Source organism: Coprococcus sp. AM97-35, from assembly GCF_027697525.1.
GTDB classification, from domain to species: Bacteria; Bacillota; Clostridia; order Lachnospirales; family Lachnospiraceae; genus Allocoprococcus; species Allocoprococcus comes.
Genome location: NZ_JAQESL010000001.1, coordinates 230685 through 346027, shown reverse-complemented (window position 1 = coordinate 346027; position 115343 = coordinate 230685). Strand labels below are relative to the sequence as shown.

111 protein-coding genes (2 of these 111 cut by a window edge) are annotated in these 115343 nt (G+C 44.2%); 107 read left to right on the top strand and 4 right to left on the bottom strand.

The genetic code is table 11. From position 1 onward, the window contains the following. From PG840_RS01665 to PG840_RS01595, 15 genes are all read left to right on the top strand, one after another. On the top strand, positions 1–894 hold the 3' portion of the coding sequence (locus tag PG840_RS01665) for a DNA primase family protein (RefSeq protein WP_070100996.1). The gene continues 480 nt to the left of window position 1, outside the view; 894 of the gene's 1374 nt are visible here — the last part of the coding sequence; its start codon lies off the left edge, out of view; its stop codon occupies positions 892–894. 400 nt (positions 895–1294) lie between these two features. Continuing rightward, entirely contained in the window at positions 1295–1510 is a 216-nt protein-coding gene (locus PG840_RS01660) for a hypothetical protein (RefSeq protein ID WP_031473406.1), read from the top strand. 348 nt (positions 1511–1858) lie between these two features. Further along, positions 1859–3148, top strand: a complete 1290-nt coding sequence (locus tag PG840_RS01655) for a plasmid recombination protein (protein ID WP_055303623.1) — start codon at positions 1859–1861, stop codon at positions 3146–3148. A 16-nt stretch (positions 3149–3164) separates the two neighbouring features. After that, positions 3165–3350: a hypothetical protein gene (locus PG840_RS01650; protein ID WP_270613305.1), complete on the top strand. Its 186-nt coding sequence runs from the start codon at positions 3165–3167 to the stop codon at positions 3348–3350. 90 nt (positions 3351–3440) lie between these two features. Then, complete coding sequence (locus tag PG840_RS01645) at positions 3441–3671, top strand: helix-turn-helix domain-containing protein (protein WP_055303625.1); 231 nt, start codon at positions 3441–3443, stop codon at positions 3669–3671. Further along, the gene (locus tag PG840_RS01640) at positions 3652–5325 is read left to right on the top strand and encodes a recombinase family protein (RefSeq protein ID WP_334304441.1); all 1674 of its coding nucleotides are present in this window, start codon (positions 3652–3654) and stop codon (positions 5323–5325) included. The genes PG840_RS01645 and PG840_RS01640 overlap by 20 nt, the downstream gene beginning before the upstream one ends. Before the next feature lie 122 nt (positions 5326–5447). After that, positions 5448–6644, top strand: a complete 1197-nt coding sequence (locus tag PG840_RS01635) for an ROK family transcriptional regulator (protein ID WP_330674078.1) — start codon at positions 5448–5450, stop codon at positions 6642–6644. A gap of 389 nt (positions 6645–7033) precedes the next feature. Further along, on the top strand, positions 7034–8062 hold the full coding sequence (locus tag PG840_RS01630) for a zinc-dependent alcohol dehydrogenase (protein WP_119221122.1): 1029 nt from the start codon (positions 7034–7036) through the stop codon (positions 8060–8062). Between the two features lie 9 nt (positions 8063–8071). Beyond that, a complete protein-coding gene (locus PG840_RS01625; protein WP_270203873.1) occupies positions 8072–8464 on the top strand; it encodes a VOC family protein in 393 nt (130 codons plus the stop codon). A gap of 18 nt (positions 8465–8482) precedes the next feature. Then, positions 8483–9847, top strand: a complete 1365-nt coding sequence (locus PG840_RS01620; protein ID WP_270613303.1) for an MFS transporter — start codon at positions 8483–8485, stop codon at positions 9845–9847. Beyond that, entirely contained in the window at positions 9831–10811 is a 981-nt protein-coding gene (locus PG840_RS01615) for a carbohydrate kinase family protein (protein ID WP_117823770.1), read from the top strand. Before PG840_RS01620 ends, PG840_RS01615 begins: the two co-directional genes overlap by 17 nt. A gap of 263 nt (positions 10812–11074) precedes the next feature. After that, positions 11075–11248: a hypothetical protein gene (locus tag PG840_RS01610; RefSeq protein ID WP_008369404.1), complete on the top strand. Its 174-nt coding sequence runs from the start codon at positions 11075–11077 to the stop codon at positions 11246–11248. Between the two features lie 218 nt (positions 11249–11466). Beyond that, positions 11467–12465 (top strand): aldo/keto reductase, encoded by a 999-nt coding sequence (locus tag PG840_RS01605; protein ID WP_270613302.1) that lies wholly within the window; start codon positions 11467–11469, stop codon positions 12463–12465. An 84-nt stretch (positions 12466–12549) separates the two neighbouring features. Then, on the top strand, positions 12550–13497 hold the full coding sequence (locus PG840_RS01600) for a hypothetical protein (protein ID WP_270613300.1): 948 nt from the start codon (positions 12550–12552) through the stop codon (positions 13495–13497). A gap of 30 nt (positions 13498–13527) precedes the next feature. Further along, on the top strand, positions 13528–14850 hold the full coding sequence (locus PG840_RS01595; protein WP_270613299.1) for an MATE family efflux transporter: 1323 nt from the start codon (positions 13528–13530) through the stop codon (positions 14848–14850). Positions 14851–14890: 40 nt separating this feature from the next. Here the strand turns inward: PG840_RS01595 and PG840_RS01590 are convergent, their stop codons facing one another. Beyond that, positions 14891–15781: an AraC family transcriptional regulator gene (locus PG840_RS01590; protein ID WP_270613298.1), complete on the bottom strand. Its 891-nt coding sequence runs from the start codon at positions 15779–15781 to the stop codon at positions 14891–14893. Positions 15782–15939: 158 nt separating this feature from the next. On the opposite strand from PG840_RS01590, the gene PG840_RS01585 reads away from it, so the two are divergent. Continuing rightward, positions 15940–17625 carry an alpha-glucosidase gene (locus PG840_RS01585; protein WP_270613297.1) on the top strand — a complete coding sequence of 562 codons (1686 nt, stop codon included), beginning with the start codon at positions 15940–15942 and terminating at the stop codon, positions 17623–17625. Here the strand turns inward: PG840_RS01585 and PG840_RS01580 are convergent, their stop codons facing one another. After that, positions 17626–17907, bottom strand: a complete 282-nt coding sequence (locus PG840_RS01580; protein ID WP_270205941.1) for a hypothetical protein — start codon at positions 17905–17907, stop codon at positions 17626–17628. A gap of 267 nt (positions 17908–18174) precedes the next feature. Between PG840_RS01580 and PG840_RS01575 the strand changes: the two genes are divergently transcribed. The 10 genes from PG840_RS01575 to PG840_RS01525 all read left to right on the top strand — a co-directional run bounded on the left by PG840_RS01575 (position 18175) and on the right by PG840_RS01525 (position 29464). Continuing rightward, positions 18175–19164 (top strand): guanosine polyphosphate pyrophosphohydrolase, encoded by a 990-nt coding sequence (locus PG840_RS01575; RefSeq protein WP_055155816.1) that lies wholly within the window; start codon positions 18175–18177, stop codon positions 19162–19164. 135 nt (positions 19165–19299) lie between these two features. Continuing rightward, the gene (gene rlmD / locus PG840_RS01570; RefSeq protein WP_270613296.1) at positions 19300–20463 is read left to right on the top strand and encodes a 23S rRNA (uracil(1939)-C(5))-methyltransferase RlmD; all 1164 of its coding nucleotides are present in this window, start codon (positions 19300–19302) and stop codon (positions 20461–20463) included. A 309-nt stretch (positions 20464–20772) separates the two neighbouring features. Continuing rightward, positions 20773–22695 (top strand): ABC transporter substrate-binding protein, encoded by a 1923-nt coding sequence (locus tag PG840_RS01565; protein ID WP_243002769.1) that lies wholly within the window; start codon positions 20773–20775, stop codon positions 22693–22695. A 204-nt stretch (positions 22696–22899) separates the two neighbouring features. Continuing rightward, a complete protein-coding gene (locus PG840_RS01560) occupies positions 22900–23880 on the top strand; it encodes an ABC transporter permease (protein ID WP_008369366.1) in 981 nt (326 codons plus the stop codon). A gap of 11 nt (positions 23881–23891) precedes the next feature. After that, positions 23892–25649, top strand: coding sequence for an ABC transporter permease subunit (locus PG840_RS01555; RefSeq protein ID WP_117556473.1), 1758 nt, complete (start codon positions 23892–23894; stop codon positions 25647–25649). 8 nt (positions 25650–25657) lie between these two features. Continuing rightward, complete coding sequence (locus PG840_RS01550) at positions 25658–26653, top strand: ABC transporter ATP-binding protein (RefSeq protein WP_008369363.1); 996 nt, start codon at positions 25658–25660, stop codon at positions 26651–26653. Further along, positions 26643–28115, top strand: a complete 1473-nt coding sequence (locus PG840_RS16795) for an ABC transporter ATP-binding protein (protein WP_330674076.1) — start codon at positions 26643–26645, stop codon at positions 28113–28115. Before PG840_RS01550 ends, PG840_RS16795 begins: the two co-directional genes overlap by 11 nt. An 18-nt stretch (positions 28116–28133) precedes the next feature. After that, entirely contained in the window at positions 28134–28346 is a 213-nt protein-coding gene (locus tag PG840_RS01535; protein WP_008369357.1) for a hypothetical protein, read from the top strand. Positions 28347–28377: 31 nt separating this feature from the next. Beyond that, positions 28378–29055, top strand: coding sequence for a GntR family transcriptional regulator (locus tag PG840_RS01530; protein WP_117556479.1), 678 nt, complete (start codon positions 28378–28380; stop codon positions 29053–29055). A gap of 166 nt (positions 29056–29221) precedes the next feature. Next, complete coding sequence (locus PG840_RS01525) at positions 29222–29464, top strand: hypothetical protein (RefSeq protein ID WP_008369354.1); 243 nt, start codon at positions 29222–29224, stop codon at positions 29462–29464. 194 nt (positions 29465–29658) lie between these two features. On the opposite strand, the gene PG840_RS01520 is transcribed toward PG840_RS01525, so the two are convergent. After that, positions 29659–30282 carry an HAD family hydrolase gene (locus PG840_RS01520; RefSeq protein ID WP_270613295.1) on the bottom strand — a complete coding sequence of 208 codons (624 nt, stop codon included), beginning with the start codon at positions 30280–30282 and terminating at the stop codon, positions 29659–29661. A gap of 53 nt (positions 30283–30335) precedes the next feature. Here PG840_RS01520 and PG840_RS01515 point away from each other — a divergent pair, with 53 nt between their 5' ends. The 5 genes from PG840_RS01515 (at position 30336) to PG840_RS01495 (ending at position 34362) form a co-directional block, all read left to right on the top strand. Then, positions 30336–30521: a hypothetical protein gene (locus PG840_RS01515; RefSeq protein ID WP_147326318.1), complete on the top strand. Its 186-nt coding sequence runs from the start codon at positions 30336–30338 to the stop codon at positions 30519–30521. Then, the gene (locus PG840_RS01510) at positions 30479–31456 is read left to right on the top strand and encodes a LacI family DNA-binding transcriptional regulator (RefSeq protein ID WP_270613294.1); all 978 of its coding nucleotides are present in this window, start codon (positions 30479–30481) and stop codon (positions 31454–31456) included. Before PG840_RS01515 ends, PG840_RS01510 begins: the two co-directional genes overlap by 43 nt. A 112-nt stretch (positions 31457–31568) precedes the next feature. Next, positions 31569–32069 carry an acetolactate synthase small subunit gene (gene ilvN / locus PG840_RS01505; RefSeq protein ID WP_117556485.1) on the top strand — a complete coding sequence of 167 codons (501 nt, stop codon included), beginning with the start codon at positions 31569–31571 and terminating at the stop codon, positions 32067–32069. A 136-nt stretch (positions 32070–32205) separates the two neighbouring features. Further along, positions 32206–33225, top strand: coding sequence for a ketol-acid reductoisomerase (ilvC, locus tag PG840_RS01500; RefSeq protein WP_008369340.1), 1020 nt, complete (start codon positions 32206–32208; stop codon positions 33223–33225). A 495-nt stretch (positions 33226–33720) separates the two neighbouring features. Beyond that, complete coding sequence (locus PG840_RS01495; protein WP_008369334.1) at positions 33721–34362, top strand: orotate phosphoribosyltransferase; 642 nt, start codon at positions 33721–33723, stop codon at positions 34360–34362. A gap of 149 nt (positions 34363–34511) precedes the next feature. Here the strand turns inward: PG840_RS01495 and rpsT are convergent, their stop codons facing one another. Beyond that, positions 34512–34775, bottom strand: coding sequence for a 30S ribosomal protein S20 (rpsT, locus tag PG840_RS01490; RefSeq protein ID WP_008369333.1), 264 nt, complete (start codon positions 34773–34775; stop codon positions 34512–34514). A gap of 193 nt (positions 34776–34968) precedes the next feature. On the opposite strand from rpsT, the gene gpr reads away from it, so the two are divergent. The 76 genes from gpr to PG840_RS01110 form a co-directional block, all read left to right on the top strand. Next, positions 34969–35931 (top strand): GPR endopeptidase, encoded by a 963-nt coding sequence (gpr, locus tag PG840_RS01485; RefSeq protein WP_117823782.1) that lies wholly within the window; start codon positions 34969–34971, stop codon positions 35929–35931. 119 nt (positions 35932–36050) lie between these two features. Further along, a complete protein-coding gene (locus PG840_RS01480; RefSeq protein ID WP_022220262.1) occupies positions 36051–37229 on the top strand; it encodes a stage II sporulation protein P in 1179 nt (392 codons plus the stop codon). 228 nt (positions 37230–37457) lie between these two features. Then, a complete protein-coding gene (locus tag PG840_RS01475; protein ID WP_022220261.1) occupies positions 37458–39377 on the top strand; it encodes a DNA gyrase/topoisomerase IV subunit B in 1920 nt (639 codons plus the stop codon). Between the two features lie 80 nt (positions 39378–39457). Further along, the gene (locus PG840_RS01470) at positions 39458–41698 is read left to right on the top strand and encodes a DNA gyrase/topoisomerase IV subunit A (protein ID WP_270613293.1); all 2241 of its coding nucleotides are present in this window, start codon (positions 39458–39460) and stop codon (positions 41696–41698) included. 9 nt (positions 41699–41707) lie between these two features. Then, complete coding sequence (locus PG840_RS01465) at positions 41708–43459, top strand: molecular chaperone HscC (RefSeq protein ID WP_270613292.1); 1752 nt, start codon at positions 41708–41710, stop codon at positions 43457–43459. Continuing rightward, positions 43459–44448 (top strand): DnaJ domain-containing protein, encoded by a 990-nt coding sequence (locus PG840_RS01460; protein WP_270613291.1) that lies wholly within the window; start codon positions 43459–43461, stop codon positions 44446–44448. Before PG840_RS01465 ends, PG840_RS01460 begins: the two co-directional genes overlap by 1 nt. Positions 44449–44460: 12 nt before the next feature. Continuing rightward, on the top strand, positions 44461–45021 hold the full coding sequence (locus PG840_RS01455) for a hypothetical protein (protein ID WP_117556497.1): 561 nt from the start codon (positions 44461–44463) through the stop codon (positions 45019–45021). Between the two features lie 129 nt (positions 45022–45150). Further along, positions 45151–45618: a ribosome maturation factor RimP gene (gene rimP, locus PG840_RS01450; RefSeq protein WP_008369315.1), complete on the top strand. Its 468-nt coding sequence runs from the start codon at positions 45151–45153 to the stop codon at positions 45616–45618. A 19-nt stretch (positions 45619–45637) separates the two neighbouring features. Continuing rightward, positions 45638–46819, top strand: a complete 1182-nt coding sequence (nusA, locus tag PG840_RS01445) for a transcription termination factor NusA (RefSeq protein ID WP_008369313.1) — start codon at positions 45638–45640, stop codon at positions 46817–46819. Positions 46820–46857: 38 nt separating this feature from the next. Continuing rightward, positions 46858–47112: an RNase P modulator RnpM gene (gene rnpM, locus PG840_RS01440; RefSeq protein ID WP_334294126.1), complete on the top strand. Its 255-nt coding sequence runs from the start codon at positions 46858–46860 to the stop codon at positions 47110–47112. Between the two features lie 10 nt (positions 47113–47122). Continuing rightward, complete coding sequence (locus PG840_RS01435) at positions 47123–47413, top strand: L7Ae/L30e/S12e/Gadd45 family ribosomal protein (RefSeq protein ID WP_117823784.1); 291 nt, start codon at positions 47123–47125, stop codon at positions 47411–47413. A gap of 27 nt (positions 47414–47440) precedes the next feature. Further along, on the top strand, positions 47441–50068 hold the full coding sequence (gene infB, locus PG840_RS01430; RefSeq protein WP_117823785.1) for a translation initiation factor IF-2: 2628 nt from the start codon (positions 47441–47443) through the stop codon (positions 50066–50068). A gap of 13 nt (positions 50069–50081) precedes the next feature. Further along, positions 50082–50453 carry a 30S ribosome-binding factor RbfA gene (gene rbfA / locus PG840_RS01425; protein ID WP_008369305.1) on the top strand — a complete coding sequence of 124 codons (372 nt, stop codon included), beginning with the start codon at positions 50082–50084 and terminating at the stop codon, positions 50451–50453. Between the two features lies 1 nt (position 50454). Continuing rightward, entirely contained in the window at positions 50455–51417 is a 963-nt protein-coding gene (locus PG840_RS01420) for a DHH family phosphoesterase (protein ID WP_270613290.1), read from the top strand. Beyond that, positions 51414–52340, top strand: a complete 927-nt coding sequence (gene truB, locus PG840_RS01415) for a tRNA pseudouridine(55) synthase TruB (RefSeq protein WP_117556507.1) — start codon at positions 51414–51416, stop codon at positions 52338–52340. The genes PG840_RS01420 and truB overlap by 4 nt, the downstream gene beginning before the upstream one ends. Before the next feature lie 16 nt (positions 52341–52356). Then, complete coding sequence (locus tag PG840_RS01410; protein ID WP_117556509.1) at positions 52357–53289, top strand: bifunctional riboflavin kinase/FAD synthetase; 933 nt, start codon at positions 52357–52359, stop codon at positions 53287–53289. A 220-nt stretch (positions 53290–53509) separates the two neighbouring features. After that, positions 53510–53776 carry a 30S ribosomal protein S15 gene (gene rpsO / locus PG840_RS01405; RefSeq protein WP_008369295.1) on the top strand — a complete coding sequence of 89 codons (267 nt, stop codon included), beginning with the start codon at positions 53510–53512 and terminating at the stop codon, positions 53774–53776. Between the two features lie 329 nt (positions 53777–54105). Beyond that, entirely contained in the window at positions 54106–56193 is a 2088-nt protein-coding gene (locus tag PG840_RS01400) for a polyribonucleotide nucleotidyltransferase (RefSeq protein ID WP_008369294.1), read from the top strand. 104 nt (positions 56194–56297) lie between these two features. Next, a complete protein-coding gene (gene spoIIIAA, locus PG840_RS01395; RefSeq protein ID WP_008369292.1) occupies positions 56298–57215 on the top strand; it encodes a stage III sporulation protein AA in 918 nt (305 codons plus the stop codon). Further along, positions 57206–57724, top strand: coding sequence for a stage III sporulation protein AB (locus PG840_RS01390; RefSeq protein ID WP_270613289.1), 519 nt, complete (start codon positions 57206–57208; stop codon positions 57722–57724). Before spoIIIAA ends, PG840_RS01390 begins: the two co-directional genes overlap by 10 nt. 13 nt (positions 57725–57737) lie before the next feature. Then, positions 57738–57932, top strand: coding sequence for a stage III sporulation protein AC (gene spoIIIAC / locus PG840_RS01385; protein ID WP_008369289.1), 195 nt, complete (start codon positions 57738–57740; stop codon positions 57930–57932). A 12-nt stretch (positions 57933–57944) separates the two neighbouring features. Further along, positions 57945–58328, top strand: a complete 384-nt coding sequence (locus PG840_RS01380) for a SpoIIIAC/SpoIIIAD family protein (RefSeq protein WP_195249970.1) — start codon at positions 57945–57947, stop codon at positions 58326–58328. 15 nt (positions 58329–58343) lie between these two features. Then, the gene (locus PG840_RS01375; protein WP_270246137.1) at positions 58344–59558 is read left to right on the top strand and encodes a stage III sporulation protein AE; all 1215 of its coding nucleotides are present in this window, start codon (positions 58344–58346) and stop codon (positions 59556–59558) included. A 10-nt stretch (positions 59559–59568) separates the two neighbouring features. Next, positions 59569–59838, top strand: coding sequence for a stage III sporulation protein AF (locus tag PG840_RS01370; RefSeq protein ID WP_055247060.1), 270 nt, complete (start codon positions 59569–59571; stop codon positions 59836–59838). Next, complete coding sequence (locus PG840_RS01365; protein WP_055247062.1) at positions 59835–60371, top strand: hypothetical protein; 537 nt, start codon at positions 59835–59837, stop codon at positions 60369–60371. Before PG840_RS01370 ends, PG840_RS01365 begins: the two co-directional genes overlap by 4 nt. 26 nt (positions 60372–60397) lie before the next feature. Next, a complete protein-coding gene (locus PG840_RS01360) occupies positions 60398–61033 on the top strand; it encodes a SpoIIIAH-like family protein (protein ID WP_008369281.1) in 636 nt (211 codons plus the stop codon). Between the two features lie 68 nt (positions 61034–61101). Beyond that, on the top strand, positions 61102–62694 hold the full coding sequence (locus tag PG840_RS01355) for a peptide chain release factor 3 (RefSeq protein ID WP_008369278.1): 1593 nt from the start codon (positions 61102–61104) through the stop codon (positions 62692–62694). 62 nt (positions 62695–62756) lie between these two features. Beyond that, positions 62757–62897 carry a hypothetical protein gene (locus tag PG840_RS01350; protein WP_270613288.1) on the top strand — a complete coding sequence of 47 codons (141 nt, stop codon included), beginning with the start codon at positions 62757–62759 and terminating at the stop codon, positions 62895–62897. Continuing rightward, positions 62890–63273, top strand: coding sequence for an Asp23/Gls24 family envelope stress response protein (locus PG840_RS01345; protein WP_008369274.1), 384 nt, complete (start codon positions 62890–62892; stop codon positions 63271–63273). The genes PG840_RS01350 and PG840_RS01345 overlap by 8 nt, the downstream gene beginning before the upstream one ends. Before the next feature lie 13 nt (positions 63274–63286). Further along, positions 63287–63679 carry a transcription antitermination factor NusB gene (gene nusB, locus PG840_RS01340; RefSeq protein ID WP_008369272.1) on the top strand — a complete coding sequence of 131 codons (393 nt, stop codon included), beginning with the start codon at positions 63287–63289 and terminating at the stop codon, positions 63677–63679. Positions 63680–63691: 12 nt separating this feature from the next. After that, positions 63692–64954 (top strand): exodeoxyribonuclease VII large subunit, encoded by a 1263-nt coding sequence (gene xseA / locus PG840_RS01335; RefSeq protein WP_270613287.1) that lies wholly within the window; start codon positions 63692–63694, stop codon positions 64952–64954. A 4-nt stretch (positions 64955–64958) separates the two neighbouring features. After that, positions 64959–65195, top strand: a complete 237-nt coding sequence (gene xseB / locus PG840_RS01330) for an exodeoxyribonuclease VII small subunit (protein WP_008369268.1) — start codon at positions 64959–64961, stop codon at positions 65193–65195. After that, positions 65185–66075 carry a polyprenyl synthetase family protein gene (locus PG840_RS01325; RefSeq protein ID WP_117556523.1) on the top strand — a complete coding sequence of 297 codons (891 nt, stop codon included), beginning with the start codon at positions 65185–65187 and terminating at the stop codon, positions 66073–66075. Before xseB ends, PG840_RS01325 begins: the two co-directional genes overlap by 11 nt. 14 nt (positions 66076–66089) lie before the next feature. Next, positions 66090–67973, top strand: a complete 1884-nt coding sequence (gene dxs, locus PG840_RS01320; protein WP_270205178.1) for a 1-deoxy-D-xylulose-5-phosphate synthase — start codon at positions 66090–66092, stop codon at positions 67971–67973. A gap of 3 nt (positions 67974–67976) precedes the next feature. Beyond that, positions 67977–68810, top strand: a complete 834-nt coding sequence (locus PG840_RS01315) for a TlyA family RNA methyltransferase (RefSeq protein WP_270205163.1) — start codon at positions 67977–67979, stop codon at positions 68808–68810. A gap of 6 nt (positions 68811–68816) precedes the next feature. Continuing rightward, positions 68817–69653: an NAD(+)/NADH kinase gene (locus tag PG840_RS01310; protein ID WP_055260777.1), complete on the top strand. Its 837-nt coding sequence runs from the start codon at positions 68817–68819 to the stop codon at positions 69651–69653. A gap of 3 nt (positions 69654–69656) precedes the next feature. Beyond that, entirely contained in the window at positions 69657–70109 is a 453-nt protein-coding gene (gene argR, locus PG840_RS01305; RefSeq protein ID WP_008369259.1) for an arginine repressor, read from the top strand. Between the two features lie 12 nt (positions 70110–70121). After that, complete coding sequence (gene recN, locus PG840_RS01300; protein ID WP_270205162.1) at positions 70122–71798, top strand: DNA repair protein RecN; 1677 nt, start codon at positions 70122–70124, stop codon at positions 71796–71798. Between the two features lie 80 nt (positions 71799–71878). Then, positions 71879–72949, top strand: a complete 1071-nt coding sequence (spoIVB, locus tag PG840_RS01295) for a SpoIVB peptidase (protein ID WP_022220248.1) — start codon at positions 71879–71881, stop codon at positions 72947–72949. 117 nt (positions 72950–73066) lie between these two features. Beyond that, entirely contained in the window at positions 73067–73852 is a 786-nt protein-coding gene (gene spo0A / locus PG840_RS01290) for a sporulation transcription factor Spo0A (RefSeq protein ID WP_055247075.1), read from the top strand. 66 nt (positions 73853–73918) lie between these two features. Beyond that, entirely contained in the window at positions 73919–75355 is a 1437-nt protein-coding gene (gene glgA / locus PG840_RS01285) for a glycogen synthase GlgA (protein WP_270205161.1), read from the top strand. A 73-nt stretch (positions 75356–75428) separates the two neighbouring features. After that, on the top strand, positions 75429–76295 hold the full coding sequence (gene metF, locus PG840_RS01280) for a methylenetetrahydrofolate reductase [NAD(P)H] (protein WP_008369248.1): 867 nt from the start codon (positions 75429–75431) through the stop codon (positions 76293–76295). Positions 76296–76310: 15 nt separating this feature from the next. Continuing rightward, positions 76311–76958 carry a vitamin B12 dependent-methionine synthase activation domain-containing protein gene (locus PG840_RS01275; RefSeq protein WP_055155914.1) on the top strand — a complete coding sequence of 216 codons (648 nt, stop codon included), beginning with the start codon at positions 76311–76313 and terminating at the stop codon, positions 76956–76958. Between the two features lie 12 nt (positions 76959–76970). Next, the gene (locus tag PG840_RS01270) at positions 76971–79397 is read left to right on the top strand and encodes a homocysteine S-methyltransferase family protein (protein ID WP_117556535.1); all 2427 of its coding nucleotides are present in this window, start codon (positions 76971–76973) and stop codon (positions 79395–79397) included. Between the two features lie 134 nt (positions 79398–79531). After that, positions 79532–79663 (top strand): vanadium nitrogenase, encoded by a 132-nt coding sequence (locus PG840_RS01265; protein WP_195249974.1) that lies wholly within the window; start codon positions 79532–79534, stop codon positions 79661–79663. A 118-nt stretch (positions 79664–79781) separates the two neighbouring features. After that, positions 79782–82421, top strand: coding sequence for an alanine--tRNA ligase (gene alaS, locus PG840_RS01260; protein WP_055247083.1), 2640 nt, complete (start codon positions 79782–79784; stop codon positions 82419–82421). A 158-nt stretch (positions 82422–82579) separates the two neighbouring features. Then, entirely contained in the window at positions 82580–82756 is a 177-nt protein-coding gene (rpsU, locus tag PG840_RS01255; protein WP_004054229.1) for a 30S ribosomal protein S21, read from the top strand. Between the two features lie 64 nt (positions 82757–82820). Beyond that, a complete protein-coding gene (locus tag PG840_RS01250) occupies positions 82821–83435 on the top strand; it encodes a putative ABC transporter permease (RefSeq protein WP_008369238.1) in 615 nt (204 codons plus the stop codon). Between the two features lie 220 nt (positions 83436–83655). Next, entirely contained in the window at positions 83656–84897 is a 1242-nt protein-coding gene (locus PG840_RS01245; protein WP_270205160.1) for an aspartate aminotransferase family protein, read from the top strand. A gap of 98 nt (positions 84898–84995) precedes the next feature. Then, on the top strand, positions 84996–85280 hold the full coding sequence (locus PG840_RS01240) for a hypothetical protein (protein WP_022219906.1): 285 nt from the start codon (positions 84996–84998) through the stop codon (positions 85278–85280). Positions 85281–85351: 71 nt separating this feature from the next. Beyond that, the gene (locus PG840_RS01235) at positions 85352–86608 is read left to right on the top strand and encodes a D-alanyl-D-alanine carboxypeptidase family protein (protein ID WP_270205177.1); all 1257 of its coding nucleotides are present in this window, start codon (positions 85352–85354) and stop codon (positions 86606–86608) included. A gap of 15 nt (positions 86609–86623) precedes the next feature. Then, positions 86624–87517, top strand: a complete 894-nt coding sequence (locus PG840_RS01230) for a metallophosphoesterase (protein ID WP_195502052.1) — start codon at positions 86624–86626, stop codon at positions 87515–87517. Between the two features lie 32 nt (positions 87518–87549). After that, positions 87550–88317, top strand: a complete 768-nt coding sequence (locus PG840_RS01225) for a segregation and condensation protein A (RefSeq protein WP_173685147.1) — start codon at positions 87550–87552, stop codon at positions 88315–88317. 6 nt (positions 88318–88323) lie between these two features. Continuing rightward, the gene (gene scpB, locus PG840_RS01220) at positions 88324–88893 is read left to right on the top strand and encodes an SMC-Scp complex subunit ScpB (protein WP_055155895.1); all 570 of its coding nucleotides are present in this window, start codon (positions 88324–88326) and stop codon (positions 88891–88893) included. Between the two features lie 76 nt (positions 88894–88969). Next, a complete protein-coding gene (locus PG840_RS01215) occupies positions 88970–90370 on the top strand; it encodes a D-alanyl-D-alanine carboxypeptidase family protein (protein ID WP_270205159.1) in 1401 nt (466 codons plus the stop codon). Positions 90371–90609: 239 nt separating this feature from the next. Continuing rightward, positions 90610–92598: a 2-isopropylmalate synthase gene (locus tag PG840_RS01210; protein WP_008369222.1), complete on the top strand. Its 1989-nt coding sequence runs from the start codon at positions 90610–90612 to the stop codon at positions 92596–92598. A gap of 287 nt (positions 92599–92885) precedes the next feature. Next, positions 92886–94373 carry a peptide MFS transporter gene (locus PG840_RS01205; RefSeq protein WP_270205158.1) on the top strand — a complete coding sequence of 496 codons (1488 nt, stop codon included), beginning with the start codon at positions 92886–92888 and terminating at the stop codon, positions 94371–94373. Positions 94374–94416: 43 nt separating this feature from the next. Beyond that, the gene (locus PG840_RS01200; protein WP_270205157.1) at positions 94417–95520 is read left to right on the top strand and encodes a hypothetical protein; all 1104 of its coding nucleotides are present in this window, start codon (positions 94417–94419) and stop codon (positions 95518–95520) included. Between the two features lie 11 nt (positions 95521–95531). Further along, positions 95532–96611 carry a M24 family metallopeptidase gene (locus tag PG840_RS01195; protein WP_055247096.1) on the top strand — a complete coding sequence of 360 codons (1080 nt, stop codon included), beginning with the start codon at positions 95532–95534 and terminating at the stop codon, positions 96609–96611. A gap of 387 nt (positions 96612–96998) precedes the next feature. After that, positions 96999–98237, top strand: coding sequence for an amidohydrolase family protein (locus tag PG840_RS01190; protein ID WP_270205156.1), 1239 nt, complete (start codon positions 96999–97001; stop codon positions 98235–98237). Between the two features lie 179 nt (positions 98238–98416). Continuing rightward, entirely contained in the window at positions 98417–99853 is a 1437-nt protein-coding gene (locus PG840_RS01185; RefSeq protein ID WP_022219913.1) for an acyl-CoA carboxylase subunit beta, read from the top strand. Between the two features lie 14 nt (positions 99854–99867). Continuing rightward, positions 99868–100647 (top strand): OadG family transporter subunit, encoded by a 780-nt coding sequence (locus tag PG840_RS01180; RefSeq protein WP_270613286.1) that lies wholly within the window; start codon positions 99868–99870, stop codon positions 100645–100647. A 27-nt stretch (positions 100648–100674) separates the two neighbouring features. After that, complete coding sequence (locus PG840_RS01175) at positions 100675–101040, top strand: biotin/lipoyl-containing protein (protein ID WP_008369209.1); 366 nt, start codon at positions 100675–100677, stop codon at positions 101038–101040. 36 nt (positions 101041–101076) lie between these two features. Then, complete coding sequence (locus PG840_RS01170) at positions 101077–102228, top strand: sodium ion-translocating decarboxylase subunit beta (RefSeq protein ID WP_008369207.1); 1152 nt, start codon at positions 101077–101079, stop codon at positions 102226–102228. 182 nt (positions 102229–102410) lie between these two features. Continuing rightward, positions 102411–103820, top strand: a complete 1410-nt coding sequence (locus tag PG840_RS01165) for an oxaloacetate decarboxylase subunit alpha (RefSeq protein WP_270613285.1) — start codon at positions 102411–102413, stop codon at positions 103818–103820. Between the two features lie 183 nt (positions 103821–104003). Further along, positions 104004–104903: a MurR/RpiR family transcriptional regulator gene (locus tag PG840_RS01160; RefSeq protein WP_022219915.1), complete on the top strand. Its 900-nt coding sequence runs from the start codon at positions 104004–104006 to the stop codon at positions 104901–104903. Further along, complete coding sequence (locus tag PG840_RS01155; protein WP_270613284.1) at positions 104900–106132, top strand: NAD(P)/FAD-dependent oxidoreductase; 1233 nt, start codon at positions 104900–104902, stop codon at positions 106130–106132. Before PG840_RS01160 ends, PG840_RS01155 begins: the two co-directional genes overlap by 4 nt. A 169-nt stretch (positions 106133–106301) precedes the next feature. Then, positions 106302–106958, top strand: a complete 657-nt coding sequence (cmk, locus tag PG840_RS01150) for a (d)CMP kinase (RefSeq protein WP_270613283.1) — start codon at positions 106302–106304, stop codon at positions 106956–106958. A gap of 283 nt (positions 106959–107241) precedes the next feature. Then, positions 107242–108663 (top strand): sugar transferase, encoded by a 1422-nt coding sequence (locus PG840_RS01145; RefSeq protein WP_270613282.1) that lies wholly within the window; start codon positions 107242–107244, stop codon positions 108661–108663. 142 nt (positions 108664–108805) lie between these two features. Then, positions 108806–109927 (top strand): glycosyltransferase family 4 protein, encoded by a 1122-nt coding sequence (locus tag PG840_RS01140; RefSeq protein ID WP_270613281.1) that lies wholly within the window; start codon positions 108806–108808, stop codon positions 109925–109927. Between the two features lie 302 nt (positions 109928–110229). After that, positions 110230–111429, top strand: coding sequence for a glycosyltransferase family 4 protein (locus tag PG840_RS01135; protein WP_270613280.1), 1200 nt, complete (start codon positions 110230–110232; stop codon positions 111427–111429). Between the two features lie 24 nt (positions 111430–111453). After that, positions 111454–112470, top strand: a complete 1017-nt coding sequence (locus PG840_RS01130) for an acyltransferase family protein (protein ID WP_270613279.1) — start codon at positions 111454–111456, stop codon at positions 112468–112470. Beyond that, positions 112463–113644: a radical SAM protein gene (locus PG840_RS01125; protein ID WP_270613278.1), complete on the top strand. Its 1182-nt coding sequence runs from the start codon at positions 112463–112465 to the stop codon at positions 113642–113644. Before PG840_RS01130 ends, PG840_RS01125 begins: the two co-directional genes overlap by 8 nt. Then, complete coding sequence (locus PG840_RS01120; RefSeq protein WP_270613277.1) at positions 113644–114240, top strand: acyltransferase family protein; 597 nt, start codon at positions 113644–113646, stop codon at positions 114238–114240. The genes PG840_RS01125 and PG840_RS01120 overlap by 1 nt, the downstream gene beginning before the upstream one ends. Beyond that, positions 114221–114652, top strand: a complete 432-nt coding sequence (locus tag PG840_RS01115) for a hypothetical protein (RefSeq protein ID WP_330674075.1) — start codon at positions 114221–114223, stop codon at positions 114650–114652. The genes PG840_RS01120 and PG840_RS01115 overlap by 20 nt, the downstream gene beginning before the upstream one ends. 11 nt (positions 114653–114663) lie before the next feature. Next, positions 114664–115343 carry the 5' portion of an NAD-dependent epimerase/dehydratase family protein gene (locus tag PG840_RS01110; RefSeq protein WP_270613275.1) on the top strand. Its footprint extends 370 nt past the window's final position, so only the first 680 of its 1050 coding nucleotides appear in the window; it begins with the start codon at positions 114664–114666; its stop codon lies off the right edge, out of view.

The window sequence follows — 115343 nt, the reverse complement described above, 5'->3', positions numbered from 1 at the left end:
TGCCTGATTCCCTCCAACAAGGGGCAGCGCATGATGGTGATTAAGGGCAACGGCGGCGAGGGCAAATCTCAAATCGGTGCAGTGCTGTCCACCATATTCGGCACGAATATGAAAGACGGCAGTATCGGTAAAATTTCCGAAAACCGCTTCGCCCGTGCCGATCTGGAACACATCCTGCTGTGCGTGGATGATGATATGCGGATGGAAGCTCTGCGCCAGACCAACTATGTAAAATCCATTGTAACCGCACAGGGCAAGATGGATTTGGAACGCAAAGGTAAACAGAGCTATCAGGGCTGGATGTTCGCCCGGTTGATGGCATTCAGCAATGGCGATCTGCAAGCCCTGTATGACCGTAGCGATGGTTTTTACCGTAGACAGCTTGTGCTGACTACCAAGGAAAAGCCCGTGGACAGAGCCGACGATCCCGATCTTGCAGAGAAGATGAAAGCCGAAGCCGAGGGGATTTTCCTCTGGGCATTTGAAGGCTTGCAGCGGCTTGTTGCCAACAACTTTAAGTTTACGGAGAGCGACCGCATCCGTGAAAACCGGGAAGCGGTCAAGCGTGACAATAACAACATTTTTGACTTCATGGATTCCGAGGGATATATCCGGCGCAAGGCGGATGCGTCCATCAGTTCCAAGGACTTTTACGCTATCTATCGCCTGTGGTGTGAGGAAAACTCCCTTGCCCCTCTGAAATCCCGCAGCTTCAGCGATGCCATGGTTGCCAATGCAAAGAAATTTAATTTGGAGCATTGCAACAACATCACCAACTCAGCCGGACGGCGGGTATGGGGATTTATGGGTGTGGAAGCTGTGGCACGACCTAATATAAACGGGTTTTACGACGTTTCGCCATGTACGTACGTACCGGAGGAATGGCAGGACTGATTCCTGTCTTTCGTTTTCTGTATGTATGTACACAGCGTTTTACCTGTTTTCCTTTTTTATAGGAATAATCAGCTGTCAGAACTGACCTGTTTTCGGGCATTGAAAATCAATGGTAATGGAAACAGCAAAGTTCTTGACCGCAGGACGAAACCATTTCACCAAATCGTGCTTCTCCAAACCATGCACCCAGTTTACGAAACAATGGGTGTTTTCACTGTTTCAGACAAAATCCCACGGAACAGCAAAGTGGGATATATGCCTGTATGGACAGAGTATCGCACTCACAAAATGAAAGCGATTTTGGAGAAAGCAGATTTTTCACTGTTCGGTGCATCTGCTCCGCTTTGGGGAGTAGCCTTTGCACCGAATTGTAAATCAAAAATATGGAGGAATTTACAATATGAATGTACGCAACGAAATCAAGGCACAGATCATCCGTGCCGGAATGACTATGCAGGAAGTAGTTGACCTGCTCTCGGACGAGTACGGTTGGAGCGACAGCGTTTCCAACCTGTCCGCAAAATTACAGCGGGAAAGCATCCGATACAAGGAAGTATTGGAGCTTGCCGATGTGCTGGGATACGACATCGTATGGCAGCAAAGACGGGAGAAGTGATGCCCCGGCAACATCCCCTCGTAGTTTCCGTCCCCATAGGCACACCGCAGTGCTGTCTATGGATGGCAGTGAAAGATACGCTTTTCGCTGCCGCCGTCTGCAAAGAGAAGTTCACCGGAACAGCTTCATGCAGACGGGCTGACCATGGGAAAAGTTGCAGACATTTTCGCATTGGTCAGCAGAGGTTGCCGCAGCAACCGCACTCCCCCTCGGGAGAGCCCTCGGAGAGCCCACGGCACTTTGCAGCCAGTATGGATGAAAGTGTTATAGTGGGTTATTACACTTTGAAAAAGTGCCTCTCCGCAGCTCCCCGCTGTCTGCAAATTTTAAGGAAAGGACAAAAAATCTATGGCAAGAAATGATGGAATAGACCGCACCGTAGCCCGGAATCAGGACTTACCGACACCGGACGATGTGGCAAAAATACAGGAACACAATGAGCGAGAAAAGGACAGTTACAGCAATCAAGACATTGTGCCGGAACGCACTCCGCTGAATGTTCACTTCAAGACTCCCACCGATGATTATGTGAAAATGTTTGAGCAAATGGAACAGGATGGCGTGATCTCCACCAGAGGTCTGAAACCGGATGCCATCAAATACGGCGAGTTGGTTTTTGATGTGAACTCCGCTTATTTCTACAACCACGGCGGCTATGAATTTGCAAAACAGTTTTATGCTGATGCCTATAAAGCCGCCGTGGAGATCGTAGGCGGTGAGCAGTATATCCTCTCTGCTGTGATGCACGCCGATGAGCACAACCGGGCAATGTCCGAAGCTCTTGGCGAGGATGTGTACCACTATCACCTCCATGTGGTTTATATTCCGGTAGTGGAAAAGCAGATCCTTTGGTCGAAGCGATGTAAGGATGAAGCTCTCCGGGGAACGGTAAAGGAAACGATCACACAAGTCAGCCGAAGTAAGAAATGGGACTCCAAACCGGTGCTTGACGAGGACGGAAATCCCAAGCTCAATGAAAAAGGAAAAAAGATTTTAAGGTCATCCTACAGCGTGTTGCAGGATGACTTTTTTAATTTCATGCGTGCTGCCGGATATACCGATGTGGAGCGTGGAGAGCGTGGCAGCACCGAGGAACATCTGACGGTGACACAGTTTAAGGTGCAGGCGGAACAGCAGCGTTTGGAAGCTGTGACAGGACAGGTGGCACAGGCAGAACAGAGTTTGGAGGATGCTAAAGCTGCTACGGAAAAGCAGAAAAAGAAACTGGAAGCTCTGCAAAAGGAAACCAAGGCAGCAAAGGCCATTGCACTTACGGTGCAGGATATTGAAGCGATGGGCAAGAAAGCCACGTTCGGAAACAATATCACGCTGACACCGGATGAATGCGACACGTTGAAACGCTATGCCACCAACGGCATTCTCTTTCATGCAGAGAATGAGCGATTGAAAGGGAAACTGGAATCTGCTCAAAAGTCTGCATCCATTTGGAAGCAGCGATGTGAAGAAGCGAATAAAAAATATCAAGAGTTGAAGCAAAAAGCCCAGCCTTTCCTGGATGCACTGGAAATTGCATCCGAAAAGGTTCGGGCTTTTATCAATTCCATCCTCGCCAGAGGAAAGGAAACACAGGAACACAAAGCACCTGCCCGTAAGCGTGGACAGGACATGGAAATTTGATGGAGGTAACTGCCTATTGAAGAAATATTATGAGGATGCAAAATATAATGCGGCATTTGTCCGCTGTGTGGATGTTATGAGCCAGATGCTCCAGAAATATGGACATCAGGTTTTGGATAAATTGGAACAGGATGCCCCTCAGAAAGTGGAGCATTCCAAGGAAAGTAATCAAGCACGGCCTTTGACGAATAAGGCTGCGTAAAAATTTACAATTTACACGTTGCGTATTCACTGCGGCTATGCTATAATGATTACGCAACGTGTATTTTTGTTTTTTATGGAGAAAAGACAGATGGATTGTAAGAACAGAATTATCAAGTTGCGGGAAAGCACAGGACTGAACCGGAAAGATTTTTGCAAGCTCGTCCATATCCCTTACCGGACTATGACCGAGTGGGAATTGGACAACCGCCATGCACCGGATTATGTGCTGTGGCTTTTGGAGTATTATATCCGCAACGAGGGACTTATGGTAAAGGAAATGAATGAGGGAGGTGGAGATTCTGAAAAAGAAACAACTTAAATGCTATATTTATACAAGAGTGTCCACCTCTATGCAGGTTGACGGGTACAGCTTGGATGCCCAGCGTGACAAGCTGAGGAAGTATGCGGCATACGAAGATATGGTTATTGCCGGGGAGTATTCTGACGAGGGATTTTCCGGAAAGAATATCCAAGGGCGGCAGGACTTCCAACGGATGCTGAATGACATCCAGGACTGCAAGGACGGCGTTTCCTATGTGCTGGTCTTTAAGCTGTCCCGATTCGGCAGAAATGCGGCGGATGTTCTGAACTCTTTGCAGCTCATGCAGGATTTCGGTGTCAATCTGATCTGCGTGGAGGATGGCATCGACAGTTCAAAGGATGCCGGAAAGCTGATGATTTCCGTGCTGTCTGCGGTGGCAGAAATAGAGCGAGAGAATATCCGCACCCAGACAATGGCAGGACGTGAGCAAAAGGCTCGTGAGGGCAAGTGGAACGGTGGTTTCGCTCCTTATGGCTACAAACTGGAAAACGGAGATTTGGTCATTGCGGAGGATGAAGTGGAAGTAATCCGTGTCATTTATGACCGCTACATTCACACCAACGAGGGCGTTGCCGGGGTTGCTAAATATCTGAACCGCAACGGCTTTATCAAGAAACTGCGGCAGAACAATACCATTCCCGGATTTTCAAGGAACTTTGTGCAGGATGTATTGGACAATCCCGTTTACATGGGAAAGATCGCCTATGGCAGACGCAGGACGGAAAAGAAGCAAGGCACAAGAAATGAGATGCACGTAGTTGAGCAGTCGGAGTTCCCGATTTATGAGGGACAGCACGAAGCCATCATTTCGGAAGAAGATTGGTATCTGGCACAGGAAAAGCGTAAGATCAATTCCTTTAAGCGGGAAAAGGTCAACAATCCAGATCATGCACACATCCTGTCCGGCATTCTGAAATGCCCATGCTGCGGAAAGAGTATGTACGGCAATATCGCCAGGGCTCACAGCAAGGACAAGAAAACGAGGTATTATTACTACTGCAAAAACACGGTAACACCTACCGGACATGAGTGCAGCTTCCGACTGAATATCGAGCAGACGGAGATCAACAAGTTTGTGGCTAAGATTATATCCGCTATGGTCAACAATCCCCGGTTTGTAGAAGCGATTCAGGCGAAAATCGGCTCGGCTGTTGATACAGAGGATATGGAAAAGCAGATCGCCGTCCTGCAAGGACAGTTGAAGCAAGCCTTTGGAACGAAAAGCCGCTTGGAGCGTCAGATGGACACCTTGGACATCAACGATGCCCACTATGACAGAAAGATTTTGGACTTGCAGCGCCGCTATGATGAGCAGTATGATACAATAGAGGATATCGAAGTTCAGATTGGCGAATTGCAAGGTCAAATCCGCAGCATTCAGCAGGAGAAAATCTCCGGTAACAATATCTATCGGCTCTTACTGGCATTTGATGAAGTCTACCATTCCGCAACAGAAGCGGAACAGAAAGAGTTTATGAAAGCCTTTATCGAGCGAATTGAGATGTTCCCGGAGAAAAGGAAAGACGGAAGCTGGATAAGAAAGATTGTGTTCAACTTCCCTGTGCCTGTTGATGGCGAGGAAGTGAAAGAACTTCCCTTGGAAACTGAAACAACTGTCGAAACTTGTGTTTTATTGTCCAAACTAGGATAAAAGCTGGCTGATTGGTAAATGGTATTCGTAATATTGCAGAAGAGATTGTGTTAAAAGAATTGGTGTATATCTAAAGCATGGAAAGCTCCTTCGGGAGTTTTTGGCTGTTTATAAGATAAATTTTGTCGGAGATTTATTATAAAACATTACTTTACAAGAAGAATAAAAAAGCATATAATTCTTTTATAATATATTTAATAAAAGAGGGTAAGAAAACGGAAAATAAAGATAAAAAAAATATAACAAGAAAAAAAATAATTAATTATGTGCTAAACAATCATGTTACATCCAAGGCGGGAATCGCAAAAGAGTTAAACTTGAGTATGCCGACTGTGTTAGCAAATGTGAATGACTTGTTAGAAAAAAGGGTGTTGGAAGAAACCGGGGAATATGCCTCAACCGGTGGAAGGAAGGCAAAAAGTATAGGGATTAATAAGTCATACTGTCATGCAATGGGAATTTTGATTACAGCGAATCATATAGAAATGGTATTAGTAAATCTTGGAGATGAGATTATAAAAAAAGATCGCATCCGTTTAAAATTTACGGCAGAATTATCCTATTGTACAGAGGTGGCACAAAAGGTCAAAACTTTTCTTGAAGGCGAAGCAGCGAAGGACACGCTACTTGGGATTGGAGTGGCGATTCCAGGAATTATTGATCAGAAAGAACGGATTGTTTTAAAATCCCATGCTTTAGGTATAGAGAATTATAGTCTGCGCTTTTTAGAGCAGGCGCTGGAAATTCCAGTATATTTTGAAAACGATGCTAATGCTGCAATGCTTGCAGAAAAAAAGCAAAAGTATCCAAATGCGATATATCTGTCTTTGAACCACACCTTAGGAGGTGCATTCTGCATAGATGGAAAGCTGTTTCGAGGGCAAAACCAGAAAGCAGGGGAGTTTGGTCACATGATACTCGTTCCCGGTGGAAGAAAGTGTTATTGTGGTAAATCAGGATGTGCAGATGCATATTGTGCTTCAAGTGTACTGACACAAGATAACAGGCAGTCACTGGATGCATTTATGGAAAAAATTGAAAGTGGTGATGAAAAAAATTTGCAGACATGGAATGAGTATCTGGATCATCTTGCTGTTTTGATATCAAATCTGCGGATGGCATATGATATGGATATCATACTAGGAGGTGATGTGGGAGGTGTATTGTCAGATTATATGATACCACTGGGAGAAAAAGTGATGGCATATAATGGCTTTGAGCATGATGTTTCATACTTGAAAAATTGTTCGTATAAGAAAGAAGCGTCGGCTGTTGGAGCCGCGAAATACTTTTTTACAAAACATATGGTAGAATTGTAAATTTTTTGAACGAAGATAAGCAGTACACCGCATCTGGTGCGTAGGGTAAGGGGATGTTTAGTCTGTTGGAGTTAAAAGCTCCCACTGACAGATTGCAAAGCGAATGCGAACGTTCGACTTGATATGTGTGAAAAACGAGAAGTTGTGTAAAATTAAAAAAAGATATTATAGTAAAAAACGGAAAGAAAACAGTAACTACGGTTTTCTTTCCGTTTTTTTTGCGTGTTAATTGTGAAAAATATACAAAAAATGTGTTTTGAAATTATGAAATATATAAAAATATGAAAAAACATATTGACAAATTGTGTTTGAATGGTAATAATATAATTACTTTGATAAAACATTTTATAAAACACAAAATAAAACAACATAAAAAGGAGGAAACAATTATGTTACAGCAGGTAATGACAAATCCAGGAGAAATTATTTTCAGAGAGGTTCCGGTTCCGGAGGTAAAGGAAAATCAGGTGTTGGTAAAGATTATGAATATTGGTGTTTGTGGATCAGATATTCATGTTTATCATGGAAAACATCCATTTACAAAATATCCGGTAACACAGGGACATGAGGTTTCCGGTGAGATTACAGAACTTGGGAAAAATGTCACAGAGTTTCATGTGGGACAGAAGGTGACGATAGAGCCTCAGGTATATTGTGGACATTGCTATCCATGTCGTCATGGAAAGTATAATCTCTGTGAGGAATTAAAAGTAATGGGATTTCAGACGACAGGAACAGCATCTGAGTATTTTGCAGTGGATGCATCTAAAGTAACACCGATTCCAGAAGATATGTCCTATGAAGAAGGAGCTATGATCGAACCTCTTGCTGTGGCAGTTCATGGTGTAAAACAGATAGGTGATGTGGCGGGCATGAATATTGCAGTTCTTGGCGCAGGACCGATCGGAAATCTCGTGGCACAGGCAGCAAAAGGAATGGGGGCAGCGAAAGTGATGATCACAGATATCAGTGATCTTAGACTGGCAAAGGCAAAAGAATGTGGAATTGATGTGTGTGTGAATACCAAAAATAAAGACTTCGGTGCGGCAATGCTCGAAGCATTTGGACCGGACAAGGCGGATGTGATCTACGACTGTGCCGGAAACAATATCACAATGGGACAGGCAATTAAATATGCAAGAAAAGGAAGCACGATTGTACTAGTGGCTGTTTTTGCAGGAATGGCAGAAGTAGATCTTGCAGTGGCAAATGACCACGAACTTGACATTAAGAGCACGATGATGTACCGCCATGATGATTACATAGATGGAATCAGATTGGTAAATGAGGGCAAAGTTCATTTGAAACCGCTCATCTCAAAGACATTTGCTTTTAAAGATTATCTGAAAGCATACCAGTATATTGATGATAACCGCGAGACAACAATGAAAGTAATTATCAACGTCAGTGAAAAGTAAGGGGTTCGTATGGAAAATAAATATGGAATTGTCGGAGTTGCCCATGTCGGGCTTCCGACAAACGATTTACAGAAAACAGTTGAGTTTTATAAGAGTCTTGGATTTGAAGTGATTATGCAGTCTTATAATGAAAAAGCAGGGGAAAAAGTGGCATTTTTACAGATAAAAAATTACTGTATAGAGACTTTTGAAAATGGGCAGGCGGCAATGTCAGACGGTGCATACCAACATGTTGCACTTGATGTGGAAGACATCGAAAGTATGTATCAGAAAATCAGCAATGAAAAATACACAATTATTACAGACGGAATCGAAGAACTACCATTTTGGGAAAATGGTGTGAAATTTTTTATGATTAAGGGACCAAATGAGGAAAGAATAGAGTTCTGTCAGAAACTCTGATAAAAATAGGAGGGACATATGGGAAGCGAAAACAAAAATGGAAAAGTACCGCTGATCAGTAAGATTGCATATGGGTTTGGTGATGTTGGATGTAATTTCAGCTGGATGTTCGTCAGTAATTTTCTGATGATATTTTATACAGACGTGTTCGGAATCAGTATGGCGGCTGTGTCAGCACTTATGCTTTTTTCAAGATTCTGGGATGCAATCAATGATCCAATCGTCGGGGGACTTACGGATAAAACAAAATCGAGATGGGGACGGTACCGTCCATGGCTGTTAGTAGCGGCACCAATTACAGCGATTCTTCTTGTTATGACATTCTGGGCAAGACCCGATTGGCCGCAGAATGGAAAGATCATTTATATGGTAATTACATATTGTCTGCTGGTTTTGGGGTATACCTGTGTGAATATTCCATATGGAACCTTGTGTGGTGCTATGACACAGGATATTGATGAACGTGCAAAAATAAATACATCCCGTTCGGTTGCAGCGATGATTGCAATTGGTGTGTTAAATATTATTACAGTTCCACTGCTCAGCAAATTCGGCAGTCATAGTGCAAAGACAGGATATCTGACGGTTGCGGTCATATATGGATGTATTTTTACAGCCTGTCATTTCTTCTGCTTTGCGAAGACGAAAGAGGCAGTGATCACTCCGGAAAAAGAAAAAATTTCTGTAAAGGTTCAGTTGAAAGCAGTCATGCAGAATAGACCATATCTTCTTGCATTGGTAGGACAGATATTATTTGGATTTACATTATATGGTAGAAACGCAGATATTCTGTATTATTTTACATATGTGGAAGGGAATGCCTCCTACTACACAACTTATTCGATGTGCATCATTATTCCTTCTATCATCGGGGCAGCCTGTTTTCAACCAGTATTCCGCAAGTTGAATAACAAAGGAAGAACAGCATCTCTCTTTGCTTTATTTACAGGAATTTCAATGTTGTTTATGTTTTTCTTCAATGCCAAAGAATCACCAGCTATTTTTTATGCATTATCTGGTCTCACACAGTTTTTTTTCTCTGGATTTAATACCGCAATCTATGCAATTATTCCAGACTGTGTGGAATATGGTGAGTGGAAAACCGGACTTAGAAATGATGGTTTTCAGTATGCATTTATTTCACTTGGAAATAAAATCGGAATGGCAGTTGGAACAGCACTTTTAGCAGGATTACTTGGAAAATATGGTTATATTGCAAATCAGACACAAAATGCAATTGTACTTTCAATTATGAAACATGCATTTACGACGATTCCAGGTGCACTTTGGATTGTGACTGCGGTTGTATTATTTTTCTACCGGTTAAATAAAAAACGTTATAACGAGATTGTGGAGGAACTGAAAAATGGAAGAAAAAGTTGATATCGTGGCATTGGGTGAATTGTTGATTGATTTTACGGAAGCAGGACACAGTCAGGATGGGAGAAAATTGTTCGAACAGAATCCCGGCGGTGCTCCGGCAAATCTTCTAACCGTTGCAAGCCACTTTGGGTATCGCACATCTTTTATTGGAAAAGTTGGAAACGATATGCATGGTAAATTTTTAAAGAAGACATTGCAAGAGGAAGGAATCAATACAGATGCTATTGTTGAAGACCCGGGTTATTTTACAACGTTGGCATTTGTGGAAATCGGTGAAAATGGAGAACGGAATTTTTCTTTTGCAAGAAAACCGGGTGCAGATACACAGTTAAAAAAAGAAGAACTGGATCAGACATTAATTTCAGGTTGTAGAATTTTTCATTTTGGATCATTATCGTTGACAGATGAACCGGCAGAAAGTACAACGATTGAAGCGGTAAAAATGGCAAAAGCAGCGGGTGCACTTATTTCCTATGATCCAAATTATCGCCCGTCTCTTTGGAAAAGCAAAGAGTATGCAGTGAAAAAAATGAGATCTGTTATAGAAATGGTAGATGTCATGAAGGTATCGGATGAAGAGAGTACTCTGTTGACAGAGGCGAAAAGTTATGAGCAGGCTGCAGATCAACTCCTTGCCATGGGACCAAAGCTGGTTGCCATTACATTGGGAGAACAGGGCGTTCTTATGGCAACAAAAAGCAGAAAAGAAATCATCAAAGCATTTCAGATACATGTGGTCGACACGACTGGGGCAGGTGATTCATTTTGGGGAGGCGTATTATGCAGTCTCCTTTCTATGAATAAGAATGTTGAAAAAATGGAATGGGAAGAAATCAAAAAGTGTGCTGTTTTGGGAAATGCAGTTGCTGGATTGTGTGTGCAAAAGAGAGGTGGAATCCCTGCGATTCCGACGAAAGAAGCAGTGTTTGAATTTATGTTCAAAAAGCTTATCAGATGTTTGTAGACAATCTGAAGAAAAGTGCAACAACAAGAGCGTGCATATTTGCAAGCTTTTTTGAAAACTGTCGTTTGGTAAAATCTATTCTATTTTTAAAAGCTTTGCGATAAAATATGTTCTGTGAATCATTTACAGTATTGTATTTTGAGGAGACTTCATTCATGGTGAGTGAAGTCTCTTTTATTTTGCACTGTATAATGGAAAAAGTTTTGGTTGAACAGCAGTTGGAATAGTGAACGCATGCGTTCACATTTTATAACTAAGAAGTAATGGATTGGAAAGAAAATAATCAAGAACTTATTGTAGTATTATTAACCTTTGATACAGACGAAAAAGGTGGAGATGGTGGGTTCAATCCTAATGCTACATATACCAACTGGCAGTGGCATTTAGTGAAAACAAAAGATAAAAAGAATTGGGAAATAATCAGTTGGGGTTATTAATCGATTCCGGTTTGATGAATTCATGTGGCTTTTGAAATGGTAAAGTGATTTTATTTTACTTATTCCGGAGCGTGGTATATACTAATAGGTAGAGTAAGTAACGCACAGATGTGATAAAATTGTCTTTTTAAATATAGACAGCCTTGTGAGGGGAACGCTGTACGGTTAGGATACTGCATAAAAAGCAGGAAAGAATAACGAAAAACGGAGGAATTAAAATGAAATTTCAAAAGCTTGGCAACACGGACATCGATGTTTCTGTGGTTGCATTAGGTACTTGGGGGCTTGGCGGCGGAAGTGTCTGGACAGACGGAGATTCTACAGTTGAGGACGCGAAGCGCCTGCTTGATATTTGTCATGAACATGGCGTGAATTACATCGATACCGCACCGGTATATGGTACAGGAGTAAGTGAGGAACTGCTTGGTAAGGCACTGAAAGGCAGAAGAAATGATTTTGTTTTGCAGACCAAATGCTCTCTGAATTGGAGAAATGAGGGCGGTAATTTTCATTATGAACGAGACGGTTATACCGTTAACAATGACACCCGCGCATCAGCAGTGAAAAAGGACGTGGAAGACTCTCTGCGAAGAATGGGAACCGATTATCTGGATTCTGTTATCGTACATTATGTCTGTGGCAGCTTTCCGGTGGAGGAAACGGTTGGAGCTTTGGAAAATCTGGTTCGTGAAGGAAAGATCCGTACCTATGGACTTTCTAACAGTCAACCCGCAGATTTGGCTGCATATCAGGAAGCCGGCGGAAACGTATCTGTTGTACAGGAATTTTTCAGTATTCTCTCTCCTTTCCATGGCAGAGAATATTTTGATCTGTGTAAAAAGTATAACACGGTATTTCAGACCTATGGTGTGTTGGAGGAAGGATTTTTAACTTCTCCTGCCTTTATGGACCGTGAATTTGCAAAAACCGATATCCGATCCAGAATACCTTGGACAGATCCGGAGAAAAAAGAAGGACTTCGCAAGGCTTTTGAAATCTGGAAACCGCTTTGTGAGGAATATCATTGCAGTTTTGCAACGCTGGTAGAAGCCTGGGCACTATCTCAGTATGACCGAATGAGTCTTCTGGTTGGAATGCGAAAAGCTTCCAGTGTGGAAGATACTGTAAAGTGTCTGGATATTAAGTTGCGTGCCGAGGACATCAAATGTATGGAGGAAGCAGTAAAGACAATTCAGGTTGCGGTTTTGGACAAATAGAAAACTGAAAAGGTGGAAAGGATCGGGAGCGTGTATCCGATCCTTTCTTTATCCGAGAATAGATAGCATGAAAGGAAAATAAGTATGAAAGAACCTATGATGGCAGACAGCCATGAAATCACAGTTAGAAACTATAAGCAACCGATGCGAAATCGTCTGATCATGATGCTGATCTGCATTGGGATTGCTCTTATATCATTTTTTGTTGTTTCCAAATGGGCAACTTCTGTCGAATCGTACCGTTGGGTTATCAAAATACTGAATGGATTGCAGAAAAAAGCACTTGGGCTTTCCGGAACAGCAACCGCTCTTGCAACAGGTGCTGCAGCAATACCGGGAGAAGCCGCAACTCCGATCGCGAATAAGCTGGCAGATGTCGCAGGCTATATGGTGATCGTTTATGCAGTGATCATTGTTGAAAAATATTTACTGACTATCACCGGGTATATTGCATTTAAAATCTTATTTCCTATCGGATGCGTGCTTCTGGCAGCAGGCAACTTTTTGAAAAACGGATGGAAAGAATTTATTTACAGAATCGGAATCAAGAGTATCATTCTGGGTGTTCTTTTGTGGGGACTGGTTCCTACCAGTGCATGGGTGACGAATATGGTAAATGAAACCTATGCAAAGTCCTATGAAGCTGATTTTACACTGGAAGATACGGAAGAATTATCAGATGAGGGAGATACCTCTGCAAACGCAGACAAGAAGGATGAAGCACAAGAAACGAAAGATAAAAAGTTTTCTCTCAGTGAATTTCTTAATAATGCGAAGGATAAGGTTGATGATGCGATTGATGCGGTAGGTGAAGTCGCTACAGAAAAACTCTCTGCTTTTGAGGATGGATTAAACAGAATTATAGAGGGCGTGGCAGTACTGCTTGTGACAACCTGTGCCATTCCGGTTCTGGTCATGTTATCATTTACCTGGATTCTGAAGGGAATAATGGGTTTAAAAATTCCATCTATTACTCTTCAGTCAGTGCCAAGGGTTTCTGAAAGGAAAAGAAAGAAAACGGAAGAGAATTAATTTTAAATTTTACCGAAGGAGAGGAATGAGATGACAAAAGATCTGACAACCGGGAAAATCATGCCGATTCTTGTGAATTTCACTGTGCCGCTTGTTTTGGGAAATCTGTTTCAGCTGACTTATAATGCGGTGGACAGCATCATCGTAGGGCATTTTGTGGGGAAAGAAGCGCTGGCGGCAGTTGGTATCTGTAATCCGATCAGTACGCTTATGATACTGTTTTTAAATGGATTATGTATGGGGGCAAGTATCCTCATGGGAATTCAGTATGGGGCAAAGGATTATAAGACTTTGCACAGGCAGATCAGTACAACCATGTTGTCGGGAGTAGTTTTTTCATTTTTTCTGACTTTATTTTGCGTGGTATTTGCTGTACCGATCCTGCATCTGCTGCAGGTAGATGCATCGATTATGGAGATGACGCGGCAGTATTTACGGATTATTTTTCTGGGATTAATGTTCACCTTTTTGTATAACTTTTTTTCCAGTACCTTAAGAGCTTTGGGAGACAGTGCATCGCCTTTGTATTTCTTAATTATCAGTGCAGTCCTGAATATATTCGGAGATCTGTTTTTTGTCATTGTACTAAAGGCAGGAAGCAATGGATGCGCCATTTCAACAGTGCTTAGTGAGGCACTGTGCTGCCTGTTCTGTATTATTTATATACAGAAAAAAGTACCGATTCTTCGTCTGGGTAAGAAATGGCTGGTATTCGATTCACGTTTGCTGAAGAAAACAATTGCTTACGGATGGGCATCCGCCATGCAGCAGGCCACCGTGCAAATGGGAAAAATTGCGATCCAGGCGCTGGTTAATACTATGGGAGTTTCCGTGGCTGCAGCTTTTGCGGTGGTCAATCGGATTGATGACTTTGCAATTACACCGGAACAGAATATTGCCCATGCCATGACGGCACTTATGGCGCAGAATAAGGGAGCCGGAAAAAATGACCGTATGCGGGAGGGATTTCGTTGTGGAATGATTCTGGAAATTGTTTATGGAGCAGCTGTTATGGTGATCTGCCAGGTATTTGCCGGAGAACTAATGGCACTTTTCGTAAAAGATGAGGAAGTAATAGGACATGGTGTCATTTATCTGCATCTGATTGCTGTGATGTATATTCTTCCGGCCGTTACGAATGCAATTCAAGGATTCTTCCGTGGAATCGGAGACTTGAAGGTGACACTGATGAGCAGTTTTACCAATATGGCAGTCCGAGTCATTGCAGCAGCACCTATGATTTTGTTGTGGAACTTTGGAATTGAAGCGTTGCCATATTCCTATCTGGCAGGCTGGATTGCCATGCTTTTGGTAGAAACGCCTTTGATGATTCGGATTTATCGTAAAAAATAACAGGATTTAAAGAAAATATAAAATCGCTCAGGGAATGAGTTTATACAGAATCCAGTTCTAATCTTTTTATAAAAGCCAGTGGTGTCATATGGTATTTTGCTTTGAATGCTCTGTAAAAATAAGAAAGATTATGAAAGCCAACAGATAAAGATACCTCTAATATGGAGGTGTTACCGTGTTCAAATAACTCTACCGCTTTTTCCAGTCTGATATTGTTAATATACTGAATGCAGGTCATATTCATGTGTTTTTTGAAAAAACGCATAAAATGATACTCGCTGAAATAACATAGCTTTGCAAGTTCAGAAACCGACAGAGCTTCTGCATAATGCAGATCAATATGATCAAGTACAATTTTTAATTTGTCGGAAGAGTCTGATTCCGTGGAGAAGCTTGTGCTGCTGTACTGGAGCAGAAGAAAAAGTGTCTGCAGCAGATAAGATTTTATGGCGAGTTCATATCCAAACATCCGGGTATCGTAAAGGGAGGCAAGCTGTGCAAAAGACTTGCAAAGAGAATCATATGCAGGATGATCCGCGGTAATGAGACAGGGTAAAGATAATTCGTGGTTTACCATGGGCGTAAGGTAGCGGGTAGAACAGATGTCTGCAGTATTTCCTCCCAAAAGATTCATATGGAATACATAGGTTTCCGAACAGAAGTCCTGACTGCTTTTCAGGATAATGGAATGCAGCAGCAGGGGAGGAATAAACAGGATATCCCCGGTACTTGCTTCATATTCAATTAAATCGATCTGGTAGACACAGGAACCTTTTGTTATAAGGGTAAGCTCTGCTTCCTCGTGCCAGTGCATTGTTATGACAGGTGCTTCTTTTGTCAGCTGTGTAATATACTTCTGGATTGGAAAATAAACTTCTCCATGTTTGATATTTTCTTTTTGCTCCGGTATAAGTGAATGTGGCGTTTTCATTTTTTGCCCTCTCTATAATAGCAGTATTGTGTTATACAATGAAAAAATAATGCAAGATTTGTCAAGAATAAGATCTTATAATAGCAGTATAATACAGCTAGAGCAATAACGCAATGGCGAACAAATACTAAGATTATAGATGAAAGAGGTTGATAATAATGGAAAAAAAGTGGTGGCATGACAAAGTAGCGTATCAGATTTACCCAAAGAGTTTTATGGATACAAATGGAGACGGAATCGGAGATCTGAGAGGAATTATTTCTAAACTGGATTATCTGAAAAAATTAGGAATCGATATTATTTGGTTATCACCTATTTATAAATCACCATTTGTAGACCAGGGATATGATATTGCGGATTACTATGCAATTGCAGAAGAATTCGGAACAATGGAAGAATTTGATGAACTGCTGGCAGAAGCAAAAAAACGAGACATGCATATTATTATGGATCTGGTTATTAATCATTGCTCCGATAAACATGAGTGGTTTCAGAAAGCACTTGCTGATCCAGATGGAGCGTTTGCGGATTATTTTTATTTCCGCAAGGGAAAAAACGGCAATCCACCGAGCAATTACCGTTCCTATTTTGGAGGAAGCTGTTGGGAAAAGGTACCGGGAACGGACAAATATTATTTTCACATGTTTGCAAAGGAACAGCCGGATCTGAATTGGGAAAATCCGAAGTTACGGCAGGAACTGTACAAAATGATCAACTGGTGGCTGGAAAAAGGTCTCTCCGGTTTTCGAATCGATGCGATCATAAACATTAAGAAGGATCTGAACTTTCCTGATTTTGCACCGGATGGGAAAGATGGTCTGGCAAGCTGCTGGAAGATGGTTGAAAGTGTAGACGGAGTAGGAGAGCTGTTGGAAGATCTGAAAAAATCAACTTTTGAAAAGTATGATGCCTTTACAGTCGGAGAAGTATTTAACATGAAACCGGATGAATTACCGGAATTTATTGGAGAAACCGGTCATTTTTCAACGATATTTGATTTTAGCGCCCATACGCTCACTGATGGAGAACATGGATGGTATGATGCTCCGAAGCTGGAATTTGCGAAATGGAGAGCTGCGATCATTCAGGCACAATTAGAAACACAGAAGTATGGCTTTAAGGCGAATATCATTGAAAATCACGATGAGCCAAGAGGGGCATCCAGATTTTTGCCATCTTATGCTCAGACACCGGATGGAATCAAGATGCTTGGTACCATAAGCCTTCTCCTCAGAGGAATTCCTTTCATTTACCAGGGGCAGGAAATCGGTATGAGAAATGCCAAATGGAACAGCATGGAGGAATTTGATGATATCAGTACAAAAGACCAGTATCATACTGCCCGTGAAGCGGGATTATCGGATCAGGAAGCCTTGGAAGTATGCAGCCGTATGAGCCGTGACAATGCAAGAACACCAATGCAATGGACGAGCGGGGAAAATGGCGGTTTTACAAAAGGAACTCCATGGTTAAAGGTAAATCCTTTATTTAAAGACGTGAATGTGGAAGCTCAGGAACAGGATCCAGATTCAGTTTTGAATTATTATCGCAAACTGGTTGCACTGCGTAAATCGGATGAACTGAAAGAAGTATTTACCTATGGAGAATTTCTTCCGGAATATGAAAATGTGGACGGAGTCATGGCATTTTACCGTAAAGATGAATCCAAGTGCATTCTTGTGGCTGCTAATTTCGGAAAGGATGCTGCAACAATCAAACTGAAGAGCGAAATCGAAAAAGTATGGTTATCGAACCGTATAGATGGAACGGTAGATTGTGAAAAGGATTCATTGAATTTACGGAGCTGTGAAGTGGTTGTTCTGGAGCTGGAAAACCACAAGTAACTAACTATATAACTCCCGGGTCTCTTTTTGAATCAGACGTCCAGCTGCTTTTGAAAGCTGATCAATCTGGCGGATCCTGGTAAATTCTTTTCCGTAAATCTGTTTAGCATTTGTCACTTCGCCATCGTTTCCCATAAAGACGGCGGATACATGAATTCCGTTTTTGCGAAGCGCTCTTACCTCTGCTGCAGTATCCTTGATGGCAGCATGTTCTTCGTAAGCAGATCCGAAAGGAGCATTTGATGTCGGATATTTGATTTTTGATTTGATTGCCGCTATCATTATCTCCTTTGGATGCTACACTCCGGTAACACTATTCAGTAAAACAAAACCAAAAGTAGATTACTGATGATTCTGAAGACATGTGCGTATATGTGGATCATTGCTATGGGGCTTCAGCTTTTATTTTAGAAATATGATAAATCAGGGATTGACCTTGCTGGATTATATGCAGCAGATCAATCCCTGCTTCTATTTAACAAAACGGTATCCAATCCAGCCAGATTCTGCTATACTGTATAAGAAAATCAAATAGAAAGGGTGGAACGTATGATCACATTAAATGACTATTTATATTCAGGTGATACGATTTTTCGGATTTTAAGAAATTATACAGTGGATCTGAAGAAAGAAGCAAAGAAGAATCACAATGAAATAGATCTCATCCATTCCAATTTCCTGATCCAGTTCAGGGAACTGCTTGAACACAATGATTTCCTTACTGCACAGTCGCAGAAAATCAGGGATTTTTATAAATACATGGTACAGGAATATCCTCTGCTTGCTTTTACTTTTAAAGGAAGGATCAAGTCCCTGATCCGCGCAGAGGAAAAATTCAACGGGTATATTGTAGAATATATTTATGATTATTATGAAAAACATCATACCTATCCGCCGGTGCCTGACCTAAGGGAAAAACTGAGCTGCTTTCGGGATATTATCGCATACCGTCTGGTAATTTCTCTTCCAAAATGCCATATCAGGGATGACAAACTGCGAGAAGAAGAGGAAATCAAGTATTTATACAGGATCGCGAATGTTCTTCCGGGGTTTCTGGAGGAAAGAGGATTTACGGCAGAACCTGCAAAAGGGGTGCTTGAAAGTACATCTCCTTTTATGGATGAGGCGGTGAAACCTTATTATCGGGATTATATTTCCAATGGAAGCGGAGGCAGCTATCAATCACTCCACATCACGTTTTATGATAACTGTTCGAGAAGTTACATGGAAGTACAACTGCGGACAAAGAAGATGGATGATATAGCGGAGATTGGAGCGGCAAATCACCAGGCCTACGAGAAGGAACAGGAAAGAGTCAGGGCAAGAAGAGAAGCTATTCCGGAAGGAGAATGCATTTATTTTGATGAGGCATACGAAAGAGGAATGCGGCTTCTGGGGTTGGAACTGAAGGATCTGGAAGTTAATATGTTTGCTGCGGCAAATAATAGTCTCATCAATGACGGATGCGGATTATACAGGGGGAGACTGATCCTGCCGTATGAACATTTATCAAGATTCCAGACGGATCTGAATGATTAAAAGGATTATAATAAGAATGAATACATCAGATACAAAAAAAGCATATTACCATCTCCAGGTCAGAGAAGAGTTGTATCTGGATAATATGCCGGATCTCTTTTGAGAAAAGAATGAAAAAAGAAGAGAGGGTAAAAAATGGAAGAAAAGAAAAAACAGACAGAACCGGAAGCCTGTAAAGTGGCAAAAAAATGCGGAGGATGCCAGTATCAGGGAGTGCCATATAAGGAGCAGCTGAAAAAGAAGCAGAAAATGGTGAACGCTCTGTTGTCAAAATACGGAAAAGTAGAACCGATCATCGGAATGGAGAATCCGTATTATTACAGAAATAAAGTACACGCCGTATTCGACAGGGACCGAAAGGGAAATATCGTATCCGGAACCTATGAAGCGAAGACACACCGGGTCGTTCCTGTTGAAAACTGTCTAATCGAAGACAAAAAGAGTCAGGAGATCATCCGGACGATCCGGGGACTTTTAAAATCTTTTAAGATCAAAACCTACGATGAAGATACAGGATATGGCCTGTTCCGTCATGTGCTGATCAGAAGAGGGTTTAAAAGCGGAGAGATTATGGTGGTTCTGGTGCTTGGATCACCAATCCTTCCATCGTCTAATAATTTCGTAAAAGCACTCAGAAAAGAGCATCCGGAGATTACAACGGTTGTCCTTAATATCAACGACAGAAAGACCAGTATGATCCTTGGGGAGAGAGAAAAAGTGTTATATGGGAAAGGATTTATCCGGGATGAACTCTGCGGGTGCACTTTCCGGATTTCACCAAAGTCCTTCTATCAAGTAAATCCGGTGCAGACGGAGATCCTTTATCAGAAAGCGATTGAATTTGCACATCTGACAGGGAAAGAAAGCGTGATCGATGCCTATTGCGGAATCGGAACGATCGGTCTGATCGCATCGGGACATGCAAAAGAAGTAGTCGGTGTGGAACTTAATAAGGATGCCGTGAAGGATGCAATATTAAATGCAAAAGAGAATCAGATCCGGAATGTGAGATTTTTCCAGGGAGATGCCGGGGAGTTTATGGAGACGATGGCAGCAGAGGGAAATAGTATGGATGTGCTGTTTATGGATCCGCCGAGAGCCGGAAGTGATGAAAAATTTATGGCATCTGCAGTGAAGATGGGACCGGAGAAGATAGTGTACATTTCCTGCAATCCGGAGACACTGGCAAGAGATCTGAAGTATCTGACAAAAAAAGGATATCAGGTAAAAAAGATACAGCCGGTGGAAATGTTTGCGTTTACGGAGCACGTTGAAACCGTCGTACTCTTATCGCGATAACAAAAAGATTGATGAAAAAAAGCAGAATAAGCGTTCTACTTTTTGTTTTTAGTCAAATGTCAACATTTAACAATTTGTTAAAAATGCACAAATTGTAGACTGTTAACAATTTGAATGTGTGTGAATGAAAAACAGATATCGCCAATATATGTAGTAAAATCCGTCCATGAAAGAATTGTTTTTTTGTATACAATAAAAATACGTCGTATTTCACAAAAATGCACAAAAACGAAAACGATAATAGATGTTTAATTGGCAAAATGTTATAATTGTCTTAACACAAAGTTTACATTTATGGAGGAATGCAAAATGAAAAAGAGAATGATAGCCCTCATGCTGGCTGGTATCATGGTACTCTCGGTCACAGCCTGTGGCGGTGGAGGGGCTTCCAGCAAGAACCAGAATAATCAGGATGATGGTGAAAGCAAACAGGTTGGAGTTGAGGTAACCGAAGATATGCAGAGTGCACCGCCGGAAGATGCACCTGTAGGAGGACAGGTTGTAGTTGCAATTTCACCAGGTACCTTATCACCGGATATGTACGGCGGATGGACAAATAGTGCAACGAACTCTGGATTTATCGGACTGATGAGTGGTTACGCCCTCGCTGATTACAATCGTGATTATGTTCTTGATTGGGACCCGGTTGTTGTTAAAGATCACGAAGTAATCGAAAACGATGACGGAAGCAAGACATACCGTTTTGAAATCAATGATAACCTGAAATGGAGTGACGGTTCTCCGATCACAGCAAAAGATTATGTATTCAGTCTTCTGCTTCATTCTTCTCCGGAATTTGCAGCCTGTGAAGGTGATGCAACATACGGATGGGCTTTAGTTGGATACAACGATCATGTACAGGGAACAACAAAAGAATTTGCAGGTGTTAACCTTCTTGGGGATTACGAATTTTCTATGACAATCAGTGCAGATCAGCTTCCGAACTACTATGAGATGGCAAATGTTGCCTATGGACCGGAACCGCTTGCAGCAATCGCTCCTGGATGCGACGTGAAAGATGATGGAAACGGAGCATACCTTACAGACGGATTTACAGAAGATCTCATCAGAGAAACCTTGCTGGATCCGGATAAAGGATTCCGTTACAAAGCACCGGTTGTATGCGGACCTTACAAATTAAAGAGTGTTGACCTTACAACTGAAACTGTTGAACTTGAAATCAACGAAGAATACCTTGGAACATATGATGGAACAAAACCACATATCCAGACAATTATTTCCAAACCGGTTGCAGATGAAACAATCCGTGACGAATTTGAAAAAGGAACAATTGATTTCTACTCAGCAGGTACAGGAGAAAAGATCGAAGCTGCTTTAACAAAAGTAGAAGAAGGAAAATTAGATGCAAACTATGGTCTTGTACCGGGAACACGTATCAACGAGATGCGTTATATGTGTGACTTTGGACCGACACAGTTTGAAGAAGTAAGACGTGCAATCGCTTATATCGTAGACCGTGATGAAATCAACAAACAGTTAACAGGCGGATACGGTACAGTGGTAGACTGTTATGCAACAGATGCTACAACAGATTTTGCAGCAATCAAAGATGATATTGAATCTGAACTGATTCATTACTCATATGACCTTGATAAAGCAAAACAGGAACTCATCGATGGTGGTTGGACACTGAACGAAAAAGGTGAAGAGTACAAAGAAGGTACAGACAAATACCGTTATAAAGAAGTAGATGGTGAATTGATGAAATTAAAAGTTGAAGTAGCATGCTGCGAAGATGACTACTCAAAACTTTACAACACAGTAATCCCACCGGAAGCAGAAAAGATCGGTATGGAATACAAATACACATCTATGGACTTTGCACTTATGATCAACCATTTGAATCGCCAGGGTATCGATGAACCAGAATATAACATTTTCTACAGTAGTATCGGAATTCCGGAAATTCTCTTCTACTGGAACTGTTTCGATGACGATCCGAGTTTAATGGGAAGCTGGAATGTTAACTACATTTCCGATCCGGAATTAAAAGCAATCGGTAAAGAGATGCAGAAAGTTGATTCTGAAGACATTGACGGATTCAGAAAATTATATGGAGAATTCCAGCTGGCATACAACAAAAAACTTCCAAGTCTTCCAATGGGATCAGGAGTTTCTTATATGTTCTTCAATCCGAAGCTTAAGAATTTCGTTCCTAGAGCTCATGTGGGATGGGGAGCAATGGTATTAGATGCATACTTTGAAGAATAAGCATAAAGGATTCATCAGAATAGATCAATTCTATTAACTTTTGATATGCATGACAAAACAGGGAGGACAGAACAAAGGGAAATGTTCTGTCTTCCCGTATCTTTTCTTTATACGAAAACAAAATTATGGTAATGGTTCGGACGGAATCACATGTCATGAATAATTCAGGAATAACTATTTCATCCAGAAGGAGAAAACTACATTATGGCAAAATACATATTGAAAAGACTTGGTTATATTATTATAGTATTCTTCCTGCTTTCCATCTTACTGTTTGGTATTTTCAAAATGGTACCTGGTGACCCTGCCAGACTTATGGTCGAGGGACAAAAGCAGAGTGTTTCACCGGAACAGTATGAGATGCTTTATCAACAGGCAAGAGTACGTCTCGGACTTGATAAACCGATTCCGGTTCAGTATTTAAGCTGGATGGGAAATATCTTACAGGGAGATTTCGGTTACTCTACCGTATATCGTATTCCGGTTAAAGAACTGATCGGACCTCCGATGAAAAATACAATCGCCCTGAACGTTGTATATTATATTTTCCTTTTCGCAATCGGAATTCCGCTGGGAATCAAATGTGCGGTAAAAAAAGACACGGTGTTTGATACATCACTCCAGGTAGCAACTATGATCGGTATCAGTATTCCTTCATTTATTTCGGCACTGATCTTTATCTACCTGTTTGCAATTAAAATTCCGATCTTTCCAATCAGTGGAATGGTCACAACGGGTGCAAATTTTACAGGCTTCCGTGCATTCTTAGATTATTTATATCATATGGCACTTCCTATTATTGTATGTCTGACAGGTATCGGTGGTCTGATCCGTTATGTCAGAGGAGCTCTTCTTGATGCATTATCTATGGATTATGTAAGAACAGCCCGTGCCAAAGGTCTGAAAGAAAAAACTGTTATTTACAAACATGCGTTCCGTAACGCGATGATCCCGATCACAGGTTGGATCGTAGGCTCTATCGTAGGTATTTTTGGTGGAGCGGTTATCATTGAGACTCTGTTCTCATGGAAAGGTGTCGGAAAACTTCTGATCGATTCCTTGAACCAGCATGACTATACAGTCGCACTGTCCATGCAGATGTTTTACATTTTGTTAGGACTTGCTGCAAACCTGATCACAGACTTATGTTACTGTATCGTTGATCCAAGAATTAAACTCGATTAGGAGGAAGACAAATGTTATTTGGAAAGAAGAAAGAAAAAGAACAGCGTTCCGTTCTTGAAGAAGAACAGATGCAAAGTCCTTTTCGTACGATTATAAAAAATCTGCTGGAAAACAAACTGGCTATGGGAGGATTGATCGTATTTGTATCAATTTTTGCAATGTGCTTCATCCTTCCGATCTGGTTTCACCAGGATTTAAACTATCAGGATCCAACACAGAAAAATATCGCACCGGGATTTTCATTTCTTTCGGTTCCGTCAGATTTAAAAGACAATGCCGAAGTGATTGAATTTGGTCCGACATATGGTGTAGGAGTAGACAAAGACGGTTACGTTTATGAGTGGGGACAATTAACGAAAAACCTGAAAAAAATTCCGGCTGATATGGGAAAAGTTGTTGATATCGCAGTTGGTCAGGACCACGTGCTAGCAATCAACGATAAAGGTAACTTATACACCTGGGGCTTCAACCGAATGGGTCTTAATGTGATTCCGCCGGAACTGAAAGGCAAAAAAATTGCCGACATTGAAGCAGGATATCAGGTATCCGTTGTTGTAACAGAAGACGGAAAAGTTGTTTCATGGGGAAATACAAGTGCAGTTGATATTTCTACAGCTAATGTAAAGGACGAAAAAGTCAAAGAAGTAAAAGCAAATATTCAGACAGCCATTGCCCTTACAAAGGATGGAAAAGTCATCTCGCTTGCAAAGAAAGAAACTGCTTTAGATAATGTACCGGAAGAGATTCAGGGAAAAGTAGAAAAAATCGCTTTAACAGATAAAGCAGCAGCAGCTGTATTAAAAGATGGTACTGTAAAAGTCTGGGGAAACAATCACGACCATATTTTCTCCGTACCGGAAGAAGTGCAGGGCAAAGCAGTGGATATTTCAGGTGGACGTAACCATCTTGTTGTTGTGACAGAAGATGGAAACGCAGTAGCCTGGGGCGGAAATGAAAATAATCAGGCAAAGGTTCCTGCTAAGGCAACCAATATTGCAAAATTAGCTTCCGGCTATTATCAGAACTGTATTATCAAAGAAGACGGCTCTGTTGTGACATGGGGACTGAAAGGTTACTTACTTGGAACAGATAATCTTGGAAGAAACGTATTCTACCGTATCTTAAAGGGTGGACAGATGACTATGACAGTCGGATTCATCGCTGTTATCATCCAGTTTGCGATCGGTATCTTAGTAGGGGGTATTTCCGGATACTACGGTGGAACTGTGGATATCCTTCTTATGCGTCTGGCAGAGGTTGTCGGATCCCTTCCGTTTATCCCGCTGGCACTGATTCTTTCAGCTTTGATCGGAAATAAAGTATCTGATGTCGGAAGAATCATCATGATCATGTTGATCCTCGGTTTCCTCGGATGGACCGGTATCGCAGGTCTTGTCCGTGCACAGGTGCTTGCAGAACGTAACAAAGAATTCGTTGTCGCTGCAAAAGCACTGGGTGTAAGAGAAAAGAATATTATTTTCCGTCATATCGTACCGAACGTAATGACGATCATTATCGTACAGGCAACAATCTCATTTGCAACCTGTATGCTGACAGAATCCGGATTATCATTCTTAGGATTCGGTGTTGCAGAGCCAATTCCTTCATGGGGAAATATGCTGAACAACTGTCGTTCTTCAGAAGTTATCTCACAGTACTGGTGGAGATGGGTATTCCCGTCAGTTGTATTAGGACTTTGTACTGTAAGTATCAACTTGTTTGGTGACGGACTTCGTAGAGCAGTTGACCCGAAAGCAAATGAAAGGTAGGAATAACGATGGCATATTTATTGGAAGTAGATGATCTACATACATTTTTTAAGACAAAAAAAGGAATTGTAAAAGCGGTCAACGGTGTTTCCTATCGAGTAGAGCCTGGGAAAACATTAGGTATCGTAGGAGAATCCGGAAGTGGAAAGAGTGTATCGGCAATGAGTATCTTAAAACTTTTGGATGGAAACGGATATATCGACAGCGGTACAATTACTTTCAAGGGAAGAAATCTTGCGGAGTGTACAATCAATGATATGTACCAGATTCGTGGAAATGAGATTTCCGTTATTTTCCAGGAACCGATGACAAGTTTGAACCCGGTATATACGATCGAAAAACAGTTAAATGAAGTTTATTTAACCCATCAGAAAATCACAAAAAAAGAAGCAAGTGAGAAATCACTTGAAATGTTAAAAGCTGTTAAGATCCCGAATCCGGAATCTGTTATGAAACAGTTCCCGCATCAGCTGTCAGGTGGAATGCGTCAGAGAGTTATGATCGCCATGGCTCTTGCCTGCGAACCAAGTCTTCTGATCGCTGACGAACCGACTACTGCTTTGGACGTTACCATTCAGGCACAGATCTTAAAGCTGATGAATGAACTGAAAAAGGAAAAAGGGACCTCTATTCTGTTCATTACACATGACCTTGGAGTTATCAACCAGATGGCAGATGAAGTGGCAGTTATGTATTGTGGTCAGGTTGTGGAAATGTGTAAAGCAAGAACTATTTTTGCAAAAGAGACAACCTGTTCACATCCATATACGGAAGGACTTATGACTTCAATTCCACGTCTGGATACACCGGTCGGAGCAAGACTTGAGGCAATTCCGGGAGCAGTACCTCATCCGCTCAATCTTCCGAAGGGATGTAAATTTGCTCCGCGTTGTAAATATGCAACAGAGAAATGTATGAATGAAGAACCAAAATTAGAGTTGGCAGAAGACAATCACTTGATTCGTTGTTTCTACCCGGATAAGGAGGCACGCCATGCAAAATAATGATGAAAAGAAAGTGCTTTTGAAGGTCACGGATCTGAAACAGTGGTTTCCACTTAAGAAAACAAAGTTATTCCAGAAAGAGCAGGAGTATGTAAGAGCCAATGACGGAATTACTTTGAATATTTACGAAGGAGAAACAGTTGGTCTTGTTGGAGAATCTGGATGTGGAAAATCAACATTTGGAAGAACTTTACTTCAGATCTACAAACAGACAGAAGGTAAGACAATGTATTACGGCAGAACTCTTACCGATATGGCACCGCTTTATGTAGACGAAACAATCAAAAATATTTCTTCTGGTAAAAAGAAAATTGCCGAATTAGAAGCGAAGGCAGAAGCATTAAAAGCGGAATATGAAAAAATGGAAGATTCTGCGGAAAAATTCCAGAAACAGGCTGAATGTGAAAATATCCAGAAGAAATGTAATATGGAATTCCTGAATCTTGTTCAGATCATTGGTGGATTCTATAGCTTAGATGACACAAAAGAAGCAGAACAGTTACTGCTTGAAAAATTCAAAGTTGCCAGAGTAATCAGTGGTTTAAATGAAGAAAACCAGATGGAAGGTGTCGATAAGACAAAAGAAATCGCAGAGAAGAAAGTGGAACTTGAAAAAGCGGAGAAGAAGTTAGAAGAACTCCGCAGTAAATATAAAAACGATGAAGCTTTTACAAAATACGAAGCATACCGTGATAATGGAGTAGATCTTGCGAGACTGAAAACACAAGAAATGCGTTTCCTACGTAAAGATATGCAGATGATCTTCCAGGATCCATACTCATCACTGAATCCGCGTATGACAGTTGGACAGATCATCGGAGAAGGTCTTCTTGCACATGGCATTTTTAAGAAAAATGATGAAAAAATGCAGGCGTATGTTATGGAAGTCATGGAAAAATGTGGACTTGCACCATATATGATCCATCGTTATCCACATCAGTTCTCCGGTGGACAGAGACAGAGAATCGGTATTGCACGTGCACTTGCATTGAAACCAAGATTTGTAGTCTGCGATGAGGCGGTTTCCGCACTTGACGTTTCCATTCAGTCGCAGATCGTCAACCTTCTGAAAGATCTCGGAAGCGAAGACAATCTTGCATACTTATTTATTTCACATGGTTTGAGTGTTGTAAAATATATCAGTGACCGAATTGGTGTTATGTACCTTGGAAACATCGTAGAGCTTGCAAAGTCACAGGAAATGTTTGATCACCCTACACATCCATATACAGAAGCGCTGTTATCAGCAATTCCGACGACAGACGTAGATTCTAACAGAGAGATGATCCCGCTTGAAGGAGATATCCCAAGTCCGGTTCATCCGCCGAAAGGATGTAAGTTCCATACAAGATGCAAATACTGTACAGAAATCTGTAAGCATATTACACCGGAACTTGTGGAAATGAGACCTGGACATTTTGTAGCCTGTCATAATCCACTCGGAGTAGAAAAGGATTCATAAAATCAGAAAGGAATTAGCATGAGCTTTTTTGGAGGATACAGCAAACGAGGAAGACAGTTGGAAGAACAGGATAAAAAGTTCCTGGAATTTAAAAAGCAGATGAGTGACCAGAACATTGTTTTTGAAAAGGGAGATTATCTGGCAATGGTTTTGGGGGCATTCTGGGCACTCTGGCCGGCTCTGGCCATTACACTGGCAGTAATTGTGGGGATCAGCCTGTTCTTTTTATAAAAAAACTGCAAAAATCTGAAAGGAAGAATGAATGGATTATACCAGGAAGGCATCAATACAAAGAAAAACTCTTTGGCAGCAAATCGCTGATGTGTTAAGAGAAGACATCATTCGGGGGAAGATCAAACCGGGGGAACGAATTGTAGAAGAAGATATTGCGGAGAAGTTTCATGTAAGCCGGGGACCGGTCAGAGAAGCCCTGCGTCATATCGGGGAGGAAGGATTTGTTGTTTATGAGTCTCATAAAGGCAGTACAGTAAAGACGATTTCCTATGAAGAAATGCAGGAAAAATATCTTGTCCGCTCTACCCTGGAAGTTCTGGCAATCAGGATCATTGCCGGAAAACTTCCGGAAGAAATCGAACGGGAAATGGATGAGTGTCTGGACCAGATGGAAAAAGCTGCGAAAGAAAAAGATGTGTACCACATTATGTGTTATGATGAACAGTTTCATTCATGCATTGTTCGGGCAGCAAAGTGCGAAACCTTATATAAAATATGGGCAATGCTCCGGGAAAGCAATTTGTGCGGATATTATACAATGGGTGTTGAATCCATCATCCCCTTTGATGTACTTCGCTACAATCATGAGATCCTTTTAAAAGGAATAAAAGAATTGCCTGTTGAAAAGACAGCAAAATTGATTGAGGAGCATTATATGATCGTTCCGGAAGTTCTGCATGAAAAACAGTGTAAGAAATCCGAATAGAACGAAGGATAATGTGATTTCAGTTGTTTTAAATCAGGTGGCTAAAAAGACCACCTGACAGCGGCGTTCTACTTCAAAGCTTCGTCACAAAACAGACTGTGTAAATACTTGCAATTACAAGAAAAAACGAATACAATATAGAAAAAGAGGCAGGTATCAGGCGGAAATGAGACAGATGGAATTTAAAATGGAGCGTCCGGGACTGGTTGAACCCGGACAGATTGTTGATGTGACAGAGGGCGTTGTAGCTGCGTATTTTTATTATACGATTGAGCCGGCTGTGGCAATGAGCGCTAATTATCGTTCATGGCAGAGACTTAAGTCAGGACAGGGAAAGGTGATTGACGTAAAGCAGACACCGCAGGGGTATTATGTGGTGTGTGAATTTGATGAAGAGGATGTGGAATAAAGAAAAGGAAAAATCCACTGGAAAGAATTCAATATAAAAAGATCAGAGAATGATAAAAAATGTGATTATCAGACTCTGATCTTTTTATATTGTCATGTGTATGGAAGGAAACTACCGGTGGCAGATTCTGCAGATGCTGAATGATGGAAAAAACTGCTATATAATCCTGAACCAGGAACATAAACAGAGAAAATCTACAGTCCAAGAAGAGCAGGAAGTTCCCCGATTGCGCCAATCTGTCTTGGTGAATCCGGAATATCACCAAATCCATACGAAGCATAAATAAAAGGAACGTCTGCTTTCTGGCAGGCATCAAAATCACCTGAAGTATCTCCGACATAAACCACATCCTGCAGATGATTGCGCTCCATCAGAAGACGGATGGATTCATTTTTTGGAACCTGTGTCTGACCAAAGCATAAAAAATCTTTGATATATTTTCCGAGTCCCATCGTTTTTAGAAAAACTTCGATATATCCACACTGGCAGTTGCTGACGATATAAAGGTCGGTTTTCTGAGAAAGGCTTTCCAGTGTCCGCGCAACATCCGGGTAAAGAACACCGTGATCGGTTTCAAGCAGCCGATTTTCATAGTTAAAGCAAAGATAACTGATCCGGTCACGTTCTTCTTTTGGGCAGGAAGGAAAGAGTGCAAGCGTGATCTCATCCATTGTTTTTCCGAAAAGTGACTTAAGCCCATCAGCTGTAAGTGAGAGGGAAAAATCCGTATTCTCCTCTATCGCCTGATTCCAGGATCTGGCAACTGCTTCGGTTGAGTCCCAGAGTGTGCCGTCTACGTCAAATATAATACCATCCATGATTCAATCTCCTGTATCTGAAAAATTATTTAACAGATTAAGGATAGCACAAGGTGAATATCCGGGCAATGATCTGTAAAATATTTTATCGAAAAGTTACAGGTGATGTCGAAAAAATGCGAATTAGTAAGAAAGAAGAAAAGAAGTGTAAGATAGTAGAAACAGAAAAAACAAAAGAAATAAGTGGGGGAAAGAAATGGCTGAGGGGAAAATCAGGATCAAAGATATTGCAAAAATAGCCGGAGTGAGTGCAACAACTGTATCGAATGTGATCCATGGAAGAACGGAAAAAGTATCAAGAAAGACGAGAAAAAGGATAGAGGAGATCCTGGATGAACAGGAATATGCCCCAAGCATGGGAGCACGTATCCTTTCTGGAAAATCTTCCGGGATGATTGCTGTAGTTGTTGGAAAAAGGCAGGAATGGGAGCAGGAGAGTGAAAAATTAGAAGAAATACTGCGTGAGATCGAGAAGAGTCTGGATGAGAGAGAATACTATATGCTGCTGCATTTTGTAAAAACAGCAGAAGAATTTGTACGATATGCGGCGGTATGGAAACTGGATGGGGTTATCTGTATCTGGCTCAATGAAGAGGAGTGTACAAGAATCCGGCAGATGTGTGCAGTTCCGGTGGCTGCGATATACAGAACAGACCGGATTTACGGAAAAGCCGGTGAGGAAGTCGCAAGGTTTCTGTTTAAAAGAGAGGAACGGAGAATCTGGTTTCTGGATGGAACGGAAGAGTACGGAAAAGCGGTATGGCAGGGAATGCAGAAAATATTTTCAAAAAAAGGCTGCTGTCTTGAAGAAGAACAATATCTGGAAATTCCAAAAGACAGGGATCTGCGGAGAATGTTCTATAAAATCCGGCTGGCAGGGCTTGCTTTATCCGCAGATATGCTCGTATTTGCATCTGCCGTACAGGGAGCAGAGGCTGTCGGTTATCTGCATGATCTGGAAATCAAGGTGCCGAAGGAAATTGAAGTGATAGCGGTCGGAAAAGAAGAAACAGCACTCATTTGCCGCCCGCAGCTGACAACAGTCGAGTTTGACAAAAAACGATTAGTCCGGCAGGCAATCGAAGAATTATATGTCCAGATGATAAAAGGATATATTTTGACAAAATCCGGAAAAATCAGTGTGAAAACGATAATTAGAGGTTCCTGTAATTGATAAAATCGAATTAAAGTGATAAAATTTTAGAAAGCTACTTGACAAAGGTAGTGGCAATTGCTACAATAAAAAAACAGAACGCACTCTGTTTTGTAAAGTAAAGGAGTATGTTATGAGAAAACAAGCTTATTCAATTTTGGTTTATAACAATCCGGGACTATTAAGCCGTATGGCAGGATTGTTCAGCAGACGGGGGTACAATATTGAAAGTATTACCGCAGGTACAACTGCAGATCCGAGATTTACAAGGATCACGATCGTAGCAAGTGGAGATGAACAGATTCTTTCACAGATCGAGAAGCAGGTTCGCAAGATGGAAGATGTGATTGAGGTGAAGCCGTTAAACGACAGCAATTCAGTATGCAGAGAACTGGTTATGATCAAGGTTCGTGCAAATGCATCTGAAAGAGCAGACCTTATTTCACTGGCAGATATTTTCCGTGCGAAGATCGTTGATGTTGAAAAAGACTGTCTGATGATTGAACTGACGGGAACCGAATCAAAGCTGAAAGCGTTTATGGAGCTTCTGGAAGGATATGAGATCCTGGAACTGGCAAGAACCGGTATTACCGGACTGAAGCGCGGAAGCGATGATGTGATCATGTTTGATTAAAGCAGAGAGACGTTTTGAAAAGAGCGACGAGCTCGAAAGCAGCACCTTCAGGGATGCAGCAGTAGTTACATAAGAAAGCTAGGGGCATGGAGCCTTTAACTCTATAGAATCAATAAGTCATAGGAGGAAATTAAAAATGGCAGCAAGAATTTTTTATCAGGAAGACTGTAATTTATCAGTATTAGAAGGACAGACAATCGCTATCATCGGATATGGTAGCCAGGGACATGCACATGCACTGAACCTGAAAGATTCAGGATGCAATGTCATTATCGGCCTTTACGAAGGAAGCAAATCATGGGCAAAAGCAGAAGCTCAGGGTTTTGAAGTATATACAGCAGCAGAAGCTGCAAAGAAAGCCGATATCATTATGATCCTTATCAACGATGAACTTCAGGCAGATATGTATAAGAAAGACATCGAACCAAACCTTGAAGAAGGTAACATGCTGATGTTCGCTCACGGATTCAACATCCACTTCGGATGCATCACACCTCCGGCATACGTAGATGTAACAATGATCGCTCCAAAAGCACCGGGACATACAGTAAGAAGCGAATACCAGGCAGGAAAAGGAACACCATGTCTGATCGCAGTAGAACAGGATTACACAGGAAAAGCCTGGGACAGAGCACTTGCTTACGGTCTTGCAATCGGTGGAGCAAGAGCAGGACTTCTTGAAACAACATACAGAGTAGAGACAGAAACAGACCTCTTCGGAGAACAGGCTGTACTTTGTGGTGGTGTATGTGCCCTTATGCAGACAGGTTTCGAAACACTTTGCGAAGCAGGATACGATCCAAGAAACGCATACTTCGAATGCATCCATGAAATGAAACTTATCGTAGACCTGATCTACCAGAGCGGATTCGCCGGAATGAGATACTCAATCTCCAACACAGCAGAATACGGTGATTACATCACAGGACCAAAGATCATCACAGAAGATACAAAGAAAGCAATGAAGAAGATCCTCTCAGACATCCAGGACGGAACATTCGCAAAAGAATTCCTTCTCGACATGTCACCGGCAGGACGTCAGGTACACTTCAAAGCAATGAGAAAGAAAGCCGCAGAACATCCATCAGAAGTAGTAGGAGAAGAAATCAGAAAACTCTACAGCTGGAATGGTGAAGATAAACTGATCAATAACTAAGCGATAGGCAACAAGCCGGTCAGCTAAGCGGAAATAGAAGGAGTCCCGGAAAAACATGCTCGCATGCTTTTCCGGGACTCCTTCTATTTCTGATTAGTTAGTTGGCGCCGCCAACGGTCGAACAAGCTCTGCTTGTGAGACTCTGACCGGCTTGTATGTAAATCATTCGACCCACAAACTCACAAACACATCCAGCGGAATCGCGCTCCCGCGCCAATTCCGCGTCCCCTCAAAACAAAAGTCCTGTCCTTCCACAAACACACCCAGCCAAATCGCGCTCCGCGCCAATTTGGCGTCCCCCCAAAACAAAAGTCCCGTCCTTCCACAAACACCCCCCAGCCAAACCGCGCTATGCGCCAGTTTGGCGTCCCCTCTAAACACCCATCCCGTTCCTCCACCATACTCCCCCGCAATATACATATTGCACAACCCACCCCTCTGTGCTATACTAAAACCAGTCAAAACCACCAAAACAACTTAAAGGAGGAACTAGAAATGGATGAAAGACTGGAAGACCTTCGCTCCGCTAAAAACCCAAAGGCGCGAATTAAAATTTTAAAAGGACACTTTGCAACAAGTCATTCCCACATCAACACCTACATCGACATGTCAACGGTCAAATCCCGTCACAACAACGCCCGTGAAACTGCAAAAGTTCTTGCAGCAGCTTACCTTTCTAACACAACGGTAGATACCATCGTTTGCATGGAAGAGACAGAAGTGATCGGAACCTTCCTTGCCGAGCAGCTTGCCGATGAGAACCAGTACTCACTCAGCAAAGGAAACAACATTTCCATTATTACCCCGGAGATGTATCAGGACGGACAGATCCTGTTCCGTGACAACAAACAGAGAATGGTTGAGAACAAACAGGTTCTGATCCTTGCAGCGTCCATCACAACCGGTAAATCTGTCAAACAAGCAATCGAGTCTGTTCTCTACTACGGTGGAAGAGTCTGCGGAATCAGCGCAATTTTCAGTTCAGTCAACAAGATTGCAGGAATGGAAGTCAATACGATCTTCACAAGCAGTGATCTTCCACATTACAGAGCATATTCTCCGGAAGATTGCCCGAAGTGCAGAGAAGGACAGCGGATCGAAGCTATCGTGAACAGCTACGGTTATTCTAAATTATAAGAGAAAATCAGAAGACAAAAAAAGTCTGTACCGAATACAAGCAGCATTTCAGTACAGACTCTTTTTTGAAAGATTTATGAAAACAAAAAAGACAGCCACTGACGGGATGGCTGCCTTTTTATCATTCATTATTTATCTCGAAACCGGAATTAAGCAATTTCGTTAACAGCTTTTGTTAAACGAGAGATCTTTCTTGCGCAAGTATTTTTGTGGTAAACACCCTTGCTTCCTGCTTTGTTGATTACAGAGATTGCTTCTTTTAATGCAACCTTTGCAGCTTCAACGTCTTTCTTTTCAACAGCAGTTTCAACTTTCTTTACATAAGTTTTCACTTTAGATTTGATTGCTTTATTTCTAGCTGTCTTTGTCTCAGTTACTAAAATTCTCTTTTTTGCGGATTTAATATTAGCCATTTCCGACACCTCCAAATTATCATTTCATAAATTATATAATCATAATATTGAATTCGACGAAAAGTGACACGGAACATCCGTCGAACACACTTATTTATTTTAGGCGAAGAAAGATTGCTTGTCAATACATAATTCCAATTTTTTGCGAAAAACTAAGTGAATAAGACAGAAAATACAGAAATGGGAGAGGACTATGGTTGAAAAGTATAATATCAGGACGGATCTGGCGCTGGAAGAGAAGGAACGGTTTGAATCTGACCATGTTGAGGTTCAGGGTGTGATCTTGACGGAAGAGTATGATGAGGAAAATGAGATCCGCATCACGACCGTGAGGATTGAGACCGAAAACGGAGCAAAAGTGATGGGGAAACCGGTTGGCAGCTATATCACGATCGAGGCACCGGAAATGGCAGTTCCCGATGAAGGATATCATGAGGAGATTTCACAGCAGCTCCGGAAATTCATTGGAGAACTGCTTCCTAAAAGAAAGATGGAAAAGATCCTGGTGGTCGGTCTTGGCAACCGCCAGGTGACACCGGATGCACTTGGTCCTTATGTGGTAGACAACCTGCATATCACAAGGCATATCATTGAGGAGTACGGAAAGTATGCAACAGGGGAAGATGAGGTCTGGTCGGTCAGCGCGATCGTGCCGGGGGTTATGGGGCAGACCGGAATGGAGACTGTGGAGGTGATCCGGGGGGTGGTGGCAGAGACAAAACCGGATATCCTTCTGGTGATCGATGCGTTGGCAGCGAGAAATTCAAAAAGGCTGAACCGGACGATCCAGATTGCGGATACGGGAATCAATCCGGGATCCGGGGTGGGAAATCACCGAAATGCAATCACGGAAAAGACAGTCGGGATCCCGGTGATTGCAATCGGTGTGCCGACTGTAGTGGATGCGGCAACCATTGTAGGCGATACGATGGATAATCTGCTCAGTGCAGTGGAAGTATCTGAATCTTTAAAAGGCATGGCAAGTGTGATCAAAGGATACAGTCCGGCAGAAAAATATGAGCTGATCAAAGAACTGATCGCGCCACATTTAAATGGAATGTTTGTAACACCAAAAGATATTGATGAGACCGTCAGGCGAATCAGTTATACGATTTCGGAGGCACTGAATATGCTTTTTGCAGCTTCAGCGACATAATCAGGCAGTGAGCTGCATATATTATGTCAATATGACACAAAAGGTCTGGGGCAGGATCCAGTCTGGAAAGATATGGTTTTGCTACAGCGATCTTCAGAAACTGGCAGGGAGGCGCGCAGATGAAAAAAGAACAGAGAATTTGTGTGCTTCTTGCCATTATGATTTTGGGAATCTGGGGACTGGAAGCAAAAAGCAGCGGTTCACTGATCCCGAAGTCCTGGAAGATCAGGATGATCCAGAGTGTTCAGGAGAATGCGGAGCGACTTTATATGCCGGGAGTTACATATACGGAAAAAAAACAAGGGGAAATCCGGGTGACGGAGGCTGTTGTCCACATGGCATCTGCTCTGATTCCTCTTGGCAATTATGTGACTGAACGGGAGGCGGCAGAGCTTCTGACAGAAGATGAGGCTACCTATGCGATTCTTGCAAAAAAGCAGGCAGAAGAAGAAAATTCGGTGGATGAAAATGGACAGCTTATCGGGAAAGACAAAAGTGAAGAGACAAGGCAGGCGTCCGTACCGACGATGGATCTTTCGATGGAGCGGCTAAATGATTTTGAATATCTTGTGAGCAATTTTTATACGGTGGACAGCGTGACTTATATCAATCCTTCGGAGTTGAACGCTTCGGAGCTGCTTGGAAAGGATTTGAGGATCGATCTGAGTACGGGCGGTTCGAAAATCCTGATCTATCACACCCATTCCCAGGAGACATTTGCAGATTCGGACAATGATCCGTCCACCTCAATTGTAGGGATCGGGCGTTATCTGACGGAGATTTTAAATAACAAATACAAGATTCCGACCATGCATCATGAGGGTGTATATGATCTGATCAATGGGAAACTGGACCGGAGCGAGGCCTATGAATTTGCCAAACCTGAGGTGGAACAGATCCTTGCGGAAAATCCGAGTATCGAAGTGGTGATCGATCTGCATAGAGACGGCGTGGCGGATACTACGCATCTGGTGACAGAGATAAATGGGAAACCGACGGCACAGATCATGTTTTTTAACGGACTTAGCCGGACGCGGGTAAACGGAGACCTTGCCGGAATGGCCAATCCATATTTGCAGGATAATCTTGCATTTTCCCTGCAGATGAAGATTGCGGCAGAAACAAAATATCCGGGATTTGCAAGGAGAAACTATCTTCGCGGCTATAAATACAATATGGATCTGATGCCGCGGATGCTTCTTATTGAGGCGGGCGCGCAGACCAACACGGTAGAGGAAATGCGAAATGCCATGGAGGTGCTGGCAGACCTTTTAAATAGTGTGCTGACCGGACGATAGAGGGAGGATTCTTATGACAGAATGGAAACTACAGAAGTTTAATGATATAAAATATGTTATAATGACGGGGGAGGTCAATTTGGCTTGACAAGAGGATTGAAATTGAGATAGAATTTTTCTTACTGAATTGAAGAAACAGATCAGGGAATCCGGGAAATTGTAAGGAGGCTGCTGCCGCAGGATTTTACCTGGATATTTTAGGATAGATCATAAGAGGAGAGGAAGAAAATGGCAAAAAAGACTACATATGATGCGGAGAGTATTACCATTCTGGAAGGACTGGAAGCCGTCCGGAAAAGACCGGGAATGTATATTGGAAGCGTCAGTACCAAGGGGCTTAACCACCTGGTGTACGAAATTGTAGATAATGCGGTAGATGAGCATCTGGCAGGATTTTGTTCACAGATAGAGGTGACACTGGAAAAGGACGGTTCTGCAACGGTAACAGATAATGGACGCGGTGTGCCGGTAGGTATGCATGCAAAAGGAGTATCGGCGGCCAGAATCGTATATACCACTCTACATGCGGGAGGTAAGTTCGATGATTCGGCATACAAGACAAGTGGCGGTCTGCATGGAGTAGGTTCTTCGGTTGTTAATGCACTATCTACTTATATGGATGTAAAGATCAGCCGTGACGGTGCGGTCCACCACGACCGTTATGAGAGAGGAATTCCGGTGGTAGAACTGGAGGATGGGCTTCTTCCGGTGATCGGAAAGACCAAAAAGACCGGAACCTGTGTCAATTTTCTTCCGGATCCGACAATTTTCGAGAAGACGAGATTTAAAGAGGAAGAGATCAAGAGCCGACTGCATGAGACAGCCTACCTGAATCCGGAACTGACGATTATATTTACAGATAAAAGAAAGACACAGGAAGAGAGGATCGAGTATCATGAACCGGATGGGATCATTGGATTTATCAAGGATCTGAATTCCAAAAAAGAAGTGATCCACGATCCGGTTTACTATAAAGGAGAAGCAGAAGGTATCGAAGTGGAAGTTGCATTCCAGTATGTGAATGAATTTCATGAAAATGTACTAGGTTTCTGCAACAATATTTATAATGCGGAAGGGGGAACTCATCTGACCGGGTTCAAGACGACATTTACGACGATCATGAACCAGTATGCCCGTGAAATTGGTGTGTTAAAGGATAAGGATGCCAACTTTACCGGTGCGGATGTACGGAACGGAATGACGGCGATCGTATCGATCAAGCACCCGGATCCGAGATTTGAGGGACAGACCAAGACAAAGCTGGACAACCAGGATGCGGCAAAAGCGACCGGAAAGGTGACCAGTGATGAGATCCCGCGTTTCTTTGACCGGAATCTGGAGACACTGAAAAAGGTTCTTTCCTGTGCGGAAAAAGCAGCAAAGATCCGTAAGACCGAGGAAAAGGCAAAGACGAATCTTCTGACCAGGCAGAAATATTCCTTTGACAGTAACGGTAAGCTTGCCAACTGTGAGAGCAGGGATGCATCCAAATGTGAAATCTTCATCGTTGAGGGAGATTCTGCGGGAGGAAGCGCAAAGACTGCCCGCGACAGAATGTATCAGGCAATCCTGCCGATCCGTGGAAAAATCCTGAACGTGGAAAAAGCAAGCATCGATAAGGTTCTGGCAAATGCCGAGATCAAGACCATGATCAATGCATTCGGATGTGGATTTTCAGAGGGATACGGTAATGACTTTGATATCACAAAGCTGCGGTATGACAAGATTATCATCATGGCGGATGCGGATGTGGATGGAGCGCATATTTCCACACTGTTGCTGACCTTATTCTACCGGTTTATGCCGGAACTGATATACGAAGGTCATGTCTACGTGGCAATGCCGCCGCTTTATAAGGCAATGCCGAAAAAGGGAGAAGAAGAGTACCTTTACGATGATAAGGCACTGGAGAGATATAGAAAGACACATTCCGATTTTACCCTGCAGCGATACAAAGGTCTGGGTGAAATGGATGCAGAGCAGCTCTGGGAGACAACCCTCAACCCGGAAACTCGAATGATGAAACGGATCGAGATCGAGGATGCACGTATGGCATCCGGTGTAACAGAGATGCTGATGGGAACAGAAGTTCCGCCGCGCCGCGCATTTATTTATGAAAATGCGACAGAGGCAGAACTGGATATTTAAAAACAGATCGGAAAGGCATGGATTTTCAAAAGGGGAAAGTCTGTGCATCAGAAAACATAAACTAGAAGAGGTAAGAGAAAATGGAAGAGTCACAGATCATCCGGACGGAATATTCGGAGCTGATGAAAAAATCATATATTGACTATGCCATGAGTGTTATCATTTCCAGAGCCCTCCCGGATGTCAGGGATGGTTTGAAACCGGTACAGAGAAGAACACTCTATGACATGTATGAGCTGGGAATCCGTTATGACAGACCATACCGTAAATGCGCGCGTATTGTCGGGGATACCATGGGTAAATATCATCCACATGGAGACAGCTCGATCTATGAAGCGTTGGTTGTTATGGCACAGGAATTCAAAAAAGGAATGATCCTGGTAGATGGTCATGGAAACTTCGGCTCCATTGAAGGAGACGGGGCTGCAGCCATGCGTTATACTGAAGCAAGACTGGCGAAAATCACACAGGAGGCATATCTTGCCGATCTGGACAAAGATATTATTGATTTTGTACCGAATTTTGATGAGACAGAAAAAGAGCCGGCAGTTCTTCCGGTAAGAATTCCGAACCTTCTGCTGAACGGTGCGGAAGGAATCGCAGTTGGTATGGCAACCAGTATTCCGACACATAACCTGGGTGAGATTGTGGATGCGGTTAAGGCATACATGAAGAACAATGACATCACGACAAAACAGCTGATGAAGTACATCAAAGGACCGGATTTCCCGACAGGCGGGATTGTCGTCAATAAAGATGATCTGGCAGAAATTTATGAGACTGGAACCGGAAAGATCAAGATTCGTGGAAAAGTAGATGTGGAAGAGATAAAAGGCGGACGGAAGAAGATCGTCATTTCCGAAATCCCGTACACCATGATCGGAGCCGGAATCGGTAAATTTCTGAACGATGTCTGCAATCTGGTGGAGACAAAGAAGACCAGTGACATCGTAGATATTTCCAATCAGTCTTCCAAGGAAGGAATCCGTATTGTAATTGAAGTGAAGCGTGATGCAGATGTGGACAATCTGATCAACATGCTTTATAAAAAGACCAGACTGGAGGATACCTTTGGTGTCAATATGCTTGCGGTAGCTGATGGCAGACCGGAAGTACTGGGACTCAAACGTATCATCGAACATCATGTAGATTTCCAGTTTGAACTTGCAACCAGAAAATACAAGACGCTGCTGAAAAAAGAGCAGGATAAAAAAGAAATCCAGGAGGGTCTGATCAAGGCGTGTGACGTGATCGACCTGATCATTGAGATCCTGCGTGGAAGCTCGTCCATCAGGGATGCAAAAGAATGTCTGACAACAGGTACGACGGAGAAGATCAAGTTTAAGTCGAAAAGATCTGAGAAGATGGCATCCATGCTCCGGTTTACTGACCGGCAGGCACAGGCAATTCTGGAGATGCGTCTGTACAAGCTGATCGGTCTGGAAATCGAGGCGCTGATGAAGGAGCATGAGACAACGCTTGCAAATATTGCAAAATATGAGGATATTCTGAATAATTATGATTCTATGGCGCAGGTGATCATTGATGATTTGGATGCGCTGAAAAAAGAATATGCCGTGAAGCGTAAAACGAAGATCGAGAATGCAGAAGAAGCTGTGTTTGAGGAAAATAAAGTACAGGAGCAAGAGGTTGTCCTTCTGATGGATCGATTTGGTTATGCAAAGACGGTGGATGGATCCGTCTATGAACGTAACCGGGAAGCGGCAGATAAGGAGAATAAGTATATTCTGCGCTGTATGAATACTGGCAAGTTGTGTCTTTTTACATCGGATGGCAAGATGCATCAGATCAAAGTGATGGATCTCCCTTATGGAAAATTCAGGGACAAAGGATTTCCAATCGACAATGTAAGTAATTTTGACAGTACAAAAGAAGAAATCGTATATCTATGTGATGACAGAGAACTCTTTTTCTCAAAATTTCTGTTTGTCACGAAGCAGGGAATGATCAAAAAGGTGGCAGGAAGTGAATTCCAGGTAACTAAGCGGACAATCGCGGCAACGAAACTGCAGGATGAAGATGCACTGGTAAGTATCCGGCCGATCCGGGATGTGCAGGATGTAGTTCTGATGACGGAGAATGGATTTGTGCTCCGTTTCCCGGCGGAAGAAGTTTCGGAGAAGAAAAAGGGTGCAGTTGGTGTGCGCGGTATGAAATTACAGAAAAATGACAGCGTGGAAGAGGTATATCTGTTTGAAGAAGGAACGGAGAGCAAGGTGATCTTCCATGAAAAAGAAGTGACACTGAACCGTTTGAAACGGGCGAAAAGAGATGGAACAGGAACACGAATGAGAAAGTAGGTCGGTCATATGGCAACGGTAGGAATTGATCTTGGAACAACAAACAGTCTGGTAAGCGTGTGGCAGGATGATAAATGCACGTTGATTCCAAATAATCTGGGAGAATATTTAACACCGTCGGTAGTAGGAATTGATGAGGACGGTGAGATGCTGGTAGGGAGAACGGCGAAAGAGCGTCTGATCTCCCATCCGGAAAGTACAGTGGCAAGTTTCAAGCGTTTTATGGGGACGGAGAAGACATTTATGCTTGGAAACAGGCGGTTTACAGCGGCAGATCTGTCGTCTATGGTCCTGCGGCAGCTGAAAGAAGATGCGGAAAAATACCTGGGTGAGCCGGTTGAAGAGGCAGTCATCAGTGTTCCGGCGTATTTTAATGATTTTCAGAGAAATGCGACGAAGATGGCAGGAGAGCTTGCCGGACTTACTGTGGAGCGTCTGGTCAATGAGCCGTCGGCGGCAGCACTTGCCTATCGCTTTGGAAAGACTAAGGAGGATCAGACCTTTCTGGTGTTTGATTTTGGCGGAGGAACTCTGGATATCTCGATCGTAGATGCATTTGACAGTGTGATCGAGATTGTGGCAGTTGCCGGAGACAATCATCTCGGTGGGGATGATGTGAACCGTGCAATTGCGGAAAAATTCCTAAGTGTCAATCAGATTGATGAAGGAAAGATCACTAATGAAGAAAGAGCCAGCCTGATCCGGGAGAGTGAGAAGCTGAAACGTACACTGACTGATGCGCCGGAGGGCGAGATGGAGGTTGTGATCGGCGGACAGATTTACCAGATGAAACTGGATGCGAAAGGACTTCTGGAGGTGTCTGCAAAGCTGCTGGAAGGAATCGGGATTCCACTGAAACGGGCGATGAACGACAGTGGTTATGGATGGGAAGATATTGACGAGATCATTATGATCGGTGGATCCGGTAAGATGAAGATCGTGCAGAATTATCTGCAGTTTTTAAGTGGCAAAAGACCGCGGTGTGAGATCGATCCGGATGTTGCGGTTGCGGTCGGCGCCGGAATGTATGCCGGGATTAAGGAACGACAGCAGGCAGTGCGGGATGTACTTCTTACAGATATATGTCCGTTTACACTCGGAACCGAGATCATTCACGGGGATCCGAAAGGACCGGCGATCATGTCTCCGATCATTGAGCGAAATTCGGTTCTTCCGATCAGCCGGGTGGAGCGATACTGGACGGTACATCAGTTCCAGGAATACTGTGATATCACGATTTTACAGGGCGAGCACCGCTATGCAGACCAGAATCTGGAGCTCGGGCGGATCCGTGTGCCGGTGCCGCTGGCAAGAAGAGAGGATCAGAGGGAAGCGGTGGATGTCCGATTTACCTATGACATTAACGGAATTCTGGAAGTGGATGTGACCGTGGTGAGCACCAAGGAGCATTTCAGTAAGGTGATCGTCAACAAAAATATCCATCTGACACCAGAGCAGATTGAGGAAAGAAGAAAAGAGCTGCAGAAGATTAAGATCCATCCGAGAGAGCAGGAAAAGAACCGGCTTCTGCTGGAAAGAGGCGACCGTCTTTACGAAGAAAACACCGGAGAAATCCGAAAATATCTGGACAAGATCCTGGCAGATTTTTCAGTTGCATTAAATGCACAGGATCTGCGGACGATCGAGAAGGCGTATATAAGGACAAGTGAGCTTCTGGATATTGTGGAGAATACACCGAAGAGATCGGTGCCGGTCAAGATAGAAGCTTATCTGTATGATGAGTGGAGGAGGCAGCAGTGATGAACTGTTTTACGGTACTTGGGATTGAACCAACAACGGAAAAGAAAACGATAAAGCGGGCGTATGCGGCGAAGTCCCGGGAGTTCCACCCGGAAGAACATCCGGAGGAATTTCAGAGGATCCACGATGCCTATGAAGAGGCGCTTGCGTGGGCGGAGCGCAATGCGGGAAGAGGGGAAGAGCCACAGATGCCGGAAGAGCCGCGGCGGATGGAGATGGGAGCAGCGGAGCAGGAAAAAGCAGCGGAATCTGAAACATGGAATTATGCAGAGCCGGAGAGAAATCCGGAAGAGGCTTACATGGAAAATCCTCAGAAAGAAGATGCACAGTCAGAAGAATCTTCTGCGCAGTATGAAGAACTTCCTGTGCATTCTGACGAAGATTCTGAGGAAAGTTTCCGGGAAGAAGAGGCAGGAGAGCCACCTGTACAGTTAGAGGAAGATTCCCAGACATGGGACAGTGACTGGACCCGTCAGTTCCAGAATATGGCGGATGCTTCTGAGCGACAAGGCGCGGATGACCGTGAGGTCCGGAAAATCATGGAGCAGTGCATCAGTCTGTATTTGAATGAAAAGGAACGGAATAAGCTGTATCACTGGAAGGATATTCTGGAGGAACCGGCGTATAGAGAATATTTCCGAACAAAAACCTTTGTGGAATCCTGGTATCATTTTCTGGATACCCACCGGATGTTTGATGCGGCGATCTGGCAGTATTTTCAGTGGATTGATGGAAAATTATTTTCAGCTCTTGAAGCAGATGTGATGCCGTTTGCCTATCCGACACAAGAAGAAATCGAAAGAATGCCGCGGCAGGAGACACCGGAACAGACGCAGGAGAGGCGAACACCGGAGCCTGGTCCGGCACTTCCAAAGGTGAAAAAGGAGAAATCCAAAGCGGTGAAGGTACTCTTATATCTTGCGGCGCTTGCGGGAACCGGGATCGGCGGAATGATCCTTGGAATTATAGCAGGTACGATATTAGGGTAAGGAGGACGGAAGATGAAAAAGAAAAAATCCGGAAAAAGAATTTTTGCAATCGTTCTTCTTGTTGTGATTGGAATTGGCGGTTTTTACTTTGGATATGATATCGGAAGAATGGATCACGATGAGGAGAGGATTCGGGCAGAGCTGAAAAAGACGACTGCTGATTCAGAAATATCCATCCGCCCGGTTGCAAAGGGTGGTACTGGAAAAACGGAGATCGAAATCCTGACAGAATGTCTGGAGGATGCGAAGGACAGCCTGGAGAATCTGGAAAAATATAATGAACAGCTGCAGGCACTCGATGGAAAGACACCGGATACAGAAACCGTTGTTTTGATACAGGATCTGGATGATAAGAATGAAAAAGCATATGAAGTACTGAAAGATCTTACGGAAAACCCGGCGGGATACATTGCAGAAAAAGCAGCGGCGCGTGGCGAAGGTGATGAAGTCTGGGCAGATGACTGGGCAGCAGATATCCAGGTTGTTAAATGGCTGAAAGAGAACGACGGAAAGCGTCTTTACAAAGAGAATCAGGCATATATTTTAAAAATCCTTGCATTTCAGGAAAAGTAGTGCTATACTGTATGCAGTTACATAAGAAATCTGGCAGAAGAGTGGACGAAAGTTCACTCTTCTTTTTGCCAGTCATACAACCAAAATCGGACAGATTTTTGGAGCCTGATTAAGAAAGGAAGTTGCAGATTGTCAAAAAAAGAAGTATATGAACAGAAAACAGAAGAGATTCTGAACCCAATCGTGGAAAAGCATGGATTTGATCTCTGGGATGTAGAATATGTAAAAGAGGGCGGAAACTGGTACCTGCGTGCTTATATTGATAAGCCGGGAGGAATTATGGTCGATGACTGTGAGGTTGTAAGCCGGGAACTTTCAGACATTCTGGATGAGAAGGATTTTATCGATGAAGCGTATATTCTGGAAGTGAGTTCGCCGGGACTTGGCAGACCGCTGAAGAAAGAAAAAGACTTTGCAAGAAGCCTGGGAGAAGAAGTAGAGGTTCGTACTTACCGGGCAATCGACAGACAGAAAGAGTTTATTGGAATCTTAAAAGATTATGATAAAGATACAGTTACCATTGAATATGAAGACGGCGAGACGATGACATTTGATAAAGCAGACATCGCACTGATCCGTCTGGCGTTCGATTTCTAGTGACAGGAGGAAGAAGGAAATGAATACCGAATTATTAGAAGCACTTACAATTCTTGAAGAGGAAAAAGATATCAGCAGAGATACTCTGATGGATGCCATTGAGAATTCACTGATCAATGCATGTAAGAATCATTTCGGAAAAGCAGACAATATCAAAGTAATTATGGATAAGGAGACATGCGATTACACTCTGATCCAGGAGAAAACCGTTGTAGAAGAAGTAGAGGACAAAGTAGAACAGATCAGTCTTGCAGATGCGAAGATGATCGATCCTTCTTATGAGATCGGTGACATCGTACAGATCCCGGTTGAGTCCAAATCTTTCGGACGTATCGCAACACAGAATGCAAAGAACCTGATTCTTCAGAAGATCCGCGAAGAAGAAAGAAAAGTTGTATATGATCAGTACTTTGAAAAAGAAAAAGATATCGTGACAGGTGTGGTTCAGAGATATATTGGCAAGAATGTCAGTGTAAACCTTGGAAAAGCAGATGCGATCCTTACTGAGAATGAGCAGGTAAAAGGTGAGAAATTCGAGCCGACAGAGCGTATCAAACTTTACGTTGTAGAGGTGAAGAACACGACAAAAGGACCAAAGATCCTTGTATCAAGAACACATCCGGAACTGGTTAAGCGTCTTTTTGAGGCGGAAGTAACCGAGGTGCGTGATGGTATTGTAGAGATCAAGAGCATCGCAAGAGAAGCAGGTTCCCGTACCAAGATCGCAGTATGGTCTAACGACCCGGATGTAGATCCGGTTGGAGCATGCGTTGGTATGAACGGTGCCAGAGTCGGAGCCGTTGTAAATGAACTCCGCGGTGAAAAGATTGATATCATCAACTGGAGTGATAACCCGGCAATCCTGATCGAGAATGCACTCAGCCCGGCGAAGGTTATTTCTGTAATGGCTGATCCGGATGAGAGAACAGCAAGTGTAATTGTACCGGATTACCAGCTTTCACTTGCAATCGGTAAAGAAGGTCAGAATGCACGTCTTGCAGCAAGACTGACCGGATATAAGATCGATATCAAGAACGAAACACAGGCGATCGAGTCTGGCGAACTTCCGGCAGATTATATGAATATGGCTGAGAATTATGAAGATGATTATCAGGAGGAAGAGTATTCAGACGAAGAATATTCTGCTGATGAAGAATCAGAGGAAGAAGTAGCAGATGATCTTGATCTGTATGAAGAATAGACAGAGGTGATTATTTGAGTACGACCAAAAAGATCCCGATGCGTAAATGCGTGGGATGTCAGGAAATGAAGAATAAAAAAGAAATGCTGCGTGTTCTGAAAACAGCAGAAGGCGAATTCATTCTGGACGCAACCGGACGTAAGAACGGGCGCGGGGCATATCTGTGCTTTTCCGGAAAATGTTTGCAGGAAGCAATAAAGAATAAAGGACTGGAACGTTCTTTCAAACAGGCGATACCAAAAGAGATATACGAAAATCTGGAAAAGGAGCTGGAGCAGCTTGAACATAAATAGAGCATTATCGATGATCAGTCTGGCGACCAAAGCCGGCAAGACAAAGAGCGGGGAATTCATGACAGAAAAAGAAGTCAAGGAAGGACGCGCGCATCTGGTGATTGTGGCAGACGACGCATCGGACAATACAAAAAAGAAATTTCAGAACATGTGTGATTTTTATAAAGTGCCAATATACTTTTTTGAAGATAAAGATACCCTGGGCCATGCGATGGGAAAAGAGTTCCGCGCTTCGCTTGCAGTAACAGATGCAGGGTTTGCAAAAGGAATCAGAAAACATCTGGATATGGAAGAAGAATAATAGGAACTGTATACAGGAGGTAGATTTATGGCAAAATTAAGAGTATATGAACTGGCAGAACAGATGAATAAGACAAACAAAGAAATACTCTCTATATTAAAAGATAAAGGAATTGAGGTGGCAAGTCATATGAGTACACTTTCAGATGAACAGATTGATGCAGTAAAAAGTGAAAAATCTTCTGAAGATACCCCGAAGAAGAAAAATATCGTTCAGGTTTTCAGACCGCAGAACTCACAGGGCGGCGGAAGAGGCCGTAATGGTCAGGGACGCCCGCAGGGCAGTCGAAACGGACAGCGCCCGCAAGGCAATGGAAATGGACAGGGACGCTCACAGGGCAATGGAAACAGACAGGAACGTCCACAGAATGGTAACAGCCAGGGACGCCCTCAGGGAAATGGCCAGGGACGTCCGCAGAACGGAAACAGACAGGAACGCCCGCAGGGTAATGGAAATGGCCAGGGACGTCCACAGAACGGAAACAGACAGGATCGTCCGCAGGGAGAAAACCGTGATAACAGACAGCGCAGAAATCCAAACGGACCAAGAAACGGTCAGGATCAGAGACAGGGACGCCCGGGTGATGGAAGAAGAGATGGCGGATTCCAGAACCGCGGAGACAGAAGAGATAATCGAGATAACCGTGATAACAGAGACGGAAGAGAGATGCGTGATGGCGGACGCCGTGACGACAGAAGAAAATCTAGCCCGTCTATTCCGGCACCTGCAATCGCAGAACAGAAACCAAGCCGCAACAAACCAAAAGATGCGCACAAGAAGAAAGAATATAACAGAAATGAAGAGAACGAAGACAGACTGCAGAAAGGCAAAAAGGGCAAAAACAATAACGCTCAGCCGAAAATGGTAAAACCACAGCCGAAGAAAGAGGTTGTGGAGGAGCAGATCAAGCAAATCACAATTCCGGAAGTACTTACAATCCAGGAACTTGCAGATGCAATGAAGATCCAGCCATCCGTAATCGTTAAGAAACTCTTCATGCAGGGCAAGATTGTAACAGTCAACCAGGAAATTGATTACGAGACAGCTGAAGAAATCGCTCTGGAATTCGATGTACTCTGTGAAAAAGAAGAAGTAGTCGATGTGATCGAAGAACTTCTGAAAGAAGACGAAGAAGACGAAAAGAAAATGAAGAAACGTCCGCCGGTAGTCTGCGTTATGGGACACGTTGACCACGGTAAAACCTCTCTTCTTGACAAGATCCGTGATACTCATGTCATCGCAGGAGAAGCAGGTGGAATCACACAGCATATCGGTGCTTCAGTTGTGGAAATCAACGGTGAGAAAATCACCTTCCTCGATACACCGGGACATGAAGCATTTACCGCAATGCGTATGCGTGGTGCAAATTCTACCGATATTGCAATCCTGGTTGTTGCAGCAGATGACGGTGTCATGCCGCAGACTGTAGAAGCGATCAACCATGCAAAGGCAGCAGGGATCGAGATCGTAGTTGCAATCAACAAGATTGACAAGCCAAGTGCCAATATCGACCGTGTAAAACAGGAACTGACCGAATATGAACTGATTCCGGAAGACTGGGGCGGAAGCACTATCTGTGTACCGGTATCTGCTCATACAGGAGAAGGAATCAAAGAGCTTCTGGAAATGGTTCTTCTTACCGCAGAAGTGATGGAACTGAAAGCAAATCCGAACCGCCGCGCAAGAGGTCTTGTAATTGAGGCTGAGCTTGACAAAGGAAAAGGACCGGTTGCAACCGTTCTTGTACAGAAGGGTACACTCCGTGTCGGAGATCCGATCGCAGCAGGTTCTGCATATGGTAAAGTACGTGCCATGATGGATGACCAGGGACGCCGTGTAAAAGAAGCAGGTCCTTCTATGCCGGTTGAGATCCTCGGTCTTAATGATGTGCCGAATGCAGGTGAAGTATTTGTTGGCTGCAAGAATGATAAAGATGCAAGAAGCTTTGCAGAGACATTCATCAGTCAGAACAAGATCAAGAAACTGGAAGAAACCAAGTCCAAGATGTCTCTGGATGATCTGTTCAACCAGATCCAGGAAGGCAACTTAAAAGAACTTGGAATCGTTGTAAAAGCAGACGTACAGGGATCTGTAGAAGCGATCAAGCAGAGCCTTGTCAAACTTTCCAATGAAGAGGTCGTTGTCAAGATCATCCATGGTGGTGTTGGTGCGATCAATGAATCTGACGTTACGCTTGCAGCAGCATCCAATGCGATCATTATCGGATTCAATGTACGTCCGGACGCAACTGCAAAGGAAACGGCAGAACGTGAAGGCGTTGATGTGAGACTGTACCGTGTCATCTACAATGCGATCGAAGACGTTGAAGCAGCCATGAAGGGTATGCTTGAGCCTGTATTTGAAGAAAAGGTACTTGGCCATGCCGAAGTACGTCAGACATTCAAGGCTTCCGGAGTCGGAACAATTGCAGGATCTTATGTCCTTGACGGTACATTTGAACGTGACTGCCAGGCAAGAATCGTTCGTGACGGCGTTGTGATCTATGATGGAAAGCTTGCTTCATTAAAGCGTTTCAAAGATGATGTGAAGGAAGTTAAAGCCGGATATGAATGTGGTTTCGTATTTGAACGTTTCAACGATGTCAAAGAAGGAGACCAGGTAGAAGCATTCAAGATGGTGGAAGTTCCTAGATAAAGAAGGGTAGAAAATGAGAAAAAACAGCATTAAGAATACAAGAGTAAACGCAGAGGTACAGCGTGAACTTAGTACTATTCTGCGTGGAGGGATCAAGGATCCGCGTGTTGCACCGATGACTTCGGTTGTAGCGGTAGAGGTTGCTCCGGATCTTAAAACCTGCAAAGCATATATCAGTGTCCTGGGCGATGAAAAAGCCCAGGCTGATACCCTGAAGGGATTACAGAGCGCAGAAGGCTATATCCGCCGCGAACTTGCTCATACACTGAATATGCGTAACACACCGGAGATCAAGTTCGTACTGGATCAGTCCATTGAATATGGTGTCCGGATGTCAAAGAAAATTGATGATGTAACAAGAGATTTACGGGAAGAGGATGATTAGTATGTTATTAGATGCAATTTCAAAAGCCGGGACGATCGCACTTGGCGGACATGTCCGCCCGGATGGGGACTGTGCTGGTTCCTGCATGGGATTGTATAACTATGTCAGAGAGAATTTTCCTGAAAAAGAGATCGATGTTTATCTGGAAGAGCTTCCGAATACACTGAAGTTCATGAAAAATACAGATAAGATCCGGCATGAAGTGACGGAAGAAAAAACCTATGATCTGTTTATCGCACTGGATTGTGGGGATATGGGAAGACTTGGATTTTCGGCAGTCCTTTTCAAAAAAGCGGCAGTAAGATTCTGTGTAGATCATCATGTGAGCAACCAGAGTTTTGCAGACCAGAACTATATCATGCCAGATGCAAGCTCGACAAGTGAGCTGATCTACGATCTGCTGGATTATGGGAAGATGTCTGTGGAGACTGCCGAGTGCCTTTACACAGGAATGGTGCATGATACCGGTGTGTTCCGTTATTCCTGTACCCATCCGTCGACCATGCGCGCAGCAGCAGCACTGATGGAAAAAGGGATCGATTTTACAAAAATAATTACAGAGACTTTTGATGAAAAGACCTATGCACAGAACCAGGTTCTGGGGCGTGCATTGTTGGAAAGCTTTCTTTTTATGGACGGAAGATGTATTGTATCTTACGTTACAAAAGAAGAGATGGATTTCTACCAGGTAAAAGCGAAACATCTGGATGGAATCGTAAGCCAGCTGAAACTCACAAAAGGTATCGATGTTGCAATTTTTATGTATGAGCTTGAACATGGAACTTTTAAGGTAAGTCTGCGATCCAGTGAAAAGATAGATGTAAGTGTAGTTGCAAGCTATTTTGGCGGCGGCGGACACGCAAGGGCAGCCGGATTCACCATGACTGCCACACCACATGATATCATCAACAATCTGGCAAGAAGACTGGAACTTCAGTTTAACAGTGGGAGCGAAGCGGAATGATACATGGCGTACTGAATGTATATAAAGAAAAAGGCTATACGTCCCATGATGTGGTCGCAAAGCTGCGCGGGATCGTAAAGCAGAAAAAGATCGGGCATACCGGAACCCTTGATCCGGATGCCGAAGGAGTACTTCCGGTCTGCTTTGGGAAAGCAACAAAGCTTTGTGACCTGCTGACAGATAAAGATAAAACCTATCAGGCGGTTCTTCTTCTCGGTCAGGTGACGGATACACAGGATACTTCCGGTCAGGTTCTGGAAAAACATAGCACAGAAGATCTGACCAATGAAAAAGTGGAAAATGTGATCCGCAGCTTTGAGGGAGAATACGATCAGATTCCGCCGATGTATTCGGCACTCAAAGTTAACGGGAAAAAGCTTTATGAGCTTGCCAGAGAGGGCCAAGAAGTAGAGCGGAAAGCACGAAGAATCACGATTCATGAGATCCGGATCCTGGAGATCAATCTTCCGGAGGTAAAACTGGAAGTGACCTGTTCAAAGGGAACGTATATCCGTACACTGTGTCATGATATCGGTCAGAAGCTTGGCTGTGGCGGATGCATGAAAGAGCTTTTGAGAACACGTGTAGAGCGGTTTGGACTTGAAGACAGTATCCGGCTCGGTGAAATTGCACAGCTTCAGAAAGAAGGGATTCTGGAGGAGAAGATCATCGCGATAGATGAAATGTTTCCAACGTATGCACAGGTCGTACTGCCACCGAAAACGGCCGCGGCAGTACGGAACGGGAATAGTTTCAGAAAAAGAGATATTTCACAGGAAACAGCATTAAAGGAGTATGAGAACGATGAGAGAGTCCGCGTGTACGATGAATCGCATCAGTTTATTGCGATTTACTGTTACTGCAGGAAAGACGATCTCTTCAAGATTGTAAAAATGTTTTTTGATGGAAATGAAAAAAAGTAATTAAAGAGGAAAGAACATGGACTATATCAGAGGGCTGGAAGCCTATCAGGATTCCAGAGAGGCAGCAATCACACTCGGCAAATTTGATGGAGTTCACAGAGGACATCAGAAGCTGATCAAAAAAGTATGTCAGCTGAAGGCGAAAAAAGGCGTTCGTTCTGTTGTGTTTGCATTTGATATGAATCCGCTTTATGAAAAGCTTGGAAAATCAAGAGAAGGGATCATGTCCAATGAGGAGCGCAGATGTCTTCTGGACGAGAAAGTAGATGTACTGCTGGAATGCCCGTTTTCCGAAGATGTCACAAGTATGTCGGCAGAGGATTTCATCCGGAAGATCCTGATTGAGAAAATTCATGCCCGGTATATTGTGATCGGAACGGATTTCCACTTTGGGCATGACAAGCGTGGTGATGCAAAAATGCTTGCAGAATATGCCGATGTGTATGGATATGAACTTTTTGTGATTGAAAAAGAGATGTACGGAAAACGGGAGATCAGCAGCAGCTATGTCAGGGAAGAACTTCGGAAGGGAAATATGGAAGCTGTGAATGATATGCTGGGGTATGCATATACTGTACGGGGAAAAGTAGAGCATGGCAGGCAGCTGGGCAGAAAACTGGGATTTCCGACACTTAATGTACATCCGTCAAGGGATAAACTTCTTCCACCGAACGGAGTTTATCTGGATAGTGTGAGGATTGATGGAATCTGGTACAACGGAATCGGTAATGTCGGGTTTAAGCCAACGGTATCCGATGAGAACCGGATGCTGATCGAGAGCAATCTGCTGGATTACAGTGGTGATGCCTACGGAAAAGAGGTAGAGATCCAGCTTTATCATTTTAAGAGACCGGAGCAGAAGTTTGAATCGATAGAAATGATGAAGGCTCAGATCGATCAGGATATTGCTTACGCAAAAGAATTTTTCCGTTATCATCATAAGAAATAACAGAGCCGGTGAAAAAGCTTCGGAAATGCGGTTATTTACAGGCAGCCTGTGAACAGGAATATGAAAACCTGCCAGATGCGGGAAAGATAAAATCCTTCTTGACAGGATTCGGGGCATATGGTACACTAGGCAAGTATGAAAAACCGATGTTCGGCAGATGGAATCTCCAACCACTGCTTAATATCAGGCAATTAACAGTATATTTAGGAGGTAGTGACAAATGATCACAAAAGAAATGAAAGAACAGATTATCAAAGAATACGGAAGAACAGAAGGAGATACAGGATCTCCGGAAGTACAGGTAGCTCTTCTTACAGCAAGAATCAATGATCTTACAGATCACTTCAAAGCTAATCCGAAGGATCACCATTCAAGAAGAGGACTTCTTAAGATGGTTGGACAGAGAAGAGGACTTCTTGCATACCTTAAGAAGAATGACATTGAAAGATATCGTTCACTGATCGAAAGATTAGGTTTAAGAAAGTAAGACGTATTTTACAGGGAGCGAAAGGCATCAGCTGGATGTCTTCGCTCCCTGTTTGTTTACGCAAACAATGAGCCGAACCGGTACAACATGCATCATCCATGCCAATCAGCATAGTGATTGACATGGGAGTGACCAATAACCGTGTTTTGCCACATTTTAAAGTTAGTTATATAGAATCTTGCAAGAGATGTAAGGATATGATATAATACAAAAGATTGTGGGTAGAGATTGCGTCCGAGACCACTGAAAAGTATATTTTGAGAAGTGTATTTTTCAGTAGTTTCGGAGATTTTACCCGTCAGATAAACAGATAAAAAAGGAGAACATTTATGTACAAAAAGTTTGAAATGGAACTTGCAGGCCGTACACTCCGCGTAGATGTTGGAAGAGTTGCCAAACAGGCGAACGGCGCAGTACTTATGCATTATGGTGATACAGTTGTGCTTTCAACAGCAACTGCATCCGACAAACCAAGAGAAGGAATTGACTTCTTCCCGCTCAGCGTTGAATACAATGAGAAGCTTTATGCAGTAGGAAAGATCCCGGGAGGATTTAACAAGAGAGAAGGAAAGGCATCAGAAAATGCTGTTCTTACCTGCCGTGTGATCGACCGTCCGATGAGACCGCTTTTCCCGAAGGATTACAGAAATGATGTAACTTTGGAGAACTTGGTTCTCTCTGTTGAACAGGACTGCTCACCGGAGCTTACTGCTATGCTTGGATCAGCGATTGCAACTGCTATTTCTGATATCCCGTTCGATGGTCCGACAGCTTCTACCCAGGTAGGACTTGTTGACGGAGAACTGGTATTCAATCCAACCGCAGAGCAGAAAGAAAAGTCTGACCTTGCACTGACTGTTGCATCTACAAGAGAAAAGGTAATCATGATTGAAGCCGGAGCAAATGAAGTACCGGAAGCTAAGATGCTCGAAGCCATCTTCGCGGCGCATGAAGTGAATCAGAAAGTCATCGCATTCATCGACCAGATCGTTGCAGAATGTGGAAAACCAAAACATGATTATGTAAGCTTTGCAGTACCGGAAGAACTCTTTGAAGCGATTCAGAAGATCGTAACACCGGAAGAGATGGAAGTTGCAGTATTCACAGATGACAAGCAGACAAGAGAAGAAAATATCCGTAAGATCACAGAAAAGCTGGAAGAAGCTTTTGCTGATAACGAAGAATGGCTTGCCAAACTTGGTGAAGCTGTATATCAGTACCAGAAGAAGGTTGTCCGCAAGATGATCCTCAAAGACCACAAGCGTCCGGACGGTCGTGCAATCGAAGAAATCCGTCCACTTGCCGCAGAAATTGACCTGATCCCGAGAGTACATGGTTCTGCTATGTTTACACGTGGACAGACACAGATCTGTACCATCACCACACTGGCTCCGCTTTCAGAAGCACAGAAGGTAGACGGACTGGATGAATCTGAGACATCCAAGAGATATATGCATCACTATAACTTCCCGTCATACTCTGTAGGTGAGACAAGACCTTCCAGAGGACCGGGACGTCGTGAGATCGGACATGGAGCCCTTGCTGAGAGAGCACTGGTACCGGTACTTCCGTCAGAGGAAGAGTTCCCGTATGCGATCCGTACCGTATCTGAGACATTTGAATCTAACGGTTCTACTTCTCAGGCAAGTGTATGTGCATCTTCTATGTCACTTATGGCAGCCGGTGTACCAATCAAATCTGCAGTTGCAGGTATCTCATGTGGTCTTGTAACAGGTGCTACTGACGATGATTATCTGGTACTTACAGATATCCAGGGACTGGAAGATTTCTTCGGAGATATGGACTTCAAGGTAGCAGGTACACATAAAGGTATCACAGCGATCCAGATGGATATTAAGATCCACGGACTGACAAGACCGATCATCGAAGAAGCAATTGCACGTACAAGAAAAGCAAGAGTTTACATTCTGGATGAAGTTATGGCTAAGACAATCGCTGAGCCAAGAGCACAGGTTGGCAAGTATGCACCGAAGATCATTCAGATGAATATTGATCCGGCTAAGATTGGTGAAGTTGTAGGTCAGAGAGGAAAGACCATCAACGCAATCATCGAAAAGACAGGCGTTAAGATTGATATCACAGATGAAGGAAGTGTATCTATCTGTGGCGTAGATGCAGACAGCATGGAACAGGCAAGAAAGATGATCGCTACCATCGTAACAGACTTCGAGGCAGGAATGGTTCTTGAAGGTGATGTTGTAAGCATCAAAGAATTCGGCGCATTCATCGAATTTGCACCGGGCAAAGAAGGAATGGTACACATTTCCAAAATCGCTAAGCAGAGAATCGATCATGTAGAAGATGTTCTTTCTATCGGAGATCACGTCAAAGTGGTTTGCCTTGGAAAAGACAAGATGGGACGTTTGAGCTTCAGCATCAAAGATGTTGCAGAATAAAGTTTTATAAAATCAGAAGGACTTTACCAGTATCGGTAGAGTCCTTTTTTAGTTCTATTTTTCTCCTGCCTTCCATATACATTCTTTAAAGAGAGGTGGACAAGATGAGAAGAGAAAAGAAAGATCAAATTCTGGCGGTGCTTCCGGAGAAAATCCGAGGGATCCTGTTGAATCATGGACTGGATTTTGAGAAGATCCAGGAGATCCGGCTTCGGGAAGAGCAGCCGCTTGCAGTGAAAAAAGAGGGAAAGGAAGAACTTTTTACCCATCGGGTGACAAAAGAAGAACTGCGTGAAACGATGGAATATGTATCCAATTATTCCCTGTATGCTTATGAAAATGAACTGCGCCAGGGGTTTCTGACGATTGAAGGAGGGCATCGGGTCGGAATTTCCGGGAAAATTATTTCGGAAAAGGAACAGATCCGGAATTTTCAGTATATTACATCGATCAATATCCGAATCTGCCATGAGATTACAGGTTGTGCGAATAAGCTGTTTCCTGTGATCCTTGAAAAAGGAAGACTTTGCCATACCATGATCATTTCCCCACCAGGTGGAGGAAAGACTACACTTTTGCGGGATCTGGTGCGACAGATTTCGGATGGGAACCGCTGGGTGGAAGGAAGAAATGTGGGTGTGGTGGATGAACGTTCAGAGATTGGAGGATGCTACCGTGGCGTGCCACAGAACCAGCTTGGGATGCGGACAGATATTCTGGACAACTGCCCGAAAGCAGAAGGAATGATGATGCTGGTGCGGTCCATGGCGCCGGAGGTGATCGCGGCAGATGAGATCGGGACAGCGAAGGATGTAGAGGCGATCGAGTACGCTATGCACTGTGGGGCAACCATGCTGACGACGGTGCATGGTTCCGGTATGGATGAGATTCGTGAAAAGCCACTGGTCAGCAATCTGGTAAAGGAAAGATGCTTTGCCAGATATGTTGTGATGAAATCCGGGAAACATGTAGGAGAAATTGAAGGGATTTATAACGAACGGGGAGAAAAACTGTGTATCTGAAAATGGTCGGATGCCTGGGAATTGTGGCGGCGACATCCGGCTATGGATACAGCAGGGGAATGGAATATCAGAGGCAGATCACGGATACCGGAGAGCTGCAAAGAGTGATAAGGCAGCTTGCGGGAGAAATGGAGTATACTTATGCACCACTCGCCCAGGTATGCGCTTCTGTTTCCCGAAGATGCAGTCAGAACTACAGGATCTGGTTGGAACATCTGGCAAAAGAATTGGAGATGCCGTCAAGAAGTCTTGCAATAATCTGGGAGAGGTGCTGCGAAAGTGATCTTAAATGTCTGCTCCTTGGCAGAGAGGAAAGGGTACGTCTGCATGAGCTTGGGATGCAGCTTGGCAGCCTGGATAAGAAGCAGGAAACGCAGATTTTCTTGCAGTATGCAGAATTTCTGGAAGAAAAAAGAGGCGGTCTTTTAAAAGAAATTCAGGAAAAACGGAGGCTTTGCAATCTGCTGGGTGTTACAGCAGGGCTTTTCCTGACAATTTTGATTCTGTAAATAGGAGCGAAACATGAGTGTAAATCTGATATTTAAAATTGCGGCAGTCGGGATTCTGGTTTCTGTCCTGGGACAGGTGCTGAAACACAGCGGAAGAGAAGAACAGGCATTTCTCACAAGCCTTGCAGGACTGCTCCTGGTTTTATTCTGGATCCTTCCTTATATTTCAGATCTGTTTGACGATATCAGACGGCTCTTTGCTCTGTAAAGGAGGGAAAAGATGAGTATCCTTAAGGCAGCCTGCATCGGTATTGCAGGAACTTTCCTGGCATTACAATTTCAAAATACCAGAAAAGAGTATGGGATCTATCTGGGGATTGCGGTCAGCATTTTCCTTTTTTTCGGAATGAGCCAGAATCTGTCGGTGATTCGGGAGACTCTGGAACTGGTTGGCAGCTTTGTAAAGATCGATGCAGTATATCTGACGGCAATGCTGAAAATTCTGGGGGTGACCTATCTGGCGGAATTTGCGGCAGCAATCTGCAAGGATGCCGGTTATCAGACGATCGCCGGGCAGATCGAGGTTTTTGCAAGACTCAGTATACTTGCAATTGGAATGCCGATATTAAAAGCACTGCTTCTTGCAATCCGTGAACTTGGATAGTAAAAGGGAAGAAAAATGAAACATTATTTTCAGAAATATGGCATAGCATACATGATCGGACTTGTAATCTTCGTACTGATACTGCCGGTACAGGTATTTGCGGCAGGGGAAGATTCCTCTTCGGAAAACAGCCGGACAGAAGATAATATGACAGAAACGGATCTGGAAAAAACGCAGGAGGAAACAGAGCAGAAAATCTGGGAGCTGACAGAGGTAAAGGATCTGGATACGGCAATCCGGAAACTGTTCCCGGAAGAAAAACTGCATTTTCAGGATCTTGTTGAGTCTGTGATCCGGCAGGATGAAAACCTGTCTGCCGGACAGATCAGAAACTTTGTGACGGATCAGTTTTTCTATGTGCTGAAGGTCAATAAACCGGTGCTTGCATCTATCATTTTTCTGGTGCTGATCGCAGCGGTTTTTTCCAACTTTTCGGAAGTGTTTCAGAACTGTCAGATCTCACAGACCGCCTTTTTTCTGGTATACCTGTCTGTGATTACAGTCGGCATACGGAATTTTCAGGCAGCAGCCGTAGAGGTACAGCATGGACTCGAAAATCTGATCCTCTTTATGCGAGTACTCTGTCCTGTCTACTTTGTCTGTATGGCAGTCGCAGTGGGAAGTATTTCTGCGATCGCATTTTATAATCTGGCGCTTTTCCTGATTTTTCTTGTGGAACTTGTGATTTTGAAATGGATCGTTCCGTTGATCCAGATCGCACTTCTGATGGAAATCTTGAACAATCTGACGGAGGAGGAATTTCTTTCTAAGGCAGCGGAACTTTTGCGACTTGTAATCGGATGGAGTCTGAAAAGTCTGCTTGCCCTGGTGACGGGGATCGGGTTTATCGAGCGGATAATCAGTCCGGCGGCAGATCAGGTGAAAAGGAGTGTCTGGACAAAGGGCGTGGGAATGATTCCTGGAATCGGTGATGTAGTCAGCGGGACAAGCGAAGTCGTGCTTGGAAGTGCGGTCCTTTTAAAAAATGGAGTTGGAATTGCAGGGGCACTGCTTGTAACGGGAGTTGTGATGATCCCGGTCATCAATATGGGAATTCTGACGCTTCTTTACAAAGGAACGGCGGCACTTATCCAGCCGGTGTCTGATAAACGGATCGTGGAGGCCATCAGTTTTACCGGGGAAGGTTATCATATGCTGCTAAAGACGGTGCTTGCGACGGCGGTCCTGTTTCTGGTGACACTTGCAGTTGCGGCATCGGCAGCTTCGTAGGAGGGATAAAATGATACAGCTGGTTTACAGGTGGATGCAGAATCTCGCCGTTTATATGATTCTTGTAACCGCATTTTTGCAGGCACTTCCAGAGAATAGCTACCGGAAATATGTCCGTTTTTTCTGCGGACTTCTTCTGACAGTTCTGCTTGCCCAGCCGGTTCTGGACCTTATGGGGGAAGCCGGACAGGTAACGGAGCTGTATCGGACGGCGGAGTATGAGCAGATGATAAAAGAGATGGAGTATGCGGCGGATTTGCTCGAAAAGGGCGGTGAATGAAGATGTTTGAAATCCGTAAAATAAAAAAAGACAAGTGGCTGATCATATTGCTTGTCGGACTGCTTCTGGTTGTGATCGCGATGCCTGTTTCCGATATAAAATCAGACCAGACACAGGATGAACAGCAGGTGCAGAAGGCGGAAAATGCATCGGAGGATACTTATACAGATGCTTTGGAAACACGGCTGGAAAATGCACTTGCAAAAGTAGAAGGAGTTGGAAATGTAAAGGTGATGATCACTCTGGCTTCTTCCTCGGAAAAGGTAGTGGAAAAGGATCAGGAGATGACAAGTGAGGTGCAGGAAGGGGAGAGCGGAGGAAAAAATACCAGTTCTTCAGAGACGGCAGTTTATGCAAACGGAAATGGAGAAGAAACGCCATATGTGAAACAGGAATTAAGTCCCCGGATAGAAGGTGTTCTCGTAATTGCAGATGGCGGAGATAATGCCATCGTGATTGAAAATATCACAGAGGCTGTGCAGGCATTATTCGGAGTAGACACGCATAAGATAAAAGTAATGAAGCATAACTAAAAAAGAATCTTATAGGAGGAAGGCTAGTGAAAAAAGTATTTAAGAAAAATCAGATTGTGATTGCGGTTCTTGCGGTGATGATCGCTGCGGCAGGATATCTGAACTATTCCGGAAAAATTTTTGGCTCGAAAAACAAAACAGCAGAGACGGGAAGCGAGATGGCAAATAAGGAACTTCTGGATATTTCGGATCAGGACACAGGAGGTGACAGCTCCCTCCAGACAGCGGATAACGATCAGGTAGACGGAAATCCGGGAGAGGCGGTGCTGACAAATGGATCGGTCAGTGCGCTTGTAGCACAGGCAAAAGTGAACCGGGAGCAGGTGCGGGCAAAAAACAAAGAAACCCTGCAGGCGATCATTGATAATGCAGATATCGCAGAAGATCAGAAAGCAGATGCAGTTGCACAGATGGTGGAGATGACACAGCGCGCCGAACAGGAGGTTGCAATTGAGACTCTGCTTGCCAGCAAAGGCTTTCAGGATGCGGTGGTAAGTCTTACCGAAGAATCCGCAGATGTGGTCGTTGATGTGGCGGATCTGTCGGATGCAAAACGGGCACAGATCGAGGATATTGTCACACGCAAAGCAGAGGTAAATGCTGCAAATGTGGTGATCACACCGATCCATGAAAGTACAAATACGAGTGAATCAGGGGATTGATATTATAGCAAAAATACCATATAATAAGAGTTTGAGTGACATTGAGAAAATAGTAGGAGTAGAATAACATGGCAGATTTTACGAATGAGATAAAGAAAAGAAGAACATTTGCGATCATTTCCCATCCGGATGCAGGTAAGACTACCCTGACAGAGAAGTTTCTGTTATATGGTGGGGCAATCAATCAGGCAGGTTCTGTAAAAGGAAAGGCAACAGCGAAACATGCGGTTTCAGACTGGATGGAGATTGAAAAAGAAAGAGGTATTTCGGTAACATCTTCTGTCCTGCAGTTCCAGTATGACGGTTATTGCATCAACATTCTGGATACACCGGGACATCAGGATTTCTCGGAAGATACTTATCGTACTCTTATGGCGGCCGATTCGGCGGTTATGGTGATCGATGGATCAAAAGGTGTGGAGGCACAGACAAGAAAGCTGTTCAAAGTCTGCGTCATGCGTCATATTCCGATTTTTACATTTATCAATAAAATGGACCGTGAAGCGATGGATACCTTTGAATTACTGGATGATATTGAAAAGGAACTGGGGATCGCTACCTGTCCGATCAACTGGCCGATCGGTTCCGGAAAAGAATTCCGCGGCGTATTTGACCGGAACAGCAGAGAACTGGAGATTTTCTCAGATACCAAGAAAGGAACCTCGATCGGGGAAGTTGAGAAGGTTTCCATCGACAGTGAGGAAGCAAAGAGCATCGTAAGTGAAGCACAGTTTGCACAGCTGGAAGAAGAGATTGAGCTTCTGGACGGAGCGAGTGCGGAATTTGACCAGGAGATGGTCAGCAAAGGAGAACTCTCTCCGGTATTTTTTGGATCAGCTCTGACCAACTTCGGTGTGGAGACCTTTCTTCAGCATTTCCTTAAAATGACGACTTCGCCGCTTCCGAGAATGTCCGACAAAGGATTGATCGATCCGATGAAAGAAGAAGATTTCTCCGCATTTGTGTTTAAGATCCAGGCAAATATGAATAAGGCACACCGGGACAGAATCGCATTTATGCGTATTTGTTCCGGTGAGTTCAAGGCAGGCATGGATGTCTTCCATATCCAGGGAGGCAGGAAAGTCCGTCTGTCACAGCCACAGCAGATGATGGCGAGTGAACGCCACATGATCGATACCGCTTATGGTGGAGACATCATCGGTGTATTTGATCCTGGTATCTTCTCCATTGGAGATACACTGACCAATTCAGCGGAAAAATTTGCATACGAAGGAATTCCGACTTTCGCACCGGAACATTTTGCCAGAGTACGCCAGGTGGATACGATGAAGAGAAAGCAGTTCATCAAGGGAATCAACGAGATCGCGCAGGAAGGCGCGATCCAGATTTTCCAGGAATTCAACACCGGTATGGAAGAGATCATCGTCGGTGTAGTCGGTGTCCTGCAATTTGATGTATTAAAATACCGTCTGGAAAATGAATATAACGTGGAGATCCGTCTGGAACCACTTCCATACGAACATATCCGCTGGATCGAGAATGAAGAAATCAATATGGACAAGCTGGTCGGCACATCCGATATGAAGAAGATCAAGGACCTGAAAGACAGACCGCTTCTTCTGTTTGTCAACAGCTGGAGCATCCGTATGGTGCTGGAACGAAACGAAGGACTGAAACTTTCCGAATTCGGACGTTCCTAAAAAACTTTCCAATAAGGATCTTTTATGTTACAATGAACGCATAGCGACGAGCGCAGTACTGGGTGGGAAATGATCGGCTGCATGCAGACGAATCATTTTCAAGCCAGGACTATGTGAGTGCAACGAACATCGAGGAACCGAAAGGTTCCGAGATGAGCGCGACGAGCGGAAGAACCGCAGACAGGAGGACTTATAATGAGTAAAGAAGAGAGAAATACCTATAAGATAGAATCAGATGAGAACCTCGGAGAAGTACAGATTGCTGATGAAGTAGTTGCAATTATCGCAGGACTTGCAGCAATGGAGGTAGAGGGGGTATCTTCCATGGCAGGAAATGCAACCAGAGAACTGATCGCAAAGCTTGGAATGAAGAGCCTTTCCAAAGGAGTAAAGGTAGACGTGCTGGAAGGTATCGTTACCGTATCCCTTGCCCTGAACCTCAAATATGGCAGCAGTATCAAAGATACTACTTTAAAGGTACAGGAAAAAGTAAAGGCAGCAATCGAGAATATGACAGGTCTTACCGTTGCAGACGTAAACATCCGTGTTGCAGGTGTGGACATGCCGGAAGAAGAATAATTGGAGAGAGAACATGCGAAGAAGTAAAGTCAGAGAACATATATTTAAAATGCTCTTCAGCATCGGATTTGATGCGGCTGATGCAGACGAACAGATCGAACTGTATCTGGAACAGGTAGAAGAAGCAAGTGAGGAAGAACGCGGATATATGCGCAAAAAGGTCAAAGATATCGCAGCACATGAAGAAGAAATCGATGCGATGATCAATGAACATACAACCGGTTGGAAAACCGGACGTATGAATAAAGTGGATCTTTCTGTTCTTCGTCTTGCCGTATATGAGATGAAGTGGGATGACGAAGTGCCGGTCAAAGTAGCGATCAATGAAGCAGTTGAGCTGGCAAAGAATTTTTCGGGAGATGAGGGACCGGCATTTGTCAACGGTGTACTCGGAAAGCTTGCATAAGAATCAGAAATCATGCGAAATGTATATACTGTAAAACAGGTCAATGCGTACATTAAGAATATGTTTACGCAAGACTTTATGTTGAATCGAATTTATATCAAAGGGGAAGTGTCAAACTGTAAGTACCATACTTCAGGACATCTGTACTTTTCACTGAAAGATGAGTCCGGAACGATTGCCTGTGTTATGTTTGCCGGGCAGCGCAGCGGGCTTTCTTTTCGTATGCAGGAAGGGCAGCAGGTAATCGTGCTTGGAAGCGTCAGCGTCTATGAAAGAGATGGCAGATATCAGGTTTATGCAAAGGAGATCGTACTGGATGGCGCGGGACTTCTTTATGAAAAATTTGTAAAGCTCAAAAAAGAGCTGGAAGAAATGGGAATGTTTGCGCCGGAATATAAAAAGCCGATTCCGAAATATGTGCGGACAGTTGGTGTTGTAACGGCACCAACCGGAGCGGCAGTGCGCGATATTATCAACATTACCAGGCGGAGAAATCCATATGTGCAGATCCTTCTGTATCCGGCACTGGTACAGGGGGATGGCGCGTCTGAAAGTGTGGTACGGGGAATCCGTGCACTGGAGGAAGCAAAGGTTGATGTGATGATCGTTGGCAGAGGCGGGGGGTCTATTGAAGATCTGTGGGCATTTAACGAGGAAAAGGTAGCGCGCGCAGTTTTTGAATGCAGTGTACCGGTTATTTCGGCAGTAGGACATGAGACGGACACGACGATCATAGATTATGTAGCGGATCTTCGTGCACCGACGCCTTCTGCTGCGGCAGAGCTTGCAATCTGTAATTACCGGGAACTTCTGGAAACGATCCGGACAGAACGGGAAAGGATGCACCGAAGTATGAGGAGAAAGTTGGAGGTCGCATCACTTCATACAGCGCGGTATGCAGAAAAATTCCGTTACTTAAGTCCGTCAGGGAAACTTAAGTCCATGCGCCAGCAGCTTGCAGACTATGAGGAGCAGATCCCAAAAGCCATGCATCAGCGGTTGGAACAGGAACAGGAGAGGACTCGGAAAGTGCAGGAGATGCTGCCGCTTCTGATGGAGCGGAATCTGCGGGAAAGCCGTCAGCAGCTTGCAATCCGGATCGAACGGATGAAGGGACTTTCTCCGCTTGCCAAGCTGAACCAGGGCTTTTCCTATGTACAAGGATCGGAAGGGACCGTAAAGAAAGTAGCGGATGTAAAAAAAGGAGACTGGCTTCGGATTTATGTGACAGACGGGCAGATCGAGGCACAGGTAACAGATACCAAGAAGGAGTAGGAAAATGGCAGATAAGAAAAACGAGATTGCAGAAGAAATGCCGGAAGAATCTCTGGAAGAGCTTTTTGCAAAGCTGGATCAGGTGGCAAAAGAGCTGGAATCGGGAGATACTTCGCTGGAAGAGTCCTTCGGACTGTATCAGAAGGGCATGGAAATGCTGAAGCTTTGTAATGAGAAGATTGATACAGTAGAGAAAAAAGTGCAGGTGCTGGAAGAGAATGGAGAAATACATGACTTTTAAAGAAGAAATGAAAGAAAGAACAGAAGTGATTGAAAAGCTTCTTGTAAAATATCTGCCGAAAGCAGAAGGTTACCAGAGCCAGATCATGGAGGCGATGGAGTACAGTGTGATGGCAGGCGGAAAGAGACTCCGCCCAATGCTGATGCAGGAGACATACCGCCTTTTCGGAGGAGAAGGAAAAGAAATCGAGCCGTTTATGGCAGCAATGGAGATGATCCATACTTATTCCCTGGTGCACGATGATCTGCCGGCAATGGACAATGACGAGTACCGTAGAGGAAGAAAGACAACGCATATCGTATACGGGGAAGCAATGGGAATTCTTGCCGGGGATGCACTTCTGAACTATGCGTTTGAGACGGCGGTAAAGGCATTTGAAATCGCACCTGAAAAGAGTCTTCTGATTGGAAAAGCTTTAAAAATCCTTGCAGAAAAAGCCGGTATTTACGGGATGATAGGCGGTCAGGTCGTGGATGTGGCTTCCTGCGGTGTGGGACTTGATGAAGGCATGCTGAACTTTATCTATGAACTGAAAACCGGAGCGCTGATTGAAAGTTCGATGATGATCGGGGCACTTCTTGCAGGTGCAGAGGATGCAGAGCTTGAGAAAGTGCAGAAGATCGCATCGGATGTGGGGATTGCTTTCCAGATCCAGGATGACATCCTGGATGTGACAAGTACTACAGAAGAGCTTGGCAAACCGGTCCACAGCGATGAAAAGAATGAAAAAACAACCTATGTTACATTAAAAGGTCTGGAAAAAGCAACCAGAGATGTGGAAGTTATTTCACAGGAAGCACTGGAGCTGCTTTCCGGGCTGGACAGAGAAAATACGTATCTGACACAGCTGATACAGGAACTGATACACAGGAAAAAATAAGCGGGGTGGATGAAGTGTATCTGGAGCAGATTCACGAAGCGAATGATATTAAAAAATTAAATGAACGGGAACTGGCAGGGCTTGCAGAAGAAATCCGTACCTTTCTTGTTGAGAAGATCAGCAAGACAGGAGGGCATCTTGCGTCCAATCTGGGTGTGGTAGAGCTTACCATGGCAATGCATCTCAGTTTTCAGCTTCCGGAGGATAAGATGATCTGGGATGTAGGGCATCAGTCTTATACGCATAAGATTCTGACCGGAAGGAAAGAAGGATTTGATGGTTTGAGAAAATACGGCGGTATGAGTGGTTTCCCGAAGAGGAAAGAAAGTGACTGTGATGCCTTTGATACCGGTCATAGCTCCACTTCGATTTCGGCCGGACTTGGATATGCCAGAGGGAGGGATATCCTGGGACAGGATTATTCCGTGATCTCTGTTATCGGTGATGGATCACTGACCGGAGGAATGGCTTATGAAGCACTGAATAATGCTGCGGAGATGAAGACGAATTTCATCATCGTACTCAACGATAACCATATGTCTATTTCCAAAAATGTCGGTGGAATGTCCAGTTATCTCGGGGAGCTGCGCACTGCCCAGGCCTATACCAATCTGAAGGATACCGTGGAAAATGTACTTGGCAGTATTCCGTTTGGCGGTGAAAAGATGGTGCGGCATATTAAGCGCACCAAAAGCAGCATCAAGCAGCTTTTGGTTCCGGGAATGTTCTTTGAAGATATGGGAATCAAGTATTTAGGACCGGTGGACGGGCATGACCTGAAGGCGCTGCGCCGTGCGTTTACCGAGGCAAAAAGGGTAAAAGGACCGGTGCTTGTCCATGTACTGACGAAAAAGGGGAAAGGGTATCTCCCGGCAGAAGAAAACCCTTCCCGTTTCCATGGAACAGGTCCGTTTGATATCCAGACAGGAGAGCCGATTTCCAAAAGTGGAAAGGATTCCTGTACAGATGTGTTTTCCAAGGTTATGCTGGATCTGGCAAAAAAAGATGACAGACTGGTAGCAATCACGGCGGCAATGGAAGACGGTACCGGTCTGGCAGCATTTCACAGATACTATCCGGACCGCTTTTTTGATGTGGGGATCGCAGAGGGACATGGCGTGACCTTTGCGGCAGGACTTGCTGCGGCAGGACTGCATCCGGTATTTGCTGTATATTCTTCGTTTTTACAGAGAGGATTTGACCAGATGATCCATGATGTCTGTCTGCAGAAGCTTCCGGTCGTATTTGCTGTGGACAGGGCAGGACTTGTGGGAAGCGACGGGGAGACCCATCAGGGGATCTTTGATCTTTCTTATCTGTCAATGATTCCGAATATGACCGTCCTTTCTCCGAAAAATAAATGGGAACTGGCGGACATGGTGCGGTTTGCGGTGAGACTTGGAGCACCGGCAGCAGTGCGCTATCCAAGAGGCAGCGCATTTGACGGATTCCGTGAATACAGAGCACCGATTGAGTATGGAAAGAGTGAGCCGGTCTATGAAGAAGAGGATATTGCGATCATCAGTGTCGGACATATGTTTGAGCAGGCAGTTCAGGTTCGGAAGCGTTTGAAAGAGATTGGATATAACTGTACCCTGATCAATGCCCGGTTTGTAAAGCCGGTGGATGAGGAGATGCTCCGGAAACTGACGGTGGAACACCGGCTGATCGTGACACTGGAAGAGAATATCCGCAGAGGCGGATTCGGAGAATTTGTGACTGCTTATCTGGCAGGTCTTGAGACAGACACAGAGGTTCTGAATCTGGCACTGCCGGATGACTATATCGAACACGGAAGTGTAGACCTACTTCGCAGTGAGGTGATGCTGGATATTGAATCCTGCGTGGACAGGATTATCACTGCATATATAGCAGAAGAGAGCAGGAGGGATAGATAGAGAATGAAAGAACGGTTGGATGTATTACTTGTAAAGAGAAATCTGGCATCCTCCAGAGAAAAGGCAAAAGCGATCATCATGTCCGGCAATGTATTCGTGGACGGGCAGAGAGAGGATAAAGCGGGAACTTCCTTTTCGGAAGAGGTTCAGATCGAAGTCCGTGGACATGCACTTCCGTATGTCAGCCGCGGAGGACTTAAGCTGGAAAAGGCGATGAAGAATTTTGATGTATCCATGGAAGGAAAGGTATGTACCGATGTGGGATCTTCGACAGGAGGATTTACAGACTGCATGCTGCAAAATGGAGCAGTCAAGGTGTTTGCCATCGATGTGGGACATGGTCAGCTGGACTGGAAATTACGTCAGGATGAAAGAGTGGTCTGCATGGAAAAGACCAACATCCGTTATGTACAGCCGGAAGATCTGGGAGAACCGATTGATTTTTCATCGATTGATGTTTCTTTTATTTCGCTGACGAAGGTACTTCTCCCAATCCGCAATTACCTGAAAGAGAACGGAGAGATCGTTGCGTTGATCAAGCCACAGTTTGAAGCCGGACGTGAGAAGGTTGGGAAAAAAGGTGTGGTAAGGGAAAAGAGTACCCATATCGAGGTCATCGAAAAAGTAACCGATTATGCAGTATCGATCGGCTTTGAAGTAGCAGCACTTGAATTTTCACCGATCAAAGGACCGGAAGGGAATATCGAGTATCTGGTACATCTGAAAAAAAGGTCGGAGGAAGAGGCAAGGATTGTGGAGAGCGTAGACATTCGGGGGACTGTCGATGCTGCTTTTGACACACTTGCAAAAAAGGATCCGGCTGAGGAGAAGAAATAAAAAGACATGGAAAAGTTTTACATTATCACGAATGATATGAAGGATGCAAATCGGAAGATCACCGTGAAAATCAAAAAATGCATTGAATCCTACGGGAAGAAATGTTATCTGGAAGAGCAGCCGGAAGAAGGAAATTTTTCAAAGATCAAGATTCCAAAGGATATTGATTGTGTGTTGACGGTAGGCGGAGACGGAACCTTTATCCAGGCATCCAGACGTCTGTTCGGGCGGGATCTTCCGATGCTTGGAATCAATATGGGCACCCTTGGCTATCTGACCGAGGTAGAGGTGCAGAATGTAGAAGAGGCTGTAAAACAGCTCGTAGAGGGCAATTATACGATTGAAGAGAGAATGATGCTGTATGGATCCGCTGCATACCGCAATGTAAGGGATGTGGCACTCAATGATATTGTCATGACAAGATCCGGCAGCATGAAGATTGTTCATTTTAATCTCTATGTTAACGGAGAGTTTCTGAACTCCTATGATGCGGACGGATTGATCGTGTCCACACCAACGGGTTCTACTGCGTACAATCTGTCTGCAGGAGGACCGATCGTGGAGCCGACAGCGTCATTGATCGTTGTGACACCGATCTGCTCGCATGCACTCAATTCCCGCAGTATCGTTTTCGCGGACAAAGATGAGATCGTGATCGAGATTGGTGCAAAACGGGAAAATCAGATCGAGGAAGCAGTGATTGCATATGATGGTGCGGATGAAGTCACGCTTCATACCGGTGACCGGATCCGGATCAAAAAGGCATGGGAGACAGCGAAAATCGTAAAACTCAGCAAAGTGAGCTTTCTGGAAACATTACGTGAAAAGATGAAAGGAAACTAGAAGATGAAAGTAAACCGACATGCCAAAATTGTAGAATTGATCAACAAATATCAGATTGAGACACAGGATGAGCTTGCCGAGTATCTGAATGAAGCGGGATTTAAAGTGACGCAGGCAACGGTATCCAGAGACATCCGCGACTTAAAGCTCACCAAGGTTCCGGCAGAAAACGGCAGGCAGAAATATGCGGTACTCCAGAGTGCACAGAACGGAATGACTGAAAAATATGTGCGCATTTTGCGGGATGGATTCAGCTCTATGGATATGGCTCAGAACATTCTGGTACTGAAAACGGTATCCGGTATGGCGATGGCAGTGGCTGCGGCACTGGATGCGATGAACTGGAATGAGATCGTTGGCTGTATTGCCGGGGATGATACGATCATGTGCGCTGTGCGGACCGTAGATGATACGATTCTACTGATGGAAAAGATCAAGAAACTACTGGAACAATAGACAGGAGAAAGAATGTTACAAAATTTGCATGTAAAAAATCTGGCGCTAATCGATGAGGCGGAAGTGGATTTCTCTGGTGGACTCAATATCCTGACCGGGGAAACCGGTGCCGGAAAATCAATTATCCTGGGGAGTGTCAGTCTTGCCCTGGGCGGAAGATATTCAGCAGATATGCTTCGTAAGGGAGCCGATAAGGGACTTGTAGAACTGACCTTTTATGTGGAAAATCCGGAAACGGTACGGAAGCTGGAAGAGATGGATCTTTCGCCGGACGGAGGGCAGATCATTATCACCAGACGGTTTAACGGAAACCGAAGTGTGAGCCGGATCAATGGAGAGACTGTGACACTGGGGCGGCTAAAGGAAGCAGCCCAGGTTCTGATCGATATTCACGGACAGCATGAGCATCAGTCACTGTTATATAAAAAAAATCATCTGGCAATTCTGGATGCATTTGCAAAAGAAGCCGGAGAATGGAAGAAAAAAGTGGCGGATTCATACAAGGAATACCGCCGGCTGGAAAAAGAACTTAAGGAAGCCGATAAAGACGAGGCTGAGAGAACCAAAGAGATTTCTTTTCTTGAATTTGAGATTGATGAGATTGAAAATGCAGGAATCACTGCGGCAGAATGCCAGTCGGTAGAAGAAGATTACCGGCGGATGATGCAGGGGAAAAGAATCGCAGAGAATCTGGAAGAGGCGTATCTGTATACAGCAGGAGAAGGCGGTATAAGTGCGGCAGAAGCGATCGGACGGGCAGTGCGTGCGGCGGCTGTGGCGGCAGAACATGATGACAAATCGGGAGAACTGTATGAACAGCTGGTCGAAGTGGAGAATCTGATCGGGGATTCCGGGCGCGAGCTTCGCTGTTATCTGGACAGTCTTTCCTTTGAACCGGAACAGTTCTATGAGACGGAGAGCCGGCTGAACCAGATCAATCATCTGAAGGTCAAATACGGAGATTCGGCAGAGGCAATCCTGCAGCATAAGGCGGATGACGAGGAGCGCCTCCTGATTTTAAAAAATTATGATGAATATTTAAATGAATTAAAGGGAAAACTGAAAAAATCAGAGGAACGTCTGCAAAAAGAATGCGAGGGTCTGTCGGAGATCCGTAAAAAAGAGGCAAAGCTTTTGCAGGCAAAGATCGCAGAAGGACTTCAGGATCTGAATTTCCTGGATGTCTGCTTTGAAATTCGGTTTTCAAAAACCTCCGGGTACACAGTAGAAGGAACGGATGAGGTGGAATTTATGATCTCCATGAATCCGGGTGAACCGACAAGACCGCTTGCAACTGTGGCATCCGGCGGTGAACTTTCCCGCATCATGCTTGCAATCAAGGCAGTCATGGCGGATAAAGATGAGATCGAGACACTGATCTTTGATGAGATTGATGTGGGGATCAGCGGTCGTACCGCACAGAAGGTTTCCGAGAAGATGTGCCTGATCGGCAGGAAACATCAGGTGATCTGCATTACGCATCTGGCACAGATCGCTGCAATGGCAGATACTCATTACCTGATTGAAAAACGGGTGGAAGATCAGATGACAAAGACCAAGATCCGGCAGCTTGACGGGGAAGAATCTGTGCAGGAGCTGGGAAGGATCCTTGGAGGCGCAAAGATTACGGATGCGGTGCTGGAAAACGCACGGGAGATGAAAATTCTGGCATCCGGTTTGAAAAAATAAGATTGAGCACATACTAGAGGCAGGAGAAAAAATCCTGCCTTATTTTTTGCGGAATTTTAGGGAGGAAAAAGGGGTGTGTAATGTCGGTTAGAAGTTATCGGAAAATGTTAAGTGTGTTATTAGCGGTAATCGTGGTTATAGGAGGCGGCTATTGCTACAGGGAATGGCGGGCTGAGAAAGCGGAGAGGGAGGCTTCGGTCAGTGAACTTTCGGGAAACCTTCTGATTCCGGGAGGGATGCCGGTTGGGATCTATATGGAGACGGATGGCGTGATGGTGCTGGGGACGCAGGAAATTAAGGGAAAAGATGGGATCGGTGTGAATCCGGCGAAGCATCTGGTGAAGGAGGGAGATTATATTGTCGGAGTTGATTCTGACAGTATTTATAATAAATCTGAGCTTATCGAACGGGTTAAAAAATTATCGAATAAGTCCGTTATCTTACACATTCGTCGAAAAAAAGTGTATATTGATGTACAACTTCATCCGACAAAAGATGAAGGCGGGGCATATAAACTTGGAATCTGGGTGCGTGATAACGCGCAGGGACTCGGCACAATCACTTTTCTGAATGCGGATAGTGAATACGGTGCGTTGGGACATGGAATACATGATGTAGATACCGGCAAACTGATCGAAATGTCAACGGGAAGATTATATGATACCAGCATTCAGAATATTAAAAAAGGTGAGAACGGAAATCCCGGAGGGATGGAAGGGATCATTGTCTACAATCATTACAATATTTTAGGTTCGATTACTACAAACACAGAGACAGGGATTTATGGGAAATTAGACAGGATTGAGAGAATATTTGACAGCAAAGAAGCTTATCCGGCTGTGGCAAAGGAAGAAATTCAGGTTGGAAAGGCGTATATCCGCTGTGCAGTAAGCGGAAAGACAGAAGATTATACAGTCAGAATCACAAAAGTTGACCTGGATGCCAGGGAGGTGAACAAGGGGATTGAAATTCAGGTTACTGACAAACGGTTACTTAAACTGACCGGTGGGATTGTGCAGGGAATGAGTGGAAGCCCCATCATGCAGAATGGAAAGATTATAGGTGCAGTGACACATGTTTTCGTACAGGATGCGACAAAAGGATACGGAATATTTATCGAAAATATGCTGGAAAATCTGAAAAAAGATTGAAATATGCGAACCTTGTCAGATTTCTGCGACACCATTTGCTTGTATTCGCAGAATACAGAAGGTTATAATAGGTTACATTCCAGTGCAAATTGTCACTTTAAGGAGGGGAAAGGCTTTATGGAAAAACTGAATGTAGCGATTGCTGACGATAACGAAAGAATGTTGAATTTACTAGGAGAAATTGTAGAAAGTGATAAAGATCTCAAACTGGTGGGAAAAGCCAGGAACGGAGAAGATATTTATCACATTATAAGAGATAAACAGCCTGACGTTGTACTTCTTGACCTGATCATGCCGAAAATGGATGGAATCAGTGTGATGGAAATGATAGGCGCAGATAAAACAGTAAAGAAACAGCCGAATTTTATTATTGTAACTGCGATTGGACAGGAGAGGATCACGGAAGATGCCTTCGAAAAAGGAGCAGCCTTCTACATCCTGAAACCATTTCGCAATGAAACAATCCTTCAGCGGATCAAAAGCTCCGGACATGCGGAAAAGAGTGTAGCGCCTTACACAGATTATACCGTATATGCGGAACCTTCTGAGGAGGACCTGGAAACACAGGTGACAGAACTGCTCCATGAAATCGGAATCCCGGCACATATAAAAGGGTATCATTATCTGAGGGATTCCATTCTGATGGCGGTTGACGATATGGAAGTTTTAAATGCGATCACAAAGATCCTGTATCCGACAGTCGCGAAAAAGAACCAGACCACATCGAGCCGTGTTGAACGGGCGATCCGCCATGCGATCGAGGTTGCATGGAGCAGGGGAAAGCTGGATACCTTAGAAGCTCTTTTCGGTTATACAGTAAGTAACGGGAAAGGAAAACCGACCAATTCTGAATTTATTGCTCTGGTCGCAGACACGATCAGACTGAAATCAAAGCGCAGATAATTCTTTTCAAACGAATGAAATTGAGGTATAATTATAAATAAGCCGCGAGAGTAAGGAGGGTGTTAAATGAAAAAAGTATTATTTGTGTCATCTGAAGCAGTTCCGTTTATCAAAACAGGAGGATTAGCCGATGTAGTGGGATCACTACCAAAATATTTTGATAAGAACAAATACGATGTACGTGTTATGCTTCCAAAGTATATGTGCATGAAAGACGAATGGAAAGATAAACTTTCTTATAGACTTCATTTCTATATGGATCTGAACTGGAGACAGCAGTATGTAGGGCTTCTTGAACTTCAGTACGAAGGAATCACTTTTTATTTCATAGACAATGAATATTATTTTAATGGTTCGAAGCCATATGGTGATATTGCATACGATATTGAGAAGTTTGCATTTTTTTCAAAAGCAGCCTTAAGTGCACTGCCACTTCTGGATTTCAGACCGGATATCATTCACTGTCATGACTGGCAGACCGGGCTTGTTCCGATTTATCTGGATAATTTCCGCTATAACAATGAGTTTTTCCGTGGAATCAAGACTGTGATCACCATACATAACCTCAAATTCCAGGGTATCTGGGATAAGAAGACGGTTATGGATATCACCGGACTTCCGGCATACTATTTCTCACCGGATAAGCTGGAAGCATATGACGATGCCAACTATCTGAAAGGCGGAATTGTCTACGCTGACCGTGTGACAACGGTAAGCAGCAGTTACGCGGAAGAGATCAAGACACCGTTTTACGGGGAGAAGCTGGAAGGACTGATGCAGGCAAGATCAAACTGCCTGTCAGGAATTGTCAATGGTATTGATTACGATGATTTTAATCCGGCAACAGATACCAACATTGCAAGAACTTATTCTGTCGAAAACTTCCGCAAGGAGAAAGTGAAAAATAAAATGGCGCTGCAGGAAGAACTCGGACTGGAGAGAGATCCGCACCGTATGATGATCGGTATCGTATCCAGACTGACCGACCAGAAGGGCTTTGACCTGATTGACTGTGTGATGGATGAACTTTGCCAGGATGCGGTTCAGATCGTCGTACTCGGTACCGGAGATGAGAGATACGAGAACATGTTCCGTCATTTCGCATGGAAGTATCCGGATAAGGTATCTGCACAGATCTATTATTCAGAGCCGATGTCTCACAAGATCTATGCATCCTGTGATGCATTCCTGATGCCGTCATTATTTGAACCATGTGGACTGAGCCAGCTGATGAGTCTGAGATATGGTACGGTGCCGATCGTAAGAGAGACAGGCGGACTCAAAGATACTGTAGAAGCTTACAACGAATACGAGAAGACCGGAACCGGATTCAGCTTCACCAATTACAATGCGCATGAGATGCTTGCAACTGTAAGATATGCAGAACAGATTTACTATGACAAGAAGCGTGACTGGAACAAGATCGTAGAGCGTGGTATGGAAAAAGACTTCTCATGGAAGAATTCAGCCAAGCTTTACGAAGAACTTTACGAAAATATGTAAAATGCATTCTGGTAATTTACCGGAAAATATGGTATCATGAAATGAAAAAATTTACAGAGGAGAAACATTCGTTATGAGGATTATAGACAAAATTAAAGCAGACGGAGTACATATTTCCTTTGAAGTGTTTCCACCGAAGACGGATGCGGGCTTTGAATCCGTGTTAAAAGCAACGGATGGGATCGCAGAACTTACCCCGTCATTTATCAGTGTTACCTATGGAGCCGGTGGTGGAACCAGTAAGAATACGGTTAAGATTGCAAGTCATATCAAGAATGACCTGAAGATTCCGGCACTTGCACATCTGACCTGTGTGTCCTCAACCAAGGAAGAGGTACATAAGGTTATCGGACAGCTTCAGAAAGAAGGGATTGAGAATATCCTTGCACTCAGAGGAGATATCCCGCAGGATGGACAGTTTCCGCTTCCGGGACAGTATTCTCATGCCTGTGAACTGATCGAAGACATCAAAAAAATGGGAGACTTCTGCATCGGAGCTGCATGCTATCCGGAAGGACATGTAGAGATGGAACACAAGAAAGATGATATCCGTTATCTCAAAGAAAAGGTAGATTGTGGAGTGGATTTTATTACCACACAGATGTTTTTCAATAATGATATTTTCTATAATTTCCTGTATCGTATCCGTGAACAGGGAATCATGATACCGGTGCTTCCGGGAATCATGCCGATCACAACGAAAAAGCAGCTCGCAAGAAGCTGCGCCCTTTCAGGAACTGCTGTTCCGCAGAGATTCCGTGCGATCGTAGATTATTTTGGAGATGATCCGGCAGCGATGAAGCAGGCGGGAATTGCATATGCGACCGACCAGATCATTGACCTGATCGCAAATGGAGTTCGCAATATCCACGTATATTCGATGAATAAACCGGAAGTAGCTGCTGCAATCATGCAGAACCTTTCAGAAATCGTAAAATAAAGGAACATAAGAAAGATGACAGATGCCAGAACGAAAGAAGCAATTCGTTATCTGGGATATGGAAGACATGCGGTAGATGAACAGACGCTTGCGCTGATCGATGTTTCCTTCGGGGAACTCGATCAGACTACGCAGGCAAAATCCGTCTATCGCATTTTTGACTGTAAAGTTACAGGAGAAGACCAGGTGACGATCGGAAAAATGAATATTAAAAGCAGAAGTCTCGGAAAGAATCTCAGAGGTTGCAAAGAGGCAGTTGTATTTGGCGCAACACTCGGTACCAGTGTCGATATACTGATGAAACGTTATTCACTGACAGATATGGCGAAATCTGTCGTATTGCAGGCATGCGCAGCTGCATATCTGGAGGAGTACTGTGACGATCTGCAGCTTTCGATCGGAGAAGAGTTAAAAGCACAGAATAAATGGCTCAGACCGAGATTCAGTCCGGGGTACGGTGATTTTGATATCCATCATCAGGACGATATCTTACGGATGCTGGATACGGCAAAGAAGATCGGACTTACCATGACAGACAGCTATATGCTCACACCGACAAAATCGGTGACTGCAATCATTGGGATCAGTGATACGCAGGAAAAATGCCACATCAAAGGCTGCGAAGTGTGTGAGAAGAAGGACTGCATTTACAGAAGAAATTAAGGAGCGTAGGGTATGAATATCAGAGAACGTTTGGGAAAAGAACTTTTATTTTTAGATGGAGGAATGGGAACTCTTCTGCAGGCAGAAGGACTTGCACCGGGAGAGCTTCCGGAGACCTGGAACATCGAACATCCGGAAAAGGTGGAAGCGATTCACCGCAGATATTATGAAGCAGGAAGTGATGTGGTTCTTGCAAATACCTTTGGCGCTAATGTCTGCAAATTTCATGATGACAGATATACGGTTGAAGAAGTGATCCGTGCAGGGATTGCAAATGCAAAAAGAGCAGGGGAGCAGATTGGAAAAGAGACTTATGTGGCACTGGATATGGGACCGACCGGAAAGCTATTAAAACCAATGGGAGATCTGGATTTTGATGATGCTTATGAAGCATTTGCAGAAGCCGTCCGCTATGGAGAAAAGTACGGTGCAGACCTGATCCATATCGAGACCATGAGTGACACCTATGAAGTAAAGGCAGCCATTCTTGCAGCAAAAGAAAATTCTTCTCTTCCGGTATTTGTAACCATGATCTTTGATGAAAGAGGAAAGCTTCTGACAGGTGGGGATGTCCCTTCTGTTGTGGCAATGCTGGAAGGACTCCGCGTAGATGCACTGGGGCTGAACTGTGGACTTGGGCCGAAACAGATGCTTCCAATCCTGAACGATTTAAGAAGATATACCTCCCTTCCGATCATTGTGAAGCCAAATGCCGGACTTCCTAAGCAGAAGAACGGGGAAACGTATTACGATGTAGAGCCGGATGAGTTTGCCCGGATCATGCAGGAGGTTGTAAAAGGAGGAGCCTGTGTGATCGGCGGATGCTGCGGAACGACACCGGAGCATATTAAAAAGCTGGTAGAAGAATGCAAAGATCTTCCGCTGCGTGAGATCGAGAAAAAGCATGATACGATCGTATCTTCTTATGGACAGGCTGTGATCCTGGATGATATGCCGCGTATCATCGGAGAAAGAATCAACCCGACCGGAAAGAAAAAATTCAAAGAAGCATTGAAAAATGAAGATATGGACTACATCCTGAAAGAAGCGATCACGCAGCAGGATAAGGGCGCGCACATTCTGGATGTCAATGTAGGACTTCCGGATATTGACGAAGTTGCCATGATGGAAAAAGTTGTAAAAGAACTGCAGAGCGTGACCAGTCTTCCACTTCAGATTGACACAGTAGATGGAAAGGCTATGGAACGTGCAATGCGCATCTACAATGGAAAGCCGATGATCAACTCTGTAAACGGAAAGCAGGTTTCTATGGACGAAGTATTCCCTCTGATCCGGAAATACGGCGGTGTGGTTGTCGGACTGACCATTGATGAAGAGGGGATTCCGAAGGACGCAGAAGGCCGTGTGCGTGTTGCGGGTAAAATCATCAACGAAGCAGCCAAATACGGAATCGACAAGAAAGATATTGTGATCGACGTGCTGACCATGACCATCAGTTCGGAAAAAGACGGGGCAAAGGTTACTCTGGAAGCACTGAAGAGAGTACGGGAAGAATTCGGGGTCAGAACCGTTCTTGGAGTATCGAATATTTCTTTTGGACTTCCAAGGCGCCCGATCGTCAACAGCTATTTCTATGCGATGGCAATGCAGAACGGACTGACGGCAGGAATCATCAATCCATCCTCAGAAGATATGATGAAAGCTTATCGTTCTTATAATGCACTGATGGGCTTTGATGAAAATTGTACGAATTATATCAGTACTTATGCGGGAACCACAGAGACGGTGACAGTCCAGGCATCGCAGGCAGCTGCAGCAGCCGGAAATGCACCAAAAGCTGCAGGCGTTGAGATGACACTCAAATATGCGATCGAGAGAGGGCTGAAAGAAGAGGCACATCATATCACCCGTGACCTGATCGGTACGAGGGAACCGCTGGATATCATCCAGGAGGAACTGATCCCGGCACTCAATGTAGTCGGTGAAGGTTTTGAAAAGGGAACCGTCTTCCTTCCGCAACTTCTGATGAGTGCGGATGCTGCGAAGATTGCCTTTGCAGTTATCAAGGATGTGCTTGCTTCATCCGGACAGGAAGAAGAAAAGAAGGAGAAGATCATCCTTGCTACCGTGAAAGGTGATATCCATGATATCGGAAAGAATATAGTGAAAGTTCTTCTTGAAAATTATGGTTTTGATGTGATCGATCTCGGAAAGGATGTGCCGCCGGAGGCAATCGTAGAAAAAGCAGTTGAGGAGAATGTCACTTTGGTAGGCTTAAGTGCGCTGATGACCACAACTGTAGTCAGCATGGAAGAGACGATCAAACTCTTAAGAGAGAAAAAACCGGACTGCAAAGTCATGGTAGGCGGGGCTGTTCTGAACCAGGATTACGCGGATATGATCGGGGCAGATTTCTATGGAAAAGATGCCATGCAGTCCGTACACTATGCGCAGAAATTTTTTGGCATGGTGGAGTAGGAACTGCAAGGCAGATACAAAAGGTCGAAATTGTATGTGAAAACGCTAAAAAAGTTTGGAAAATTTTTTTGTATATGCTATAATATGCATAAATCAAGGAGAAAAGAAAATGATAGCATGGGAGGCATGACAAGATGGCATTTTTTTCAACACTGATTTCTACGGTATTGAAAATGCTCTTTATCGGAGTGTTTGCAGTCGGAGGGGTTTTTGCAGGCAAGAAGCTTCGCGAAAGAAAAGACGCAAAGAATTCAGAGACTAAGTAGAATGGAAAAAAGAAGGAATCGCAGAAAATGCGGTTCCTTTTTAAATTTCATTATATTGACAAGCCATCAAAATCTCTTTATAATTAGAATTTAGCTGATAGAAGCGAGGAGGATAAAGATGAAAGCTTACGGAGTTAACGAACTTAGACGCATGTTTCTTGACTTTTTTGAGAGCAAAGGTCATTTAAAAATGAAAAGCTTTTCGCTGGTGCCGCACAATGATAACAGCCTTCTGCTGATCAATTCAGGAATGGCACCGCTGAAACCATATTTTACAGGACAGGAGATCCCACCGAGACGCCGTGTGACAACCTGTCAGAAATGTATCCGTACAGGAGATATCGAGAACGTAGGAAAGACTGCACGTCACGGTACTTTCTTTGAAATGCTTGGTAACTTCTCATTCGGTGATTACTTTAAGACAGAAGCAATCCACTGGTCATGGGAATTCCTGACAGAAGTGGTTGGACTGGATCCGGATCGTCTGTACCCGTCCGTATATGAAGACGATGATGAGGCATGGAAGATCTGGAACGAAGAGATTGGTATTGCACCGGAGAGAATTTTCCGTTTTGGAAAAGAAGACAACTTCTGGGAGCATGGATCAGGTCCGTGCGGTCCGTGTTCAGAGATTTACTATGACCGTGGAGAAAAATACGGATGCGGTAAACCGGGATGTACAGTAGGCTGCGAATGTGACCGTTATATGGAGATCTGGAACAACGTATTTTCACAGTTCGACAATGATGGACATGGAAACTACAGCGAACTGAAGCAGAAGAATATTGATACCGGTATGGGACTTGAGAGACTTGCATGTATCGTACAGGATGTAGATTCTATGTTCGATATTGATACTTTAAAAGCACTGCGTGACCAGGTATGTGAGATCGCAGGAGTATCTTATGGAGATAATGAAAGCACAGACGTATCTCTGCGTGTAATCACAGACCATGTGCGTTCTGTATCTTTCATGATCTCTGATGGTATTATGCCGTCTAATGAAGGAAGAGGATATGTTCTTCGCCGTCTTCTCCGCCGTGCATGCCGTCACGGAAGACTTCTGAACGTTGCACCGGGATTCCTTACAGATCTTGCTGCAACTGTGATCGAAGGCTCTAAAGACGGATATCCGGAGCTGGAAGAAAAGAAAGACTTTATCATGAATGTCATCCGCAAGGAAGAAGAGCAGTTTGAGAAGACCATCGACCAGGGGCTTGTCATTCTGAATGAGATGAAAGAAAAGATGGCAGAAGAAGGAACAAAGACTCTGTCCGGAGAAGATGCGTTCAAATTATATGATACCTATGGATTCCCAATCGATCTTACCAAAGAGATCCTGGAAGAAGAAGGTATAGATATTGATGAAGAGGGATTTAAAGCCGCAATGGAAGTTCAGCGTCAGACTGCAAGAAAAGCACGTAAGGCAACGAACTACATGGGAGCAGATGCAACCGTATACGAATCCATCGATCCGTCTGTAACTTCTAAGTTTGTCGGATACGAGCATCTGGAATATGAATCGAAGATTACGGTACTTACCACAGAAGATGAGATCGTAGACGCTCTTTCTGACGGTGAGAGAGGAACCATCTTTGTAGATGAGACTCCGTTCTACGCAACAAGCGGTGGACAGGAAGCCGACCACGGTGTGATCAAATGCGGTGACGGTGAATTTGTTGTGGAAGATGTGAAGAAGATGCTTGGTGGCAAGATCGGTCATATCGGTTATATGGCAAAGGGTATGATGAAGGTTGGAGATCAGGTTACTCTGACCGTTGATTCGCAGAGACGTGTGCTTTGTGCAAGAAACCACAGTGCGACCCATCTGCTTCAGAAAGCACTCCGTACCGTACTTGGTACACATGTAGAACAGTCCGGATCTTATGTAGACGACAAGAGACTTCGTTTCGACTTCTCTCATTTCTCGGCAATGACACCGGAAGAACTGCAGAAAGTAGAAGATATGGTAAATGAAAGCATTTCCAGATCTCTGCCGGTTGTCATTAAGAACATGCCGATCGAAGAAGCAAGAAAGACCGGAGCACAGGCTCTGTTCGGTGAGAAATACGGCGACATTGTCCGTGTTGTAAATATGGGAGATTACTCTATTGAGTTCTGCGGTGGTACACATGTTGCCAATACAAGCGAGATCGGAGCATTCAAGATCCTGTCTGAAAGTGGTGTGGCAGCAGGGGTACGCCGTATCGAAGCACTTACATCCAAAGGACTGATGGATTATTATGGAGAACTGGAACAGTTGCTTCATGAAGCAGCCAAGCTCCTGAAAGCAACTCCGGATACTGTATCTGAGAAGATCGCACACCTTCAGGCTGAGAACAAAGAACTTCACAGTGAAGTAGAAAGCCTGAAGAGCAAGCTTGCAAAAGATGCCATGGGTGATGTGATGGATCAGGTAGAAGAAGTAGCCGGCGTAAAAGTGATTGCTGTCAGCGTAGAAGATATGGACATGAACGGACTGCGTGACCTTGGAGACCAGCTCAAGGAGAAGATCGGAGAAGGCGTGGTCGTGATCGCATCCAGCGCGAACGGCAAGGTAAGCCTGATGGCTACAGCAACAGATGAAGCAATGAAGAAGGGTGCTCACGCAGGCAACCTGATCAAGGCAATCGCTTCCTGTGTAGGTGGCGGCGGCGGTGGACGTCCGAACATGGCACAGGCTGGCGGAAAGAACCCGGCTGGAATCCCGGATGCCCTTGCAAAAGTCAAAGAGGTACTGGCAGAACAGATAAAATAATGCCGGAAAATGACAGATTTATGCATATTTTTCCTATTTTTCAAAAAATTCTTGACTGAGATGAAAAATATGATATAATCTAATGTAGTGCAATAAATATACCCGAACAGTCGTATGATGCACAATACCAGGCTGGAGGGGAGGTTAGGTGTGAGACTATGTCAAATGTAATCGTTAAAGAAAACGAAACGTTAGATAGTGCTTTACGCAGATTCAAAAGAAACTGTGCCAAAGCAGGAATTCAGCAGGAGATTCGCAAAAGAGAACATTACGAAAAACCAAGCGTTAGACGTAAAAAGAAATCTGAAGCTGCTAGAAAACGTAAATATAACTAATATGTGCAGAACAATAATGGAGGGTTTATGATTCATAAACCCTCCATTTTTACAGGAAAATTTTATGTGGTGGAATAGGATAATATTTGGAATAGATGGATATGAGGTTGTGATGTGGTTTCTGACTTACAGCATGATGGGATGGCTGGTGGAATCCATCTATATGTCATTTTGTAATCATAAGATTACGAACAGGGGCTTTGCAAAAGGTCCGTTTTGCCCGATCTACGGGTTTGGTGCTCTTACGGTGTTTTTTATATTACGTCCGTATAGCGACAATAGTATACTGCTGTTTTTCCTGGGATCGTTTCTTGCAACGACGTTGGAATTTCTGACGGCACTTGTGATGAAGCGCATTTTCGGTGAGATCTGGTGGGATTACCATGAGAAGCCATTTAACTACAGGGGGATCATCTGTCTGGAGAGTTCGATCGCATGGGGATTCTATACGTTGTTCCTTTTTATGTTCCTGCAGAACATAGTTGCAGCGTTTGTTGCCATGATACCGGTTCGTGCAGGGCGTGCAATTGGCAATCTGATCCTGATTGGATACATTATGGATTTTTCCGCGACAATTTATCGCCAGAAGAAAGAAAATCTTCGGGAAAGCATGGATGAGGAACAAATACAGCAGATTGAACAAGCAAAAGACAAAATGAAAGATAATTTTTTGACATAATTGTTGTTGACAAAACCATAGACTGTGGTCTATACTGTGTCTTGTAAACGACAAGGACGTCATGTACAGTTAGTACATGGCGTCTTTTTGTTTAGCGGTAAATTCCGAAGGGATTTCCTGCTAAACAAAAGGCACATTCTTTTACACATTTTTATTCGAAGTCCGGAACGAATAGCATGAAGTAGTATATGATCAAAAGAAGGAAAGCGAGGAGATTCTTATGAAACTCAAAGACACAGGACTCACAGCAGAAGAATTAAAGGACATTGTAAAAAAATATATGGTAGAAACCTATGCAAGATATGATTTTATCGCAGAACGTGCAGAAGGTATGTATCTCTACGATGAAAAAGGAGTAGCTTACCTCGACTTTTATGGTGGAGTTGCCGTAAATACACCAGGTAACAGAAATCCGAAGGTTGTCGCAGCAGTAAAAGACCAGCTTGATGACATCATGCATACATTCAATTACCCATACACAATTCCACAGGCACTTCTCGCAAAGAAGATCTGTGACACGATCGGAATGGATAAGATTTTCTTCCAGAACTCAGGAACAGAAGCCAACGAATGTATGATCAAGATGGCAAGAAAATACGGCGTTGAAAAATATGGCCCGGAACATTACCATATCGTAACAGCAATCAATGGTTTCCACGGAAGAACATACGGAGCACTTTCCGCAACAGGACAGCCGGATAATGCATGCCAGCTTGGATTCAAACCGATGCTTCCGGGATTCTCCTACGCAGAATATAACAACCTTGAAGATTTCAAGTCAAAAGTAACAGATAACACGATCGCGATCATGATCGAGCCGGTACAGGGCGAAGGTGGTGTACATCCGGCAACACAGGAATTTATCGAAGGACTTCGTAAACTCTGTAATGAAAGAGGTATGCTTCTCCTTCTCGATGAAGTACAGACCGGATGGGGACGTACAGGATCTCCAATGGCATTCATGGGATATGGTGTAAAACCTGACTGTGTAACGATGGCAAAAGCTATGGGAGGCGGAATGCCGATCGGTGCATGCTGCGCAAGCGAAGAAGTAGCTGCAGTATTTACATCAGGAACACATGGCTCTACATACGGTGGACATCCACTTGCATGTGCCGCATCTCTTGCTTCCATTTCTGAAATCCTCGACAAAGATTTAAGTGGAAATGCAAAAGTAATGGGTGAATACATGAAAGAAAAACTTGCAGAGCTTCCACATGTAAAAGAAGCAAGAGGAAAAGGACTTCTGGTAGGATGCGAATACGATATTCCGATCGCTCTTGAAGTAAAATGGGCATGCTTCAGAAGAAGACTTCTGATCACAGCGATCGGCGACAGCGTAAACCGTATGATCCCGCCGCTGATCCTTGCAAAAGAACACGTAGATCAGGCAATCGAGATCATGAGAGATGCAATCAACGAAGTTGCTGCAAAATATGAGGCAGATCAGAAGACTGCATAGTATAGACATTCCTCCGACTTATTGATATAATTGTATAAAAAATAGAGTACCGGCACAGAAATCCCCCAGTTTCTGTGCCGGTTTTTGAGGTGAAAAATATGTTAGAAAGAATGCAGCTTTTTCCGCTGAATTTTTATAAAAAAGCGAAATTTAACGGAAGTATGGGAAAAATGAACTATCGCCTGGCGAAAGAAGAAAAAAAGACCGATGAGGAAAATTCAGAAACGATTCTTGTCGGAAGTATCTGGGAAGGACCGTTTATTTATGATAAGATTCCACAGGAAAAGATCACAAAGAGAGAATTCCCATTTGCAGAAGAAGGAATCTGTCAGGCAATGGACTGGTTCAATGAGGAAGGCGAAAAAATGAACCGGGAAGTGTAAAGAAAGGTTCTATTTTCCTGTCAGAAGGCTTATTTATATAGTATCGATGGATGGAAAAAAGGAGTCTTATGATGCGCAAATTTCTGGCAGGTCTGCTTGGCATGGTTCTGTGCGTGCAGACCGTATATGGGATCCCGGTCCGGGCGGCAGATGTTTTCGAGCCGGGAGAAAGACCGAAAGCTATGCAGGATGTGATCCGGCAGGAGGATCCGGAGCAGACGAACAGAGACAATTCGGGCAATCTGACCGATCTGGAACTATCTGCTGAGTCTGCAGTTATTATGGAAGCTTCCGGAGGTCAGGTTCTCTTAGAAAAAAATGCGGATGAGAAAAGGCCCCCGGCGAGTGTGACAAAGGTTATGACGCTGCTTCTGATCTTTGATGCACTGGCAGACGGAACGATCACGCCGGATACCGAAGTCACAACTTCTGAGTACGCTGCATCGATGGGCGGATCCCAGGTATTTCTGGAAGCTGGTGAGAAGCAGACTGTGGATACAATGATCAAGTGCATTGCTGTGGCAAGTGCCAATGATGCCTGCGTGGCGATGGCAGAAAAGATTGCCGGGAATGAACCGGCTTTTGTGGAAAAGATGAATCAGAGATCGGCAGGGCTTGGAATGACGAATACCCATTTTGTCAACTGCAATGGACTGGACACGGAAGGGCATCTGACGACAGCGAGAGACATTGCACTGATGTCACGGGAACTGATCACGAAGTATCCACAGATCGAGAACTACTCAACGATCTGGATGGAAAATATTACCCACACTACGGCAAAGGGCAGCAGTGAATTCGGACTGAGTAATACCAACAAACTGATCCGGCAGTATGAATACGCAACCGGACTGAAGACCGGATCCACAAGCGGTGCGAAGTTCTGCCTGTCTGCAACGGCAAGAAAAGACGGGGTCAATATGATTGCGGTTGTGATGGCAGAGCCGGATTCTAAGACACGGATAAAGGATGCCATTGCCATGTTAAACTATGGCTTTGGGAAATGCAGTATTTACCAGGATGAAAAGGCACTGGAAAAAATTGTGTATGCCGAAGTGAAACATGGAATGCAGGAGAAGGCAAAGGGAGAGACGCTGGAGGGCTTCCGGTATGTGGATACCAGTGGATCAGATCTGTCTGCCGTGGAAAAAGAGGTACAGATACAGAAACAGACTGCCCCGGTAAAGAAAGGCGACCAGATCGGAGAAGTCATTTACCGGCTGAATGAGAAAACCATCGGAAGCGTTCCGGTTTATGCGACAGAAGGTGTCGGGGAGTTGACATTTGGGGGCGCATTCCTTAAAATTCTGGAAGAAATGATGGTATAACGAAAGAGGGAAGAGATGAAGACAACAGGGATTATCGTATTGATACTGGTGATTTTTGCAGCAGCAGTTCTTGCAGAAGTATGGCGGGAGCTGCACTGCTTCAAGATTACAAGATACCGGATCAGAACCAGTAAAATAAAGGGAGATGCCGGAAAAGTACGGATTGCTTTCTTAAGTGATCTGCATAATCATGTCTATGGAAAAGAGAATGAGGAGCTGCTTTTGGCGATCAGGGAAGCAAAGCCGGATCTGATCCTGGCAGGCGGCGATATGCTGGTCGGGAAAGCCGGAAGAGACTGGACACCGGCAGCGGATTTGATGAAAAAACTTCCACAGATCGCACCGGTCTGGTGCTGTAATGGCAATCATGAGCAGAGAATGCATGAGCAGCCGGAGATTTACGGCAAAGAATATGGATATTATGAGAATGAACTGAAAAAGGCAGGGATTCATGTCCTGGTGAATGGATCAGAAGAGATCCCGGTAAACGGGATGAAGCTGCGCTTATATGGGATGGAGCTTCCATTTGGATGCTATAAAAAAGGATGGAAGGTGTGTCCGCTTACGACTGGCGAGATGGAAGAACGGATTGGCAGTGCAGAGACGGACGCATACTGCATTTTAATGGCACATCATCCGCTTTACGCAGAAACCTATTGGAAGTGGGGAGCAGATCTGGTGCTGTCCGGACATTTACATGGCGGGATTGCCAGACTTCCACTGCTTGGCGGTGTGATCAGTCCGCAGTTCCGTCTGTTTCCACGCTACAGCGGGGACTGTTATGAAAAAGACGGGAAATATATTGTGGTCAGCAAAGGGCTCGGAACCCACACGATCAATTTCCGCTTCTGGAATCCGGCAGAGTTAGTCGTACTTGATATCATCCCGGCTTTCCTGTATAATAAATAAGGTTATCGACAATTTGACTGGAAAGGATATCTATGGGAAAAGGAATACCGGTAAAGCTGCAGGTTTTTGAGGGACCTCTGGATCTGCTCTTACATTTGATCGATAAAAATAAAATAGACATCTACGATATTCCGATCGTAGAGATCACCAACCAGTATATGGAATATATCCAGGCGATGGACAGAGCAGACCTGAATGTCATGAGTGAATTTCTGGTCATGGCGGCGACACTTCTGGACATCAAATGCAAGATGCTTCTTCCAAAGGAAGTCAATGAAGAGGGCGAGGAAGAAGATCCGCGTCAGGAACTGGTAGAGCAGCTTTTGCAGTACAAGATGTACAAATACATGTCTTATGAACTGCGTGACCGCCAGGTGGACGGAGAAAAGCTGTTCTATAAGGGAGCGACTATTCCGGATGAAGTAAAGAAATACGAAGAACCGGTAGATCTGGATACGCTTCTTGACGGGCTGACCCTGACGAAGCTGAATGATATTTTTCAGGATATCCTGAAAAGACAGGCAGATAAGACGGATCCGATCCGAAGTAAGTTCGGCAAGATCGAGAAAGAAGAGGTTACGCTTCCGGAGAAACTGGAATATGTTTATGAGTATGCAAAGGTACATCACAGATTCAGTTTTCGGGATCTCCTGAAAAAGCAGGCATCCAAGGTACAGATCATTGTCACCTTCCTGGCGGTGCTGGAGCTGATGAAGACAGGAGAGATACAGGTATATCAGGAACATACGTTTGATGATATCATCATTACATCGGACGAGGGACTGCGGCAAGGAGTATAGAAGAAAATGAGAACAAAACAGTTGGAGAGTATCATAGAGGCAATCCTGTTCACTATGGGAGATTCGGTCGAGGTGAGTAAGATCGCATCCGCGATCGAGCAGGATGTGCCGACGACGGAGAAACTTATCCATAATATGATGGACAAGTATCAGAAAGAGGAGCGTGGCATCCGGATCATCGAACTGGATCATGCATATCAGCTCTGTAGCAAACCGGAGATGTATGAGTATCTGATCCGGATCGCAAAGCAGCCGAAAAAGTATGTTCTGACAGATGTCATGCTGGAGACGCTTTCAATCATTGCTTACCGTCAGCCGATCACCAAGCTGGAGATTGAGAAGATTCGCGGAGTCAAATCGGATCATGCGGTAAACAAGCTGATCGAGTACAATCTGGTCTGCGAGCTTGGGCGCCTTGATGCACCGGGACGTCCGCTGCTTTTTGGAACAACCGAAGAATTTCTGCGCAGATTCAGTGTGCAGTCTTTAGATGATCTCCCGGGCATTGAACCGGAGAAGCTGGAGACATTCAAAGAAGAAGCGGAAGATGAGGCACAGATCCGGCTGAATATTTAAAATGGAATCCATAGTATAAACGCCCGTCCCTGTTCATAAAATGGAACAGAAAAGAGCAGGAGGGAGACCGGGGCGCATGAAAAAGAATGAAAAGAAGAGGAATGGAATACCGGCACGGACCAGAAGAGGGATTCTGGCAGCGTGCATGGTATTCTTTTTTAGTTTGCAGATTTTTCAAGGAAAGATGCTATGGAGAGAATCCACAGGAGAAAGTCCGAGTAAGGTCTTATCCGGGAAAGTGCCTGCGGAAGAAAATGAACGGACACAGATAATGGAGACTACGCAGCAAAAGGAACCGGTCTCGGATGCGCAGACTGCACAGGAAAAAGAAACCCGTGAGCAGGAAAGGGAGCAGCTTCTTACCCGACTCTATGCCCGTTCCGCTGCGCTGGTGGATGCGGACAGCGGCAGGGTTCTGCTCGGAAAAGAAGAGCATGTAATGCGCCCGATGGCAAGTACAACGAAGATCATGACCTGCATTCTTGCGCTGGAAAAGGGAAATCCGAAGGACCTGGTGACAGCCTCTGCAAATGCGGTCGCGCAGCCGAAGGTTCATCTGGGAATGCACGAAGGGGAAGCGTTTTATCTGGGGGATCTTCTATATTCCCTGATGCTGGAATCCCATAATGATTCTGCAGTGGCGATCGCGGAACACCTTGCAGGATCCGTTCCGCAATTTGCCGGGTGGATGAATGAAAAGGCAGAAGAGATCGGATGCACTGAGGCACATTTTGTTACGCCAAACGGATTGGATGGAGAGGATGTGGGCGGTGTGCACAGCATTTCAGCTGCAGATCTGGCAAAAATCATGAGCTACTGTGTCCTGCGTTCTCCCAAAGCTGCAGAATTTCTTGCGATCACGCAAATGCCGGCATACAGCTTTTCTGATGCTGAGGGAAAGGAGAATTTTAGCTGCAGCAACCACAATGCATTTCTTCAGATGATGGATGGCGCGATTTCCGGGAAAACAGGGTTTACCGGGGATGCCGGATATTGCTATGTAGGGGCTTTACAGAGTGAGGATCGTACATTTGTAGTGGCACTGCTTGCCTGTGGCTGGCCAAACAACAAGAATTATAAATGGACAGATACCAGAAAACTGATGGAGTACGGAATGGCACACTATCGTTACGATGAGGTGTGGAAAATACCGGAGCTTTCGAAAATACCCGTGGAAAACGGTGTTTCCCAAAATGGTTTGTTTGGAAAAGCAGCAGTGGAAGTGGAAATCAAAGGAAAAGAAAGTCCGGGTAAGATTCTGGTCGGAGATGATGATGTGGCAGAAGAAAAGACAGAAGTACCGGAAAAACTGGATGCGCCGGTGAAAAGCGGAACACCGGTCGGACAGATCACGTATCTCTTAAACGGGGAGAAATGGGGGAGCTGCCAGGCTGTTGTAAAAGAAACAGTCAGACGGAGAACATTTACCTGGATAGCCATGAAAATGTGTGAAATGTTTTACCAATTTAATTTTTAAAACACGAGAAGAATAAAATAGATCAAGAAAATTGCTTAAATTCATCAATGGACTTTCGCGATAAGATATGTTAGCATTAGCTAGACAACAAAATAAGACAAGAAAGTTGACGGATATTTGTGAAAAGTCAGGAATTAGGCAAATTGTGTGATTTTTATGAAAAATTTCTTGTTTTTTCATATGAACAGAAGAAAAAGCAGATGCCGCCCTTTCCAATTAAATAAAAGGAGAGAAACAAAATGGAAAATTGTAAAAAATACGAGAGACAATATTTTATGCCTCCGAAATTTGAATATGATTGGGTGAAAAAAGATTATGTAGACGCACCGCCGATCTGGTGCAGCGTTGACCTGCGTGATGGAAACCAGGCACTGATCGAGCCGATGAGTCTGGATGAAAAGCTGGAATTCTTCCAGTTATTGGTTGATGTGGGATTCAAAGAGATCGAAGTCGGATTCCCGGCAGCATCTGAGACAGAGTACCAGTTCATGCGTACCCTGATCGAGAAAGACATGATTCCGGATGACGTGACTGTCCAGGTACTGACACAGGCAAGAGAGCACATCATCAAACGTACCTTTGAAGCCGTACAGGGAGCACCACATGCTGTGATCCACGTGTACAACTCAACCTCTGTTGCACAGAGAGAACAGGTTTTCAAAAAAGACAAAGAACAGGTAAAACAAATCGCCATCGACGGAGCAAAGCTGTTAAAACAGCTTGCTGATCAGACAGAAGGAAACTTTACTTTCGAGTACAGTCCGGAAAGCTTTTCAGGAACAGAGGTGGACTATGCAGTGGATGTCTGCAATGCAGTACTGGATGTATGGCAGCCGACAAAAGATAAAAAAGTAATCATCAACATTCCGACAACCGTAGAAAACGCAATGCCGCATGTATTTGCAGGACAGGTGGAATATGTAGATAAGAATCTGAAATACCGTGATGGCGTGGTACTCAGCCTTCACCCACACAACGACCGTGGATGCGGTGTGGCAACTGCTGAAATGGGTATTCTTGCAGGTGCAGACCGTATCGAAGGAACCTTATTTGGAAATGGAGAACGTACCGGTAACGTGGATATCGTGACACTGGCACTCAATATGTTCTCACAGGGTGTAGATCCGGGACTGGATTTCACTGACATTCCAAAGATCCGTGAAATCTACGAACGCCTGACCAGAATGCATGTCTATGAAAGACAGCCATATGCAGGAGATCTGGTATTTACCGCATTCTCCGGCTCCCATCAGGATGCCATCGCAAAAGGTATGGCATGGCGTGAAGCGGAAGAAAGAGATCACTGGACCGTACCGTATCTGCCGATTGATCCGAAGGACATCGGAAGAACTTACGATAAAGATGTTATCCGTATCAACAGCCAGTCAGGAAAAGGCGGTGTAAGCTACATTCTGAAACAGAACTTTGGCATCAGCGTTCCGAAAGAAATGCGTGAAGAAGTCGGCTACATGGTAAAAGATGTATCCGATAAAGCACACAAGGAGCTGACTCCGGACTGGGTATACCACATTTTTGAAGATCATTATGTAAATTACAAAGGAATCTTCTCTATCGATGAATGCCACTTCAAACAGGAAGATGGAATTATAGCAGATGCAACCATTTCCCATGCAAATGGAAAACGTGTGGTAACAGCAGGCGGTAACGGACGTCTTGACGCAGTCAGCAATGCGATCAAACAGTACTTTGGTATCAGCTATGAACTGAGCTTCTACGAAGAACATTCCCTGACACGTGGTTCTTCTTCCAAGGCATGTGCTTATGTAGGTGTCATCTGCAATGGAAAGACCTACTGGGGAGTCGGAATTGATGCCGATATCATCAAAGCTTCTATTGAGGCATTGACAGTTGCTGTCAATAAGATCGATGAACTGAAGAATGTGAATGAATGTAAAGATGAAAGAATGGTAGAGATCATGAACTATATCCAGGCAAATTATCTGGATGTATCTTTAGATGATCTGGCAGAAAAATTCTTCCTGTCCAAACCGTATCTTTCTAAATATATCAAAGAAAAATCCGGAATGACTTTCGGGGATATTGTCAAAAAAGTCAGAATGAAAAAGGCACGTGCCCTGTTAAAGAGCAGCAGCATGACCGTTGAAAATATTGCACTGACCGTTGGATATCAGAATGTAGAGCATTTCAACAGACTTTTCAAGAAGGCGTACAATATCACACCGGTACAGTTCCGCAACCAGAAATAAATAATACATAAAAATGACGAAAAAAGGGCGCAAAAAACGGGGAAAAGACGTTTTTTGCGTTCTTTTTTTGTCAATGTTTATGAATGTGAACAAAAATTCATATTTACAGACGAAAATATTGACAAAGTGAACAAAAAAAAGTAAGATACTTGTATGTTCAAAATAAAAAACAAAAGTTAAAAATTATGAAACAAGGAGGAGTGAAGACATCTGAGGATGGGGAAAAATTAACGATTGTTTTTTGTTGAATGAATTGAATACAAAAGGTTATTTTGGAGGGAAAAATAATGAACGAACATGATGAGGCGTTAAGAAAACAAACCGCCTTTTTAGGACAGCCAAAGGGTGTGGGAACCCTGAGCTTTATGCAGCTTTGTAACTCTTTTGCAAACTATGCGATGAGTGCGGTACTGATTTACTACTTATACGCAAATGCACCGGAAGGACTTGGATTCAGCAAGGCAAATGCAGCACAGCTGATCTCTTTATATTCAACAGTTGTCGTACTGACAGGTATTGTCGGAAGCTTTGTCTGCGACCGTATCTTAGGATGTCGGAAGTCTTTATTTATAGCAAGATCACTTTCATTTATTGGATATGTATGCCTTGCATTACCACTTGGTGTTCCTGGCTATGGAATCGCTATGGGATGTCTGGCAATCGGACCGATGTTCGGTGGCAGATGTCTGGATGCTCTTCTTGGAAAATTCTATGATGAATCCGATGGAAGACGTGACAGCGCTTACACGATTTCTTACGTAATTTCCAACATTGGTGCAGCAGCTCCGGTACTTTCCGGTGCAATCGCAGCAGCACTCGGATACCATGCAGCATTCGCGGCATGTGCAGTCCTTGCATTCCTGGGTATCGTTGTATATGCAGTTACATACAAACCGTTCTTCGGTAATATCGGTATTGAACCGGATGATCCGCTTCCGGATGATAAGAAACGTTCTTTCATCACAAAGATGATCATTGTACTTGTTATCTGCGCAGTTGTTCTTGCAACGCTTTTTGCAACAGGAACATTAAGTATTTCTGTATTCTCAAATGTAATCAGTACTGTATCGATCATTATCCCGATCGTATACCTGGTAGTTATTTACAAAAGTAAAAAGACAGAGCCACATGAGAAGAAGAAAATTCTCTGCCTGGTTCCGCCGTTCATCTGTAACGCAGTTACCCTGCTGATCTGGACACAGACAATTTCAATCCTTGCAATCTTCTATGAAGAAAAGGTTAACCGTGTACTGTTCGGAATTGAAGTGCCTGCAGCATCTATGCAGACAATCCCAGCAGTATTTGCAGTTATCATCGGAAGTATCCTGACAGCAGTATGGACAAAACTCGGAAAGAAACAGCCATACGGAACCACAAAGATGGGTATCGGAACAATCTTCTGGGGATTTGGAGCTTTAATCATTGCACTCCTCTATGTAATCTATCCTGGAGATGCAAAAGTCAGCGCATGGTGGATCGTATTATTCTATGCAATCCTGATGCTTGGTGAAGGATTTACCTGCCCGATCGGTTACTCAATCACGGCTGTTGCAGCACCGAAGGCATTCATGACACAGATGATGACAATCTGGTCAATGTCACAGTCTACAGGAGCTGCTCTTAACACGCTGCTTACAAACTTCTACAAAGAAGGAAGCGAAATTCCGTTCTTCGTAGCAATCGGTTTGGGTGTATGTGCAGTCGGTGCGGTTGTAGCAATCTTCAGTAAAAAGCTTGCAGTCGGAATGGGACTGGACAAGAACGCAGAAGCATAAAAGATCAGGAAATAAGTTTATGTTTCAGGAGGATGAAAAATAAATGTCAGAGAATTGTAATTATGCACCGGTCGAAAAAGTCATTCTGATCGATGACAGAAGAATTGAGATTTATTGGGGCGAACAGATGCGCCGTGCTGATAATGAAAACGATTATCTGGTAAAATACAAAGGGGAAGTACAGGAACTGGTACACTGGACCAGTGATATGACATGGGATTATGGTACGGTATACCAGAAAGAATCCATGCGTACCACACTTTCCCTGGTTCATCCGGTTGATCCGGAATGTGCAGGAGAGGTTACCGTACAGGTTGTCGGAAAGCTGACTGATGTAAAAGACAGACCGGCAGACAATGAAAAGGTCTACCAGACCGTGTATCAGCCATATTATGTAGTCCGCAAAAAAGGAACCTCCGGTATTGTAGTAAAAGCCGGAGAAAAAACAACACCGGTCGTAGTGGATAAAGCACTTGCAATTATTGATATGATGCTTGAAAAGATCCCGGAAGTAGCAGAAGAGCTCGTCCGCAGAGGCGCAGAGGTATCTGTGTTCGGACTGCTTGAGAATGCTTATGATGTCCCGGAACACAGAATGGGATATCTGCTTGCAACCCGCCACGTGGCAGGTTACGGCGGTGAGATGACGAATCCGGCATCCTCTATTTCAGAGGCAAATGTGATCCGTCTCAGAACCGGAAGATATGCAACCAGTTATCCAAATGAGATGATCCTTGTGCATGAATTCGGACATGCGATCCATCTGGTTGGAATGAATGGTCTGAAAGACCAGACGCTTGCAGACATGATCCGGAAAGCATATCAGCATGCCAGCGACAATGGTTTGTGGCCGGACACTTATGCGATCAGCAATTACGAAGAGTATTTTGCAACCTTAAGTACTGTCTGGTTCAATGTCATGCAGGAAGGTGTTGACGGACGATGGGATGGTATCCGCGGACCGGTCAACACAAGAGAGGAACTGAAGGTCTATGATCCGGAAGGATATGAGCTGATGAAGCACATTTATCCGGAGAAGACACTTCCGGAACCTTGGCATTATAATGTAAACATCTATGATATTGATGGAAAACCATACAAATCATATGATGAAAATATGAAATTCAACTTGGATTTCATTCAGTAGGAGATGGAACAATGAATACACGCATACAGAAAATTGTAGATGCTGTAAAGAAAAATGGTCATGACGGAATTGTGATCAGCAAAGGCAGCGACATCAAGTATCTGACCGGCTTTACCGGAGAATATGGAGTTGCAGTCCTGCTTTTGACAGAAAAGAAAAACTATTTTGTAACCGACGGACGGTTTGAATTCCAGGCCGCACAGGAAACAGAAGGATTTGAAGTTGTTGTCTACGGTGAAGGACTGAATTACTTCAGCCAGACCGGTAAATTGGCGGCAGAAGCAGGGGTAAAACAGTGTGCAATCTGTGGAGCAGATCTTACGTTTGATGATTATCAGGATCTGGTAAGTCAGGCGCCTGATACCAAATTCGTTTCCGAAGGGTCTTATGTAGAACCTTTACGTGCGATCAAGACACCGGAAGAAATCGAGACGATCGAACAGGCATGCCGGATTTCAGAGAGATCTTTCTATGCACTGCTTGATGTGATCAAACCGGGCGTTACGGAGATTGATATTGCAAATGAACTGGAATATCAGTTCAGAAGCCGTGGCGGCTCCGGATTCTGCTTCGAGACGATCGTAGCATCTGGTCCGGATAACGGAGCAAACTGTCATGCGACAGCATCCGATAGAAAAATCCAGCTTGGTGATTTTGTGACGATTGATTTCGGGACTTATTATCACGGATACTGCTCGGATATTACCCGTACTGTTGCAGTAGGGAAAGCCAAAAATCCGGAGCTTTACAAGATGTTTGACGTAGTCAGAAAAGCAAAGGATGCTGGTCAGAACAGCCTGAAACCGGGAATGGTTATGGGCGAGCTCAGAGATATCATCGTGAAGGTAGTAGAAGATGCAGGCTATCATATTCCACATGGTCCGGGACACAACTTCGGACTGGATATTCATGAACAGCCGTATATCTGTACCGGCAGTAAAGTGACCCTTCAGCCGGGAATGGTTCATACGATCGAACCTGGAATTTACATTCCGGGAATCGGTGGCGTCCGTCAGGAAGATGATTTCCTGATCACAGAAGATGGATACCGCAGAATTACAAATATTACAGATGCTCTGATCACATTGTAATAAAAATGTTGTCATCCTAAAAAAGTATAAAGAATGGAGGAAATCCTTATCTGGTGGTTTGCCGGATAAGGGTTTTCTTTTTTTTGCGGGGACGGTCTGCGAGGGGGAGGTAGTGGGGCAGATTTAGAAAAATATGGGGGTGAAGTCCATTGTGCAAAACATTGCGATGAGCCTCTGAAAGCGAAAATTGTGTCAGCAGAGGCTTCCACAATTGCAAAAATTTTAACAGATTTTGTTTGAAATGGTTGCGCCTTTTAGGAAAAACAAGTATAATACACTTCAAAATGGTTGCACTTTAAAATATTAAAGAATGAATGCGACGAGCGAGGCAGCATGAAAGGGCTGCGTGTATTTGAAAAAATAAAAGAATAAAAGAGGGACCAAGGGATGATTATCAGTACGAAATATCTGATTACAGGAGATGGAAAGACCGTTCTTACGGATAAGGCAGTCTATATTGGAGAGGACGGCAAGATCGGAAAAATCGCACCAAAAGAAGAGCTGCTGAAAGAATTTCCGCAGGAGGAAGTTAAGGAATATGGTGATGCGACACTTCTTCCGGGACTTATGGATATGCATGCGCATCTTGCATACGGCTATTCCCAGCCGGACAGCTTTAATTATGGGGCACAGCTGATCATGTTATATGCGTTGCAGCATGCGCAGGCTGCATTTGAAAGAGGGATCACCACGGTGCGGGATATGTCTTCAGCACATGGTGTATGCAAGAATCTGAAACTGGCAGAAAAGAAGGGATTTATCGTGATCCCGAGAATCGTGCATACGGATACCGGAATCTGCATGACGGGCGGACATGCCTGGGATGAAGTCGAGGAAGCGGACGGTCCGTGGGCAATCCGTAAAGAAATCCGTAAGCAGGTTCGCGATGGTGCGGAATGGGTGAAGATCCTGACCACCAACCGCGAATCGTATCCGGAGCTTACCCAGGAAGAACTGGATGCGGCGGTGGATGAGTGCCACAGAAGAGGAATCAAGTGTGGCGTGCATGCCGGAACCAATCCGGGGATCCAGATGTGCATTGATGCCGGATTTGACACGATCGAACATGGAACCTTTATGACGCTGGATCATGCAAAGCAGATGGCAGAAAAAGGTATTGCCTGGACACCGACTATCATGGCATATACTTATCTCTATGAACTGTGCAAGGAAAATATCGAGAAGAATGGCGATGCACCGGTCAGTGATCCGGTCATGCAAAAAGAAATGGCAAATTATGAATTCTTTGAACCGGCATACAAAGCGTACCGGGATCATTTTAAAGAATTTTATGATACGGGTGTGACGGTTCTTGCCGGCACCGATATGGTGATGTATCATTCTCCGCTCTTACCGCTTCCGAGAGAACTGCAATATATGGTGGAATACGGAATTACACCGGTGCAGGCAGTACAGGTGGCAACTTCCAATCCGGCAAAGGTTCTGGGTGTGGAAAAAGAACGCGGACTTGTTGCCGAAGGACTGGATGCAGATCTTCTGGTAGTTGGCGGTGACTTAAGCAAGGATATCACCAGATTAAAAGATGTAAAATTTGTTACACTTGGCGGAAAAAGAGTCTTTGAAGACGGCATCCGTTATGTCGGAACAGGGAATATGTTTATGTAAAAAAAAGGCTTCTGCGTTGCAGAGGCTTTTTTTACACGTGAAAATTACTTGTCGAAAATTTAACAAAATAAGAGAAAACTTATCAAAAACAGTTGCGTATTGCATAGAAAGCAAGTATAATATACACGGCAGAAAATTTGATTTAATTATTAAATTTATAAAAATGGAGGGCTAGATTTATGAGCAACACAACATCATCAAACCCGGCGAGCTTAAGAATTGCCAATTTGCTCGATGAGGGAAGCTTTGTTGAAATCGGTGGACAGGTAACTGCAAGAGCAACAGATTTCAACATGCAGGAGAAAAAAGCTCCGACAGATGGCGTCATCACAGGTTACGGTGTAATCGATGGAAACCTGGTATATGTATACAGCCAGGACGCATCTGTACTGAACGGAACCATCGGCGAGATGCACGCAAAGAAGATTGCGAACATTTATGATATGGCAATGAAGATGGGCGCACCGGTGATCGGTCTGATCGACTGCGCAGGACTTCGTCTTCAGGAAGCAACTGACGCACTGAACGCATTCGGAAGCTTCTATTACAAACAGGCTATGGCTTCTGGCGTAATTCCACAGATCACAGCAGTATTCGGCAATTGCGGTGGTGGACTGGCAGCGGCAGCAGCACTTTCTGATTTTACATTTATGGCAGAGAACGGAAAATTATTCGTAAACTCTCCGAACACCATTCCGGGCAACACTGCGGACAAATGCGATACAGCAAGCGCAAAATTCCAGAGTGAAGAATCCGGAATCGTTGACGGCGTAGGAAGCGAAGAAGAAATTCTTGGCGAGATCCGCTCACTCGTAGCAATTCTTCCGGCTAACAACGAAGACAACGATGCATATGATGAATGCACAGATGATCTGAACAGAGTATGTGCAGATCTTGAGAATGCAGCAGAAGATGCAGCACTTGCTCTTTCTATGATCTCTGACAATGGTGTATTCATTGAGACAAAGAAAGCTTATGCAAAAGATATGGTAACAGGATTCATCCGCCTGAACGGAATGACAGTAGGTGCTGTTGCCAACCGCTCAAAAGTATACGATGAAGAAGGCAACACAGCAGAAGAATTCGACGGCACACTCTCAGCAATGGGATGCAAGAAAGCAGCAGCTTTCGTTAAATTCTGTGATGCATTCGGAATTCCGGTACTCACACTTACAAACGTAAAGGGACTCAAGGCAACTGCATGCTCAGAAAAGAACCTTGCAAGAGAGATGGCAGCTCTCACTTATGCATTTGCAGATGCAACTGTACCAAAAGTCAATGTGATCACAGGTAAAGCATTCGGAAGCGCATATGTGACAATGAACAGCAAAGCAATCGGAGCAGACATGGTATACGCATGGCCGGAAGCTGAGATCGGAATGATGGCAGCAGACATGGCCGCGAAGATCATGTACACAGATGCAGATGCAGATACATTAAAAGCAAAGACAGAAGAATACAAAGCACTTCAGTCAAGCCCGCTTTCCGCAGCTGGAAGAGGATATGTAGATACCATCATCGAACCGGCAGATACCAGAAAATATGTGATCGGTGCATTTGAGATGTTATTTACAAAAAGGGAAGAAAGACCATCCAAAAAACACGGAACAATTTAGCGAGGTGAAGCAAAGTGAAGAAAAAGATTAGTTTAGTAGTCGCAGTTCTGGTACTTGTGCTCGGCCTTGCAGGCTGCGGAAATGCCAAGACCGTCAGCTATGACAAAGATACACTGATCCAGTCTTGTGATGCTGTTTTTGATATCATTGAGAGCGGATCCATCACAAGCGACCAGATCACAGAGATGTCAGACTGGAATCAGGGATATCTGATGGCACAGTTTGAAAGCCAGACCGGTGTGCAGATGGAAGCAGACACTTTTGCAACTGCACTGGAAGGATGGAAAGCATCCCTGGAAGAATGCGGCGATTATGAAAGCCATAAAGACTATGAATTCGAGGCATCTTCTACAGGTGTTACGGTAACTGCACCGGCAACATTTTCTGACAGAAGTGCAGACCTGGAATTCGTATTCGATGAGAATATGACTCTGGAATCATTTACAGTCAATGCTCATTACGGCATGAGCGAAATCCTTGAAAAAGCGGGACTTAACACATTACTTGGTATGGGAACTGTATTCGTAATGCTTATTTTCATGAGCTTTATCATTTCCCTGATCAAATACGTTCCTGCATTACTTAACGGTACATCCAAGAAGAAAAAAGAAGAAGCTCCGAAGGCAGCACCGGCTCCGGCAGTGGCAGCAGCTGTAGAAGAAGCAGAAGAAATGGATGATACCGAACTTGTTGCAGTTATCGCAGCAGCGATCACAGCAGCAGAAGGAACTACTACAGACGGATTTGTAGTACGTTCTATCAAGAGAAGAAAATCAAACAAATGGAATGCATAGTGCGAATAGAATCAGGAGGATTTAAAGATGAAAAACTATACAATCACAGTTAACGGCAACGTATATGATGTTACAGTAGAAGAAAACGGAAACGGAGCAGCTGCAGCACCAGTAGCAGCACCAAAGGCAGCTCCGAAAGCAGCACCGAAGGCAGCTCCAAAAGCAGCAGCCGGAGCTGGAAGCATCAAGGTAGAAGCAGGTGCAGCCGGAAAAGTATTTAAGATCGAAGCAAGCGTAGGACAGAAAGTATCCCGCGGTGATGCAGTTCTTATCGTAGAAGCAATGAAGATGGAAATTCCTGTTGTAGCTCCGGAAGACGGAACAGTTGCAAGTATCGATGTAGCAGTAGGTGATGCAGTAGAAGCAGGACAGACACTGGCTACATTGAACTAAGGAGCAACATCCTTTTGAAAAACAGGAGGTTATAACATGGAATATATCACTAACACACTGGGAAACCTCGTGCAGCAGACTGCATTCCTCAACCTGACTTGGGGTAACTACATTATGATCGCAGTTGCATGTTTTTTCCTTTATCTTGCAATCAAGCATGGGTTTGAACCGCTTCTGCTTGTACCGATTGCATTTGGTATGCTCCTGGTAAATATTTACCCGGATATCATGCTTCATGCAGAAGATTCGGCTAACGGAACGGGCGGACTTTTGTATTACTTCTTCCAGCTGGATGAGTGGTCTATTCTCCCGTCACTTATTTTCATGGGTGTCGGTGCGATGACTGACTTCGGACCGCTCATTGCCAACCCGGCGAGCTTCCTCCTCGGTGCGGCAGCACAGTTTGGTATTTTCGCAGCTTATCTTGGCGCGATGGCTCTTGGTTTCTCTGATAAGGCAGCAGCTGCTATCTCCATCATCGGTGGAGCAGACGGACCGACATCCATCTTCCTTGCAGGTAAGCTCCAGCAGACGGCTCTGATGGGACCGATCGCCGTGGCGGCGTACTCGTACATGTCACTGGTTCCGATCATCCAGCCGCCGATCATGAAGCTTCTCACAACAGAGAAGGAAAGAAAGATCAAAATGGGACAGCTTCGTCCGGTTACACAGCTTGAGAAAATCCTGTTCCCGATCATCGTAACCATCGTTGTATGTATGATTCTTCCGACAACAGCTCCTCTGGTAGGTATGCTGATGCTTGGTAACCTGTTCAAAGAATCCGGTGTTGTAAGACAGCTGACAGAGACCGCATCCAACGCAATGATGTACATCGTAGTTATCCTGCTTGGTACATCTGTAGGTGCTACTACAAGTGCAGAGGCATTCTTAAATGTCAGCACATTGAAGATCGTACTACTTGGTCTGATCGCATTCGCATTCGGTACCGCAGCAGGTGTCCTGTTTGGAAAACTGATGTGCGTAGCCACACATGGCAAGGTAAATCCGCTGATTGGTTCAGCCGGAGTATCTGCCGTACCTATGGCAGCCCGTGTATCTCAGAAAGTAGGAGCGGAAGCAGATCCGACCAACTTCCTTCTGATGCATGCAATGGGACCGAACGTAGCCGGAGTTATCGGAACAGCCGTAGCAGCCGGAACATTTATGGCTATTTTCGGAGTAATGTAGCAACAGGAAGCGATTTGCTTGCTTGCAAGGGCAAATCGCGGTTGCTATCGAAATGTCAGACTGTGCCATCAGGCACAGAAGGAAACCGTCAGGTTTCCTTAGCGCTGCGAGCAGCGCGTATCTGACAGTGAGATAACAATCCTGAAGCTTAATAAACCTTATAATAATTGGAGGAAGATATAATGGCAGCAATTGAAAAGAAACCGATTAAGATTACGGAAACAGTTCTGCGTGATGCGCATCAGTCCCTGATCGCAACAAGACTTACCACAGAACAGATGCTTCCGATCGTAGATAAAATGGACAAAGTCGGATATCATTCCGTAGAGTGCTGGGGCGGAGCTACATTTGATGCATCCCTTCGTTTCCTGCATGAAGATCCATGGTCAAGACTTCGTAAATTCCGTGACGGATTCAAGAACACCAAACTTCAGATGCTCTTCCGTGGACAGAACATCCTTGGATACCGTCCATACGCAGATGATGTAGTAGAATACTTCGTTAAAAAATCTGTTGCAAACGGAATCGATATCATTCGTATTTTTGACTGTCTGAATGACCTTAGAAACCTTCAGACAGCAGTAAAAGCAGCTAACGCTGAGAAAGCAGAAGCACAGATCGCGCTTTCTTACACACTTGGAGATGCTTACACCTTGGATTACTGGGTAGACATCGCAAAGAGAATCGAAGATATGGGTGCAAATTCTATCTGTATCAAAGATATGGCAGGACTTCTTCTTCCGTACAAGGCAACAGAACTTGTCGGAGCATTAAAAGAAGCTGTTGATATCCCGATCCAGCTGCATACACATTACACATCAGGTGTTGCTTCAATGACATACTTAAAAGCAGTTGAAGCCGGTGTAGACGTGATCGATACCGCTATTTCACCGTTCGCACTTGGAACTTCTCAGCCGGCAACAGAAGTTATGGTTGAGACATTCAAGGGAACACCTTATGATACAGGATTTGACCAGAATCTTCTGGCTGAGATCGCTGATTACTTCCGTCCGATCCGTGACGAAGCACTTGACAGCGGACTTCTCAATCCGAAGAACCTTGGTGTTAACATCAAGACTCTTCTGTACCAGGTACCGGGTGGAATGCTTTCCAACCTTACTTCCCAGCTCAAAGAGCAGGGAGCAGAAGACAAGTTCTACGACGTACTTGAAGAAGTACCGAGAGTTCGTAAAGACCTTGGTGAACCACCGCTGGTTACTCCGTCATCACAGATCGTTGGTACACAGGCAGTATTCAATGTCCTGATGGGCGAACGCTACAAGATGGCAACAAAAGAGACGAAAGACATCCTGAGCGGAAAATACGGTGCAACTGTTAAACCGTTCAACCCGGATGTTGTTCAGAAAGTACTCGGAAACAATCCGGAAGTTATCACATGCCGTCCGGCAGATCTGATTCCGGATGAACTCGGAACTCTTGAAAAAGAGATGGAACAGTACAAAGAGCAGGATGAAGACGTACTCAGCTACGCACTCTTCCCGCAGGTAGCTACAGACTTCTTCAAATACCGCGAGGCACAGGAGAAGAAAGTAGATGCTACAATTGCAAAAGACGGAAGTTATCCGGTATAATAACGACGAACTGACGAAAGCTGTTACAGACAGTATTTTGTGAGCAAAACGTAACCTCAGGAGCCATAAAATTCGAGTTGAATTTTATGGCTCTTTTGCTTATAATAAAAAGGGTTGTGACCTTATTTATAATAGAAGTAAATGATTTTATAAAAAGGCACGTTTCTTATTTGGAGGCAAATTGTGAGCACAAAAAATGAGTTACTGATTAGAATTGATGAGAAATATCCGAAGTTCAGCAAGGGACAGAAGCGGCTTGCGGATTACATCAAAGAAAATTATGATAAAGCAGCCTTCCTGACGGCTGCAAAGATGGGAGAGGCAGTCGGTGTCAGCGAATCAACGGTTGTCCGTTTCGCAACACAGCTTGGATATAAAGGCTATCCCGAATTCCAGAAAGCACTGGGAGAACTGGTGCGTACCAAGCTGAATTCTATCCAGCGTATGGAAGTGACCTACGGACGGATCGACCGGAGCGAGATCCTGGCGACGGTTCTGCAGTCTGATATCGAGAAGATCAAGCAGACATTGGAATCCGTGGACAATCATGCATTTGAGCTGGCGGTGGATACGATCCTTGCGGCAAAAAAGGTTTATGTGATTGGAATCCGAAGCTGTGCACCGCTGGCAAAATTCCTGACTTTCTATCTGAATCTGATCTGTGAGGATGTGGTAGAGGTCGATACCAACAGTTCCAGCGAGATTTTTGAGCAGCTGATCCGGATCGGGGAAGAAGATGTGATCATCGGGATCAGTTTTCCGCGATATTCCATGCGTACTTTAAAAGCACTGGAATTTGCCAGCAACCGGAAAGCAAAGGTAATAACTTTGACCGACAGTGTGAATTCACCGATGAATCTCTATTCCTCCTGCAATCTGATCGCCAAGAGTGATATGGCATCTATCGTAGATTCCCTGGTTGCACCGCTCAGTGTGATCAATGCACTGGTGGTTGCACTCTGCATGAAGAAGCAGGATGATGTCATCGAGACGCTGGAGACACTGGAGGACATCTGGGACGAATATCAGGTTTATTCCAGAGATGAACTGGAGCCTGTAGAAGATGAGGTAAGGATCAAATGAGTAAAGTACTGATCGTAGGGGGCGGAGCAGCCGGTATGTTCGCATCGATCTTTGCGGCGAAAAATGGCAATGAAGTCCACGTATTTGAGAAAAATGAAAAACTTGGAAAGAAGCTTTTCATCACGGGAAAAGGCAGATGCAACGTCACCAATGCCTGTGACGTGGATGAACTTTTCCAGAATATGGTATCCAATGAGAAATTCATGTACAGCAGTTTTTACGGATTTACCAACCAGGATGTGATGGATTTCTTTGAAAATGCAGGATTGCGTCTGAAGACAGAGCGTGGCAACCGTGTATTTCCGCAGTCGGATCATTCTTCGGATGTTATCCGCACACTGGAGCTGGAAATGAAGCGAAATGGAGTACATATCCATCTTTATTCCAATGTAGAAAAAGTTGTGGCAGAGGATGGAAGATTTTCCTATCTTGTCATGGCAGATGGAAGCAAAGAAGAAGGGGATGCCTGCATTATTGCAACCGGTGGTGTCAGCTATCAGACAACAGGTTCCACCGGAGATGGCTATCGCTTTGCAGAAGCGATGGGACACAAGATCACCGAACCTGCACCTTCCCTGGTTCCGATGAATGTCAGAGAAGAGTACATTCCGGCACTGATGGGGCTTTCCCTCCGGAATGTCCAGGCAACGGTCTATGACGGAAAGAAAGAGCTGTACAGTGATTTCGGAGAAATGTTATTCACCCACTTTGGAGTAAGCGGACCACTGATCATCAGTGCGAGTGCCTATGTAGGTAAAATCCTGCAGAAAAAGCATGAGTTAAAGCTGGTCATCGACCTGAAGCCGGCTCTTTCCGAAGAGCAGCTGGATGCGAGAGTGCTGCGGGAATTTGATGCAAACCATAATAAACAGTTTAAAAATGCAGTTACCGGACTGTTTCCGGCAAAATTACTTCCGGTCATGATCCACTTAAGCGGCATTGATCCGGAGAAGAAGGTCAATGTGATCACAAAAGAAGAGCGGATGAATTTCGTCCATCTAATCAAGCATTTTACTGTGACACTGACCGGACTTCGAGATTTCAAAGAGGCAATTATTACACGGGGCGGTGTAAAAGTCAAAGAAATCAATCCGTCTACGATGGAGTCAAAGCTGGTACAGGGACTGTATTTTGCAGGGGAAGTGCTGGATCTGGATGCACTGACCGGTGGATTCAATCTGCAGATCGCATGGTCGACTGCATATGCGGCAGGAAGTAATATCTGGTAGTTTTTGGATTATAGATATCGCACAGCAATCCAGAGATGGCATAAACAGGAAATGATCCTGATAGAAGTCGAAAAAGGCTGAGGATGAGAATATCAGCGGAAAGCCGGAAAAGGAACCGTCAGATCTGGACAGGAACAGGAAAATGTGAGTGAAACAGGGAGGATACAAAATGGGATATAATATTGCAATTGACGGACCGGCAGGTGCCGGAAAGAGCACGATCGCAAAACTGGTTGCAAAGGAACTGGGATTCATCTATGTAGATACCGGGGCAATGTACCGCGGACTTGCCGTACATTTCCTGAAAAAAGGGATTGTACCGGGAGAAGTAGAGAAGATCGAGGCAGCATGTGAGGATGCAAAGGTAGAGCTTGGCTACGAAGACGGTATGCAGCAGGTATATTTAAATGGAGAGAACATCACTGGAGAGCTTCGCGAGGAAGCTGTTGGAAATATGGCATCCGTAAGTTCGGCAGTACCGGCAGTACGAGCAAAGCTTCTGGATCTGCAGAGAAATCTTGCAAAAGAAAAGGATGTCGTTATGGACGGAAGAGATATCGGAACCAATGTACTTCCGCATGCGGATGTAAAGGTGTATCTGACCGCAAGCGTAGAATGTCGTGCAATGCGCCGGTTCAAAGAACTGGAAGGAAAAGGAGAAGCCTGTGATTTTGAACAGATCAAGCAGGATATCCAGGAAAGAGACGAGCGCGATATGACAAGAGAGATCGCACCGCTTAAGCAGGCTGAAGATGCAACGCTGATCGACAGCTCTGAGATGGGAATTGACGATGTGGTGAAGGCAATTATTGCACTGACAAAGTAGAAAATCTGTCAGAAATCAGATTGCAGCAGCAAAAAAAGGTGATTATTGTATGGAAAGGGTAAAAATCTATAATTGAAAATACAATAATCGATAAATAATTAAAAAGTCATTAGTTTTTAGGAAAAAAGTACACAAAACTAATGGCTTTTTTGTGCGGAAAGTCGATAAAATGTCGAAAAAGAGAATTGTACATGGAGATTGCTTTACCTTTTATACGAAATATGTTATAAATATCAGAGAAAACAAATTACGAAAGTAATGTTTAAGAGGGTTGGGTTCACTTATGTACAGAAAGAAAACTTCCAGTTGGTTAAAACACTGGGATTTTATTTTGTTAGATTTAATATTGTTGGAAGTATCTTATTTACTTGCTCACTGGTTACATCATGGGACTGCATATTACAGAGAAGCACCGCTTTACCGGAATGTGTTTTTTGCGATAGCGGCGATTGATCTGCTTGTGGGACTGATGATGGGAAGTTACAAGGGCATCTTAAGAAGAGGGTACTGGTTGGAGACTAAGGCAGTCGCAAAGCACGCAATCATCGTGACCGTGTGTGTGATTGCTTATTTGTTTGCAATGAAAGAGTCGAGCAATTACTCGCGAGTTGTTATATTTGCATTCCCAATCATATCGATCTGCGTATTATATATAGGAAGGATTTTGTTGAAAAAATGGCTTTCCAAGCACAGAGGCCCTGCATCAGGGAAAAGAGCGATCCTTCTGATCGGTGGAAAAAAGAATTATAGAGAAATTGTGGAGGCATTTACCAGCAATCCCTACAGTGAGTTTCATGTAATGGGAATTGGAATTATTGATGCAAAAGAAAATGAAATTCCAAATTATCATGGATTCCCGGTATTTTGTGGAGAGAGTGCGATTGAAGATTTTGCACAGTTGAACTGGGTGGATGAAGCACTTTTCAGCATTCCGACAGAGCTTGCGCTTCCGGATAAAATGATCAAAAATTTCGGTATCATGGGAATTACCATACATATCAAGCTGGCAAGAGTTGCGGATGATTCTTCCAATCAGATTGTGGAAAAGCTGGAAGGATATACGGTGCTTTCGACCAGCATCAATATGGTAAGCGCCGGTCAGCTGATCTTCAAAAGGACGATGGATATCTGCGGAGGACTGGTTGGAATGCTACTGACAGGTATCATTTTTATCTTTGTAGCACCAATCATTTATATTAAGTCACCGGGACCGATTTTCTTCAAACAGGTGCGAATCGGAAAAAATGGCAAAAAATTCAACATTTACAAATTCCGAAGCATGTATATGGATGCAGAAGAACGGAAGAAAGAGCTGATGGCGCAGAACGATATCAAAGATGGTATGATGTTCAAGATGGATAATGATCCACGTATCATCAAGGGAATCGGTAATTTTATCCGTGATTACTCTCTGGATGAATTTCCACAGTTCTGGAATGTACTCATAGGTGACATGAGCCTTGTGGGAACCAGACCGCCAACAGTGGACGAGTGGGAGAAATACGAGATGCATCACCGCTCCAGACTGGCATTCAAGCCGGGACTTACCGGTATGTGGCAAGTCAGCGGAAGAAGTAATATCACAGACTTTGAAGAAGTTGTAAGACTGGATACCGAGTATATTAAAAAGTGGAATCCGGGGTTGGATATTAAGATCCTTTTTAAGACCGTGGCTGTTGTGCTGGGGAAGGTTGGATCGAAGTAGGATTGTTGTAAAAGGTCAATAAAAAGCATACGAAATGCTGAAAAGGCTACTTCTTTTAAGTATGTAGAGTGCAGAAATGTCTACTCAACAAAAGTACATAGATATAAAGGAGTAGAGGGGACAATATTGGTTGGAGAACATTATGAAAGATAAATTTGCAGTGTCCATGTTCGGACAAAAAAGACTGTCCCGTGAGGGCGGGATAGAGATTGTTGTAAAAGAACTGTGCACAAGAATGGCACGAGATGGATGTCGGGTTACCTGTTACAACAGATCTGGTCATCACGTGAGTGGTGCAGAGTATGACAATAAAATTGAATATGATGGAATCCGACAGAAATTTGTTCCAACTATTGAAGGAAAAGGTCTTGCAGCGGTGAGTTCCTCTTTCTTTGCGGCTCTGTACAGTGCTTTTGGAAAATATGATGTGGTACATATCCATGCAGAAGGTCCAGCTTTTTTTTCATGGCTTCCAAAGATGTTTGGAAAGAGGGTTGTGGTTACCATTCATGGTATAGACTGGCAACGGGAAAAATGGAAGTCAGGATTTGGCTCTAAATTCATCCGTCAGGGTGAAAAGAATGCTGTAAAATATGCAGATGAAATCATCGTTCTGAGTAAAGGTGTTCAGGATTATTTCAGAGATACCTATGGCAGGGAGACACATTTCGTTCCGAATGGAGTGAACAGACCAGAAACCCGAGAAGCTGGTTTAATAACAGAAAAATTTGGACTGACGAAAGATTCCTACATATTGTTTCTTGGTCGTTTGGTGCCGGAAAAGGGCATTCGATATCTGGTTGAGGTATTTAAAGACATCAAAACAGATAAAAAATTGGTTATTGCTGGTGGCTCTAGCGATACGGATTCTTTTATGGTGGAATTGAAAGAGCTGGCAAAGGATGATAATAGAATCATTTTTACCGGATTTGTTCAGGGGCAGATGCTTGATGAATTATATAGCAATGCGTATATTTACACATTACCTTCTGATCTGGAGGGAATGCCCTTGAGCCTGCTAGAAGCTATGAGTTATGGCAATTGCTGTTTGGTTTCTGATATTCCAGAGTGCGCAGAGGTTGTGGAAGATAAGGCATTGATTTTCAAAAAGTCGGATGTAGAGGACTTGCGAGAAAAACTGCAAGAGGCCTGTGACCATCCTGAAATGGTTATGAAAATGAAGAAGCAGGCAGCTGACTTTATCTGCGAGAAATATAACTGGGATGAAGTTGTAAAGGAAACGATGAAACTGTACAGGAGATAATAATAGATGAGAGTATTGATAATAAATAATCTCCTCTAATCGAACGTAGGTAGTGAGATGTACATAGTAAAAACGCCATGGAAATAGCGTATTTACGGCGTTTTTTAAGAGATGGGTAGAGCTGCGAGAGCGGTTTTTATCTCGCCACCTAGGTTCAGTAACAGCAGATGATTTTATCATAAGAACTTTCAGTATCACTACCTGCGTTTGTATGGAGCACTCTGGTTTATGAACAATACATTGGAAGTGCTGCATCTGAACAGAGGTAGTGAAATAGAACATAAAATAAGGAGAAATTTAACGTGAGGACGCTGATTTTGAATAAATTTCTGCACCGAAACGGCGGAAGTGAGACGTATATATTCAAATTGGGTGAGGCACTGGAGCAGCATGGACACGAGGTTCAGTACTTCGGTATGGAACATGAAGGTCGCTGCGTGGGCAACCGAGTCAATGCTTATACATCAGATATGGACTTCCACGGCGGCAGCAAACTGAGCAAGCTGACCTACCCGATCAAGACCATCTACAGCAAGGAAGCAAGAGTACAACTGAGAAAAGTTCTGGACGACTTCAAGCCGGATGTCTGTCACCTGAACAATTTTAACTACCAGCTGACACCTTCCATCATTCTGGAAATCGTGAAGTGGCACAAGGAGACCGGAAGGGATTGCAAGATTATCTTCACGGCACATGACTACCAGCTGGTTTGTCCGAACCACATGCTGAACAATCCGAACACCCACCAGAACTGTGAGAAGTGCCTCGGCGGTCATTTCGTGAACTGCATGAAAGGCAAGTGCATCCACGGTTCCACGGCGAAATCTGCCATTGGCATGATGGAAGCCGAATTCTGGAAGTGGAAGGGCACCTACAAGTACATTGACACCATGATCTGCTGCTCTGAGTTCATGAAGAGCAAGATGGACAGCAACCCGCTGTTTGCGACGAAGACCGTGGCAATGCACAACTTCATCGACAAGGTGGAGTGGAAGGAAACGGAAAAGAAGGACTACGTCCTTTACTTTGGCCGCTTCTCTGAGGAGAAAGGCATCGGCACACTCATCAAGGTCTGTAAGGAGCTGCCGGATGTTCAGTTCATCTTCGCCGGTACTGGTCCTCTGGAAGAGACAGTAAATGGTATTAAGAACATCAAAAATGTTGGCTTCCAGAAAGGAGAGGCACTGGAAAAACTCATCCGTGAGGCACGGTTCTCCATCTACCCGTCTGAGTGGTATGAGAACTGCCCGTTCTCTGTGATGGAATCTCAGATGTACGGCACGCCGGTGCTGGGAGCGAACATCGGAGGTATCCCGGAACTGATTCAGGTTGGCAAGACCGGTGAGCTGTTTGAGAGCGGTAACGGGAAAGATTTGAAGAGAAAGATCGAGAAGCTCTGGGGTGATAAGAAGCTGTGTGAAGCATATAGCAAGAACTGCAAGAACATCAGCTTCGATACCATTGATGAGTATTACGAGAAAATTATGAAGGTGTATCGGTAAGACTGGTATGTGAGGAGAGAATTTGTGGCTACAAAAGCGGATAGATATGAAGGAATAGACGGTTTGAAGGCATATGCCATCATTGGCATTGCACTGATGCACGTCCTCGCAAATGGAGAATATGGGATAGGAGGATTTGTGTTTGAACGGCTAATACCATCTTTCACAAACCTCGTTTTCCTTTTTATGATGGTCAGCGGTTTTGGTATGTGCTGTGGCTATTACCAGAAAATTATTGACCAGAAGATCAGCATAGAGGATTTCTACAAGAAAAGGTACATCAAAATCTGGCCGTACTTTGCACTGCTTTGTGCGTTAGACTTTGTGGTTTCACCAAGCAAGGAATCCTTGTTTGAGGTTTTCGCAAACTTGACTTTATGTCAGGGACTTCTGCCGAATGCCAAGATTTCGGTTATTGGCGTGAGTTGGACACTGGCAGTCATTTTTGTGTTCTACATGCTGTTCCCGTTCTTATGTTTCCTGATTGGAAACAAGAAGAGAGCGTGGGGTGTGGCAGTTGTAGCACTGGTGTTCAATTGGCTGTGTAGCAACTACTTCAATGCTGGAAGAACGAACATCGTCTACGATGCAATTTATTTTATCGCAGGCGGTCTGATCTTCCTCTATCGGAAAGAGCTGGCCGAATTTGCATCGAAGTACAAGATTGTTGCCGCGGCAATTCTGCTGATTGCCACAGTTGCTTATTTTGCAGTAGACGGCAATACGCTCACGATGTTGTTCTTCTGCGTGGCAGCACTGATCTATACCCTCGGATGCAAGTGGGGGGGGTACTGGTCAAATCCAGTTGCCAAGTTCCTCGGTGGTATCAGCTTCGAGATTTACCTGTGCCACATGGTGATTTATCGTGTGCTTGAGAAGATGCACCTCGTTCATCTATTTGGAAACGGTCTGCTGGCATATATCTTTACAGCTGTTGCAGTCATCTGCGGTTCGGTTGTGTTCTCGGTATGTGCAAAGTGGTTCTTAAATAAAATCGAAACATTCTTAAAAGAGAGAGTTAGGAGAGTTAATCATGTCTGAAGAAAAGAAGTTAAATGGTACGGTCATCGTCACTTATCGTTGCAATGCTCGTTGCTCTATGTGTAACCGCTATAAAGCACCTTCCAAGCCGGAAGAAGAAATCAGCATCGAGACCATCAAGAAGCTGCCGAAGATGTACTTCACCAACATTACCGGCGGCGAGCCGTTCATCCGTACCGACCTGAAGGATATCGTGCGGGAACTGTACAAGAAGTCTGATCGTATCGTTATTTCGACGAACGGTTTCTTTACAGATCGTATCGTTGACTTGTGCAAGGAGTTCCCGCAGATCGGTATCCGTATTTCCATTGAGGGTCTGGAGCAGACCAACAATGAGATCCGTGGTCTACAAAACGGCTACCAGCGTGGTTACGGCACACTGAAAAAGCTGCGTGAGATGGGCATGAAGGACGTTGGCTTCGGCATGACCGTTCAGGATAAAAATGCGCCTGACCTCGTTCCTCTGTACAAGATTTCCAACGATATGGGCATGGAGTTTGCAACTGCTTCTCTGCACAATAGCTTCTACTTCGTTGAGGCAAAGAACATTATCCACGACCGTCCGATGGTTGCGAAGAACTTTGAAAATCTGGTCAACGAACTGCTCCGCAGCAACAGCCCGAAGAAGTGGTTCCGTGCTTACTTTAACCACGGCCTGATCAACTACATCTACGGTCAGAAGCGTCTGCTGCCTTGCGACATGAGTTTCGACACCTTCTTCATTGATCCGTATGGCGATGTTATGCCTTGCAATGGTACCAAGGATAAAGAGGTCATGGGCAACCTTAATAACCAGACTTGGGACGAACTGTGGAACAGCCCGGAAGCAGAGAAGGTTCGTGCAAAGGTTCGTTGCTGCGACCGTGACTGTTGGATGATCGGTTCTGTTTCCCCGGCTATGCACAAGTACATCTGGAAGCCCGCTACTTGGGTTCTGGTTCACAAGTTCAAGGCTCTGTTCACCAAACATCCGTACAGCATGTATGAGCTGAAGATCTGCCGTGACTACCGTGATGGCAAAGTTACCAAAGAGGATCTGGATAAGTGCAGCACCTGCGATATGAACTGCGTAATCAACAATGGTCTGAGTGAAGCAAGTAAAGAGCAGCTGAAGCATAAGACCGGCGAGGAAATCGTGGATGCTGATATCGCACAGCAGATGGAGAATAAGTAATGAGTGAACAGACAGCGGTACGAACAAGGGAAAAATGGGTCGATGATGTAAAAGTCATTGCCTGCATATTGGTCGTACTGGGACATTTCTTTCAGAGTATGACGAAGGCGAATATTTTGCCAGCGAATGACTTGTATAAGTGGTTTAATACGACGATTTATTACTTCCACGTGCCGCTGTTCTTCATTTGTAGTGGATATCTGTATCAGAAGTACAACAAGGTAAACAGTGTAGGCAGTTGGTATAGAAATGTAACGAAAAAAGTGCTGGCACTCGGCGTACCATATGCGACTTTTACGACTGCTACATGGGTATTGAAAAAAGTGTTCTCAAGCAGTGTCAATGACCAAATCGGCGGTCTAGGAGAAACATTGTTCCTTCATCCAACAGCACCGTACTGGTATTTGTACGCATTGTTCTTCATCTTTCTTGTTACGCCAACTTTTAACAGTGTGAAAGCAACTGCAGTTGGATTAGTAGTTGCACTGGCTGCAAAAAGTCTAATTTTAACGGGGGGGGTACAGCGTTTACGCAGTATCGACAGTTCTCTCAAACGAAATCTGGTTTGTACTCGGCATGAGCATTTGTGCATTTAACGTGCAACTGAAGGGCAGAAAAGTACAAGGAATGATATGCGGAGTGCTGTTTATAATTCTGAGCATTATGGTATATACGGCGGAAATCAGCAGTAGTGCAGTCTCTTTCGTAATGGGATTATTGGCTTGTGTGGCTGTTATCATGATGGTGGCGGGTTTTGAGGAAAAGTTCGGTAGAGGCATGGAATTCATTGCAAAATACACAATGCCGATTTTTCTGATGCATACATTATTTGCAGCACCGCTAAGATCTTTACTATTAAAGATTGGCATAGAAAATGCGGTGCTTCATGTAGTGTTTGGATTGGGTATTAGTTTTGTTGGCCCGGTTATGGCTGCTTGGATTATGAAGAAAACGAAGTGGTTGGAGTTCTTCCTGTATCCGAATAAATTTGTGAAGATAAGAAATTGAGGAGTAAAAATATGAGCACAGTAATTTTAGATAAAAAAACAATTTTAGTCACAGGAGCGGCTGGATTTATAGGTTCCAACCTTGTGAAACGAATCTATCAGGAAGCTCCTTCTGCTACGGTCATCGGCATCGACAACATGAATGCCTATTACGACGTGGCACTGAAAGAGTTCCGCCTGAATGAGTTGGTCAAGTATCCCACATTTACCTTTGTCAAAGGCAACATCGCTGATAAGGAACTGACCACTGAACTGTTCGAAAAGTACAAGCCGTCTGTGGTAGTTAACCTTGCAGCACAGGCTGGTGTGCGCTACTCCATCACCAACCCGGATGCTTATGTGGAATCTAACTTGGTCGGCTTCTTTAATATCCTCGAAGCCTGCCGTCATTGCGAGAGTCTGGAGCATTTGGTTTATGCCTCTTCCTCCTCTGTCTACGGTTCTAATAAAAAGGTTCCGTACAGCACGGAGGATAAGGTTGACAACCCAGTTTCCCTTTATGCAGCCACTAAGAAATCTAATGAGTTAATGGCACACGCCTACTCTAAGCTGTACAACATCCCGTCCACTGGTCTGCGTTTCTTTACCGTGTACGGTCCTGCAGGTCGTCCCGATATGGCTTACTTCGGCTTCACCAATAAATTGGTGAAGGGTGAAACCATCAAAATCTTCAACTATGGCAACTGCAAGCG

Bases quoted from the DNA above. Each gene is read 5' to 3' on its own strand.
- PG840_RS01585 (WP_270613297.1), top strand. From the start codon at position 15,940: ATGGAAAAAAAGTGGTGGCATGACAAAGTAGCGTATCAGATTTACCCA.
- PG840_RS01215 (WP_270205159.1), top strand. From the start codon at position 88,970: ATGAAAAAGAATGAAAAGAAGAGGAATGGAATACCGGCACGGACCAGA.
- xseB (WP_008369268.1), top strand. From the start codon at position 64,959: ATGGCAGATAAGAAAAACGAGATTGCAGAAGAAATGCCGGAAGAATCT.
- PG840_RS16795 (WP_330674076.1), top strand. From the start codon at position 26,643: ATGCAAAATAATGATGAAAAGAAAGTGCTTTTGAAGGTCACGGATCTG.
- PG840_RS01345 (WP_008369274.1), top strand. From the start codon at position 62,890: ATGAGTAAAGAAGAGAGAAATACCTATAAGATAGAATCAGATGAGAAC.
- PG840_RS01270 (WP_117556535.1), top strand. From the start codon at position 76,971: ATGAATATCAGAGAACGTTTGGGAAAAGAACTTTTATTTTTAGATGGA.
- PG840_RS01435 (WP_117823784.1), top strand. From the start codon at position 47,123: ATGATCAGTCTGGCGACCAAAGCCGGCAAGACAAAGAGCGGGGAATTC.
- spoIIIAA (WP_008369292.1), top strand. From the start codon at position 56,298: ATGAGAAGAGAAAAGAAAGATCAAATTCTGGCGGTGCTTCCGGAGAAA.
- PG840_RS01555 (WP_117556473.1), top strand. From the start codon at position 23,892: ATGTTATTTGGAAAGAAGAAAGAAAAAGAACAGCGTTCCGTTCTTGAA.
- PG840_RS01200 (WP_270205157.1), top strand. From the start codon at position 94,417: ATGTCAGAGAATTGTAATTATGCACCGGTCGAAAAAGTCATTCTGATC.
- PG840_RS01420 (WP_270613290.1), top strand. From the start codon at position 50,455: ATGTTATTAGATGCAATTTCAAAAGCCGGGACGATCGCACTTGGCGGA.
- PG840_RS01155 (WP_270613284.1), top strand. From the start codon at position 104,900: ATGAGTAAAGTACTGATCGTAGGGGGCGGAGCAGCCGGTATGTTCGCA.
- PG840_RS01470 (WP_270613293.1), top strand. From the start codon at position 39,458: ATGGAAGAGTCACAGATCATCCGGACGGAATATTCGGAGCTGATGAAA.
- ilvN (WP_117556485.1), top strand. From the start codon at position 31,569: ATGAGAAAACAAGCTTATTCAATTTTGGTTTATAACAATCCGGGACTA.
- PG840_RS01465 (WP_270613292.1), top strand. From the start codon at position 41,708: ATGGCAACGGTAGGAATTGATCTTGGAACAACAAACAGTCTGGTAAGC.
- PG840_RS01230 (WP_195502052.1), top strand. From the start codon at position 86,624: ATGAAGACAACAGGGATTATCGTATTGATACTGGTGATTTTTGCAGCA.
- PG840_RS01645 (WP_055303625.1), top strand. From the start codon at position 3,441: ATGGATTGTAAGAACAGAATTATCAAGTTGCGGGAAAGCACAGGACTG.
- PG840_RS01630 (WP_119221122.1), top strand. From the start codon at position 7,034: ATGTTACAGCAGGTAATGACAAATCCAGGAGAAATTATTTTCAGAGAG.
- PG840_RS01495 (WP_008369334.1), top strand. From the start codon at position 33,721: ATGGATGAAAGACTGGAAGACCTTCGCTCCGCTAAAAACCCAAAGGCG.
- PG840_RS01145 (WP_270613282.1), top strand. From the start codon at position 107,242: ATGTACAGAAAGAAAACTTCCAGTTGGTTAAAACACTGGGATTTTATT.
- PG840_RS01620 (WP_270613303.1), top strand. From the start codon at position 8,483: ATGGGAAGCGAAAACAAAAATGGAAAAGTACCGCTGATCAGTAAGATT.
- PG840_RS01510 (WP_270613294.1), top strand. From the start codon at position 30,479: ATGGCTGAGGGGAAAATCAGGATCAAAGATATTGCAAAAATAGCCGGA.
- rpsU (WP_004054229.1), top strand. From the start codon at position 82,580: ATGTCAAATGTAATCGTTAAAGAAAACGAAACGTTAGATAGTGCTTTA.
- spo0A (WP_055247075.1), top strand. From the start codon at position 73,067: ATGGAAAAACTGAATGTAGCGATTGCTGACGATAACGAAAGAATGTTG.
- PG840_RS01375 (WP_270246137.1), top strand. From the start codon at position 58,344: ATGAAACATTATTTTCAGAAATATGGCATAGCATACATGATCGGACTT.
- PG840_RS01455 (WP_117556497.1), top strand. From the start codon at position 44,461: ATGAAAAAGAAAAAATCCGGAAAAAGAATTTTTGCAATCGTTCTTCTT.
- PG840_RS01245 (WP_270205160.1), top strand. From the start codon at position 83,656: ATGAAACTCAAAGACACAGGACTCACAGCAGAAGAATTAAAGGACATT.
- PG840_RS01590 (WP_270613298.1), bottom strand. From the start codon at position 15,781: ATGAAAACGCCACATTCACTTATACCGGAGCAAAAAGAAAATATCAAA.
- rlmD (WP_270613296.1), top strand. From the start codon at position 19,300: ATGGAAGAAAAGAAAAAACAGACAGAACCGGAAGCCTGTAAAGTGGCA.
- nusB (WP_008369272.1), top strand. From the start codon at position 63,287: ATGCGAAGAAGTAAAGTCAGAGAACATATATTTAAAATGCTCTTCAGC.
- PG840_RS01565 (WP_243002769.1), top strand. From the start codon at position 20,773: ATGAAAAAGAGAATGATAGCCCTCATGCTGGCTGGTATCATGGTACTC.
- PG840_RS01605 (WP_270613302.1), top strand. From the start codon at position 11,467: ATGAAATTTCAAAAGCTTGGCAACACGGACATCGATGTTTCTGTGGTT.
- PG840_RS01225 (WP_173685147.1), top strand. From the start codon at position 87,550: ATGGGAAAAGGAATACCGGTAAAGCTGCAGGTTTTTGAGGGACCTCTG.
- PG840_RS01315 (WP_270205163.1), top strand. From the start codon at position 67,977: ATGAAAGAACGGTTGGATGTATTACTTGTAAAGAGAAATCTGGCATCC.
- ilvC (WP_008369340.1), top strand. From the start codon at position 32,206: ATGGCAGCAAGAATTTTTTATCAGGAAGACTGTAATTTATCAGTATTA.
- rbfA (WP_008369305.1), top strand. From the start codon at position 50,082: ATGAGAAAAAACAGCATTAAGAATACAAGAGTAAACGCAGAGGTACAG.
- PG840_RS01595 (WP_270613299.1), top strand. From the start codon at position 13,528: ATGACAAAAGATCTGACAACCGGGAAAATCATGCCGATTCTTGTGAAT.
- PG840_RS01535 (WP_008369357.1), top strand. From the start codon at position 28,134: ATGAGCTTTTTTGGAGGATACAGCAAACGAGGAAGACAGTTGGAAGAA.
- PG840_RS01140 (WP_270613281.1), top strand. From the start codon at position 108,806: ATGAAAGATAAATTTGCAGTGTCCATGTTCGGACAAAAAAGACTGTCC.
- PG840_RS01115 (WP_330674075.1), top strand. From the start codon at position 114,221: ATGAGCATTTGTGCATTTAACGTGCAACTGAAGGGCAGAAAAGTACAA.
- spoIIIAC (WP_008369289.1), top strand. From the start codon at position 57,738: ATGAGTGTAAATCTGATATTTAAAATTGCGGCAGTCGGGATTCTGGTT.
- PG840_RS01355 (WP_008369278.1), top strand. From the start codon at position 61,102: ATGGCAGATTTTACGAATGAGATAAAGAAAAGAAGAACATTTGCGATC.
- gpr (WP_117823782.1), top strand. From the start codon at position 34,969: ATGGTTGAAAAGTATAATATCAGGACGGATCTGGCGCTGGAAGAGAAG.
- PG840_RS01580 (WP_270205941.1), bottom strand. From the start codon at position 17,907: ATGATAGCGGCAATCAAATCAAAAATCAAATATCCGACATCAAATGCT.
- rpsT (WP_008369333.1), bottom strand. From the start codon at position 34,775: ATGGCTAATATTAAATCCGCAAAAAAGAGAATTTTAGTAACTGAGACA.
- PG840_RS01380 (WP_195249970.1), top strand. From the start codon at position 57,945: ATGAGTATCCTTAAGGCAGCCTGCATCGGTATTGCAGGAACTTTCCTG.
- infB (WP_117823785.1), top strand. From the start codon at position 47,441: ATGGCAAAATTAAGAGTATATGAACTGGCAGAACAGATGAATAAGACA.
- PG840_RS01195 (WP_055247096.1), top strand. From the start codon at position 95,532: ATGAATACACGCATACAGAAAATTGTAGATGCTGTAAAGAAAAATGGT.
- PG840_RS01170 (WP_008369207.1), top strand. From the start codon at position 101,077: ATGGAATATATCACTAACACACTGGGAAACCTCGTGCAGCAGACTGCA.
- PG840_RS01165 (WP_270613285.1), top strand. From the start codon at position 102,411: ATGGCAGCAATTGAAAAGAAACCGATTAAGATTACGGAAACAGTTCTG.
- PG840_RS01265 (WP_195249974.1), top strand. From the start codon at position 79,532: ATGGCATTTTTTTCAACACTGATTTCTACGGTATTGAAAATGCTCTTT.
- rpsO (WP_008369295.1), top strand. From the start codon at position 53,510: ATGATCACAAAAGAAATGAAAGAACAGATTATCAAAGAATACGGAAGA.
- spoIVB (WP_022220248.1), top strand. From the start codon at position 71,879: ATGTCGGTTAGAAGTTATCGGAAAATGTTAAGTGTGTTATTAGCGGTA.
- PG840_RS01235 (WP_270205177.1), top strand. From the start codon at position 85,352: ATGCGCAAATTTCTGGCAGGTCTGCTTGGCATGGTTCTGTGCGTGCAG.
- scpB (WP_055155895.1), top strand. From the start codon at position 88,324: ATGAGAACAAAACAGTTGGAGAGTATCATAGAGGCAATCCTGTTCACT.
- PG840_RS01460 (WP_270613291.1), top strand. From the start codon at position 43,459: ATGAACTGTTTTACGGTACTTGGGATTGAACCAACAACGGAAAAGAAA.
- PG840_RS01655 (WP_055303623.1), top strand. From the start codon at position 1,859: ATGGCAAGAAATGATGGAATAGACCGCACCGTAGCCCGGAATCAGGAC.
- glgA (WP_270205161.1), top strand. From the start codon at position 73,919: ATGAAAAAAGTATTATTTGTGTCATCTGAAGCAGTTCCGTTTATCAAA.
- PG840_RS01625 (WP_270203873.1), top strand. From the start codon at position 8,072: ATGGAAAATAAATATGGAATTGTCGGAGTTGCCCATGTCGGGCTTCCG.
- PG840_RS01205 (WP_270205158.1), top strand. From the start codon at position 92,886: ATGAACGAACATGATGAGGCGTTAAGAAAACAAACCGCCTTTTTAGGA.
- xseA (WP_270613287.1), top strand. From the start codon at position 63,692: ATGCGAAATGTATATACTGTAAAACAGGTCAATGCGTACATTAAGAAT.
- PG840_RS01660 (WP_031473406.1), top strand. From the start codon at position 1,295: ATGAATGTACGCAACGAAATCAAGGCACAGATCATCCGTGCCGGAATG.
- PG840_RS01410 (WP_117556509.1), top strand. From the start codon at position 52,357: ATGGACTATATCAGAGGGCTGGAAGCCTATCAGGATTCCAGAGAGGCA.
- PG840_RS01400 (WP_008369294.1), top strand. From the start codon at position 54,106: ATGTACAAAAAGTTTGAAATGGAACTTGCAGGCCGTACACTCCGCGTA.
- PG840_RS01530 (WP_117556479.1), top strand. From the start codon at position 28,378: ATGGATTATACCAGGAAGGCATCAATACAAAGAAAAACTCTTTGGCAG.
- alaS (WP_055247083.1), top strand. From the start codon at position 79,782: ATGAAAGCTTACGGAGTTAACGAACTTAGACGCATGTTTCTTGACTTT.
- PG840_RS01550 (WP_008369363.1), top strand. From the start codon at position 25,658: ATGGCATATTTATTGGAAGTAGATGATCTACATACATTTTTTAAGACA.
- PG840_RS01185 (WP_022219913.1), top strand. From the start codon at position 98,417: ATGAGCAACACAACATCATCAAACCCGGCGAGCTTAAGAATTGCCAAT.
- PG840_RS01210 (WP_008369222.1), top strand. From the start codon at position 90,610: ATGGAAAATTGTAAAAAATACGAGAGACAATATTTTATGCCTCCGAAA.
- recN (WP_270205162.1), top strand. From the start codon at position 70,122: ATGTTACAAAATTTGCATGTAAAAAATCTGGCGCTAATCGATGAGGCG.
- PG840_RS01525 (WP_008369354.1), top strand. From the start codon at position 29,222: ATGAGACAGATGGAATTTAAAATGGAGCGTCCGGGACTGGTTGAACCC.
- metF (WP_008369248.1), top strand. From the start codon at position 75,429: ATGAGGATTATAGACAAAATTAAAGCAGACGGAGTACATATTTCCTTT.
- PG840_RS01560 (WP_008369366.1), top strand. From the start codon at position 22,900: ATGGCAAAATACATATTGAAAAGACTTGGTTATATTATTATAGTATTC.
- PG840_RS01575 (WP_055155816.1), top strand. From the start codon at position 18,175: ATGATCACATTAAATGACTATTTATATTCAGGTGATACGATTTTTCGG.
- PG840_RS01600 (WP_270613300.1), top strand. From the start codon at position 12,550: ATGAAAGAACCTATGATGGCAGACAGCCATGAAATCACAGTTAGAAAC.
- nusA (WP_008369313.1), top strand. From the start codon at position 45,638: ATGAATACCGAATTATTAGAAGCACTTACAATTCTTGAAGAGGAAAAA.
- cmk (WP_270613283.1), top strand. From the start codon at position 106,302: ATGGGATATAATATTGCAATTGACGGACCGGCAGGTGCCGGAAAGAGC.
- PG840_RS01250 (WP_008369238.1), top strand. From the start codon at position 82,821: ATGTGGTGGAATAGGATAATATTTGGAATAGATGGATATGAGGTTGTG.
- argR (WP_008369259.1), top strand. From the start codon at position 69,657: ATGAAAGTAAACCGACATGCCAAAATTGTAGAATTGATCAACAAATAT.
- PG840_RS01325 (WP_117556523.1), top strand. From the start codon at position 65,185: ATGACTTTTAAAGAAGAAATGAAAGAAAGAACAGAAGTGATTGAAAAG.
- PG840_RS01125 (WP_270613278.1), top strand. From the start codon at position 112,463: ATGTCTGAAGAAAAGAAGTTAAATGGTACGGTCATCGTCACTTATCGT.
- PG840_RS01175 (WP_008369209.1), top strand. From the start codon at position 100,675: ATGAAAAACTATACAATCACAGTTAACGGCAACGTATATGATGTTACA.
- PG840_RS01310 (WP_055260777.1), top strand. From the start codon at position 68,817: ATGGAAAAGTTTTACATTATCACGAATGATATGAAGGATGCAAATCGG.
- PG840_RS01480 (WP_022220262.1), top strand. From the start codon at position 36,051: ATGAAAAAAGAACAGAGAATTTGTGTGCTTCTTGCCATTATGATTTTG.
- PG840_RS01610 (WP_008369404.1), top strand. From the start codon at position 11,075: ATGGATTGGAAAGAAAATAATCAAGAACTTATTGTAGTATTATTAACC.
- PG840_RS01475 (WP_022220261.1), top strand. From the start codon at position 37,458: ATGGCAAAAAAGACTACATATGATGCGGAGAGTATTACCATTCTGGAA.
- rnpM (WP_334294126.1), top strand. From the start codon at position 46,858: ATGCGTAAATGCGTGGGATGTCAGGAAATGAAGAATAAAAAAGAAATG.
- PG840_RS01520 (WP_270613295.1), bottom strand. From the start codon at position 30,282: ATGGATGGTATTATATTTGACGTAGACGGCACACTCTGGGACTCAACC.
- PG840_RS01275 (WP_055155914.1), top strand. From the start codon at position 76,311: ATGACAGATGCCAGAACGAAAGAAGCAATTCGTTATCTGGGATATGGA.
- PG840_RS01240 (WP_022219906.1), top strand. From the start codon at position 84,996: ATGTTAGAAAGAATGCAGCTTTTTCCGCTGAATTTTTATAAAAAAGCG.
- truB (WP_117556507.1), top strand. From the start codon at position 51,414: ATGATACATGGCGTACTGAATGTATATAAAGAAAAAGGCTATACGTCC.
- PG840_RS01615 (WP_117823770.1), top strand. From the start codon at position 9,831: ATGGAAGAAAAAGTTGATATCGTGGCATTGGGTGAATTGTTGATTGAT.
- PG840_RS01190 (WP_270205156.1), top strand. From the start codon at position 96,999: ATGATTATCAGTACGAAATATCTGATTACAGGAGATGGAAAGACCGTT.
- PG840_RS01370 (WP_055247060.1), top strand. From the start codon at position 59,569: ATGATACAGCTGGTTTACAGGTGGATGCAGAATCTCGCCGTTTATATG.
- PG840_RS01120 (WP_270613277.1), top strand. From the start codon at position 113,644: ATGAGTGAACAGACAGCGGTACGAACAAGGGAAAAATGGGTCGATGAT.
- PG840_RS01365 (WP_055247062.1), top strand. From the start codon at position 59,835: ATGAAGATGTTTGAAATCCGTAAAATAAAAAAAGACAAGTGGCTGATC.